Annotated in this window: 93 protein-coding genes, 2 tRNA genes, 2 rRNA genes, 2 pseudogenes and 1 riboswitch (1 of these 100 cut by a window edge); of the genes and pseudogenes, 38 read left to right on the top strand and 61 right to left on the bottom strand. The window is 35.6% G+C overall.

The window, feature by feature from the left end:
- The 8 genes from D612_RS0104550 to D612_RS0104515 form a co-directional block, all read right to left on the bottom strand.
- Nucleotides 1-2,795 (bottom strand): 23S ribosomal RNA (locus tag D612_RS0104550); the annotation flags it as partial.
- A gap of 230 nt (nt 2,796-3,025) precedes the next feature.
- A tRNA-Ala gene (locus D612_RS0104545) sits at nt 3,026-3,101 on the bottom strand.
- A 14-nt stretch (nt 3,102-3,115) separates the two neighbouring features.
- A tRNA-Ile gene (locus D612_RS0104540) sits at nt 3,116-3,192 on the bottom strand.
- 241 nt (nt 3,193-3,433) lie between these two features.
- Nucleotides 3,434-4,969 (bottom strand): 16S ribosomal RNA (locus tag D612_RS0104535).
- Between the two features lie 863 nt (nt 4,970-5,832).
- On the bottom strand, nt 5,833-6,387 hold the full coding sequence (lepB, locus tag D612_RS0104530; RefSeq protein WP_017754304.1) for a signal peptidase I: 555 nt from the start codon (nt 6,385-6,387) through the stop codon (nt 5,833-5,835).
- A 31-nt stretch (nt 6,388-6,418) separates the two neighbouring features.
- Nucleotides 6,419-7,024 (bottom strand): TVP38/TMEM64 family protein, encoded by a 606-nt coding sequence (locus D612_RS0104525; protein ID WP_017754303.1) that lies wholly within the window; start codon nt 7,022-7,024, stop codon nt 6,419-6,421.
- 159 nt (nt 7,025-7,183) lie between these two features.
- The gene (locus D612_RS0104520) at nt 7,184-7,705 is read right to left on the bottom strand and encodes a competence protein ComK (RefSeq protein ID WP_017754302.1); all 522 of its coding nucleotides are present in this window, start codon (nt 7,703-7,705) and stop codon (nt 7,184-7,186) included.
- A gap of 150 nt (nt 7,706-7,855) precedes the next feature.
- Entirely contained in the window at nt 7,856-8,080 is a 225-nt protein-coding gene (locus tag D612_RS0104515; protein WP_017754301.1) for a hypothetical protein, read from the bottom strand.
- A gap of 70 nt (nt 8,081-8,150) precedes the next feature.
- On the opposite strand from D612_RS0104515, the gene D612_RS0104510 reads away from it, so the two are divergent.
- Together D612_RS0104510 and D612_RS0104505 are read left to right on the top strand one after the other, a co-directional pair.
- Entirely contained in the window at nt 8,151-8,630 is a 480-nt protein-coding gene (locus D612_RS0104510; RefSeq protein WP_017754300.1) for a DUF3939 domain-containing protein, read from the top strand.
- Nucleotides 8,631-8,728: 98 nt separating this feature from the next.
- Nucleotides 8,729-8,965, top strand: coding sequence for an IDEAL domain-containing protein (locus D612_RS0104505; protein WP_017754299.1), 237 nt, complete (start codon nt 8,729-8,731; stop codon nt 8,963-8,965).
- Nucleotides 8,966-9,113: 148 nt separating this feature from the next.
- On the opposite strand, the gene aceA is transcribed toward D612_RS0104505, so the two are convergent.
- Nucleotides 9,114-10,394 (bottom strand): isocitrate lyase, encoded by a 1,281-nt coding sequence (gene aceA, locus D612_RS0104500; protein ID WP_017754298.1) that lies wholly within the window; start codon nt 10,392-10,394, stop codon nt 9,114-9,116.
- Nucleotides 10,395-10,767: 373 nt separating this feature from the next.
- Nucleotides 10,768-12,048, bottom strand: coding sequence for a M48 family metallopeptidase (locus D612_RS0104495; RefSeq protein WP_017754297.1), 1,281 nt, complete (start codon nt 12,046-12,048; stop codon nt 10,768-10,770).
- 207 nt (nt 12,049-12,255) lie between these two features.
- On the opposite strand from D612_RS0104495, the gene D612_RS0104490 reads away from it, so the two are divergent.
- Nucleotides 12,256-12,849 (top strand): SCO family protein, encoded by a 594-nt coding sequence (locus tag D612_RS0104490; RefSeq protein WP_017754296.1) that lies wholly within the window; start codon nt 12,256-12,258, stop codon nt 12,847-12,849.
- A gap of 23 nt (nt 12,850-12,872) precedes the next feature.
- Nucleotides 12,873-13,253, top strand: a complete 381-nt coding sequence (locus tag D612_RS17855; protein ID WP_017754295.1) for a FixH family protein — start codon at nt 12,873-12,875, stop codon at nt 13,251-13,253.
- A gap of 62 nt (nt 13,254-13,315) precedes the next feature.
- Here the strand turns inward: D612_RS17855 and D612_RS0104480 are convergent, their stop codons facing one another.
- From D612_RS0104480 to D612_RS0104445, 8 genes are all read right to left on the bottom strand, one after another.
- A complete protein-coding gene (locus D612_RS0104480) occupies nt 13,316-13,621 on the bottom strand; it encodes an AzlD domain-containing protein (protein ID WP_017754294.1) in 306 nt (101 codons plus the stop codon).
- The gene (locus tag D612_RS0104475; RefSeq protein WP_017754293.1) at nt 13,614-14,339 is read right to left on the bottom strand and encodes an AzlC family ABC transporter permease; all 726 of its coding nucleotides are present in this window, start codon (nt 14,337-14,339) and stop codon (nt 13,614-13,616) included. The genes D612_RS0104480 and D612_RS0104475 overlap by 8 nt, the downstream gene beginning before the upstream one ends.
- A 277-nt stretch (nt 14,340-14,616) precedes the next feature.
- Nucleotides 14,617-16,269, bottom strand: a complete 1,653-nt coding sequence (locus D612_RS0104470; RefSeq protein ID WP_017754292.1) for a glycosyl hydrolase family 18 protein — start codon at nt 16,267-16,269, stop codon at nt 14,617-14,619.
- 190 nt (nt 16,270-16,459) lie between these two features.
- Nucleotides 16,460-17,254 (bottom strand): ABC transporter ATP-binding protein, encoded by a 795-nt coding sequence (locus tag D612_RS0104465; protein ID WP_017754291.1) that lies wholly within the window; start codon nt 17,252-17,254, stop codon nt 16,460-16,462.
- Nucleotides 17,241-18,251, bottom strand: coding sequence for an ABC transporter permease (locus tag D612_RS0104460; RefSeq protein WP_017754290.1), 1,011 nt, complete (start codon nt 18,249-18,251; stop codon nt 17,241-17,243). Before D612_RS0104460 ends, D612_RS0104465 begins: the two co-directional genes overlap by 14 nt.
- Nucleotides 18,252-18,309: 58 nt before the next feature.
- Nucleotides 18,310-19,329 (bottom strand): ABC transporter substrate-binding protein, encoded by a 1,020-nt coding sequence (locus tag D612_RS0104455; protein WP_017754289.1) that lies wholly within the window; start codon nt 19,327-19,329, stop codon nt 18,310-18,312.
- Nucleotides 19,330-19,586: 257 nt separating this feature from the next.
- Nucleotides 19,587-21,125, bottom strand: a complete 1,539-nt coding sequence (locus tag D612_RS0104450) for a fatty acid--CoA ligase family protein (RefSeq protein WP_017754288.1) — start codon at nt 21,123-21,125, stop codon at nt 19,587-19,589.
- A gap of 139 nt (nt 21,126-21,264) precedes the next feature.
- Entirely contained in the window at nt 21,265-22,254 is a 990-nt protein-coding gene (locus D612_RS0104445; protein WP_017754287.1) for a lipoate--protein ligase, read from the bottom strand.
- Nucleotides 22,255-22,413: 159 nt separating this feature from the next.
- On the opposite strand from D612_RS0104445, the gene yhfH reads away from it, so the two are divergent.
- Nucleotides 22,414-22,545: a protein YhfH gene (gene yhfH, locus D612_RS18950; RefSeq protein ID WP_017754286.1), complete on the top strand. Its 132-nt coding sequence runs from the start codon at nt 22,414-22,416 to the stop codon at nt 22,543-22,545.
- A 155-nt stretch (nt 22,546-22,700) separates the two neighbouring features.
- Here the strand turns inward: yhfH and D612_RS0104435 are convergent, their stop codons facing one another.
- Nucleotides 22,701-23,729 carry a hypothetical protein gene (locus tag D612_RS0104435; RefSeq protein WP_017754285.1) on the bottom strand — a complete coding sequence of 343 codons (1,029 nt, stop codon included), beginning with the start codon at nt 23,727-23,729 and terminating at the stop codon, nt 22,701-22,703.
- A 136-nt stretch (nt 23,730-23,865) separates the two neighbouring features.
- Here D612_RS0104435 and D612_RS0104430 point away from each other — a divergent pair, with 136 nt between their 5' ends.
- A complete protein-coding gene (locus D612_RS0104430) occupies nt 23,866-24,177 on the top strand; it encodes a hypothetical protein (RefSeq protein ID WP_017754284.1) in 312 nt (103 codons plus the stop codon).
- A 34-nt stretch (nt 24,178-24,211) separates the two neighbouring features.
- Here D612_RS0104430 and hemY read toward each other — a convergent pair whose 3' ends face one another.
- The 6 genes from hemY to D612_RS0104400 all read right to left on the bottom strand — a co-directional run bounded on the left by hemY (nt 24,212) and on the right by D612_RS0104400 (nt 30,541).
- On the bottom strand, nt 24,212-25,636 hold the full coding sequence (hemY, locus tag D612_RS0104425) for a protoporphyrinogen oxidase (protein ID WP_017754283.1): 1,425 nt from the start codon (nt 25,634-25,636) through the stop codon (nt 24,212-24,214).
- Nucleotides 25,637-25,638: 2 nt separating this feature from the next.
- The gene (gene hemH / locus D612_RS0104420) at nt 25,639-26,580 is read right to left on the bottom strand and encodes a ferrochelatase (protein ID WP_026092392.1); all 942 of its coding nucleotides are present in this window, start codon (nt 26,578-26,580) and stop codon (nt 25,639-25,641) included.
- An 87-nt stretch (nt 26,581-26,667) separates the two neighbouring features.
- Nucleotides 26,668-27,717 carry a uroporphyrinogen decarboxylase gene (gene hemE, locus D612_RS0104415; protein ID WP_017754281.1) on the bottom strand — a complete coding sequence of 350 codons (1,050 nt, stop codon included), beginning with the start codon at nt 27,715-27,717 and terminating at the stop codon, nt 26,668-26,670.
- A 199-nt stretch (nt 27,718-27,916) separates the two neighbouring features.
- Nucleotides 27,917-28,582: a site-2 protease family protein gene (locus D612_RS0104410; protein ID WP_017754280.1), complete on the bottom strand. Its 666-nt coding sequence runs from the start codon at nt 28,580-28,582 to the stop codon at nt 27,917-27,919.
- Nucleotide 28,583: 1 nt separating this feature from the next.
- Nucleotides 28,584-29,807, bottom strand: a complete 1,224-nt coding sequence (locus D612_RS0104405) for an ABC transporter permease (protein WP_017754279.1) — start codon at nt 29,805-29,807, stop codon at nt 28,584-28,586.
- Nucleotides 29,804-30,541, bottom strand: coding sequence for an ABC transporter ATP-binding protein (locus D612_RS0104400; protein ID WP_017754278.1), 738 nt, complete (start codon nt 30,539-30,541; stop codon nt 29,804-29,806). Before D612_RS0104400 ends, D612_RS0104405 begins: the two co-directional genes overlap by 4 nt.
- A gap of 606 nt (nt 30,542-31,147) precedes the next feature.
- Between D612_RS0104400 and D612_RS0104395 the strand changes: the two genes are divergently transcribed.
- From D612_RS0104395 to D612_RS0104375, 5 genes are all read left to right on the top strand, one after another.
- A complete protein-coding gene (locus D612_RS0104395) occupies nt 31,148-31,573 on the top strand; it encodes an HIT family protein (RefSeq protein ID WP_017754277.1) in 426 nt (141 codons plus the stop codon).
- Nucleotides 31,574-31,670: 97 nt separating this feature from the next.
- On the top strand, nt 31,671-32,753 hold the full coding sequence (serC, locus tag D612_RS0104390; protein WP_017754276.1) for a 3-phosphoserine/phosphohydroxythreonine transaminase: 1,083 nt from the start codon (nt 31,671-31,673) through the stop codon (nt 32,751-32,753).
- A gap of 137 nt (nt 32,754-32,890) precedes the next feature.
- Entirely contained in the window at nt 32,891-33,418 is a 528-nt protein-coding gene (locus tag D612_RS0104385) for a tryptophan transporter (protein WP_017754275.1), read from the top strand.
- Between the two features lie 118 nt (nt 33,419-33,536).
- Nucleotides 33,537-33,911 carry a YtxH domain-containing protein gene (locus tag D612_RS0104380; protein WP_017754274.1) on the top strand — a complete coding sequence of 125 codons (375 nt, stop codon included), beginning with the start codon at nt 33,537-33,539 and terminating at the stop codon, nt 33,909-33,911.
- A gap of 163 nt (nt 33,912-34,074) precedes the next feature.
- Nucleotides 34,075-34,692, top strand: coding sequence for an HTH-type transcriptional regulator Hpr (locus D612_RS0104375; protein ID WP_017754273.1), 618 nt, complete (start codon nt 34,075-34,077; stop codon nt 34,690-34,692).
- A 1-nt stretch (nt 34,693) separates the two neighbouring features.
- Here the strand turns inward: D612_RS0104375 and D612_RS0104370 are convergent, their stop codons facing one another.
- Nucleotides 34,694-35,032 (bottom strand): DUF1878 family protein, encoded by a 339-nt coding sequence (locus D612_RS0104370; RefSeq protein WP_017754272.1) that lies wholly within the window; start codon nt 35,030-35,032, stop codon nt 34,694-34,696.
- 130 nt (nt 35,033-35,162) lie between these two features.
- Between D612_RS0104370 and D612_RS0104365 the strand changes: the two genes are divergently transcribed.
- From D612_RS0104365 to D612_RS0104355, 3 genes are all read left to right on the top strand, one after another.
- Complete coding sequence (locus D612_RS0104365) at nt 35,163-35,702, top strand: DUF3267 domain-containing protein (protein ID WP_017754271.1); 540 nt, start codon at nt 35,163-35,165, stop codon at nt 35,700-35,702.
- A 163-nt stretch (nt 35,703-35,865) separates the two neighbouring features.
- Nucleotides 35,866-36,045, top strand: coding sequence for a hypothetical protein (locus D612_RS19915; RefSeq protein WP_017754270.1), 180 nt, complete (start codon nt 35,866-35,868; stop codon nt 36,043-36,045).
- Nucleotides 36,046-36,212: 167 nt separating this feature from the next.
- Nucleotides 36,213-37,142: a peptidylprolyl isomerase gene (locus D612_RS0104355; protein WP_017754269.1), complete on the top strand. Its 930-nt coding sequence runs from the start codon at nt 36,213-36,215 to the stop codon at nt 37,140-37,142.
- 63 nt (nt 37,143-37,205) lie between these two features.
- On the opposite strand, the gene D612_RS0104350 is transcribed toward D612_RS0104355, so the two are convergent.
- Complete coding sequence (locus D612_RS0104350; protein WP_017754268.1) at nt 37,206-37,391, bottom strand: sporulation YhaL family protein; 186 nt, start codon at nt 37,389-37,391, stop codon at nt 37,206-37,208.
- A gap of 164 nt (nt 37,392-37,555) precedes the next feature.
- On the opposite strand from D612_RS0104350, the gene D612_RS0104345 reads away from it, so the two are divergent.
- Complete coding sequence (locus D612_RS0104345; protein WP_017754267.1) at nt 37,556-38,800, top strand: hypothetical protein; 1,245 nt, start codon at nt 37,556-37,558, stop codon at nt 38,798-38,800.
- Nucleotides 38,801-38,934: 134 nt separating this feature from the next.
- On the opposite strand, the gene D612_RS0104340 is transcribed toward D612_RS0104345, so the two are convergent.
- Nucleotides 38,935-41,658 carry an ATP-binding protein gene (locus D612_RS0104340; protein ID WP_017754266.1) on the bottom strand — a complete coding sequence of 908 codons (2,724 nt, stop codon included), beginning with the start codon at nt 41,656-41,658 and terminating at the stop codon, nt 38,935-38,937.
- A gap of 28 nt (nt 41,659-41,686) precedes the next feature.
- On the bottom strand, nt 41,687-42,913 hold the full coding sequence (locus D612_RS0104335; protein ID WP_026092391.1) for a metallophosphoesterase family protein: 1,227 nt from the start codon (nt 42,911-42,913) through the stop codon (nt 41,687-41,689).
- A gap of 120 nt (nt 42,914-43,033) precedes the next feature.
- Between D612_RS0104335 and D612_RS19375 the strand changes: the two genes are divergently transcribed.
- Complete coding sequence (locus tag D612_RS19375) at nt 43,034-43,174, top strand: hypothetical protein (protein WP_017754264.1); 141 nt, start codon at nt 43,034-43,036, stop codon at nt 43,172-43,174.
- Nucleotides 43,175-43,286: 112 nt separating this feature from the next.
- On the opposite strand, the gene D612_RS0104325 is transcribed toward D612_RS19375, so the two are convergent.
- From D612_RS0104325 to D612_RS0104305, 5 genes are all read right to left on the bottom strand, one after another.
- The gene (locus D612_RS0104325) at nt 43,287-44,060 is read right to left on the bottom strand and encodes an enoyl-CoA hydratase (RefSeq protein WP_017754263.1); all 774 of its coding nucleotides are present in this window, start codon (nt 44,058-44,060) and stop codon (nt 43,287-43,289) included.
- Between the two features lie 165 nt (nt 44,061-44,225).
- A complete protein-coding gene (locus tag D612_RS0104320) occupies nt 44,226-45,722 on the bottom strand; it encodes a coproporphyrinogen III oxidase (protein WP_017754262.1) in 1,497 nt (498 codons plus the stop codon).
- Between the two features lie 129 nt (nt 45,723-45,851).
- Entirely contained in the window at nt 45,852-46,715 is an 864-nt protein-coding gene (locus tag D612_RS0104315; protein ID WP_017754261.1) for a Cof-type HAD-IIB family hydrolase, read from the bottom strand.
- Between the two features lie 136 nt (nt 46,716-46,851).
- Nucleotides 46,852-47,199: a YlbF family regulator gene (locus tag D612_RS0104310; RefSeq protein ID WP_034725948.1), complete on the bottom strand. Its 348-nt coding sequence runs from the start codon at nt 47,197-47,199 to the stop codon at nt 46,852-46,854.
- A 31-nt stretch (nt 47,200-47,230) separates the two neighbouring features.
- Nucleotides 47,231-48,367: a DUF445 domain-containing protein gene (locus D612_RS0104305; protein ID WP_017754259.1), complete on the bottom strand. Its 1,137-nt coding sequence runs from the start codon at nt 48,365-48,367 to the stop codon at nt 47,231-47,233.
- Between the two features lie 112 nt (nt 48,368-48,479).
- Here D612_RS0104305 and D612_RS0104300 point away from each other — a divergent pair, with 112 nt between their 5' ends.
- Genes D612_RS0104300 through D612_RS0104280 form a run of 5 tightly spaced genes read left to right on the top strand, consistent with a single transcriptional unit; the run spans nt 48,480 to nt 53,619 of the window.
- Nucleotides 48,480-49,853, top strand: a complete 1,374-nt coding sequence (locus D612_RS0104300; RefSeq protein WP_017754258.1) for a YheC/YheD family endospore coat-associated protein — start codon at nt 48,480-48,482, stop codon at nt 49,851-49,853.
- Between the two features lie 11 nt (nt 49,854-49,864).
- Complete coding sequence (locus tag D612_RS0104295; RefSeq protein WP_017754257.1) at nt 49,865-50,935, top strand: YheC/YheD family endospore coat-associated protein; 1,071 nt, start codon at nt 49,865-49,867, stop codon at nt 50,933-50,935.
- Between the two features lie 4 nt (nt 50,936-50,939).
- The gene (locus D612_RS0104290) at nt 50,940-52,304 is read left to right on the top strand and encodes a YheC/YheD family endospore coat-associated protein (RefSeq protein ID WP_017754256.1); all 1,365 of its coding nucleotides are present in this window, start codon (nt 50,940-50,942) and stop codon (nt 52,302-52,304) included.
- Complete coding sequence (locus tag D612_RS0104285; RefSeq protein WP_017754255.1) at nt 52,291-53,355, top strand: YheC/YheD family endospore coat-associated protein; 1,065 nt, start codon at nt 52,291-52,293, stop codon at nt 53,353-53,355. Before D612_RS0104290 ends, D612_RS0104285 begins: the two co-directional genes overlap by 14 nt.
- Before the next feature lie 60 nt (nt 53,356-53,415).
- Nucleotides 53,416-53,619, top strand: a complete 204-nt coding sequence (locus D612_RS0104280) for a hypothetical protein (protein WP_017754254.1) — start codon at nt 53,416-53,418, stop codon at nt 53,617-53,619.
- A gap of 165 nt (nt 53,620-53,784) precedes the next feature.
- Here the strand turns inward: D612_RS0104280 and D612_RS0104275 are convergent, their stop codons facing one another.
- Both D612_RS0104275 and D612_RS0104270 read right to left on the bottom strand, forming a co-directional pair.
- Entirely contained in the window at nt 53,785-54,045 is a 261-nt protein-coding gene (locus D612_RS0104275) for a metal-sensitive transcriptional regulator (protein ID WP_017754253.1), read from the bottom strand.
- Nucleotides 54,046-54,164: 119 nt separating this feature from the next.
- Nucleotides 54,165-54,329, bottom strand: a complete 165-nt coding sequence (locus D612_RS0104270) for a hypothetical protein (RefSeq protein ID WP_233274981.1) — start codon at nt 54,327-54,329, stop codon at nt 54,165-54,167.
- A gap of 441 nt (nt 54,330-54,770) precedes the next feature.
- On the opposite strand from D612_RS0104270, the gene D612_RS0104265 reads away from it, so the two are divergent.
- Nucleotides 54,771-54,980, top strand: coding sequence for an alpha/beta-type small acid-soluble spore protein (locus D612_RS0104265; protein WP_017754251.1), 210 nt, complete (start codon nt 54,771-54,773; stop codon nt 54,978-54,980).
- 60 nt (nt 54,981-55,040) lie between these two features.
- Here the strand turns inward: D612_RS0104265 and D612_RS0104260 are convergent, their stop codons facing one another.
- Nucleotides 55,041-55,616: a hypothetical protein gene (locus tag D612_RS0104260; protein ID WP_017754250.1), complete on the bottom strand. Its 576-nt coding sequence runs from the start codon at nt 55,614-55,616 to the stop codon at nt 55,041-55,043.
- 284 nt (nt 55,617-55,900) lie between these two features.
- Here D612_RS0104260 and D612_RS18945 point away from each other — a divergent pair, with 284 nt between their 5' ends.
- The 3 genes from D612_RS18945 (at nt 55,901) to D612_RS0104245 (ending at nt 61,850) form a co-directional block, all read left to right on the top strand.
- Entirely contained in the window at nt 55,901-56,038 is a 138-nt protein-coding gene (locus D612_RS18945) for an FbpB family small basic protein (protein WP_017754249.1), read from the top strand.
- A 1,000-nt stretch (nt 56,039-57,038) separates the two neighbouring features.
- On the top strand, nt 57,039-59,567 hold the full coding sequence (locus tag D612_RS0104250) for an EAL domain-containing protein (RefSeq protein WP_017754248.1): 2,529 nt from the start codon (nt 57,039-57,041) through the stop codon (nt 59,565-59,567).
- A 174-nt stretch (nt 59,568-59,741) separates the two neighbouring features.
- Nucleotides 59,742-61,850, top strand: coding sequence for a methyl-accepting chemotaxis protein (locus D612_RS0104245; protein WP_017754247.1), 2,109 nt, complete (start codon nt 59,742-59,744; stop codon nt 61,848-61,850).
- A gap of 29 nt (nt 61,851-61,879) precedes the next feature.
- Here the strand turns inward: D612_RS0104245 and ribD are convergent, their stop codons facing one another.
- Nucleotides 61,880-62,971, bottom strand: a complete 1,092-nt coding sequence (ribD, locus tag D612_RS0104240; protein ID WP_017754246.1) for a bifunctional diaminohydroxyphosphoribosylaminopyrimidine deaminase/5-amino-6-(5-phosphoribosylamino)uracil reductase RibD — start codon at nt 62,969-62,971, stop codon at nt 61,880-61,882.
- 207 nt (nt 62,972-63,178) lie between these two features.
- Between ribD and D612_RS0104235 the strand changes: the two genes are divergently transcribed.
- Together D612_RS0104235 and D612_RS0104230 are read left to right on the top strand one after the other, a co-directional pair.
- The gene (locus D612_RS0104235) at nt 63,179-63,394 is read left to right on the top strand and encodes a hypothetical protein (protein WP_017754245.1); all 216 of its coding nucleotides are present in this window, start codon (nt 63,179-63,181) and stop codon (nt 63,392-63,394) included.
- 283 nt (nt 63,395-63,677) lie between these two features.
- Nucleotides 63,678-65,858, top strand: coding sequence for a malate synthase G (locus tag D612_RS0104230; RefSeq protein WP_017754244.1), 2,181 nt, complete (start codon nt 63,678-63,680; stop codon nt 65,856-65,858).
- A 239-nt stretch (nt 65,859-66,097) separates the two neighbouring features.
- On the opposite strand, the gene D612_RS0104225 is transcribed toward D612_RS0104230, so the two are convergent.
- From D612_RS0104225 to D612_RS0104210, 4 genes are all read right to left on the bottom strand, one after another.
- The gene (locus tag D612_RS0104225; protein ID WP_017754243.1) at nt 66,098-66,997 is read right to left on the bottom strand and encodes a LysR family transcriptional regulator; all 900 of its coding nucleotides are present in this window, start codon (nt 66,995-66,997) and stop codon (nt 66,098-66,100) included.
- 115 nt (nt 66,998-67,112) lie between these two features.
- Complete coding sequence (locus D612_RS0104220) at nt 67,113-68,051, bottom strand: manganese-dependent inorganic pyrophosphatase (protein ID WP_017754242.1); 939 nt, start codon at nt 68,049-68,051, stop codon at nt 67,113-67,115.
- A 134-nt stretch (nt 68,052-68,185) separates the two neighbouring features.
- Nucleotides 68,186-68,794: a DedA family protein gene (locus D612_RS0104215; protein WP_017754241.1), complete on the bottom strand. Its 609-nt coding sequence runs from the start codon at nt 68,792-68,794 to the stop codon at nt 68,186-68,188.
- Between the two features lie 211 nt (nt 68,795-69,005).
- Entirely contained in the window at nt 69,006-69,815 is an 810-nt protein-coding gene (locus tag D612_RS0104210; protein WP_017754240.1) for a tyrosine-type recombinase/integrase, read from the bottom strand.
- A gap of 218 nt (nt 69,816-70,033) precedes the next feature.
- Between D612_RS0104210 and D612_RS0104205 the strand changes: the two genes are divergently transcribed.
- Complete coding sequence (locus D612_RS0104205) at nt 70,034-71,191, top strand: TIGR04053 family radical SAM/SPASM domain-containing protein (protein WP_017754239.1); 1,158 nt, start codon at nt 70,034-70,036, stop codon at nt 71,189-71,191.
- Between the two features lie 300 nt (nt 71,192-71,491).
- On the opposite strand, the gene D612_RS0104200 is transcribed toward D612_RS0104205, so the two are convergent.
- Nucleotides 71,492-71,692, bottom strand: coding sequence for a cold-shock protein (locus D612_RS0104200; RefSeq protein WP_017754238.1), 201 nt, complete (start codon nt 71,690-71,692; stop codon nt 71,492-71,494).
- Nucleotides 71,693-71,907: 215 nt separating this feature from the next.
- Between D612_RS0104200 and D612_RS0104195 the strand changes: the two genes are divergently transcribed.
- Nucleotides 71,908-74,196, top strand: a complete 2,289-nt coding sequence (locus D612_RS0104195) for a nitric-oxide reductase large subunit (protein ID WP_017754237.1) — start codon at nt 71,908-71,910, stop codon at nt 74,194-74,196.
- A 118-nt stretch (nt 74,197-74,314) separates the two neighbouring features.
- Here D612_RS0104195 and D612_RS17850 read toward each other — a convergent pair.
- The 9 genes and pseudogenes from D612_RS17850 to D612_RS19695 form a co-directional block, all read right to left on the bottom strand.
- Nucleotides 74,315-74,950, bottom strand: a pseudogene (locus D612_RS17850) (SpoVR family protein); the annotation flags it as partial.
- Nucleotides 74,951-74,984: 34 nt separating this feature from the next.
- The gene (locus D612_RS0104185; RefSeq protein ID WP_017754235.1) at nt 74,985-75,695 is read right to left on the bottom strand and encodes a hypothetical protein; all 711 of its coding nucleotides are present in this window, start codon (nt 75,693-75,695) and stop codon (nt 74,985-74,987) included.
- Between the two features lie 3 nt (nt 75,696-75,698).
- Nucleotides 75,699-76,193 carry a hypothetical protein gene (locus D612_RS0104180; RefSeq protein WP_017754234.1) on the bottom strand — a complete coding sequence of 165 codons (495 nt, stop codon included), beginning with the start codon at nt 76,191-76,193 and terminating at the stop codon, nt 75,699-75,701.
- Nucleotides 76,186-77,016 carry a ParA family protein gene (locus D612_RS0104175; protein ID WP_017754233.1) on the bottom strand — a complete coding sequence of 277 codons (831 nt, stop codon included), beginning with the start codon at nt 77,014-77,016 and terminating at the stop codon, nt 76,186-76,188. Before D612_RS0104175 ends, D612_RS0104180 begins: the two co-directional genes overlap by 8 nt.
- Nucleotides 77,017-77,523: 507 nt before the next feature.
- Nucleotides 77,524-78,021 carry a DUF3368 domain-containing protein gene (locus D612_RS0104170; RefSeq protein WP_017754232.1) on the bottom strand — a complete coding sequence of 166 codons (498 nt, stop codon included), beginning with the start codon at nt 78,019-78,021 and terminating at the stop codon, nt 77,524-77,526.
- Nucleotides 78,014-78,313 (bottom strand): UPF0175 family protein, encoded by a 300-nt coding sequence (locus D612_RS0104165; RefSeq protein WP_017754231.1) that lies wholly within the window; start codon nt 78,311-78,313, stop codon nt 78,014-78,016. Before D612_RS0104165 ends, D612_RS0104170 begins: the two co-directional genes overlap by 8 nt.
- 422 nt (nt 78,314-78,735) lie before the next feature.
- Nucleotides 78,736-80,295, bottom strand: coding sequence for a recombinase family protein (locus D612_RS0104160; RefSeq protein ID WP_017754230.1), 1,560 nt, complete (start codon nt 80,293-80,295; stop codon nt 78,736-78,738).
- Nucleotides 80,282-81,751 (bottom strand): recombinase family protein, encoded by a 1,470-nt coding sequence (locus D612_RS0104155; protein ID WP_017754229.1) that lies wholly within the window; start codon nt 81,749-81,751, stop codon nt 80,282-80,284. Before D612_RS0104155 ends, D612_RS0104160 begins: the two co-directional genes overlap by 14 nt.
- A 52-nt stretch (nt 81,752-81,803) precedes the next feature.
- Nucleotides 81,804-81,941, bottom strand: a complete 138-nt coding sequence (locus D612_RS19695) for a hypothetical protein (protein ID WP_017754228.1) — start codon at nt 81,939-81,941, stop codon at nt 81,804-81,806.
- Between the two features lie 29 nt (nt 81,942-81,970).
- On the opposite strand from D612_RS19695, the gene D612_RS0104145 reads away from it, so the two are divergent.
- On the top strand, nt 81,971-82,351 hold the full coding sequence (locus D612_RS0104145) for a helix-turn-helix domain-containing protein (protein ID WP_017754227.1): 381 nt from the start codon (nt 81,971-81,973) through the stop codon (nt 82,349-82,351).
- A 75-nt stretch (nt 82,352-82,426) separates the two neighbouring features.
- On the opposite strand, the gene D612_RS0104140 is transcribed toward D612_RS0104145, so the two are convergent.
- Complete coding sequence (locus D612_RS0104140; RefSeq protein WP_017754226.1) at nt 82,427-82,678, bottom strand: hypothetical protein; 252 nt, start codon at nt 82,676-82,678, stop codon at nt 82,427-82,429.
- Between the two features lie 111 nt (nt 82,679-82,789).
- Here D612_RS0104140 and D612_RS0104135 point away from each other — a divergent pair, with 111 nt between their 5' ends.
- Nucleotides 82,790-84,253, top strand: coding sequence for a recombinase family protein (locus D612_RS0104135; protein WP_017754225.1), 1,464 nt, complete (start codon nt 82,790-82,792; stop codon nt 84,251-84,253).
- A 120-nt stretch (nt 84,254-84,373) separates the two neighbouring features.
- Entirely contained in the window at nt 84,374-85,510 is a 1,137-nt protein-coding gene (locus D612_RS0104130; protein ID WP_017754224.1) for a hypothetical protein, read from the top strand.
- A gap of 212 nt (nt 85,511-85,722) precedes the next feature.
- Here the strand turns inward: D612_RS0104130 and D612_RS17845 are convergent.
- From D612_RS17845 to D612_RS0104100, 5 genes and pseudogenes are all read right to left on the bottom strand, one after another.
- A pseudogene (locus D612_RS17845) lies at nt 85,723-86,529 on the bottom strand (SpoVR family protein); the annotation flags it as partial.
- Between the two features lie 125 nt (nt 86,530-86,654).
- Complete coding sequence (locus tag D612_RS0104120) at nt 86,655-87,761, bottom strand: GerAB/ArcD/ProY family transporter (protein ID WP_017754222.1); 1,107 nt, start codon at nt 87,759-87,761, stop codon at nt 86,655-86,657.
- Between the two features lie 9 nt (nt 87,762-87,770).
- Nucleotides 87,771-88,970 carry a Ger(x)C family spore germination protein gene (locus D612_RS0104115; protein ID WP_017754221.1) on the bottom strand — a complete coding sequence of 400 codons (1,200 nt, stop codon included), beginning with the start codon at nt 88,968-88,970 and terminating at the stop codon, nt 87,771-87,773.
- Entirely contained in the window at nt 88,967-90,652 is a 1,686-nt protein-coding gene (locus D612_RS0104110) for a spore germination protein (protein ID WP_017754220.1), read from the bottom strand. The genes D612_RS0104115 and D612_RS0104110 overlap by 4 nt, the downstream gene beginning before the upstream one ends.
- Before the next feature lie 441 nt (nt 90,653-91,093).
- The gene (locus D612_RS0104100; protein WP_017754218.1) at nt 91,094-91,276 is read right to left on the bottom strand and encodes a DUF5370 family protein; all 183 of its coding nucleotides are present in this window, start codon (nt 91,274-91,276) and stop codon (nt 91,094-91,096) included.
- Between the two features lie 163 nt (nt 91,277-91,439).
- On the opposite strand from D612_RS0104100, the gene D612_RS0104095 reads away from it, so the two are divergent.
- Together D612_RS0104095 and D612_RS0104090 are read left to right on the top strand one after the other, a co-directional pair.
- Nucleotides 91,440-91,679: a YhdB family protein gene (locus D612_RS0104095; RefSeq protein ID WP_017754217.1), complete on the top strand. Its 240-nt coding sequence runs from the start codon at nt 91,440-91,442 to the stop codon at nt 91,677-91,679.
- A 251-nt stretch (nt 91,680-91,930) separates the two neighbouring features.
- Nucleotides 91,931-92,281, top strand: a complete 351-nt coding sequence (locus tag D612_RS0104090; RefSeq protein ID WP_017754216.1) for a hypothetical protein — start codon at nt 91,931-91,933, stop codon at nt 92,279-92,281.
- Nucleotides 92,282-92,382: 101 nt separating this feature from the next.
- Here the strand turns inward: D612_RS0104090 and D612_RS0104085 are convergent, their stop codons facing one another.
- The gene (locus D612_RS0104085; RefSeq protein WP_017754215.1) at nt 92,383-94,122 is read right to left on the bottom strand and encodes a phospho-sugar mutase; all 1,740 of its coding nucleotides are present in this window, start codon (nt 94,120-94,122) and stop codon (nt 92,383-92,385) included.
- Between the two features lie 258 nt (nt 94,123-94,380).
- On the opposite strand from D612_RS0104085, the gene D612_RS0104080 reads away from it, so the two are divergent.
- Nucleotides 94,381-95,301, top strand: coding sequence for a DMT family transporter (locus D612_RS0104080; RefSeq protein ID WP_034725934.1), 921 nt, complete (start codon nt 94,381-94,383; stop codon nt 95,299-95,301).
- Between the two features lie 103 nt (nt 95,302-95,404).
- On the opposite strand, the gene D612_RS0104075 is transcribed toward D612_RS0104080, so the two are convergent.
- Nucleotides 95,405-96,103 (bottom strand): response regulator transcription factor, encoded by a 699-nt coding sequence (locus D612_RS0104075; protein WP_017754213.1) that lies wholly within the window; start codon nt 96,101-96,103, stop codon nt 95,405-95,407.
- A 166-nt stretch (nt 96,104-96,269) separates the two neighbouring features.
- Here D612_RS0104075 and D612_RS17840 point away from each other — a divergent pair, with 166 nt between their 5' ends.
- Nucleotides 96,270-96,821 (top strand): DUF1002 domain-containing protein, encoded by a 552-nt coding sequence (locus D612_RS17840; RefSeq protein ID WP_017754212.1) that lies wholly within the window; start codon nt 96,270-96,272, stop codon nt 96,819-96,821.
- A 92-nt stretch (nt 96,822-96,913) separates the two neighbouring features.
- On the opposite strand, the gene D612_RS0104065 is transcribed toward D612_RS17840, so the two are convergent.
- Nucleotides 96,914-97,348 carry a rhodanese-like domain-containing protein gene (locus tag D612_RS0104065; protein WP_017754211.1) on the bottom strand — a complete coding sequence of 145 codons (435 nt, stop codon included), beginning with the start codon at nt 97,346-97,348 and terminating at the stop codon, nt 96,914-96,916.
- A 190-nt stretch (nt 97,349-97,538) separates the two neighbouring features.
- Nucleotides 97,539-97,648, top strand: a riboswitch (TPP riboswitch).
- A gap of 125 nt (nt 97,649-97,773) precedes the next feature.
- Between D612_RS0104065 and thiT the strand changes: the two genes are divergently transcribed.
- Nucleotides 97,774-98,367, top strand: coding sequence for an energy-coupled thiamine transporter ThiT (gene thiT / locus D612_RS0104060; RefSeq protein ID WP_017754210.1), 594 nt, complete (start codon nt 97,774-97,776; stop codon nt 98,365-98,367).
- Nucleotides 98,368-98,497: 130 nt separating this feature from the next.
- A protein-coding gene (locus tag D612_RS0104055; RefSeq protein WP_017754209.1) for a glycoside hydrolase family 31 protein crosses the window boundary here: on the top strand, nt 98,498-98,635 show its beginning. It continues 2,244 nt past the right edge of the window; the window shows 138 of its 2,382 coding nt (coding positions 1-138); the start codon lies at nt 98,498-98,500; its stop codon lies beyond the right edge, outside the window.

Raw genomic sequence — 98,635 nt, 5'->3', positions numbered from 1 at the left:
CCGCTTTAATGGGCGAACAGCCCAACCCTTGGGACCGACTACAGCCCCAGGATGCGATGAGCCGACATCGAGGTGCCAAACCTCCCCGTCGATGTGGACTCTTGGGGGAGATAAGCCTGTTATCCCCGGGGTAGCTTTTATCCGTTGAGCGATGGCCCTTCCATGCGGTACCACCGGATCACTAAGCCCGACTTTCGTCCCTGCTCGACTTGTAGGTCTCGCAGTCAAGCTCCCTTGTGCCTTTACACTCTCCGAATGATTTCCAACCATTCTGAGGGAACCTTTGGGCGCCTCCGTTACTCTTTGGGAGGCGACCGCCCCAGTCAAACTGCCCACCTGACACTGTCTCCCAACCTGCTTTTGGTCGTGGGTTAGAATTTCAATACAGCCAGGGTAGTATCCCACCGTTGCCTCCATGGAAGCTGGCGCTCCCACTTCCCAGGCTCCTACAGGCGACCGCCCCAGTCAAACTGCCCACCTGACACTGTCTCCCATCTGGTTTACAGATGTGGGTTAGAATTTCAATACAGCCAGGGTAGTATCCCACCATTGCCTCCATGGAAGCTGGCGCTCCCACTTCCCAGGCTCCTACCTATCCTGTACAAGCTGTACCAAAATTCAATATCAGGCTGCAGTAAAGCTCCACGGGGTCTTTCCGTCCTGTCGCGGGTAACCTGCATCTTCACAGGTACTATGATTTCACCGAGTCTCTCGTTGAGACAGTGCCCAAGTCGTTACACCTTTCGTGCGGGTCAGAACTTACCTGACAAGGAATTTCGCTACCTTAGGACCGTTATAGTTACGGCCGCCGTTTACTGGGGCTTCGATTCAAAGCTTCTCTTGCGATAACCTCTCCTCTTAACCTTCCAGCACCGGGCAGGTGTCAGCCCCTATACTTCGCCTTACGGCTTCGCAGAGACCTGTGTTTTTGCTAAACAGTCGCTTGGGCCTATTCACTGCGGCTCTCTCACGCTTGCACGCTATCAGAGCACCCCTTCTCCCGAAGTTACGGGGTCATTTTGCCGAGTTCCTTAACGAGAGTTCTCTCGCGCATCTTAGGATTCTCTCCTCGCCTACCTGTGTCGGTTTGCGGTACGGGCACCTTCTACCTCGCTAGAAGCTTTTCTTGGCAGTGTGGAATCAGGAACTTCGGTACTGTTTTTCCCTCGCCATCACAGCTCAGCCTTTTCGAGAAGCGGATTTGCCTACTTCTCAGCCTACCTGCTTGGACGCGCATTTCCAACAGCGCGCTTGCCCTATCCTCCTGCGTCCCTCCATTGCTTCGAAGGGGGTCTTTGCGCTTTAGCGCTTAGTGCCCCTTGTCCCCTTGCGGGAAAACGGTAATGAGGTGGTACAGGAATTTCAACCTGTTGGCCATCGCCTACGCCTTTCGGCCTCGGCTTAGGTCCCGACTTACCCTGAGCGGACGAGCCTTCCTCAGGAAACCTTAGGCTTTCGATGGACAGGATTCTCACCTGTCTTTTCGCTACTTACACCGGCATTCTCACTTCTAAGCGCTCCACCAGTCCTTCCGGTCTAGCTTCAATGCCCTTAGAACGCTCCCCTACCGCGAACATTTCTGTTCACCCACAGCTTCGGTGGTACGTTTAGCCCCGTTACATTTTCGGCGCAGAGTCACTCGACCAGTGAGCTATTACGCACTCTTTAAATGGTGGCTGCTTCTAAGCCAACATCCTGGTTGTCTGGGCAACTCCACATCCTTTGCCACTTAACGTACACTTTGGGACCTTAGCTGGTGGTCTGGGCTGTTTCCCTCTTGACCACGGACCTTATCACTCGTAGTCTGACTCCTAAGCATAAGTGCTTGGCATTCGGAGTTTGACTGAATTCGGTAACCCGATGGGGGCCCCTAGTCCAATCAGTGCTCTACCTCCAAGACTCTTTTCTTAAGGCTAGCCCTAAAGCTATTTCGGGGAGAACCAGCTATCTCCAAGTTCGATTGGAATTTCTCCGCTACCCACACCTCATCCCCGCACTTTTCAACGTGCGTGGGTTCGGGCCTCCAGTAGGTGTTACCCTACCTTCACCCTGGACATGGGTAGATCACCTGGTTTCGGGTCTACGACCTCGTACTTACTCGCCCTCTTAAGACTCGCTTTCGCTGCGGCTCCGTTTCTTCAACTTAACCTTGCACGAGATCGTAACTCGCCGGTTCATTCTACAAAAGGCACGCCATCACCCTTGAACGGGCTCTGACTACTTGTAGGCACACGGTTTCAGGTTCTCTTTCACTCCCCTCCCGGGGTGCTTTTCACCTTTCCCTCACGGTACTGGTTCACTATCGGTCACTAGGGAGTATTTAGCCTTGGGAGATGGTCCTCCCTGCTTCCGACGGGATTTCTCGTGTCCCGCCGTACTCAGGATCCACTCAAGAGTGAATGATGTTTCAGCTACAGGGCTGTTACCTTCTTCGGCCGACCTTTCCATGTCGCTTCACCTACATCATTCTTTTGTAACTCCGTTTTGAGTGTCCTACAACCCCAAGAGGCATGCCTCTTGGTTTGGGCTTCTACCGTTTCGCTCGCCGCTACTCAGGTAATCGCGTTTGCTTTCTCTTCCTCCGGGTACTTAGATGTTTCAGTTCCCCGGGTCTGCCTTCCTTACCCTATGTATTCAGGTAAGAATACCATCCTATTAAAGATGGTGGGTTTCCCCATTCGGATATCTCCGGATCAAAGCTTACTTACAGCTCCCCGAAGCGTTTCGGCGTTAGTCCCGTCCTTCATCGGCTCCTAGTGCCTAGGCATTCACCGTGCGCCCTTATTAACTTAACCTCCGACGAATGATAAGCTGCGCATTACGTCGTCAACTTCGTCCCCTGCGGTGCTCATGTACCCTTTAAACGTACACTCCGCTCCTCGTGAACTCGTTTCCTCGTTCTGCTTGCTTCTTATTCGTCTTACGTTTTACTTTCTCTATTAAATAATAAAGAAAAGCATTAAATAAGAACTTTCTTTGCAGTAAATATGAATGGTATTGCTATCTAGTTTTCAAAGAACAATTTTGGTGGAGACTAGCGGGATCGAACCGCTGACCTCCTGCGTGCAAGGCAGGCGCTCTCCCAGCTGAGCTAAGCCCCCAATTACTTAGATTATGGTGGGCCTGAATGGACTTGAACCATCGACCTCACGCTTATCAGGCGTGCGCTCTAACCAGCTGAGCTACAGGCCCATAATCATCTATTTTATTGAAAATTAAAGACAAGGATTTATTGGTATCTCCTTGCTTACGAGAGGATTGACATGAAATTATACTAATGCTCTCTCAAAACTAAACAAAATGTCTGCACGTGTCTCACTGTCTAGCTACAGCTCCCAGCGACTAGTAAACTTTGCTCATCTCTTTTGCGATAAGTTAACATCGAATCGCTACGCTCTCGTGTTTCCTTTATCTCGGTCGATGTGCTCCAGTTTATATTGAGCTTGTTTTGAGAGAATGCTCTCTCAAAACTAAACAAAATGTCGAAGGTGCGCTGCACTCAATGTGCGTATTGTTACCCCACCGACTTCGGGTGTTACAAACTCTCGTGGTGTGACGGGCGGTGTGTACAAGGCCCGGGAACGTATTCACCGCGGCATGCTGATCCGCGATTACTAGCGATTCCGGCTTCATGTAGGCGAGTTGCAGCCTACAATCCGAACTGAGAATGGCTTTATGGGATTCGCTCCACCTCGCGGTCTTGCTTCCCTTTGTACCATCCATTGTAGCACGTGTGTAGCCCAGGTCATAAGGGGCATGATGATTTGACGTCATCCCCACCTTCCTCCGGTTTGTCACCGGCAGTCTCCTTAGAGTGCCCAACTCAATGCTGGCAACTAAGGACAAGGGTTGCGCTCGTTGCGGGACTTAACCCAACATCTCACGACACGAGCTGACGACAACCATGCACCACCTGTCTTCCTGTCCCCCGAAGGGGATCCCTCTATCTCTAGAGCTTTCAGGAGATGTCAAGACCTGGTAAGGTTCTTCGCGTTGCTTCGAATTAAACCACATGCTCCACCGCTTGTGCGGGCCCCCGTCAATTCCTTTGAGTTTCAGTCTTGCGACCGTACTCCCCAGGCGGAGTGCTTAATGCGTTAGCTGCAGCACTGAAGGGCGGAAACCCTCCAACACTTAGCACTCATCGTTTACGGCGTGGACTACCAGGGTATCTAATCCTGTTCGCTCCCCACGCTTTCGCGCCTCAGCGTCAGTTACAGACCAGAGAGTCGCCTTCGCCACTGGTGTTCCTCCACATCTCTACGCATTTCACCGCTACACGTGGAATTCCACTCTCCTCTTCTGCACTCAAGTTCCCCAGTTTCCAATGACCCTCCCCGGTTGAGCCGGGGGCTTTCACATCAGACTTAAAGAACCGCCTGCGCGCGCTTTACGCCCAATAATTCCGGACAACGCTTGCCACCTACGTATTACCGCGGCTGCTGGCACGTAGTTAGCCGTGGCTTTCTCGTTAGGTACCGTCACGGTAAAAGCAGTTACTCTTCTACCTGTTCTTCCCTAACAACAGAGCTTTACGATCCGAAAACCTTCTTCGCTCACGCGGCGTTGCTCCGTCAGACTTTCGTCCATTGCGGAAGATTCCCTACTGCTGCCTCCCGTAGGAGTCTGGGCCGTGTCTCAGTCCCAGTGTGGCCGATCACCCTCTCAGGTCGGCTACGCATCGTCGCCTTGGGGAGCCGTTACCTCTCCAACTAGCTAATGCGCCGCGGGCCCATCTGTAAGTGATAGCCGAAACCATCTTTTATTATCTCACCATGTGATGCGATAAGTTATCCGGTATTAGCTCCGGTTTCCCGAAGTTATCCCAGTCTTACAGGCAGGTTGCCCACGTGTTACTCACCCGTCCGCCGCTAAAGTCAAGAAGCAAGCTTCTTGACTTCCGCTCGACTTGCATGTATTAGGCACGCCGCCAGCGTTCGTCCTGAGCCAGGATCAAACTCTCCGATAAATATCAAATGATAAGCTTCAGATTTCGGAAGACAGGATGTCAACATTTTGACGTTAGTCACAGGACGTGACTGTTCTTAGTCAAAATACACTTCATCTTTCCGTTCCTCACGTACCTTAGTACGCTCCGGTACTCAAGACGTTGTTTCCTCGAACTCTTCGCTTCTAATTTGATTTGAGTTTGATTGCTCGAATCAAATACTGACTTACTTGTTTTGTTGAACCTTCGTTCAACTTCTTTTGCACGCTTGACATTTTGTTTAGTTTTCAAAGAACATCTGACCTTCTCAAAAGATGTCGCTTTTCTCCAGCGGCAAAATCTATCATATCATTTTGCTTCGTGGAAGTCAATAACTTTTTTCAAAAAAAACTTTCGCGCTGCCATTTTAGCAACAGTTGTGATCTTACCACTTCGTTTCGCGGAAGTCAATAATCAGCTCTCAATTTTTTTTAAATCTGACAGCAAATAATAATATAGCAGTGTTACGAGAATTCGTCAACACAATTCATAAAAATAACCAGTCCAATTTGTACAATGCTTATTCGTTGTTGTAATAAAATTTTGCTCCTATAGAATAGTGATACGTTCTACCTTGGGAACCAAGGTCTTTTCTCGCGTGAACCTCACCCACCAAACACTTATGCTTTTTAGAAGGTGCTTCGCTTATCTTACATACGGTCTAAGTCCAGCTGGGAGCCAACTTTGTTGCCTCTAATGTGGAATGACTAACCTTCCACAAAATAGTTAAATTTGGAAGGGGAATGCGTCCCTGAATTTTTGTTCAAAAGGATCGATTTATCCTATTAAACGAAGTCACATTATTCATGATTTACTAGTCGATTAACTAGTTTATCAATAATTTTCTAAAATTTTATATTTATTTCATCCATTGGCCAATATCTTAAATTAACCTTCCCTACTATCTTTTCCATTGGAACAAAGCCGAATTGTCTGCTATCAAAACTACCCTTTCTATTATCACCGAGTACAAAGATATGTCCTTCTGGAACAGTTTCGATTCCAGTTAAATCAAATAAAGTAAAATCTTCGGTTAATCTTTGTTCTATCATTCCAGATTTATATTGCTTTAAATATTCTTCTTCATATGCTTGACCATTTATGTATAATACATCATTTTTATATTCAATTTTGTCTCCAGGAAGACCAATTATCCTCTTTACAAAATCATCCTCACTAGTAGCGTGAAACACGATTACATCAAAACGTTTTAACTCACCTATTTCATAACCTATTTTATTTACTATGAGTAAGTTTCCATCTTCTAATGTCGGCAACATCGATTCTCCGTCTACTACATAACTAGAAAAGAAAAATGTTCGAAAAAACACTGCTAACACAATTGCTATGCCTATAGTTTTAATCCACTCGTAACCTGAATATTTTTTTATATCTTCCATATTCAACTCCCCCATACACTATTGCTTTAAATTATCTCTCGTGATTTTCAACATCAAGACGAACTTCTATTTTTTTTCCTATAAACCATAGAATAGACATTATAATAAGAACAAATATAGTTCTAAGCGGTTGTTCAATTAACGATTTTAAATCATATCCAATAAATGAAATTGTAAAAATCATGACTAGCTTACCTAACATAACTGCAAGGATAAATTGTTGGATACTAACCCTAGACAAGCCTGCAACGATATTAATAATTGATGAAGGGGAGAAAGGAAAACATAATAATAGGAAAATAAACCCAAACCCGTGTCGCTCAACCCAGTTCATTAATTTTTTTACTTTATGATGTTTTGTTAAAAACTTAAAAAAGCGTTGCTGACCGAGCCGCCTTACGATGAAGAATACTAGTAACGCACCTAGACTCGCACCGAACCAAGATATTAAAAATCCTTTCCATAATCCAAATGCTGCGGCATTAGCCATTACAAATAATACAAGTGGTAACATTGGCAAAAAAGCTTCCATCATCGGAAGTAAAATACCCGGTATCGGTCCTAAATCTGCGTATTGTTCGAGAAGTTGTAAAATGTTTTCTAATGTAAAGTACTCTTTAAAAGACTGAAAGTCCATTTAGTAATGACCCCTTACAAACAACCAATTTAATTTTTATCTTCCCCAATAAAAAGTTTACTACACAGCACTTAATTTTTCATATATAAAGGCGCATAATAACTTTATTTATTTGTAAGGGGCACTTGTCAAAATATAGCGAGGGTTTTCACAAGATTTCTAATAATAACTATTCTTAATACGGTTTCCTTTTTGATGAACCCTATTTGAAAGAATGTACCTAAATTGCGCAGTTCTATTTAGCTGATTTTCAAACGACCCTTTTGAAATATCAAGAATGATGGAGGTGTGGTTTGTGAAAAGAACTTCTGTTTTTTCACGTTCAACTGAGAAGTAATTTAAAATATAGGAGTGAGAAATCCATGCACATGTGTCTTTATATGGAGAGATTGTGGGAAACATATAGATCTCATTTAACGGATCCACTGCAATTGGAGCTTTATAAGAAATACCTGTAATTTCCCTTGTTCCTTCTTGCCTGCCCTTTAGACTAGAACCAAAATATTTACAACTTCTGTCCATCACCATCATAGGTTTCATTTTTACCAGAAATTCAGATTCAACCTCAAGTATTCTTGAATAAACTGGTGAGTCCTTATTTCCCTTCTCACCTACAATTGCCATCGTATATGGACTAATTTCAAATTCATCCAAGATTTTTGAGTATTTTACTGATTTCATGAGCATTCACCTCTTATTTTATAATATAATAAGAATATAAGGTTGGCGAAGCTTGACAGAGATTCCATATTATTTATATTACCACAATTCAACCTTTTCCTAAATTTTTATTTTAATATCATAAATTAGAATGAGCGATAGCCACTCATTCTATAAATTGTTATATTGTTGATTTACCTCTTCTTCTGCTATATACTCATTTGCTTGCTCGATTATTTGATGTTCGTTTATACTGTCACCTGTCATATAGTCTTTTCCTGAAGGATTTGTTATATCAGATGTAAGACCAACACTAAATCTTGAGCTTATCGATGTTTCCTCATTTCTTTCTTGTTCTTTATTAACCCTGAATTTTACTAGCTTTTCGCCTTTCATGTATCCACCTCCATATATATAGATTGTTCAAAAAAACGATTTTTGATTATTTTTCTAAGGAGGATTTAAAATGTGGAAAAAATGGACTAAGAAGAAATCAAATCAACAACATATTCCAAATAGTTACAACAATGACAATATTATTGAAGTAGACCTCGATACAATTAAGGCGGCAGTCCGAAAATTCGCAGAAAATGCCCCTCCAGGAGTAACTACAAAAGTATTGGTGAAAGATGACCATTCAATTGACTTTAACCTGCTGAAACCATTTTTAAATGGCATACCCAATAAAACGTTTTATATGTCTAAAGAAACGTATGAAGTCTTCGAGGAGAAAGATAAGGCTATACCTTTATACATTGATAAAGTCCAACAAGCAGTTGATCGTTATGTGGATATGTATAAAAAATTACCAACAATCCCTGATGACCCTTATCAAAAAGTCAGTTATTTAATGCTCGAAAATAATAGTTTACTTACAGAAAGACCGCCAATTGATTTTTATATTACCAATGAAGAATATTTAGTCACATACAAAAGGCCAAAATAAATGGCCAAGTTAAATTTTCAGAAAAATTTGAAAAAATATTGCTAAATTATCTTTACACTAATATAATAGTAAAAAGAGTAACAGGGGTGATAAAAACCATGAAAAACAGAAAGTCATACACTGAGCATATGAAAAACAAAGCTACTGAATTAAACAATAAAGAGGTAAGTTTTGTCCTTGATCTGTATATTCAAATGGTTATTGATGAAGCCCTTTATAATTACAAAAAAAATTTATTAGAAAAACAAATTAATGATGCATTAGATTCAAAAGATCAAGAAAAGTTTTATGAAGTTGCAGCCAAGTACAATTCCCTGATTAGACATGTAACATAAAAAAGGAGACTGCACCCATTGGGATCCGAACAACTATTTAGTACAAAGGATTATTTCACCTTACCTAAATGCAAGTTCCGGATCCCCTATGTTTAGGGGCAGCCTCAATATATATGTTCAGGAGAATGAACGCACTACAAATGAATTACTATTTAACGAATTGAGCTTCTTCAGTAGACCCTTTCATCGCAGTTGTTGATGATTGTCCACCAGATACGATTTGAGAAACTTCATCGAAATAACCTGTTCCAACTTCACGCTGGTGTTTTGTAGCAGTATAACCATCAGCTTCAGCTGCAAATTCTGCTTGTTGTAATTCAGAATATGCACCCATACCACGTTCTTTATAGCCTTTTGCTAATTGGAACATGCTGTGGTTAAGCGCATGGAAACCAGCTAATGTAACGAATTGGAACTTATATCCCATTTTGCCGATTTCTTTTTGGAAGTTTTCGATAGTTTCATCATCAAGCTTTGCCTTCCAGTTAAATGAAGGTGAGCAGTTATAAGCAAGCATCTTACCAGGGAACTTCGCATGAATAGCATCCGCAAACTTTTTCGCTTGCTCAAGGTCTGGAGTTGAAGTTTCACACCATACTAAATCTGCATACGGAGCGTAAGCTAAGCCACGAGAAATTGCTTGATCTATTCCAGCTCTTGTACGATAAAATCCTTCTGGAGTTCTTTCACCTGTTAAGAATGGCTTATCATTATCATCAATATCACTAGTAATCATATCTGCAGCATCAGCATCAGTACGAGCAACAATAATTGTTGGTACTCCCATAACGTCAGCTGCTAAACGAGCAGAAATTAAGTTACGTACTGCTGTTTGTGTAGGAAGTAATACTTTACCACCTAAATGCCCACATTTCTTTTCAGAAGAAAGTTGGTCTTCGAAGTGAACACCTGATGCTCCTGCTTCAATCATACCTTTCATTAATTCAAATACGTTTAGTGCTCCACCAAAACCAGCTTCCGCATCAGCTACAATTGGAGCAAACCAATAGGTATCACCTTTACCTTCTGTAGATTGGATTTGGTCCGCACGTTGTAAAGCTTGATTAATACGCTTAACAACTGATGGCACAGAGTTTGCTGGATATAAGCTTTGGTCTGGATACATTTGCCCTGCAAGGTTCGCATCAGCTGCAACCTGCCAACCACTTAAGTAAATCGCTTTTAAACCAGCTTTTACTTGTTGCACTGCTTGGTTACCTGTTAGAGCACCTAGAGCATTTACGTAGTCCTCTTCATGCAAAAGCTTCCAAAGACGTTCTGATCCTACACGAGCTAATGTATGTTCAATATCAATTGAACCTCGCAGACGGATAACATCCTCTGCTGAATATGGTCTTGTAACACCTTTCCAGCGTTCATCCATTTTCCAGCTTTCTTCTAATTTTGCAATTCTTTCTTGGTTTGACATCCCCAATTTCCCCTTTCTTACGATCCCATTTTTTATTTACTAGGTGAGTACTACTCGACATACATATCTGTACGAATGTTCCCTTCCGTTTTCCTAGTATCTTTATCCCCTTTGTGTGATCATGTTATATATCACAACTGAAACTTTCTGTTTGTATTATATAACAGCATTTTTGAAATTGAAACCCTTTTTTTGAAAATTTTAAAATTTAATTATTATTAACTCATCATTTTATCGATAATGACCATTGACGATGAATATTCTTTATATCATATCTTTTAAAATAGGTCCTTTTAAACCTGGTAGTTGATCCTTTAACAAATCCTAAAATTTAAAAAAGCCATAGGCACTTATTTTACCTATGGCATCATTACTATTTAACCTCATCAACTTCCTCATCAACTTCAAAATTCTCTAAAAACACCAGCCTTTCCAGCATTGTCGGATGACCATAACGGAGCCACTTTACAATGGCCGGCGGATTAACCTCACTTAAACCCGCTACTGTTAATTTTTGAAACGCACGAATGGCAGCATCTTGATCCTTAGTCATTTCAATTGCATATTCATCTGCCGAGTGTTCTTGATATCTTGAAAATGCATTAGATATCGGACTTATAGCAAAAGTAAGAATCGAAATTAGTAGTAATAATAAGGGTAAACTTGCAATATCATGCAATCCCTTAATTCCCAAGTTATTCCCCCATCTTGCAATAATCGCTTTCATTAATTTTGCCGCAATAAATAACCCTAAAAATGAAAGGACTAAATAGATTGCTACCCCTACATAAATGTGTTTTTTTACATAATGAGCCATTTCATGCGCCATTACAAAAAGGATCTCGTCATCCTCTAGCTTGTTCAATGTTGTATCCCAAAGAACTATTCTCGAATTTGATCCAATTCCTGTTACATATGCATTTAAGGCATTTGTTTTTTCAGACATATTTACTTCATATACATGTTCTGCAGGGATATTGGCTTGGCTTGCAATATTTAATATCTTCTCTTCTAATTCCTTATTTTTTAATGGATAAAAATCATTATATAAAGGATCGATTATAACAGGTTGGATGAACATTAAAAAAATTGTAAATGGAATTGATAAACACCAAGTGTAAAACCACCACCGTTTTTCTGTTTTTCTTATTAAAGAATAAATGACTATTGCCATTAATATGATGAACAGATAATTAATCCAAAAATCAATGAATTGATCTTTCATCCATATTGAAAACGTAGATGCGGTAACTCCATAATATTTTGAAATAATGTAACGAATATAATCAATTGGAAACATAACGACAAAACTAAGAATTGATAACCAAAATACATAAATTGCTTTCTGTATTACTGAAAATTTAGAGGCAGAATATGACCAATTTCGAAAACGTTCAGAAAGACCTATTACTAGTATTGTTAAGTATAAAACCCATTCAAATGGTATCAATAAAAAAAAGATGATATTCCGAATCTTTGAGTATTCGTATGTTAAAAAAAGTTGTCGGTCATTCATAAAAGTTTCAGGGTCTGCAGCGGTCCCTTTATACAATTCAGGTAAATTGGTTGATTCAACACCAAATACAAAATATAGAATAATTAAAATTACATAAAGACCATACCCTATGAACAACCATTTTAAAAATCTTTGCAATGATGTAGCGCCCCTTTCAGATACAACCTTAGTATGTACAACCCCTTATATTAAAATTTTAGATCAAAAAAAATAATTTAGAACTATTATAACTTAAAAGTTGTTCAAATAAAGTTCATATTTTTCATGTTCATTTCCTGTTATCGAGATCACACGTGGTGTATGATAGTATTGGATTAATTATATCTTTAGACGGGGTGGAGCATAATGAATTATAAAAAAATATTTATTATTTTTGTTACTTTGGCTGTTTTAGGTATCGCTTCAGGAATCATTTATTTAAGTGTAGTTCGCCCTGGAAGTGTTGAAATACCTAATGATGTAGTAATGGAAACTGCATTTGGAGGGCAATATGACTTTGGCAATATGCCTGAAAAAGTTCGATTAATTGAATTTATGTATATTAATTGTCCTGATGTTTGTCCAGTTACAACTGTTAGAATGAATCAAGTTCGTAAAATGCTTGAAGAGCAAGGTGTATTCGGTGATAAGGTTGAGTTCCTAACGGTGACAATTGATCCGGAAAGGGACACACAAGAAAAATTACAGGATTATGCCAAACTTTTTGACATAACTGACGATAATAGTGGCTGGTATTTCTTACGGGGATCATTAGAAGACACAAAAAAACTGTCTGATCCATTCCTTTTTATGTTTCGCGATCCAGGTACTGGTTATTTAATTCACTCTAACTTTTCATATCTACTAAATACGAAGAATAAACAAATTGAGTCCTTTACTATGGGAGAAGGTTTTACAACAGAACGAGTTTATGAAAGAATTATGAATGAATTAAACTAACACCAATGAAGGAAGGAATGCTGATGCTTAAGAAAGCACTTCCCTTTTTCGTACTTTTCATTTTATTATTCGGATGCCAACCGGACTCTGATGAAGAATTTACTTTTCCGGAAGTAGATTTTACAATTGAACCAAGTACAGCAACAGTAAATGAAATAGTAACCTTTACTGCAAAAATTGTAGCTGGAGAAAAAATAGTCAAGGATGCTGACGTAAGATTTGAATTTTGGATGGACGGACAAGCTAATGCAGATCATATTGTCATTCCGATAAAGCATAGTGGAGAAGGTATTTATAAATTAGAAAAAGGGTTTGCCGCACCTGGGAAATATTTTATGTACTATCACGCAGACGCATTATCGATGCACCTAATGGAAAAACATGAATTTACGATTATTGACTAATTTACACGGAAACTAAGTTTCCTAAACAACAAGTAAAAGCGCCTAGAGGGCGCTTTTCGCTTTTAAAATAGTAAAGAGAAAATTGTTAAAACTGCAATTGAACTCATAACAACCACAATTACATTTACTCCAAGATAAGCAACGCCGAAGGCAGTGACTAGTCCAACTATTCCATACCAAATATTTTCATTTATGAAAAAAACTCCAGGTACAATTAATGCACCAAGTGCTGCAAAAGGAACATTTTTTAATACCTCCTGTAAAAATGAAGGCATTTTTTTGCCATTTAAAGCTACTAATGGCAACATTCGCGGTATATAAGTTACTATTGCCATCCCAATAATCATTAGCATTATCGACTTATCCATGATTGTATTTCTCTCCTACTACTTTATTGAGCCATTCTATCCCAATTGCCGAAATCAACGTGGCACTAACAATCGCCCATCCAGACCAATCTGGTGGTAAAACATATGTAAATACACTATTTAAAATTGCAGCTGTCCCGGCTAAAAATACTATTTTACGATGTTTTTTTAGCGAAGGTACTAATAAACCAACAAACATTGCATATAGAGCGATAGCCATGCTTTCTTGTAAAACCTGTGGTAAGCTTGAACCAATAAAATGACCTAGCCCTGAATTAATCACCCAACTTCCATATGCGATAATTGCAAGACCAAACATATAAGATGTTGTGACAGTTTCCTGCCTTGTTGCGGCTACAGAAAAAGTTTCGTCTGTAACCCCAAAAGCATATATTGCTTTTTTTAGGGGGTGGTCTTTTTCAACTTTTTCATTTAGAGATGCAGTCATAAGGAAGTGCCTTATGTTCACAATAAATGTGGCAATAATGATTGCAAATGGGCCTGTACCTAATGCTATTAAATTAAGGGCCATATATTGAGCAGCTCCTGCGTATACAAGCACACTCATCATGATAGTTTCTTCAAGGCTTAAACCAGTCGATTTTGCTAATAAACCAAATGTAAGTGCTGCTGGTAAATAGCCAATCGCAATACTTAGACCATCCTGAAACCCAAAACGAAAATCTGAATGCTTTTTTTCTACTGCTGTTGTCTGCAACCTTCTCTCTCCCCTCTTTAAGCTATTTTCTTAGAAAAATAATTTTTTTTCAATCCTTTTGCTATATAAACATGAATTATTTTTTAGTCGCAACGCAAAAAGGGACAAAAGAGTATGTAGGTACTAATTACGAAATAGTTGTCTACACATTTTTTATGGTTAGTTTTTGAAAAAAGCATGTGGAAGAAATTTGAAGCACTATTATCTAAGTAAAGAATTTTTACTAGTGCTTTCAAAGCCAACCACATGCTTATCTATCCTATTCTCCTACAACTTTTTACTCAGGAAATTTATCTGCCATCCTGCTTAACAACGCTGCCATTTCAGCACGATTAATATTTTTCTTAGGTTTAAATGTACCATCATCATAACCAGAGAATACGTAATTTCCACTCATTCGAATGATCGAATCATAGGCCCAGCTTGAAATTTGATTTTGATCAGTAAACATGATTTTCTTTGGGATATTATTCGCATATTTGTCAGCTAATAAGCGATCTAATATAGCTGCCATTTCTTCTCTAGTCAATGCTTTCCCAGGTTCAAAAGTAGTAACGCCTGTACCTTTCATAATTCCATGCTGCCTGACAATTTCAATATTTTCACTTGCCCATTGTTGCCCAGCAATATCAGTAAAAGGTGTATTGGCTGGCTCAATATAAGTAAGCCCTAAAACCCTTGATAAAATTGCTGCAGCTTCTGCACGTGTTAACGAATCTTCAGGCTTAAAGGTCGTGACAGTATTTTTACCGAGCATCCATTTTCTTTCCTTAACAAATTCAATCGATTTAAGCGCCCAATGATTAATGCCAACATCTGAAAATTCTAATCCATCTAACCATAAACGAAAGTCTTGCCAAAGTGCAGGGTCCTCTTGCCCTAAACTCCAGCTTCCAACACCCTTTAAATTATATTTATGAACAAGCTCCAGCTTTTTCTTAATGGAGGACTCATTCTCAATCCACATTTCATACGTTCCTGGCTTTAGCGGTTGTAACCAGGATTTTAATTTAAAGCCTGGTTCACCTTGTTTGACCTCAAAAGTACCTTTTACACTTTCAGATTCCTTATTGTATTCTATTTTTACATCAAAGGCATCCATAAGTTCTTCAACTTTATTTAAAGAAATCGATTCACCTAATATTATTTGACTGTTACCATCTTGTGAGTCATTCGGATTGCTGACATCCTTTAAGTTCCATACTCGACCATAAAAAGGAATACCTAACACAATTTTTTCAGGAGAAACATGTTTTAACGCATACTGAACAGATTTTTCTATAAAAGAATAACTTGCTACAGGTCCATTATTTTTACTACCCCCACCTCTTTCGTCATAGGTCATTATAAAGAGGAAATCAACACATTCAGCCAGCGCTTCGTAATCATAAAATCCTTGCCATCCCTTATTCGTACCCCATGGATTCGGCGCAACAGCAATTGAAAGAATTTTATCATTTGGAAGCTTTTTATCTAGCATTTGAATGAATTCAGTGAATTGACTTCTGTATATTGGTCCTAACCCTTCAACATCAATATTTATTCCATCTAATTTGTAGTCTTTAATTGTTTTGACTATTTGATCAGTAATTTTTTCGCTATTCGTAAACATCAATTCCCCTTTCGCCCAATTGTTGGCTAAAAACGGAACTACCTCAATATTTCTCTTATGCATTTCTTCAATGAATGCCCGACTATTTGCTGGCATATGCACATCCATAGTACCATTATCTAATACTTGAAAATATCTTGGAGAAACTTGATCTAGTGATTCGTTTGTCATGTTTATATATTTAATAGGGTCTGTTGCACTGGCGGCAAATAAATACGTCATATTAAACCGCTTTTTGGCAGCACCTTCTACGCCCGTATGTGGGAATAAACTGATCATTAGTACTATCGTGATGAATACACCTAGTAGTTTTTTCATTACCTCTGCCCTTTCATCTAGTTATCTTTTTATCTATCTACCTATAACAATAAATGAAGAGTCAGCGATATTATATGTAAAATTATTGGAAAAAAGGTGCCAGTGCGGTGTCCATAGAGGTTCCTGACCCCGGAGGAAAATGGAAATTAGCAAACAAAAAGAGCCATCAACATTTGACAGCTCCATCATATTACCCTAATAATGCTCGGTCACTCGCCATGCCTGTACCGCGAATTCTTCTAAATTCATCCAATAAACTTTCAATTGTAAGTTTTTGTTTTTCTTCCCCTTGTGCCTCGAAAATAATTTGACCTTTATCCATCATAATTAAATGATTCCCCAAATCTAGTGCTTGCTGCATATTATGGGTAACCATTAACGTTGTCAATTGAAGCTTTTCAACAATTTCTTTCGTTATATTTGTAATTAATTCTGCACGAGAAGGGTCAAGGGCGGCAGTATGCTCATCTAATAGTAGTATTTTCGGCTCTGTAAATGTTGCCATTAATAGTGATAATGCTTGCCGTTCCCCACCAGATAAAAGACCAACCTTTGCATTCAACCGATTTTCTAATCCCATATGCAGACTTGACAGCTGCTCCTTGAAGACATCACGTCTTTTCTTCGAAACACCCTTCCGTAAGCTTCGCTTATTAGCTCGTGAATAGGCTATTGCTAAATTTTCTTCTATTGTCATTGTTGGCGCTGTTCCTGCCATTGGATCTTGGAACACACGGCCTATTAATCTAGAACGTTTATACTCGGGCAGATTCGTAACATCCTGACCATCAATTATAACAGTTCCAACATCAGGGGTTAGCGCACCAGAAACCATATTCATCAGCGTCGATTTTCCGGCACCATTACTACCAATAACCGTAACAAAATCTCCAGGTTTTAAAGACAAATCAACATTATCTAGGGCAATTTTCTCATCTAGCGTTCCTTCATTAAACACTTTAAATATTTGCTTAAGGTGTAACATCCATTTTGCCCCCCTTCCCAGCTTGAATAAGCTGATCGTTCCTCCGTTTTTGCTTCCGCTTTTTTTCCTTATGAGCATCAATCATTTTCGGAATAGTCAGGGCAAGGATTACAATAGTAGCTGTGAGTAATTTCATATCACCAGTTTCTAAGAAGAATCCATATTTAAGTGCTAGCGCTAATATAATTCTATAAATAATTGCTCCACCAATAACCGCTAAGGTAGTGCGAGCTATAGTTTTCGTTCCAAATAATGCCTCTCCAATTATTACAGAGGCTAATCCTATTACAATCATACCAATTCCCATACCGACATCACTAAATGCATTATATTGGGCAACAAGTGCACCAGAGAACGCTACAAATCCATTTGATATCCCTAAACCAACAATCGTAAGTGTGTCTGTATTTGCCGAAAAGCTTCTGATCATTCGCTTGTTGTCACCAACAGCTCTTAATGCCAACCCAACTTCCGTAGATAAAAACCAATCTGTAAAAAATTTAATCACTAACGTACAAATTAACATAAAAAACAAAATAGCCCACGTTTTAGGTATCATCCCGTCTAGGCCTAACGAAACTACCAAACTATTAATAGCACTATCTAATCCCAAAGACTGCCACCAAGCAGTAAGCTTCGTGATCACAGTTTCTTCATTTAATAATGGAACATTTGAACGACCCATTATTCTAAGATTTATTGAATATAATGCAATCATCATTAAAATTCCTGCTAAAAGGGCATTGATTTTACCTTTCGTATGCAATAACCCTGTTATACATCCAGCTATAAATCCTGCAAATAAGGCAACAATCGTTGCCAAAAATGGATTTACCCCGTTAACAATAAGGACGGCAGTAACTGCCGCCCCTGTTACAAAACTTCCATCAACTGTAAGATCTGGGAAATCTAAAATCCTAAACGAGAGGTAAACACCTAGCGCCATAATTGCATATATAATTCCTGATTCAATTGAGCCAAATATTGCTACAAACATTAAACGCTCATCCTCTCAAACAGTGTTGTCATCTATCTTTGGAAAAATCTCCAAAATATTATTCAGTAAATTCTGCAGCGCCTTCCCATTCTGCGTTAATCTCAATACCCATTTCAGCAGCAGCTTTTTTATTAATTAACAGCTTAAGATTTTGCGGATATTGAACTGGTAGGTCTGCTGCTGTTTTTTCACCTTTAAGAATTTGTGCAGCCATTTGACCTGCTTCATAACCAATATCATAGTAGTCAAAGCCATATGCAGCAAAACCACCACGGGCAACAGAATCTAATTCACCAACAAATAATGGAATGTCATTCTCATTTGCAACTGCTATAACACTTTCTAAAGCTGAAACAACAGTATTATCAGTAATGATATAAATAACATCAGCTTCACCTACTAATGATTCACTAGCTTGCTTAACCTCAGCAGATGTTGAAACTGATCTTTCGACAACCTCAAGGTCAGTGCCTTTCATTGCTTGTTTAACTAACTCTACTTGTGCAACAGAGTTTTGTTCACCAGCGTTGTACACCATACCAACCTTTGTAGCTTCAAAATACTGATCAATAAACTTCACAGTATTCGGAATTGCATCTGGATGTGTATCAGTAGTTCCAGTAATGTTGGCACCAGGCTTATCCATGGCTTCTACTAAACTAGCACCAACTGGATCTGTAACAGATGTGAAAATAATTGGAATATCCTTCGTTGCATTTAATGCACCTTGTGCACTAGGAGTTGAGTTTGCAAAAATTAAATCAACTTTGTCACCTACAAAATTATTAGCAATTGTTTGGTTATTATTTTGATCTCCTTGAGCAATTTGAACATTGTACTCAACTGTTAAACCTGCATCCTCTAATGCCTTTTGGAAACCATCTGTTGCAGCATCTAATGAAGGATGCTCAACAATTTGTGTAACTCCTACTTTGTATGTAGTAGCTTGCTCCTCAGTGGCAGGCTCTGCAGCTGGCTCACTTGGCTGTTCGGTTGTTGTTTCTTGTCCTCCACCACCGCAGCCTGCCAATAGCATTAAGCTTAAAGCTGAAGAACCAATTAACTTTTTCCAATTCATTCCTTTATCCCCCTTTTTCTCTTTAACGCTTTTTTACTAACATGCTTTTATGTATTAAATTATACAGAAATATTCGAAAACTTCAATCTTAACTTTTGTCCAATTTCAAAAATACAATATATTGCAATATCATTTTCTAAATTTATTAATAAAGCTAGAAAAGACATGATAATTCTATCTAGTGCCGCAAACACACACTAACGACTATCTAATAGAATCTCATGTCTAGACATTTAGATGAAGTAAATTACTATAATTTATTTTTTTACCAATTGATCACGGAGCGCTCTTCGCAAAATTTTTCCGGTTGTATTCTTTGGAAGCTCATCGATAAACTCAATTGACTTTGGAATTTTATACTTTGCTAAATGTTCACTACAATATTCCTTTAAGTTTTCTTCTGTTAATGAAGGATCTTTGCTAACAACAAAACATTTAATTGCTTCTCCGAAATCCGGATCAGGCACACCTAAAACCGCTACTTCCACCACACTTTCATGATTATAAAGAACTTCCTCAACTTCTCTAGGGTAAACGTTATAACCACCAACAATAACCATGTCCTTTTTCCGATCAACAATATAGAAATATCCTTCTTCATCCATCCTTGCTAAATCACCTGTATGAAGCCAGCCATTCTTTATTGTCATCACTGTTTCTTCTGGCATTTTATAATAGCCCTTCATTACATTTGGGCCGCGAACAACTAATTCGCCAACCTCCCCTGGCGGCAATTCCTCTCCAACCTCGTTTACCACTTTATTTTTAACATTTAAAATACTTGTCCCAATTGATCCTGGTTTGCGTGGACGGTCCAATGGATTAAAGCATGTAACCGGGGATGCTTCAGATAGACCATAACCTTCAGAAATAAGAACATTGAATTTTTGTTCAAAATTTTTCAATAGCGCAACTGGAAGAGAAGCCCCACCTGAAATACATAAGCGGATATTTCTAAAATCTTCGGGATTTCCTTCAGGGTACTGGAATAAAAAGTTATACATTGTCGGAACACCCGCAAACACGGTAGCATTTTGCTCGACCACAATCTTAAATATATCTGCTGGACTAAATCTTGGTACGATAATTACTGTTCCACCATTCATTAAAGGTGCATTTAATGCGACAGTTAGACAAAATACATGGAACATAGGTAATGTCGCAATCACTTTATCCGCATCATTTATTTTTAAATAATCAGCTACATCTCTAGCGTTGCTATATACATTCTCATGTGTTAACATTGCACCTTTTGGTTTACCTGTCGTTCCCGAAGTATATAAAATAACAGCAACATCGTCTTTATCTAGTACAGGTCCTTCAAAAATACCGTCACTTGCGCTAAGCAAACTTGTAAACGATTTCATTTTATTGGAAATTGAATACGATTGCTGTAAAGCTTCTCCAGTTTCAACAAATACATATTGTTCAACCATCGGTAAATGTGAATTCATTTTATCAAAGAGTGGAATTAATTTATCCAATGTTACAACAACCTTCACATCTCCATTGTTTAAAATATAGCCGATCTCATCTGGTGTATAAATTGGATTTATCGGAATAACAGTAGCTCCCGCACGTAAGGCTCCATATAAACCAATTACAAAATGAGGGCTATTCCCTAAAATTAATGCTACATGGTCCCCTTTTTTCACCCCTACCATTGACAACCCATCTGCAAACTGATTAACTTGATGATTCAGCTGTGCGTAACTACTACTTTTCCCGTTAAATATGTAAGCATCTTTATCGGGATACCTTTCTGCACTCTGCGCTAATCGACTACTTAAATTCACCCTAGTCCCCCCTTAAAAATAAAATGAATGAACAACCATTCATTTTTGAATAATAAAAAAAGTTCTGACAATATTATATAAAAAAATTTATTTTTTTACAAGATAATTATAAAAAACTACCTTTATAGAATAAAGGTAGTTAAAATAGAAGTTCAATAAATTCATCCTTATTAAAATCACCAAAATATTGCTGAAAATTAACACTTTCTAATGCTTTTGTGATCTCATTTTTTTCAAGGCGGCAGCCTGTTATTATCCTTTCAATATCAGTAACATCATCTATCCCAAAAAAGTCTCCATATATTTTACAGACTTCAATTCTCCCCTTATTAACGTTTAAACGTACATCAATTTGTCCAATCGAAAACCTTTTTGTTTTCTGCAAATTAAATTTAGGCGATTTGCCATAATTCCAATCCCAGTTATTATAATGGCGATCAGCAATCTGGTTTATTTGTTCCCAATCATTACTTGTTAATCGATAAACTGGAATAGGATCCTCACTGTTAAATATATATTTCAATAAGTGTTCCTTAAAGTCAGTAATCGACATTTCTTTTGATAGAAATTCACTAATATTTGCGACTCTACTTCGAATTGATTTAATCCCTTTTGATTCTATTTTATCTAATTTTACATTTAAAGCTGACACAACATTATCAATATTGGAGTTAAACATCAACGTACCGTGGCTAAACATTCTACCTTTTGTTGCAAACTGAGCATTACCAGATATTTTACGACCATTCACAACAATATCATTTCTACCGCTAAGCTCTGCATGAACACCAAGCTTATGTAAAGCCTCTATAACTGGCAAAGTAAATTTACTGAAGTTATGGAAACTATCACCATCATCCTTTGTAATAAAGCTGAAATTCAAATTGCCAAGGTCATGATAAACTGCCCCGCCACCAGAGAGACGTCTAACAACATGAATTCTATGTTCTTCAACATAATTCGCATTAATTTCCTCAATCGTATTTTGATTTTTACCAATAATAATTGATGGCTCATTTATATAAAAAAGCAAATATGATTCTTCTATATTCAAATTTTTTACTGCAAATTCCTCAATCGACAGATTTATTCTTGGATCTGTAATTCCTTCGTTATCTATAAATTTCATAGCAACATACCCCTTCAATATGATCTTATTTACTACGATAACAAAACACAAATTAAAAAGAAAATTAAAAATTTTTTAATTTTTGTATTAAAACAGTTATTGACAACTCATTTCTGTTATAATACAATAACCTTACATCAATTGTTGGAGGGATTACAAATGGTACAAAGTTCAACTGAGTTTTTCAAAACATTACCGCCTAAATATTGTTGTGATTGCGGCGCAATTATTGATGAACATGCAGAATCTTACATGAATCATTGTGATCACTGTCTTCGCGACATTAAATAATTAGTATTTAATCCAAGTAATTTTTGATGGGCATCACGTTTAATTACGTTAATAACATACACTTCTACCCCATTTGACAGTCTATATAGACTGTCCTTTTTTTATGTAAAAAAAACATAAGGCATGTAACAACGCCTTATGTGTACCAATATTTTTTATAATTTTTGAAAATTGTTACGGGCTATTGCTGCTACAACCTCTGGTGTTTTAAATGATAATGGTTCATTCTGAAGTGCTTGAAAAACATTAATATCACTTGTATTAAGCTTCCCAATTGTAATCCTTGGAATAAGATGTGCATAGACTAGCTGTCTTGCTTCTTGGTCAAGGGCTACATTTAAGGCTAAGTTAAAGCTGGCAAATCCTTGTTCTGTTAAGGTTGCAAAGATTGCCTGTAATCCTCTAGCAAAATCGGCCCAGTCTTGCTCACTAATATCATAAATAGAATGGGATTGTAAAAATACAGCTATAAAATCATTATGACTTTTAGGAGCAAATGCATGCATCCAAGCAACTTGCCCGCATTCCCCAATCCATCTTTCTCCAAGATTCTTTTCAGTATGATAAAGTGAATAATGAAAGTCGATTCCATCATTATCTTGCGAGTACTCAAGCAATTTGTTGCTTGAACGAGTTTGATAATTTGTCGGTGACTCTGATACAATCGCTTGAATATGTGGATGTAAAACGCTGCCACCAGAGTAGGGCAAGTAGTTCCAATTTATCGATGCATATTTTGCTTTAGGATCCGTTCCCTTTACATTTTGAATATACGTTTGCGCTGCTAAAAACGCATCCATAATTAATTCAGTGGTGAATTGTTCAAGCTTTATATAATGCTGATCCGAGAAAATTACGACCCCATTATGTTTACTGTAAGGAAACAGGTTAGGAAACACAACCGCCTTCCCTTGGAAAATACGCCCGTCCTTTGCCACTTCCTTTGGAAAAACTGGAGTCATATGTAATAGATTTTCCGGACAAAATGGACATTTTACTCCAATGGTCTGTTTTGCTGCTTCAGTATAATCAGGTGGTACGATAGCTGCTCCTGAGTCGAAAACTATCCGTGATGTTTCACCAGTAAGTGGATCAAAACGAACCTCTGTTTTTCGCTCAATTAAAGTACCTTTACTATCATAAAATGTAAACCACTCTTCATTTTTTTGAAATTTTATAACCATTCTCCTATCCCCTTTCGTCATGAATATATCATTTTTTGTCAACACTGTCAGTATAATGAAATTCTATTTAAAAAATCTGCTTTTGCTATACCCAATATTTTAAAAATAGTACATAATAACGGTAGGGGGAGATTGGATGGAAAACTTAGAACTAAAAAACGCAATAAAGAAATTTAAAACATTACTTAAAACCTACGAAGATATTCCAGATAATGCTTATTATTTTGCCGATTACATTCGCTACTTTTTAAAAATCAGGCCAACTTCTGATCTTAATTTGCCTACTATAGAAATAATGACAATAATCGAGAATGAAAAACCAATCATTTTTCACGAATTGAAAAAACAGGCAAGCTATAACCCTGTCTTAGATTTTGTTACTCACATCACGATTAATAAGGAAACAGCAATTAAAAATTTAAAAGAGCTTGAAAAAAAACTTAAATAAAACGAGGCTGATCGTTGTGATCAGCCTTGTTATATTATAATTCTCCCATTAAATAGGTTAACACCTTACGAACAGCCTCTTCACCCTGATCAATACAGTCTGGAACTGCTAATCCTTCATATGATGCCCCTGCCAAAAATATTCCTGGCAGGTAATTGTCCATCGCTTCTTTTATTGATTTCATACGATCCTTGTGGCCAACTGTATATTGCGGCATTCCATTATGCCATCTAGTAATAACCGTTAATTCCGGTTTCATTGTAATATCCATTGTTTTATTTAAATCCTTTAAAGCAGCTTCTATAATTTCATCATCAGACTTTGAGACAATCTCTTCATCACCAGGTTTTCCCACATAACAACGCAATAAAGCTTTACCTTTTGGTGTTGAATGTGGCCATTTTTTGTGTGTCCAAGTAACAGCAGTGATACAATAATCGCTATCACGTGATACGACAAAACCTGTACCATCAATATCTTTTTTTATGGCAGATTCAGGAAAGGCCATTGCCACATTTGCAACTGATGTAGATGGAACTGACTTAAACGGTTCGAAAAACGAATAATCAGCGAATATTTTGGCTGTTTGTTGGTGGGGAATTGTAACAACCACGCTGTCTGCAATAATATCTTCACCTGCCGATAATTGAAGCTTATATAAATCACCCAATCGTTCAACCTTTTCCACAAGAACATTTTTTTTCACACTATCTGTTTCAAGCTTTGCCTCAATACCTTGAACAAGGGACTCTAAACCACCAGATAATGATATAAACATTCCCCCTGGCTTTTTCTCGGTTTTTCCCTTTGGTTTTGGAGCCGTAGACCTTGATTGCTTCATTCCTAATACTAAGCTTCGGTATTTTTTCTCAACTTCAAAAAACTCTGGAAAAGTTGTTAGTAAACTCATTTGATCTATATCACCAGCATATATCCCTGACAAAAGCGGTTCAATTAAATGATCTACAACCTCATCACCTAATCTTCGTCTAAAGAATTTTCCTAATGATTGATCACCAGATTCACTAGATCTAGGGATTACCAAGTCTAAGCCTGCTCGTAGTTTCCCTAATGGACTAAATAGTCCTGAAAATGCAAATGGAGTAATTTTTGTCGGGATTCCCATTATTGATCCCCCCGGCATTGGATGAAGCTTATCTTTTACTAATACATATGATTTACCGGTCCCGTTTCGAACTATTTGATCTGTTAGTCCTACTTCGGCAGCGAGTCTCGAAGCACTTAATTTGCGAGCCAGCAAGGAATCAGGACCTTTTTCAATCACATAACCATTTTCAGTATAGGTTTGAATTTTTCCCCCTAAACGGTCGGAAGCTTCGATTAGAACGGTTTCTATAGGTAAGTCTTTCATTTTAATTTCCTTCTGTAAGTAGTAAGCGGTTGTAACCCCAGTTATCCCACCACCTATAATTACTACCTTCTTCTTTTGCTGCGTCACTGTTATTCGCCTACTTCACTAAGTTTTTTTGTAACAATATTGCATAAAGCTTCAATAAACTTTGGATTTGCATTTGGCATCTCTGGACGATAATAACTTGCACCAATTTTATCCGTAACCATTTTACATTCATAATCATTGTCGTATAAAACTTCCAAATGGTCACTAACAAACCCAACTGGAGCGTAAACAAACGTCGTATATCCTTTTTGTTCATAAAGATCTCTAGTTAAATCTTGTACATCTGGGCCTAGCCATGGTTCCGGTGTGTTCCCTGCACTTTGCCAACCAATTTCAACATTTGCTATACCAGCCTTGTCTGCAATTAACCTTGCCGTTTCCTCTAATTGCTGTGGATACGGGTCACCAGTCCCTAGAATTTTCTCGGGTAAACTATGTGCAGAAACTACTAGTACCGCTTTCTCCCTCTCAACCTCAGAAAATTGAGCAAATATTGCTCTAATATTTTCTGCCCAAAACTCAATAAATAAAGGCTCTTTATACCATGATTCAACACAATGAATTTTCGGCCCATCTATTTTCTCCGCTTCTTCCTGTGCTCTTGAGTTATAAGATTTCACACTAAACGTTGAAAAGTGTGGCGCTAAAACAATACTTATCGCTTCCTCTATTCCATCATTTTTCATTTCCTTCACAGCATCTTCAATAAAGGGATCAATATGCTTTAATCCTAAATACATTTTAAATTCATAATCCTCTACTATTTCATTTAACCTTGATTCAAGTGCTTCAGCTTGTTGCTTCGTAATTTTCGCTAATGGAGAAATCCCACCGATTGCCTCGTATCTTTCACGTAGTTCTTCGACCATCTCCGGAGACGGCCTTCTCCCTCTCCGTATATGGGTATAGTATCGTTCCAGATCTTCTTCCTTATTAGGGGTGCCATAAGCCATAACTAGTAGGCCTAATTTCTTTTTAGTCATTCTGTCACCTCAAATTTTATAGTTCACTTACTAGTTTAAAGTCGTGCGAAAAAACTCCCGCACGACTTTAATAGTATTATATCCAACTTATCTAGCAAGCTTTTCTGCCGAATAGTCATGAATAAACTTTGTTAAACGTTGTAATGTTTCCACCTTAACATCTGGGAATACACCATGACCAAGATTAAAAATATAACCTAGCTGTGCCATACCTTGATCAAGGATTTCTATTACTCTTTTCTCAATAACATCCCACGGGGCTAACAATATAGCAGGATCCAAGTTACCTTGTATAGTCTTTGTAATACCGATTTTTCTCGCTTCTGAAATTGGTAAGCGCCAATCCAAACCAACAACGTCAAGCGGAAGATCTTGCCACTCTAATGCTAAATGACTAGCTCCTACTCCAAACATAATAAGTGGTACATTTTTCTCACGAAGCTCCGAAAAAATTCGAGTCATTACTGGTTTAATAAATGTTCGGTAATCAGCAACATTCAACGCACCTACCCAAGAATCGAAAATTTGAATAGCTTTTGCTCCTGCATCAATTTGTGATTTTACGTAAGTGATTGTCATTGAACCTAGCTTGTCCATTAACTTAAACCAAGCTTCTGGTTGTGAATACATAAAAGCTTTCGTTTTATTATAATTTTTAGAAGGACCACCTTCAATCATATAGCTTGCTAACGTAAAAGGTGCACCCGCAAAGCCAATTAACGGCACATTTAATTGTTCATTCACGAGAAGTTTTATTGTATTTAATACATACGGAACATCTTGTTCCGGATTAATCTCACCAAGCTTCTCAACATCTTCAATTGAACGAACAGGATTTGAAATAACCGGGCCAATCCCTGCCTTAATGTCGACATCAACCCCAATTGAAGGTAGTGGAGACATGATATCCTTATACAAAATCGCGGCATCTACACCATGTTGTTCAACAGGCAGTCTTGTCACATATGCACATAGCTCTGGCTGATGGGTAATCTCAAACAAAGAGTATTTCTCCTTAAGAGCCCGATACTCCGGCTGCGAACGCCCAGCTTGGCGCATATACCAACAAGGAACATAATCAGTTTTTTCACCTCTTGCTGCTTTCAAAAATGTATCGTTAATTTCGCGATTACTCATTAATTGCTCCAACACCTTTCCTTAATTCCTACTATTAATATTTTTAACATAGCCTTTTGATATAGAAATTTAACGACTATGATTCCACTATTTATAACTATAATTCCACAACTACAACTATAATCTAATTTAGCGTTTTATGTATACATCCATTAAGAAACTGTCATAAAATTGTCTTAAAGGTTTTACATGTTTTCAATTAAAATACTTGTAAAAATAATTGGTCAAATGCTTCAAAGACAAACGGAATGACAACATTAAAAATAGGTGTTATCGTGTATTGATCCAAAGGTGTAATGACCAAAATTAAAAATAGCAAAATACCATAGTTTTCATATTGAGTTAATTTTGCTCTAATATTATGGGGTGTGAGATCCTCTATCATCCGATACCCATCAAGAGGTGGAAATGGTAACAAATTAAACACACATAATATAATATTCAGCAAAATAAACAAATTAAAAAATTGATATAACGTATTTTCAATTGATTCCGGGACTAGCCCCATTACACCAGTGGCAACCATTCCATACCAGATTAAAAAACCAACAATTACAAGGACTAAATTACTTAGAGGTCCAGCTAACGATACTAAAACTCCTGCTAAGCGTGGGTTTTTAAAATGAAAACGGTTAACAGGAACAGGCTTTGCCCATCCGAAACCCGCAATAAAAATCATAATTGTACCAAATACGTCCAAATGAGCTAACGGCGATAAAGTTAGCCGTCCTTGATTTTTTGCTGTTGGATCACCAAATCGATAAGCTACATAGGCATGTGCAAATTCATGAACCGAAAAGGCAATCGCAAGGACAATAATTAATAAAGGTATATCTTCTAAAGGAAAAGCTAAAAATCGTTCCATTTTATTCATCCTTAGTAATTGCTAATTTATTTTTAACATAGGAGAAAACAAAATAATATGTAAACAAAAGTCCAATGCCAATTGCTAAAAATGCTAAAAGAAAATCACCTGTTACTAAAATAACGAAAGCGAGAAGGAAGCATTTTACTACTAACAATTCAAATAGCATTTTCAAAAAATTGCTTCTCCTTATCTCTGCGGAAATCGGGTATAGATCCATCCAGATTTTCGTAGAGTGATGGCGTGCTAACGTTAATAACTGAAAGCCTGATAAATAAATAAATAGCATAAGCACAGCCAGTTTACTAATAACTAAAGGCAAGAAATATAGAAGTATAGCACCAATAACTAATAAACGAACATAAATTCCAAAATAATCGCTTGAACGAATAAATGTCCGATAATAAAGGTATGAAAACGTAGCACTTTGCTCAAAGGGCAATCTATTTGCAATCCAATCAAGATAATGTCTCTTTTTTACACGCTCTTTATATTTCGGAACATCTGTAAACATATTTGCAATTCGATAGAACGTCATCATTCGTTGTGCTTCAAGCTCAATAAGACACTCCCATTTTAGACCTTTTCCTTTGGTCGCAAATAAAAAGTAGACTAATAACGCAATAAATAAAGTCCCAATTGCAGCAGGAAAAATCCAAGAAGCACCGCTTACTAGTAAATAAACAAGAGAAACATTTAATGTGAAGCGAATAAGCTTGTCAAAGCGACCCGTTTTCATATCAGGAAAAAATTGAATGTACCATCTAACCATTATATTAATTCCTTTTAAAATGACAAAAATTAACATAAGGATTAAATATTCCGATATAGATGTTCCTTCCTTATGAAAATACAACGGTCCGAGGGCGGCCACTGTAAAAACAAGAATGTAAAAATGAAACAGAAAAGATAATGCTAGGGAACGATTAAAATAGGACTTTAATTGTGTTTCGATAGGCAAAAGAAAAACTATATCAGCTTCCTTAAGAAAGGTTAAAATTGAACTCCCCGTTAATACAAACCCGATAATTAAAGCAAGTATTATTTCAATTGGAAAGGTTTGTGGCATTGTTTTCAGCCAGCTTTGGTAATAATAAGCCCCCCCGCCGATTGCAAAAATTAAAACAAACTTGAAATGGTCATTAAAAATCAGCTTTAAATATCGCCTAGTTTCCTTTACATACAATTGAAACCTTGTTTTCCATAGTTTATTTACATCAATCATGAGTCTTCCCTCGTTAATTGTATATATAAATCATCCAAAGAAGCCCCTGGTAACCCAAATTCTGCTCGCAAATCATCTATTGTCCCATGTGCTTTAATTTTACCATCATGAAGAATAATAAAACGATCACAATATTTTTCCGCAGTAGATAGTATATGTGTTGACATTAAAATCCCTGCCCCATTCTCCTTTGACTTTTCCATCATCGTGAGAAATGACTGTATTCCAACAGGATCCAATCCAACAAAAGGCTCATCTACGATATAAAGATTTGGACGTACCAAAAATGCACACATAATCATGACCTTTTGACGCATCCCTTTTGAAAAATGAACTGGAAACCACTTTAACCGTTTTTCCATACGAAATTCTTTTAGTAACGATTCCAATCTGTTTTCAAAATCCACTTTATTAATTCCGTAAGCCATAGCTGTTAGTTCCAGATGCTCGTATAAAGTTAGTTCATCATAAAGGATTGGTGTTTCCGGAATATATGTAAACTGACGCCGATATTCATCGGGATTTTGCTTAAATGTAGAGCCATTAATCTTAACTGAACCACTTCTAGGCTCCATTAAACCAATAATGTGCTTTATTGTTGTACTTTTTCCGGCACCATTTAAGCCGATTAATGCAACTATTTCATTCCGATTCACTTCAAGTGATACATCCTGAATAACCGGCTTTTTTGTGTATCCACCTGTTACGTTCGATATTTCAAGTAGTTTGGTCATATTAATTTCTCCCTACTATATTAAACATTATTAATAACCATGTAGTTAAACTAACCCAACCGTTGATTTTACATCTTATATTGTATGGTACAACGAGTGGCACTTTTCATTTTAACAAATTTTTCTTAAACAAGACACTTTTGAATGACGTATAGAAACATTTAAACAGGTAATCATAATAGAGAAGAGGAGAGTGAAATAAGGTTAGCAGTTAATCATTAAGGGAGATGATGGCGATGAACAATCTAAGTGGTGATTCAGTAACGTCATTTTAACCGAAATGAGGTGTCTGTTAAAGACAACTAACCGCTTTAAACGTTGCATAAAACTTTTTAACCACTTTCTTAAATGGGGTGTTGACGATCGGTATTTAACTGATGTATACACTATTCCTTAGAAAATGGGGTGTCTGTTAAAGACAATTTACAGTTTTAGACGCAACCGATAGGCTGACTCTCTTCCTCTTTGTTAGACAGGGTGTTCCTCGCGGGCACTCTGTCTTTCTCTTTTCATTATCACTGGCCCTTGTTTTCACATTTGTTTTTCAAGCTCAGGATAATTCTGTATAATAAAGGCTAGAAAAATTTTCTTGAGAGGATGAAGATTATGTCAGATTGTATCTTTTGCAAAATAGTGAACGGTGAAATACCTTCAATAAAGGTGTATGAGGATGAAAATGTACTAGCCTTCTTAGATATTTCACAAGTTACAAAGGGCCATACATTGTTAATTCCAAAAACTCATAATGAGAACCTTTATGACCTATCTTCAGAAATGGCTCAACATCTTTTTGCAGTTGTTCCGAAATTAGCAAATGCAATGAAAGACCAATTAAAGCTCGGAGGACTTAATTTAGTTAGCAATACCGGTGAAAAAGCAGGGCAAGAGGTCTTTCATCTCCATCTTCACCTCATTCCACGTTATGGTAAAGGTGATGGCTTTGGTTCTGTTTGGAAAAAACATGATTCTGAGTATACAAAAGAAGATCTCCAAGCAATTGCAAATACAATTGCAGCAGGACTTGAAAAATAAGTTGAATATTAAAAAAATATTCGCCACTTTTCAGCAAAAAGTGATAGGATAATAGTATTCATAATGAGTACACATTTTTGAGGAGGAAATCATTATTATGAAACGCGCTTATAATTTTAACGCAGGACCTTCTGCATTGCCTTATGAAGTTCTGCAAACAGCCCAAGCAGAATTGCTTGATTTTAAAGGGTCTGGCATGTCCGTTATGGAGCTTAGTCACCGTAGTAAAGAATATGATGCAGTTCATGAGGAAGCGCAAGCTTTATTAAGAGAGCTATTAGCAATTCCTAATAATTATGATGTTTTATTTTTGCAAGGTGGCGCTAGCCTACAGTTTTCAATGGTTCCAATGAACTTTCTAGGGGATGATCAAGTTGCCAACTATGTATTAACTGGCTCTTGGTCGGATAAAGCTCTTAAAGAAGCAAAAAAAGTTGGACAAACTCATATCGCTGCCAGCACAAAAGAATCAAAATACCGTTCTATCCCTAGCATCGAAGAAATTAAATTAAGTAACAATCCTGCTTATTTACACATTACATCAAATAACACAATATACGGGACACAGTGGCATGACTTTCCATCATTTGAAAATGTAGATTTAATTGCAGATATGTCAAGTGATATACTAAGCCGTCAATTTGATGTTGAAAAGTTCTCATTATTTTACGCAGGTGCCCAAAAAAATCTTGGGCCATCAGGCGTTACCGTTGTTGTCTTGAAAAAGGACTTGCTCGCACGAATTCCTGAAAACCTTGCTACAATGCTTGACTATCGTACCCATGTAGATAGTAATTCATTGTATAATACTCCACCTACATTTGGTATTTATATGTTATCACTAGTACTAAATTGGGTAAAATCGCAAGGTGGAGTTGCAAAAATCCAAGCATTGAATGAGCAAAAAGCTTCACTATTATATAATACAATCGATGAAAGCAATGGTTTTTACTCTGCCCACGCATTAGTAGGAAGCCGTTCAAATATGAATGTTACGTTCACATTACCAAATGAGGATTTGACGAAAGCATTTTTAGCTGAGGCAAAACAAGCAGGCTTTGTCGGACTAGGTGGACACCGTTCAATTGGTGGATGCCGTGCATCAATTTATAATGCCGTTCCACTAGAAACATGCGAAGCATTACGTGATTTTATGATTTCGTTTAAAGCAAAAAATTAATTTTTTACAAAATTAATATAATTACTCTTTTAAAATATTAAATAATTTGTTACAATAACAATTAACTTTTGCAATAGGTCGCAAGGACACTATTGAAAAGTTAATAAAAGCCTAGATTAGTAGAGGAGAGATGAGAAATGAACACAAAAATACTTGTATCATTAGCAATGTTAGTCGGAATCGGAGCGGTGCTCCATGCGGTAATGCCACCAATCTTTTTAGGGATGAAGCCGGATATGCTTCTAGTCATGATGTTTCTTGGAATTGTCTTATTCCCAGAAAAGAAGAATGTTTTTGTATTAGCATTAGCAACCGGTATTGTATCTGCCTTAACAACAAGCTTCCCAGGCGGCCAAGTTGCCAATATGATTGATAAACCGATTACTGCATTTTTATTTTTTGCACTTTTCCTTGCTGTTAAGAAGTTTAATAATTCTGTTTTCTCAGCAAGTATCTTAACAATAATTGGGACAATTATAAGCGGTTCAGTATTTTTAGGTGCTGCCCTAGTACTGTTTGGATTACCAGGCGGGGCATCCTTTATGGCACTTTTCACAGCCGTAGTATTACCAGCAACAGCCTTTAATACTGTTGCGATGATAATTGTTTATCCAATCGTTCAATCTATCTTGAAACGAACAAAGATTGCAATTCCTCAACAATAATAGTGCAAACGGCTGTCTCAAACCTATGGGACAGCCACTATTTTTTTAAACATATTTTTTACATGATAATTATTTTTCTTTATAATATTAGTAGTATCCTATTTAGGAGTTGATACATATGGCAAGAGGCAAATCACTATTCCTAGGTTTATTCGTTGGCACAATTGCTGGAGCTGCTACTGTCATGCTAACTACACCAAAAAACGGTAACGAGATAAGGCAAATAGTTAAGCAAAACAGCACAAAAGTTATTGAAGCGATCGACAACCTAAAAAGTGAGTCGATTAAATTAAAAAATCAAATTAATAATGCTTCAATGGAAAGTATTACTATACTAAAAGATTTTTCCAAAGATGTTAAAACCTCTGTCCAAGCTTGGAAGGATGACATTGAACCAAATCAGACACGGATAGTGGACGAGCTAAAAAATATTGAAGAATCAATTAAAGAATTAGAAATATTAACAAAAAAGAGAGAAGCAGGGCCAAATTAAGGTCCTGTTTTATTATTTAACCAAAAGTTTATTAAAAATTTAATAATTTTCTGAATTTAGGCAAAAAATACTCTTTATCTTTTGAACAATTATTGGCATAATAGAAGAATAATAAAATTAGATTTCTAATATAATCATTTTTTAAAAAAGCGGGTGAGGAAAAATGAACACGGATGAACGTTCTTATTCTTTAAAGGAAGCTATCCTTTTCAGTCAGAAAGTTGGGCAGCTTAGTAAGGCGTTATGGAAGTCGATCGAAAAAGATTGGCAAAATTGGATTAAGCCATTTGATCTTAATATCAATGAGCATCACATTCTTTGGATCGCTTATCATCTTAAGGGGGCATCGATCTCTGAAATTGCAAAATTTGGGGTCATGCATGTATCAACTGCCTTTAATTTTTCAAAAAAATTAGAGGAAAGAGGATTGTTAACATTCTCAAAGAAGGAAGATGATAAAAGAAATACGTACGTTGAACTAACAGATGCAGGAGAAAAAATTTTATTACGTACAATGGAACACTATGATCCTGAAGGAAATGCAGCTTACAAAGCTGCTAGCCCACTTCGAGAACTTTACGGGAAGTTTCCTGAAATGGTGGAGTTTAGTTGTATAGTCCGCAACATCTATGGTGATGATTTCATGCAGATCTTTGAACGATCATTTGATAACATTAATGCGGAATTCACTGAAGAGAATGGTCATTTAGTAAAAAAGGAACCAGTTCAAGTACAACAGCAGCCAATAGAAGAGATTATAAAAGAGCCAGTTAGTTCATAACTTATTGGCAATCAAATGACTTCTCAAGTTCTTCCATCAACGACCGATATAGATTTTGCTTTAAAAATGCATTTATTGTTTCTTTTGGTTCTAACTTTGGATTAAGCAATCGAATAAACTCAGTGAGGAGCGGTGTGAAATAAACAAAACCCTCCTCTTTTTGTGTTTCAAGTTTTAGAGTGAGCTCATCACACAGACTAAAAAGTTCAGCTGCATCCACCTCTGAAAGATCTTTTTTAACAAATAACTCATAGACCGGGTAGTTTTGATTTTCAATCATTTTTAACAGTAGCCTTTGGTGATATTCTATTTTTTTTATACGGCACAATAAATCTTCCATTTTATCGCTCTTCCCCACGTTTAAATGTTAAATTTCATTATTTCTATTGATTTTTCACATAAAAAATAATATGGTATGAAAGTAACTTAAACACGACCCAGGTCTTTGATATCTTATGAGGTGTTATTTAATGAATTGTTGGAAAACCATCAATCTATCTCGCGATTTAGGAGATCGCCGGATTGCTATTTTTTCATTTCTAGTAGCTTTAGCTTCCTTTATTATTATGTACCTTTCACTAAGTATTATAAACGATTCAATCCCATTGAACGATGACCGAATATTTTTATTTATTATTAGCTTATTCATTGTGACCCCGCTGCACAATGTTAGCTATGCAATCCCTGCTTGGCTAACATTTAAAAAAGCGAAAATACAAATTATCAGAAACCCATACGTAGTTTTATATTTCACGATAAAATATATTGACTCAATTCCTAAATCGTTAAAAATTCTATCAATTTTAGCACCAACATTTTTTATTACAATACCGCTGATTATTTGCGCTCTTATTTATCCGAGCTATATGCATTATTTTACCATGACTACTGCGGTAAATATCGGCTTATCAGTCGTTGACTTTATTTATTTAACTGTTCTAATTCGTGCACCTAAGAAATGTTACATTGATCATTACAATCAATCATTTGATATATTAATTAAAGGTTGACCATTTTAAATGTCTGGCTACGTTTTAAGACAACTAGTGGCAACCTTTTTCCTTACCTTTCCAATTACTATCTTTTTACATTCATGTTTAGTAATGGTAATATCATATAATAAATACAAAAATAATAAAAACTATTATTACATTGTAAAGGGGGAATCTCAATTTGGTAGTACTTCTCATTGTATTTGCAATTTTTTATTTATATAAAATTAATTCGATGACCAGCTCTTTATGTTCGCAGAAAGAGATTCCTGATGACCGCCAGCCTCAGGTTTTTCGTACGATAAATATACTTATTACAATTTTATTAATTTCGACTTATGTCGAGATCCTATTTGCTTAATTGAAGGGCTTCCGCGCATGGGAGCTTTTTTGATTTATTTAAGTATTTCAAAAGGAAATATTTTTATCTTATCTCAAAATGTGTTATAGTATCTTTTGTGTCCAATTAGATCATCTTCTTTTTCAAGAAAAGAGACAGACAATAATTATTTAGGAGTTGTCATAACAATGAAAAAATGGGTTCTTTCAATAACAGCTGCTACATTGATTTTCGGACTAGCAGCATGTAATGGTAATAATTCAGAGTCAGAAGTGGTTGTCGAAACTAATGCCGGTAACATTACAGAAAATGAATTATACGAAAAACTAAAAAATCAATATGGAGATATGGTCCTTTATGAAATGGTTCTAACGAAAGTATTGTCCACTAAATATGGTGTTACCGAAGAAGATATTGATGCGGAGCTTGCTAAAGTTAAGGAACAATATGGGGACCAATTTGAAGTATACCTTTCTATGACTGGAGTCAAGGATGAAGCGGCATATAAAGATACCCTTCGAATGCAAGTAGTTCAAGATAAAGCGTTAGCCTCCTATATAGAAATTCCTGAAGAAGAAATGAAAAAACGTTACGAAGAAATGAAACCAGAAATAAAAGCAAGTCATATTTTAATTAAAGATGAGAATAAAGCGAAAGAGATTCTAGCAAAGGTACAAGCAGGTGAAGACTTTGCAGCACTTGCTACAGAAAATTCTGAAGATACAGCTTCTGCAGTTAATGGTGGTGACCTCGGTTATTTTGGCCCTGGTATGATGACTAAACCTTTTGAGGAAGCCGCTTATGCGTTAGAAGTAGGTGGAATTAGTGACCTTGTAAAATCTGAGTTTGGTTATCACATAATTAAGCTAACAGATCGAAAAGACTTAGAGCCATATGAAGAGAAAAAGGAAGAAATACGACAAGAAATAATTCAAGAAAAAGTTGAAAAAGATCCAACAACCATTCAAGAAAAAGTTAAGAATGATTTAAAGGAAGCAAATATTAAAGTTAATGATGAGGACCTACAAGGTATCTTTGACTTCATTAATGACAGCAGTGAGCAAGCAGCTCCTGATGAAGCGCAAGATTCAGCTGAATCAACCGAACAACAAAAGTAAACTTGTAATGAATGATGCAAATCAGAAAAAAGCCGTTACATTTTCCCATGTAACGGTTTATTTTTATAATCTTGGCAGCTGCCTTCTTCGCTCTCTTTCCTGCTTCATTCGTTCAATATAAACTTCCCCTTCTTTTTCTATAAAACTTTGATCAATCTCTTGATCCTTTCGGACTGATTTAATCATCATATAGGCACTAAAAACTATTCCAGCTAATACGAAGTAAATCCACCATGGTAATGAAAGCATACCTGTCACTCCCTTTTAACTATTTTTCCATTGTTTAGACAAGTTATATATTGATAAAATATGATAGTTTCAAAGAAAATATGCGTGATTCCTTTACAAAAAAACTATATAGTAGAAGATACAATACTTACCTAGTCACATTTTAAAAGATAGGAGTGTTATACATGTCATCCGTAAGAAATGACAAATATTTTTATGATTTTATTCCTGTTCAAATCAACATTTCTGAACAAGACTATACTTCAATACTAGATAAGTTTCCACCACCAATATTGGAAGAGCGCTATGAAACATTTAATCTTGATAATGAGGTTAGTGGTAATGATATTAAAGCAACGCTCCTACTAAATGAATTCTCAATAGAAAAAACGAAAACAGATAAACAATACGTAAAGCTCAAGTTTTGTAATTGTAACGGTATTATAAATGCGAAAATTTGGGACAATGACGGTACATTAGAACGCTATATTCCAATGCTTGAAGAGTACAGTTTATTTGATGTGAATGGAAGAGTAGAAGATTATCGAGGTCATAAATCAATTACAATCTTTCGAATGAACCCATGTAATGAAGCTATAAACCCTTCTACCTTAATAGCTAGTACGAAACAGGACGTTAAACAACTTACTGTTGAGCTCTTTAGTTACTTATCTGAACTAACATCCCCTTATCAAGAAATTGCTCTCACAGCAATGGAACATTTTTGGGAACAATTTCGCATCAGACCGGCAGCAAAAGGCTTCCATCATAATTATTTAGGTGGATTATTAAAACATACCGTTGGTTTAATGCGTATTTCTAGGTATATTTTGAAGTTTGAAGAAAACGTATTCCAAGCTATTTTAAAGCTAATTCATCGGATTGAGAAAGCCCATAAAGATGAACTTTGGGCCAATTTACTTTCTGATCGACCTGGGTCTAGCCAACATTCTTTTACCTGGAAGGATACAATTGACCATCTTTATACAATGTTTTACGGAATGGCGAAGCACAAAGATAAAAAGCCTAATTATGATTTATTAATGGTAAGTATTCTTTTCCATGATATTGGTAAGCTTTTGGAATATGATCATGCCGGAAAGGGCTTTGAAGAATTTAGTTTTTTATTTCCAACCGCTGATACCTCATCGCTATTAAATCGAAAACAAACCGGGATTATTATGGATGAGCTTGGTGTTATGGTTGGACACATACCATATGGTGTTCTATTATTAGCAAAAATAATTGAAACAAAGGGGATTTCTGTAACAATTGAGGACATACACCATATGAGCCATTGTATTCTCTGTCACCACGGCTTGCCTGAATGGGGAGCTTGTGTAAAAAATCCACAAACGTTAGAGGGATTTTTAATTCATTTTGTCGACTTTCTCGACAGTCGCTATGAAAATACAGAACAAATTAAATAAAGAACAAAAAGCGGAAAGCGTCTTGGTCAGCTCTGACAGAAAAGCACTGGCGTTGCGACAGCCTGTCGCTACGCCAGTACTAACATCATCACACTTAAAATCACCATTAAGAAATCATCAAACAGCTCTATTAATTATTTTAAATAAATGATATTTTCATTTTCGAAAAACTTTATAGCATGTTCGTGACAAGAAAAAAATAATACTTGATGATTATAGTCCGTTGAAATTTTACGAATAAGCTCAAACGCCCGCTCTGCTCGCTCCCTATCAAAGTTCACAAAACTGTCGTCAATAATGAGCGGCAATGGTGACGGGGAATTATGATGAATTGCCAATGCTAAGCGAATGGCTAAATAAAGCTGTTCTTTTGTAGCTTGACTCAATTCGCCCGGTTTAAAACGAATTCCGTCTGCCCGCTCAACTGTAAAACCAGTATCCTCTGTCGGTGCATAAATCTGAATATAGCGGCCAAAAGTCAAAAACGAGAAGAAATGTTGTGCCTTTTCAATAACATGTGGTAACCGTACCTCTCGGTAGAAATTTTTCGTTTTTTCAATAAGATCTTTCGCTACCTGTAATATTGCCCATTGTCCTGCAACCGTTTGGAAAGCAGACTTTTCAATTTCATATTTATGAGTTAGCTCCGAATAGGCTGCTCCCTCTTCCAATGCTTTTAGATCTGCACCTATTTCAGCAATTTTTAAATCATTATTCCTAATTAGACCATGTAGCATTTCGGTCTCTTTTCCTACCTGTTTCATCAACTCTTCATAGTTGAAATTTTCATTTTCAACCTCGTTAATATAATTTTTTTCCCCATCTTTTAAAATTACTTTTATATGGCTTTCTGTCGCTTTCAGCTTACCCGCGATCTCTTCATATTCTCCAGCAGCCTTCCCTTTTTTTCTATAATCCTCTTCATTATCTACCATCGCACCAGCAAAAAGTTCCTTTATAGACAACTCATACTCTTCTATTTGTTTTTGTATCCGTGAGCTTTCATCGAGTAAATCTTGATGCTTCTCGATTAACCTATTCTTTTGAAATTTTAATTCTTTTTCTCTCTCCACCGTTGTGATCATCTCTATTAGAGCTTGAGTCGATGCTTCTCCCGTAAGTTGAAATAGCTCCATTTGCTTTGAGATTTGCGAGTAAAATTGTACAATCTCACTCTTAACTTTTACCAGCTCAGTTAATAACTGATTTTTTGAACGTAGACGCTTTTTTAAATCCTCCAGTAATTCAAAAGAAGTTACCAATTGATTCCCCGATAGATTATTCGGAAGGCTGTATTTAGTACATAATAGTGCCAAGTCTTTTTTTAACAGGTGCCGATCATCTTCAAGTACTTCAAATTGCTTCATAATACCTTCAAATAATTGTTGTTTTTGCTGTAAAATGATTTTTTCCCTCTCTAATTGCTGTCTTGCTTTCGAATTATTCATAACACTATAAAAACTAAATGCTATTATAAACGCAATTATGAAAAGAAGTGGGTAGAGACTTTGAGTTAATAGCCATGCACCAATCCCTAATAAGGTTATGACCGCTGACAAAAGCATCCCAAGTTTTTTATGATTGGTACCGCTACCACGTTTTAAATGGGTAATCGCTAGCTCAGTTTTTTCGAGCTCTAGTTTTGCATTTCTAAATTGTTCGTCTAAAAATTTCTGCTGCTCGTCAAGTCTTTCTTGTTTTGTCGCCAGTTCTTTTATCTGCTGTTTGACTATCAAACTAGTATCAGCCGCTTGAATTCTTTCCTCTGTGTAAGTAGTACCTAGCTTCTCCATCAAGGATGTTATTTCAGATAACTCATGCTTGAGCGTAGCATTTATTTCCTCAACCTTTTTTTCCTGCATTTCGCATAACTTTTGTTTTTCTTTTAAAGCGTATAAAGTTTCCTCATTGTCAAGATAAGTTTGATTAAAGGAAATGTCCGCCAACCTTTTTTCAATTTCGGTTATTTTTTCAGTTACAGACTCAGACTGACCCTTTAGTGGCTTTACTTGAAATTGAAGCTCTTTCAGCCTGTTTAATCCATCTATTGGAAAAGGCTGATAATTGCTTAGTTGTCCAAGTTGTATTTGCAACCTTTTCCGTTCTTCAACATAAGGCTTCAGCATTCGTTTTTTTTCATATTCCTTTATGAATGCTGCGTTTTCTATTACTTTTTTGTTGAGCTTCTCGGTCTCTATAAGTAAGCTATTACGTGCTTTGACATAGCTATTGTATTCATCCATTTTATATGTCCAATTATGAAGTCGCTCACGAAGCTTGATTAAACCCGTTATTTTTTCATTTAGGGTAGGCTTTTGCCCATTCGGTTTATATAAATCATCTAGTTGTTTATTTATCTTTTTCTCGAAGTCAAATAATGAATGGCTTCCGTAAGCTCCAGCCGAAAACAAATAACGGCTTAATTCAGCCGCATTCACCGCCTCTATTTCTTGCAATCCCTTAAAGCTAAAGGAATAAATAGCTAAATACAATGAACGATTTAGACCATTTAAAAGCGACCTTAATACTTCCTCATCACCTGCTAAGCCTTTATTGTCATATACTTTTACTTCTCCGACTGCCCTACCGGCTATCCGTTCAATGGTAATTGTTCTATCTTTATGTACTTGTAATAGTAACTTGCCACCGTATTTTCCACCTTTTTTGGGCTCAAAGCGATTTTCATTACTTTGTTTCGTCGGAAACCCGAATAATATAGCGTGAATAAATGAGATAATCGTCGTTTTCCCTGCCTCATTATATCCATAAAAAATATGGGCTTTCTTACTATTATTTAAATGAAATACCCTGTCTTCAAATTGACCAAAACCATATATATCGATGGATAGTATTTTCATTTTTCCTTCACCTTCGATCGCATCAGTACTATTCTTTTAATAAGTCTCTTAATATTAGTTTTTCTGCATTATTGATAATTTCCTGAAAATCCTCGTTTAACTCGTTTAAAAAAGGGGCCGCTTTACGATTGGAAATTAGACTGGAAAGGGCGAGCTCTAAATCATGGGTACTGTATTCATCAATTCGGTTCAACAAATCACTAATAAAATGAGAATCATTCTTGAGAGTATCACGGTCATATGCAAAATTTGTATTAACCTTACAATCGGAAATCCAAATAAATACATCCTCATTAGCCTCACTAGCATTTATCGTGTCTACAAATTCATAGATAAAGCTTTTCTCCATTAATTGATTATGTAAATTGCTCGTCCCAATTAATTCAATAGTTAAAATCATGCTCCTTTTATCTAGACGATAGGACTCCTTTACATTCTTAATTTTTTCTAGTAACTCATCCAGCATAGAAATACCATCAATCGAGATCAGTATATTTTCCCAAATAACTAGATCAGTTGGAATAAACTGTTGATTCGTCCCATTCTTTGATAATTCAATTAAATAACAGCCTTTCTCACCAGTTTCTTTTTTATGTCTTCCTTGAATATTACCTGGATATATAATCGCTGGTTTTTCACAAAGCACTTGTTGTTTATGTATATGACCTAGTGCCCAATAATCAAATTCCTTTTGTATTAATTGATCAATTGAAAAAGGTGCATAATGATCATGACCTTCTTTTCCTTCAAGATTCCCGTGCAACATGCCAATGTGAAAGAGGGCACCGTCCTCCTTTTTATAATCGTTTGTCATATTTCGAATTATTGCCCTTTGTTCGTAGCTAAACCCATATATATGTGCAAGACATGTGTCATTTTTCACATAACGTATTACTTCAACCTTCGAAGAGAAAAAATAAACATTTCCCGGCCAATTTAATTGGGCCCATTTTCCAGCTAGATGGTCGTGATTACCATGAATTATGTAAACATATATTCCTTCCTTCTCTAACCGTTCAAATTCTGTCCTCATTGCTATTTGTGCCTTTAGGCTCCGATATTCATCATCAAACAAATCGCCCGCTATTAAGATAAAATCAACGTGCTCTAATATTGCTACATTAATGATTTTATGAAAGGATACAAAAGTGCTCTCCTTCAATTTCTCAAATATTTTTGTTGGTAAATAGCTTAATCCTTTAAATGGACTATCTAAATGTAAATCGGCTGTGTGAATAAATTTTAGTGTATCCATTTCTACCACAACTTTCCTCAATTTTATATTCATTTTAACATAACGAACAAATGATCGGTATAATAACAACTTTATATTTTTTAGTTTTTTGGAAAGATTAACGGTGTGGAGGTGATGTATATGTCAAAAATGAAAGCAGATCCAAGCAAAAATGGTGTTGCCGCTGCAAGTGTGAAGGGAAAAATGAATCCTGGACAGCAAAAGGAGCTTATTGAACACTCATTTCAGTCAAATAATAACCAGCAATTCAAAAAAGACTAGCACAAATTATAAAACGATAAAGGGTCAAGCACACTTCTAGACCATCACCTTTAGAACAATATTAACTAAAAGGTATCTAGAATGAGCATGACCCTACAACATACTTATATCATTACTTCCCAACAAAGATAGGACTGCGCTTTTCTAAAAAAGCCTTAATTCCTTCCTTGTGGTCCTCAGATTCACGCATTTTTGTTTGACCAAGTTTTTCCATCTTTAATATTTCTAATAAATTTGAACGACTGCTATCAGCAATAATTTTTTTAGTTTTAATCATCGCTGCTATCGGTTTCTTTAACCATTCATTTGCCTTGTTATAAGCTGCAAATATCGCATCGTCCTCAACAACTTCATCGACCAAGCCCAACTCATACGCTTCAGCTGCAGGATAGGTTTTCCCTTCCCAAATAATTTGTTTAGCCTTAGCGTCTCCCAATCGTTGTTTCATAAAAAAGTGTCCGCCACCATCAGGGATTAAACCGATATTAATAAAATTCATTGCCAATTTAGCAGATTGTGTTGCAATAACATGGTCTGCACATAAAGCGAAACTAAAACCAAGACCTGCTGCTGGACCGTGAATTGCACTAATCACAAGCTTTGGTAGAGCATAAAGCGTCATCATCATCTCATTGATTGTATCCATAACCCGGTTAAACCCATCTTCATCCGTTTCCTGAAGCATTGTTTTTATATCACCGCCTGCTGAAAAAGCTCTTCCGTTACCGGAAATTATTAAAATTTCCGCTTCGCTAATAGCTACTTCTTTTAACTTTTCCAAAAGTTCATTTATCATGGTAATATCCATAGCGTTCAATGCATCAGGTCGATTTAATTGAAGAGTTGCTATTTTCTCTTCAATATTTAATATCACGGTTTGTGACAATTCGTAACACTCCTCTGATAAAAATTTTCATTTTAATGAATAATATTCCTATTTACTATTTTACTAGTTTTATTCCCTAAAAGCATAAGATTTTCTTCAAAATTATTAAAATATTTGAAATAAAACCCAAAAGGCGCAAGCATAAAAAAAGTAAACCCACTAAAATTAGTGGGAATACATTTCAGATAATAGTTTGATTTTTTCATTTGTATAATGCTTAAACCCATCATTATACGTCTTTGGATCTTTTGGATTCGCAAATCTAGTTATTTTCTTGGAGACTGGATCTACAAATTTACTGGAAGCACCACAGCCCAATCCTAAAATGGTTTGCTGCTCCTCCATAATGATAATATTATATAAGCTTTCATGTCCTTTTAATGAATAACCAACATTTTCTAAGTTCCCAAGAATATTTTTTTGACGGTATAAGTAATAAGGCTCGTAGCCATGTTGATTCGTCCACTCTACTGCGGCATTCATCATGTTAATAATTTCCTCACGACCAGCCACTTTATACTTTTGTTTATTTTTAGTCATTTCCGATGCTCGTTTAAATGAAAGAGTATGCACAGTTAATGATTCCGGCATAAGGTTTGCGGTTTCTCTTAACGAATATTCAAACTCGTTTATTCCTTCTCCTGGTAATCCGATAATTAAGTCCATATTAATATTTTTCATACCCATTTGCCGAGCAAGCTTAAATTTCTCAATCGTCTCTTCAACCGTATGATGACGACCAATTGCTTTTAACGTTTCCTGAATATAAGATTGTGGGTTTATACTAATTCGATCAATTCCCCACTTTTTTAGGACTTTTAACTTTTCAACTGTTATTGTATCAGGACGCCCTGCTTCAACCGTAATCTCTCTAATCCTACTTGTATTTGGAAATGATTGATACATTTGATCATACAGCAAATCCATTTCTATTTCAGTTATACTTGTAGGTGTACCACCCCCGAAATAAACGGTTGTCACATTCATTCCACTTTGTTTAAGCCACTTGCCTATCTCTTGTATTTCGTAATGAAGACCACCTAAAAATGAGCTGACAGAGAGGTGTTTGCCATTAATCGCATATGCAGGAAACGTGCAGTATGCACATTTAGTTGGACAGAATGGGATGCCAATATAGATGCTAACCTCATTCCCTAATGAATACAAGTCCGGTATCGCTTTTAGTTGGCTGCTAACAACCCTTTGCATTAACTCAATCTTCTCATTTTGAATCATATACTCCTTTTGCAGACTTTGTCGTGCTTCATTATAGCTTAGCCCGGCAGTTAGTTTCTTATGAAGTAATTTTATTGGCCGAACCCCCGTTAAGGTGCCCCACTTTTGGATTATACCTGTTAATTTTTGCAAAACGTCCAAATACGTAAAGTTAACCGCATGCTTAACAACCTTTTTCCATTCCTTCGAGTGAGGAGTAAGTTTGTTTTCTTTTTCACACTTTGAATGGTACTTCTTGTTTGTTTGAACAACAAGTAAGTCAGCGGTAATCAAAACGCTTTCTGTCCCTGTTAAAGTAAAAGTTACATGCAAATCGGGTGCATCTATAGTAGTAAATGACACTAAACAATCCTCAAAAAACAGTTGTGAAATTAGTTGTATATCACGAAAAAATATAGAATCGATCTCATTAATTTGAATTCGCATTTTTTTCACCTGCTATTTAGTAAATACCGCACACGTCTGTAGTTTACTTAACAATTTCCAGCTGGTCAAATAAAGAAGCTAGTTAAATAAAGAAGCTGCCCAAAATTAATTTGGGCAGCCATACTTTTATTATTTTTTTGTTAATTCACGTAAAAATTTGATTCTTTGCTGCTTTCGGAAATGCTCACGAATCATAAATGAAACACCATTTTCATTGTTTGATCTTGTCACCCAATCAGCTGCTTGCTTCACTTCAAATGGTGAATTCCACATGGCTACACCTAACCCCGCCTGTTTAAGCATAGGAATGTCACTGATTGAATCAGCAATCACTACTGTTTCCTCCATCGCTATTCCAATATGCTCTCCAAGCTGCTTAATAGCTCGTTCCTTCGAAACAAGATTTGGAAGAATCTCAAAAACTTTCTCATCTGTGACCACTACATTTACGTCCGGAAAAGATTTATTAATAATATCTTTTACCTCCGTCATTTTATCCGAACTCGCAAAATACACCTCGATTTTTGGAGCAGCCATTGGAAAATCAACTAACTGGTCACTCAAGCTATCTACAAATTGTGATGGATAAAATAATGGGTCGTTTGAGTTTAAAATCGCTTTTGCAATCAAATTACCCTTTTGCTTAAGACGATTCCCGATCGAATATCGCTCATGAACAAGACGAATTGAACAATGGTAATTTTCTAACACCTGAACGAGATTAAAGGTTTGTTCTTCAGAAATTCGTCTTTCAAATAATGGTTCATCAATGTCCTTTGCAATAAATGAACCGCTATGGGTAATTATGTAACTGTCTAGCTTCAAGGCTTTTGCAATTTTTTTTGCTGATGAAAAATTCCGGCTCGTTACTAATGTAACATATACATCCTTGTCAAGGACATATTGGATAGCATCCTTCGTATCCTTAGGTAATTTCCCATTTGACTTTAATAAAGTACCATCTACATTTATTGCGAGCATTTTATACATCATGATGACATCCCCCTTAAAACAACGTTAATCTCCTTATAATAAACGTATGTATTAAGGAATTCGTTTAGAACTAAAAGCAAAAGGATACTGTCTGATGAATGTCTTAATAGTGATTTTGAATTTTTAAAATAAAAAACTATTTAAATTCCTCTGGAACGCCGTATAGCTTCTCAAGTGGTTGCATGATTATTTTGTTTAAATCGTTAATAATCATTGTCATTCGTCCTTCTGCCTCTAGTAACTTTGAAATAACTGTATGCTGTTGAATAAGCTGAAATTGTTGTTGTGCTTTATGAACTTCAGCCTCAGTTATTTCCTCTCCCATTACTTGTTTTTGCTGAAGCTCGAATTGTGTTTCCCGGAAGCTATCAAACAACTGCTTTGAAGATGGATCGTTTGACACCGAATTATAGTATGATTTCAATGTCTTAAATTCATCACTTTCTCTTAAAGCTTTCTCTAGACTATATGCAATATCATACATAGTACCCAATTGCTCATCCCTCCAATTTGAATTACTGAACCAAAAGCACGATTAATCCTTGAACAATACCGATTCCTCCACCTAATAGTGCACCTAAAAATGTGATCATTTTAAATTCTCGTTTTGAAATTGACAATACCATTACCTCTAAACGTTCAACAGAAAAACCTTCAACTTGATTACGAACGATCTCCGCTAAATGAAGTCTCTCCATCATTTCCTCGATTCGTGTTGCAATAAATTCTCCACCAAGCTCAACCGCTTTCGGAATCCAAACCTCAAGAATGATTTCCTTATAGGCTGCTGTTACTTCACCAATAGTCGAATGTAACCATTTTTTGTATGGAATTTGTTCCGCAATATGGGTTTGCAAAAATGATAACACTCGTTCCTTACCGAGCTTTTGCTCTAAACGGCCTATTCTCCATTCTTTAATTTTATCCCATTCGTTATCTAATAACTGTGTAAGTAAATTAAACGTACCACGATGGCTTAAAAACCTAACTAACTCAGGTTGAATTGAATTAGCGATGGCTTCATTGCTTAAAAACATTTTTACCATATTTCCTAAAGTCCCAAGGTTTTCAAGAAAATCATTAATCATGATGCTTAAGCGTTGTTTACCTTCAGCACTTTCAAAATATTCAATCCCCTTTTCTAATATGTATATGGAAATATCGGGGATTATTGCATCAACTTTTGCTAGCCACTGATTTGGTAACGTTTCTTTTAATGTCTTTGATCGAGCTTGTCCCATTACCTCCTCATACCTGCTTCCAATAAACGCGTTTAATTGTTGTTCTATTTTATTTTCTGAATCCACTACTCCAAACTGTTCAAACCATTGAATAATCTTCTTATCACTTTCTAATATCCGCATCCCTTCAGACTGCGCCCATGTTACCATATCTCGTTTAAAGTTTGGTTCTTTAAATTTACTACGAATACCCTCAGCTGTTAATAAATGGTCCACTACCATCCTACCGAGCTGAACCGCTAACTCTTCTCGGCGCTTCGGAATGAGACCAGGAGTAAATGGCAGCTGTTTCCCCCATATATAAATCGGTTTATAGGGCCTGAATAACATTTTAATAGCTAGATGATTTGTAACTCCACCAATTAAGGCACCAATCACCATCATAAAAACAATCATTATTACAAAATTCATATGTACAACAACCTTCCTCTATCATTTCCTCACACACTACGTTTAATTATCATACTATACGATATCAGCAAATGCCTAGTTTTTAAAGTATGAACCATTGTGAGGGCTTATAATGAATAATTTTTATAAAGTACAGCTTTTACCTTGTGAAGTTGAAAGAAATGACAAGTCCCCCATCATTATAATAAGTCGAAATTTAATGGAGCAAACAAACACCACTGAACTTCAAAAAGTTGCGTTAAGGTCCGGAAAATGTCTCATTGACTGTAATATCGATGTTCATTCTGCCTCACAAGAGGCACAAACCATATATTGTTCCAAAGTTCTTTACGAAAAGCTTTTCCTTCCGGAAAGTCCTATTAACATTTATTTAAAAGTAAATTCAGAAGATGCCATTTGGGAATTTGGCCCTTATATTGGAATTGTTACCGACCAGATAAAAAATAATCATTTTGGAACAATTGATAAATTTATTTATGAATTACAACGATATGCTCGCGAAAAATCATCTTTTTTATATGTGTTTCATTATCAAAATTACCATAATGATTATGTAGACGGATATTGGTATAACGGAGCATCCTCAGGCTGGTATCCGCACAAGCTACCCGTGCCACATGTCATCCATAACCGCATTCATTCTCGCATTACTGAGCGGTCAAGTGCAACAAGCCTATTTTTTAAGCAGCTTGAGAAAGTCAATATACCTTATTTTAATGAGCGCTTTTTAAATAAGTGGGAGGTATTTGAGCTCCTTTGTGAATATGATTATCTATTACCATATTTGCCACATACAAAACTTTTAAATGGAAGAGCAACTATTGAAGAAATGCTTAAAGACTACGAAACCGTCTTCATAAAACCCGTTCACGGAAGCCAAGGAAAAAATATTTTTAAAATTAATCAGCTTGAAGCAGGCTTTAATTTAGACTATACAACGTTCTCAGGAGAAATTGAAAGGTACTATCCAACAATCATGCAGTTATATGATGTTATAAGGCCAAAATTTAAGGAGCAACGTTATATTATTCAACAAGGTTTAAAGCTTTTAAGTTGGCAGGATCGCCCCCTTGACTTTCGCTTGCTATGCCATCAAAAATATGAAAATGAGTGGGTTATTAGCTCACAAGTAGCTAGAGTCTCGTCAAAAAATGAATTTGTCTCTAATATCTCTAGAGGCGGTGAATTATTTACAATTAACCATGTCTTGTTTGAACACTTTGAACAAAAAACCGCAATTCATCTTAAAAAATTGCTAGCTGAGATAGCTATTGAAGTTGCCTTTGCAATCCACCAACATACCGACGGGATTTACGGGGAGTTAGGAATTGATCTTGCACTTGATGAGGACGGAAAGCCATGGATTATAGAGGTAAATACAAAGCCTTCAAAAAATCATGATCTTGGTCTAAAGACTTTACAGGTAAGACCTTCTGCAAAAGCAATTATTAATTTTTGTCACAATCTAACAGCCTGGAATTTTTGAGGAGGGAAATCATGTTATCCTTTGGTTTCTTAACATTAAATAAAAATATTGAACGTAAATATTATACTGAAGTAGCAAAACGAGCCTTAACAACTACAACAGAGGTGTTTTGTTTTTCACCTGCAGACATAGATCCTAACACCGAATTAGTAAATGGAGAAATTTTTAATTCCATTAATTGCAATTGGGAGAGAGCAAGCTTCCCAATCCCAAATTACTTATATGATCGGTGCTTTTACGCAACCGAAGAGCAGTTCCGTAAATATTCTCCAATTGTAAATTGGTTGAAAAAAAGAAGAAATACAACTTTTATCGGTTATGGTTTGCCAAATAAATGGGAAATTTACAAGATACTTTCTGAACATCCAATCTTAAACTACTATGTCCCTCATTCCATAATCGCAACGGAACCAAGCCATATCCTCAAATTTTTAAAGAAATATCAAAAGGTATTATTAAAACCAATCAACGGCTCACAGGGGAAAGGAATTGTTGCCTTATCACTAAAAGAAGGCAGAAAAATTGAACTGCAAACACATATAAATAAACAAATTATCAGAAAGGATTATTCAAATAAGCTGCTACTATCAAACTGGCTAAAAAAACTAATTACCACACACTCCTATCTAGTACAGCCATTATTAAATTTACAAGATCACGATCATCAATGTTTTGATATTAGAGTACTAGTTCAAAAAAATAAACCCGACCAATGGATCGAAATTGGGCGTGGAATTCGTAAAGGCCAACCAGGCTTTTTAATATCTAATCTTCATAGCGGTGGAACAGTTCATAGCTTCAAAAAGTGGTTAAAAACTTATAATCATCATGAACGTGTACTTATAAAGGATGATATTAAAACGATAGTATCCCATTTGCCAACTATTCTTGAACAAAACTTTGGCCCACTATTTGAAATTGGTATTGATATTGGTGTCGCCAAAGATAGAACGATCTGGATCCTTGATACAAACTCAAAGCCTGGGCATCAAACAATACTTCATCTAAATGAAAAAATTGAAGACTTTCTATACAAAGCACCTTTAGCTTATTGTCAGCATTTAGAGCTTCAAAGGAGTTGATTATATGTCTGTTTATACAATAAAAAAGCTTGATGACAATGAAAACTACGTATATATCCCTAATCCACTATATTCTATAGTAAAGCATAGTAACGAAATCTCGTTTGGTACAAAAACCTGCCATTGTATTGTGAAAAAATCCACTAAAGATAAAACAATTTATATTTGTAATAATGTTTGGAAGAGATTAATGATCCCATATACTAGCAAAGTTCATGTTATTCCTAATGAAGAAATGATTCATATTGGTCCATTAGTAGGTGTTTTCACAGCAGGATTCACTGGTTCACGCCTTAGACCGATTGGCGAACGATCTTTATTTTTCGCAAAAATGTTATCTACTGAAAAAACTGTTGGTGCCTTTGCCTTCGTCTTCGGAGCTAACCATATTAACTGGGAAAAAGGGACAATTAACGGCTATTTCCACAACTCTGATGGTTGGATTCAAAGCGAAATCCCTTTCCCTAACGTAATATATGATAGATTACCAAATCGGAAAACGGAAAATCATAACGTTCTCCAAGACATCAAAAAAAGACTGCAAATTGAATATTCAATTCCATGGTTTAATCCTGGATTTTTCAATAAATTGGAGATACATCAAATTCTTAGCAAGCATTCAGTAAAGCAATTTTTACCCGAAACGACCCCACATCCTACGATTACAGTTGTTGATGATTTTTTAAGGAAATATAATAAAGTTTTTATAAAGCCAATTAATGGCAGTTTAGGTTTAGGTATTCAGCAAATATTCAAATCAAATATAGATAACTATTACTACTGTCGGTTTCGCCAGAATGAAAAAAATTACCTTCGCAAATATAAAACGTTAGAAAACCTACTTACACATCAATTTCAAACTACAACATTGCAACATTTTATTGTGCAGCAAGGAATCCAACTTCTAAGAATGAATGAAAAACCAATAGACTTCCGTGTCCATACAAATAAGGATGAGTTTGGAGAATGGCAGGTCAGTGCAATTGCTGCAAAAGTAGCAGGAACGGGTAGTATTACAACTCATATAGGTAGTGGCGGAACAGTAAAAACAATGGATGAAATTCTAAATTTCACAAATCTCCCTACAAACATTGCAAGTCAAATCGAGGAAACCGTTTTATCAATAAGTTTAATTCTAGACAAAGAAATTACCGGCAATATAGGGGAAATTGGATTTGATCTAGGCGTGGATAAAACAGGTAAAATTTGGCTATTTGAAGCTAATTCAAAACCTGGCCGCTCCATATTCAAGCATCCAAAATTAAAGAAATATGACAAATTATCACGTTCATTGCCGATCTCATACGCTGTTTTTCTAACAAAAAAATCGATTTATAATCCAGGGGTGCTTTTTCATGAAAAAACGTAACAAAGAAATTTCGATTGTTGGAATACTAACTTCAGAAGGTAAGAACTCACCGATAACAGGGAATTTCACATTATTTCGTGAACTATCCAAAAGACTTACTTCTATTGGCGGAAAGGTAATTTTATTAACACCAGCATCCTTATGTAATGGCAAACTAAATTATGGTTATGTTTTTAAAGAAGACAAAAATAAATGGTTGTATACAACTACTATTCCTAGACCAACAATTATTTACAATCGGATCCCTTACAGGAAGGATGAGAAAACGGAAAGTTTCCAAGCTTTTTCCGCATGGTGTAACCAGCAATCGATCCCTTTTTTTAATCAAAGTTTTTTATCAAAATGGGATGTTTACAACACATTTAGTCAAGAACCTACTTTACAACAATACTTACCAGAAACAGAGCTTATCACCACTAAAGAACAATTACATCAGCTATTAAAGAGACATAACTCCTTATATTTGAAGCCATGTGAAGGTAGTAAAGGCAATGGAATTTACGTACTTTCAAAACTTAAAAATGAAACGTACCTATTGAGAGCCTATGAAAAGGCATATGGTTCTTCGTCATTTACTAAGCTTTGGAAAGATAAAATACAACCATTAATCTTAAATAGAGATTATCTAGCCCAGCGGCATATCGAGCTTGAGGAACAAAACAATCGGAGCTTTGATTTCCGACTTCTGACTCATTTGCTTAACAACGAATGGGTTATTTCCGGAATGGGAATAAGACAGCGCAAGAAAAATGGTATTACTACTCACGTTTTGAAGGGCGGCAACATATTGAAGCTGGACGAAATTGCAACATCAGTTGACAAAACAAGACTTCAAGAAATAATTTCAAGCTGCGGAGTGACTCTTTCAAGCAAATATCAAAATTTAAAAGAATTCTCAGTTGATATCGGAAAATCAGTTTCTGGACATTATTATATTTTTGACATCAATGCAAAACCAATGAAATTTGATGAAATTGATATATATGAGAGTGGTATAAAAAACCTTATGCAAATTTTTACCGAACATGTAAAAGTGGATACAAAAGTATAACTGTATAACATCCGTATATTTCCCCTCCTTAAGAACAAATTAATAGTAAGGAGGGACAACATGAATGCAAATAAAAATAAAGAAATAGAAAGATTGTATCGTAAAGACTCGAAATATGAGGGTCGTGACCGTTATTTCATGGATGTCGAACGGATGATCAGTGGCGGTCTTGCTAATGGTACAGTCATTACTAGACATGAAAAAAAGCAAATTGAAGAGACCATTGACTTAACTGCTGAAGAACCACCACAAAAAGCTGAATGACGAATAACAACAGAATGCTAAATAGCTTAAAACAACCCGATAAAAAAAATGTACTATCGAAAATAAAAAAGGCGCAAGCGCCCTGATTAGCGTTAGCGACGTATAAACTAAGAGCGCATCGACTAAGATAAAGGAGCTAAACCCAAAACTGGTTTAGCCCCTCTTTTATCGACTCTTAACAATCATTTGAATTGCCTCGTTAATTACTTCATCTGCACTCTCACCTTGTTCCGCTTGGTTTCGAATACAATGCTCTAGATTTTTGGCAACTACATAGCCAATAGCTCGATCAATTGCGGACCTTGCGGCAGATAGCTGAGTAATTACATCTTTACAATCTTTATCTTCCTCCATCATACGGAGAATTCCTCGAACTTGTCCCTCTACTCGTTTTAAGCGATTTTTCATATCTTGAGGATATTGCATTTACATCACCATCCTTCATAAATTACCCCTGCTGGTACTTGTATACTTTATTATAGTATACGTTCTTCATTTGTAAAATAATATCCTCTAAATCTTATCAAAAAAATATGATTTATATCTTATAGTTCATATTCGCTAATTAGCACTGTAGTATTAGTATTACACTTTTCACAATAAAAAACATGCGGACAACTATGCTCTTTCTGATCAGTTGGATAGCCATCAAATAGCTTCATCCCCTCAATATCTAAATATGCACTATAATCATCAAAAAAGTCCATCAATCTACCGTGATCATCCATTATTGTCTTACAATTATTACACGTAAAACTTAATTGAGAAAATTGGTTGCATAATGGGCACACATGCATTATAGGACTGCTCCTTTTTAAAAATATATACATTCAGTATGTGTATATAACTGACATCTAAAACAAATACACAATACCAATAATTTCAAGTATTTAGAACGAATAGACGATAAAAAACAACTAAAACTACTACTAAATTGTACAAGACTTCAATGAAGAAGCTTAAATAAATCCTACTATTACCAATAATAAAAAAATCAAAAACGGGTAACTTAATAGTAAATAAAATATTATATTGAATTATTTTTTTCATTATGGGGTTAGCCACTTGAGGCAGTATTTCGAAACTGTTGGGTAAAACCCGACTAACCCCACCATAAACAACACGAAAATTCTAAAGGAGTGAATACAATTATGGCAAACAATAGCAGTAGTAACCAATTATTAGTACCTGGTGTTTCTCAAGCTATCGATCAAATGAAATATGAAATCGCTCAAGAATTCGGTGTTAATCTTGGTGCAGATACTACTTCTCGTGCTAACGGTTCAGTTGGTGGGGAAATTACTAAACGTCTAGTATCTATGGCACAACAACAAATGGCTGGCACACACGGTCAATTTTAATTAACTTAATATAAATGGCTTCGGTCCCATGCTTTTAGCTTGGGACCGATATTTCTTTTCTTATTTTTTTCTAAATACATTTGCTTCAATCCATTGCCGAAGCTCTTTAAAATTATCAACCTGATCGCGCTTTAACGTAATGGGATGATCATCAACCATTTCAATCACATCGATAAAATGATTTGTTTTAACTACACAATATCCTTTAAAAGGCGTAACAATGATATTCTTTTCAACAATCCTTTGTTTGTCCTTTAAATAGTATGCCATTATATTTGAACGTTGCTTAGCTGTTAATTTCCAATCAACAGGCACATTATACGGGACCTCAACTTCTTTTTCTTCTTCTGCCTTTTCTATTTTGGCAGGCTCCTCAACGATTTCTTTTGATTGATTATTTTCAATTAACTGATTATCAGGTGATGGAACAATTGCTTGACCCTTAATATCATTTAATAATTGCAGCACCTTGCCTATCCCAAAAAAGAGTATTCCGCTCGATACGGCGATCATTATCATAATAATGCCCTCTGCTAATTGTTTCACCATAAATACGGAACCTAGTATAAAACCTACTGCTGTAAACACAATGCTAATTAAAAACAATAAACCTGATAAAGATAGTTCATTAATCATATCTGTAACCCCCATCAACCTTTACACCATTGGCTTGTGAATAGTGAACTCTATTTCAATTTTACCATACTACCTATATTACACCAGTCCGTTAAAAAATTTGTCATAACCGTTTACTAAACAAGTTAAAGTTTTTTGAAAATTGTTAACATATTGTGAATTATCTTCAATTCATCGACAGTTCGTGACACAAATCACATCTACCACAAATAGAGCCATCCTATAATAGATTTGTAGGAAATTTTAAGACAATTATTAAAATAATTACCGAGGAGGATATAACATTGAAGAAAAAGCGACCAAGTTTTCACGACTTAGTAATGAAAAATAAACAAGAACTAATGGAGAACAAGGATGAACTAGATCGGATCGAAATGAAATTGGAGAGAAAGCATGCCAAGCTACTTGTTGGTAATAAATAGATAGATTTGTTTAGAGATTTCCACAAAGCACAAGTACTGAAATAACAATAATAATTCGTGAAGTGTATACTGTTATCAGGAACAAAAGCTATAGGCGCCCTGATTAGCGACGTATAAACTAAGAGCGCATCGACTGAGATAAACAAAACACGTCGAGGGACGAGTCGATGTTGACTTATCGCAAAAGAGATGAGCGAAGTTTACTAGTCGCTGGGCGCTGGAGCTGGACGACTACTCTCTGTGTTATAGTAGTTATTCACAGGATCAAATTTTATAATTTCCTAAACAGTAAATAAAGGTAGGCTTTTGCCTACCTTTTACACTTTTTCCATTATCGACAGAGCATTTTTAGAAAAAAGTTTCAAAAAAACGAGTAATTCCCCATAATAAATCAAAAATATGGCTAAATGCTATAACGAATGAAACTGATATTACGATAATCGAAAATATCACCATATATCGGACCCATACACTCTTTCTCATAAAACTTTACCCTTTCTTCGTACAAGCTTCTGTAATTCTATTAAAATAAAGGCTGTGTTAAAGCGCAATGTTGATTTTTATATTTATATTGATTGTAGCGACGGGCGGCGACTCCAGCGGGAATAGCATGAGCTGAAGATCCCGCAGACGAGTTTACGAGTCGAGGAAGCTGAAGCCGTGCCCGCTAAAAAGCGTCCGCCCATAGCGAAAATCAACAACCGAGTTTAACAGAGCCAAAATAAAAAATTTGTCATTTGCCTATAACCACTTTTTATTATACTTAAAATTTGCGCTATTTGTAACTTACATACAGTCTTTATTCAATAATACTTATAATATATTTTTCATAATTCATTTATTTTTTTAATTTGTTGAATATTATCTATGTTTTTTATTGTATAATTATGGTGATATTTGGATGAAGTAGGTGTAAGTATGAACTACATATTACAAAGGTTCTTTTATTATATAAATATTTATTCAACAAATAGCATGTTGGACAGGCTGGAGGTACGATATGGATATCAAAGAGAAAAGCAATAAATTATCGTTTCGTATCTGGTTGTCAATGAATATTCTTGTTCTACTTGGCATTATCTCACTTAGCAGTATTTATCTTTTTAATGAAAGTAGGCATATTGAAGAATCATTAAGAACAGAAGGAAGAACAGCAGCAAGTACACTAAGTTCAGCAATTGCGTTGTCAATGCTCCAAGAAGACTTTAGTGCCATTTCACCGTTAGCATATTCTTTGTTAGAGCAGCCAAACATCCAGTATGTTATTGTTAAAGATAAAGACGGTACGATTGTCAATCAAAAAGGTGATACATTAACAAACAATAATTTACTTATTGAACAAATCCCATTAATCTACTTCAATTCAAATTTAGGGGAAATTGAAATTGCCCTGAAGGCAGATTCATTAATGATCGAGCGTAGACGTATTTATACGTATACCATTCTTCTAGCATTATTTGTGTCTGCTATTACAATGATCGTATCAGTTTTAATGAGTAAGAAATTATCAGCTCCATTAAATGCACTTATGAATGCAGCCAAAGAATTGATCGAGGGTAAGAGGCACATAAATGTTAAAGAAGAAGGTACAGAAGAAATCAAATCACTCAGTATTGTTTTTAATCAAATGGCAACAACAATTGAAAAAAATGAAGAAAATTTAAAGAGAGAAATTAACAATGCTACTAGTCGTCTTTCTGAAAAGGTTAAAACGTTAAAGACACTAGGTAATATTTCACAATCTGTGTTGACTCAATATTTAAACCATCAAGATATTATTAGTATTATTTTAAAAGAAATAAAAGCGTTTATTAACCCTGATAAAATATCAATTTCATTGTTTACGGATGATCGTGATGATAAATTAGAAATTTATGTCTTAAATAATCATGACAGGATAATAATCGAAGAAATTCATTTAAATGATAGTCCCATCCGTTTAGTGAAAGACATGAAGCAACCTGTTATTCGTAATGATTTAAGTTTATTAGATTTACTTCCACGCGAAAAAACATTGCTTAAGGAAGGCATCCATTCCACTTTAATGATGCCATTAATCATTCACGATCGAGTGATTGGTACCTTAAATATCGGGAGTTATCAAAAAAATCAATACAGCTTAAATACGTATAACCAACTAACTGTTTTCACAAACCAAATAGCAATTGCATTAGATCGCGTTTCAGCTTATGAATCGTTACAAGACTCAGCATATCACGACTACTTAACAAAATTGCCTAACTATCGATATTTTAAAAATAACTTAGATAGGGCAATAGATGCAGCTAATGTTAGTTTAGAACCTACAGTTCTTGCCGTAATGTTTCTAGACTTAGACCGTTTCAAAGTAATAAATGATACGTTAGGTCACGATTTTGGCGATCTCCTATTAAAAGAAGTCGCTAAAATTATCCTTAATAGCGTTAACCCAGATCATACAGTTGCACGTATTGGCGGTGATGAGTTTATCGTGATGCTTCCAAGAATTAAAGATGGCAATGAAGCGATATTGTATGCAAAAAAGATTACGGAAGCTATTAATCAGCCGATCACGATAAACGGTTATGAGGTCCATATAACCGCAAGTATGGGAATTGCGCTTTATCCAGTAGATGGTCGGGACGCAAATACATTAATTAAGCATGCCGATACTGCTATGTACAGGGTCAAAGAGTTAGGGAAAAATAATTATTGTGTTTATTCTCCAATTGAGAACGACCCATCATATGAACAGCTAGTTTTTGAAAATGAATTACGTAAAGCATTAGAGCGTAATGAATTCACTGTATACTATCAACCGAAAATTAATATCCAATCTGGGAAAATTAGCGGTCTCGAGGCTCTTGTGCGTTGGCAACATCCGGAAAAAGGATTAATATCTCCTGGTAAATTTATTCCGATTGCAGAGGAAACAGGTTTAATAATACCTATCGGAGAATTTGTATTGAGAACAGCATGTGAAAAATCTGTTGAATGGCAAAAGAGAGGATTCCCACCGTTTGTGGTCTCTGTTAATTTATCTACAAAACAGTTTTTACAAAGAGATCTTGTTAAGACAGTAGAAACAATCCTAAACGAAACAGGCCTAGATCCTAATTTATTAGAGCTTGAAATAACAGAAAGTATGACAATGGATGTTAAACAAGCCACAAGTATACTTGAGCAACTTAAAGGTATTGGAATCCAAATAAGTGTAGACGATTTTGGAACCGGCTACAGTTCACTGAACTATTTAAGGATGCTGCCAATTGATCGTTTAAAAATTGATAAATCTTTTATCAATGGGATTACTTCTAATTCTGAAAACGCAGCAATTGTCTCAACCATTATTAATATGGCCTATAATCTTAAACTCCATGTGATTGCAGAGGGTGTAGAGGAAGAGAATCAAGTTCTTTTCCTTCAAAAAAACAACTGCGATGAAATCCAGGGATATTATTTTAGTCATCCATTACCTGCAGAAGAATTAGAGAAAAAGTTTCCAGAGCTTGAAAACACTGCAAAAACATGGTCTAAAATAAATTCTTAATAAAAATTTAAATTTTAAAAAAATCTACTGCTGGTTGAATAAAACCAGCAGTTTTTTAATACAAAAAATTATACTTTGTTCACAAATATTTGCGTAAAATTTCGACATCATCCGACATTATTCGATATTTTTATAATATAATTGAGAAAAACATCTAGTGTGGAGGGGCGAATTATGAACTTTATATTATCACCATTTGTAGCAATTATGAATCGATTAAAGTATTTTCAAAAGTTTTTACTAATCTTTTTGCTATTTACTGTCCCCATAATTAGTTCTTTAGCTTTAATAGTATATAACATTCACAATGATATTAATTTTGCTAAAAGCGAACAAATCGGTCTTGAAGGGAACATGAAGCTTCAAGCACTTGTGCAAAACGTACAGCAGCATCGAGGTCTTTCCGCTGGATTTCTTGGTGGAAACAAAGGTAATAAAGAAAAAATGGCTGAAAAGCAAGAGCAAATTCAAAGCAATATTGAAGCCATTGAACAATATTTAACTAGCAATCAGGAAGTAACCCTACATAGTGATGATTGGAAAATAATCAGAGCAAATTGGGATAGCTTAAGAAATGAAGTAGAAACTTTGACGGCACCACAATCTTTTGATCGCCATACAAATTTAATTGCAACCGTTTTAACATTAGCATCTGCAATTTCAGACTCGACCAACCTATCACTAGACTCTGATGTAATTCGCCATCATCTATCTAGAATAATTACGAATGAACTCATAAATGCTACTGAATACATGGGACAAGCTAGAGCAGTTGGTTCAAATGTGTTAGCAGCCAAAACCATTACCACAGATCAACAATTTAAGCTCTCCTATCAATCACAATTAATGGCTCAAAATTTGAGCGGTGCTGAACACAGTATGGGGATTGTTCTTAACGCTAATGAGGAAGCACGCCAAAATATTTCAGCTCAATATAACGAATCTATGAATGCTTCAAAAAACTTCAGCCAGCTCATTAGCAATGAAATCTTAAATGCAAATGAATTTACGTATGATTCTACAAAATATTTTGATGAGGCAACAGTTGCTATCGATACGATCTTCACCGTTATTGATTCTAATGCCACTCTACTTAATAATCATTTAGGAAAACATATAGATAAATTAGCATTCCAACGTACTATTGTAATTATTACTAGTGTAATCGCAACACTACTTGCGATCATACTCTTTATTGCATTTTATAAATCAATAAAAGAAAGCATCGAAAGTATCAATCGTTCTACTACAAAAATTTCAGACGGTGATTTAACTGAAAGAATTCAACTAACCACTAACGATGAAACAAAAAAAATCGAACTATCAATTAATAATATGATGGATACAATCCAAAAACTTATAAGTGCAAATCAAAAACTATCCTATGAGTTATCTTCATCTGCCGAGCAATTATCATCTAGTTCTGATGAGTGTGCACGTTCTTGTGAACGCATTGCTGAAGTTACACAGACGGTTGCATATGGTTCTGAAAAACAAATGGAGTCCGTTCATGAAGCCAATGAATCGATTAAATCAATGACAGTTTATATCCATGAAGTTGCGGACAATAGTGATGAGATGTTAGAAATGTTCGAGCAAACTGCCAATTCTACCGAGAAAGGCGTTTATATTGTAAAAGATGTTTTAACTAGTATGAATGAAATTAATGAAACTGTACAAGGAAGTGCCCAAACTATTAAAAACCTAGGTGACAGTTCACAAAAAATCGGTGAAATTGTCTCACTCATTACGGATATTGCCAATCAAACAAATTTATTAGCATTAAATGCCGCAATTGAAGCAGCCCGTGCTGGAGAACATGGAAAAGGCTTTGCTGTAGTTGCTGAAGAGGTACGCAAGCTTGCAGAGCAATCAAATCGATCAGCAGGGCAGATTTCTAGCTTAATTACTGATATCCAGAAGGAAACAATTCAGGCTGTTCATTCAATGGAACAAGGAACGAATAAGGTTAATACAGGGCTTAATATGGCGAATCAAGTGAATGAAGTATTCCAGAGCATTAATGCAGCTATTCAAAATGTAACTCATAAGGTTAAACAAGTATCTACTGCTGTTGAAAAAATATCTAGCCAAAGTGACCATATTAATGATGCGATGGACAAGGTTAGGGTAACTGCTGAAGATGGGACTCATGCTAGTCAAGAGTGTTCTGCTGCAAGCGAACAACAGCTCGCTACTATGGAAGAAATTTCAGCATCTGCAGCAGCTTTATCAAGTATGGCAGAAGAATTGCAGACTTTAATTGGCAAATATAAAGCGTAACCGAAAAGGCTGTCCACCCGGACAGCCTTTCATTCATGATCCCAAATCGGTGAGGACACGATTTTAATATCTTCTCCAATTTGTTCAATTGATTTTATTTTTTGTTGAATAGCATTGTTCATCATTCCAATTCCCTCACCACCAATTGATGTTGGTGCATTTGCACCACAAACAATTTTTGGAGATATATAAGTGACGATTTCATTTACTACTTTGGATTGCATAAAGCTTCCTAGGATTTGAGGTCCACCTTCAACAAATAAGGATGAAATTCCTTTTTTCCCTAGTAGCTTTAATAGGCTCACAATATTTATTTTTTCTTCAGCAAGCTGAATGATTTCAACATTTTTTGATTTCATACTCAATACTTTATCAGTAGGTGCATACCTACTAACAACAATCCACGTATCTACACAATGATCATTAATTACTTTTGCATCAAGGGGTGTTCGAAGATTTGTATCCAGAACAATTCGAATGGGGTTTTTACCGCCTAACGGGAGCCTTGTTGTTAAATATGGATCATTTCTTAATATAGTATTTACCCCAGTTACTACGGCGTCATGCTCATGTCGATATTGATGGATATCTAATCTAGTATCTTCACATGGAACTAGCTGGTCCCCTGCTATCGTTGCTGCTTTTCCATCCATCGTCATTGCAGCCTTTAAAGTGACATACGGCATTCCTAATTTAATAAAATGGAAGAAAACTTTATTTACTTCATCAGCCTTCTCCTTTAAAACACCAATATCAACTTTTAAACCTGCAATTTTGAGAGATTTTACCCCTTCTCCTTTATGTTTTGGATCCGGATTTAAAGTAGCAATGACTATCCGATCAATTTGGCTTGAAATAATCATGTCAATACAACTTAAACTACGACCATAATCCACACTTGGTTCTAAGGTAATATATAACGTCGCATTTCTTGCCTTTGCTCCTGCCATCTGTATAGCTATAATTCCAGCATGAGGATCTTCAGCCTTCAAACTTGCACCTAACCCAACAATTTGGTGATCTTTTACTAAGACAGCACCAACTAAAGGATTAGGACTAGTTTGTCCTTTTGTACTTTTTGCTAATTGTAATGCAAGCGTCATAAAATCTAAATCTGTCATATTATCACCTTATTAGTAGTTTGAAAGAACCATGCTTATTACCTCGCAAAAATTATGGCTAATTTTAGATTAAATGACATTCTAAGCATGGTCAATCTACTTGACGTGTCGAATTTGTGAATTATAGCACAAACATTTTTCTCTTCGTTTTTTATGTGAATTTCATGGTAAAATTAATATAAAGAAAGACGAAAGAAGGAGATTACTTTGTTTCGTGTCGGTGCATCTTTTGTCCTTGGCTTTGTTTTAATTGTAATTGAATCCTTTATTGTCATGCGCTTAAAACATTATAGTACAATTTATTTTAGTTCAATTGAACAGTTTGTTGGTATTTGGGCAATGAATTTCTTTTTAGTTTTCACAAAAAAAACAGACATTAACAATTGGATACATGACCGTCAAAATTCTAAAATGCACCTTTAAAACATACTACATAAAGCCTGCAGCATAGGATATGCAATATCTTCTGATTGAAACACTTGCTAATCCCTATACAGCAGGCTAATTATGCACTACTATGCGTGTTTTACAGAGTCTATAACTAAATCGAATAATAACTATTCGAAATATGTATTTTATTGAATAGAAAATACACCTTATAATAAATAGTACATCGAAAAATGTGAATAGTAGGGCTTGAATTTTCAAAATATTCAATTTAATAATTGTACCTTACTATTGTTTATTTGAAGGGGGAATTTTTGAAATGACGGATTATGTAAAAATCGGCAATCTCCAGGTCGCACCCGTTCTTCGGGATTTTATTAATAATGAAGCACTTCCAGGTTCAGGAATCACTTCTGAACAATTCTGGAGTAGCTTTGAAGAAATTATTTCTGAGTTAGCTCCAGAAAACAAAGCTTTATTGCAGGAACGTGATGTGCTTCAGGCCAAAATAAATGAATGGCATAAAGAAAATAAAGATAACAGCGATTTCCAAAAATATCGTTTGTTTTTGGAAGAAATTGGGTATGTTGAACCAGAAGTAGAGGACTTTCAAATTACAACTGAAAATGTCGATGATGAAATTGCAGTCCAAGCTGGACCGCAGCTAGTTGTTCCTGTTGATAATGCGAGATATGCAATTAATGCTGCAAATGCGCGCTGGGGAAGTTTGTACGATGCACTTTATGGAACAGATGCAATAAGTGAGGATGACGGCGCATCAAAAGCTGGTTCGTACAATCCGATTCGTGGTAATAAAGTAATTCGCTATGCAAAGGACTTTTTAGATCAAACAATTCCATTAAATAGCGGCTCACACAAAAATGTGCTTCAATACTCAATCGTTAATAATTGTTTATCTGCTTCACTAGAAAATGGCGAATTGACAACTTTAAAAGACAATACAAAGCTAATTGGCTACCAAGGAGAACAAGATAATCCATCTGCTATCTTATTGAAAAACAATGGCCTTCATTTTGAAATACAAATTGATCGCGTACACCCAATTGGTCAAAGTGATCAGGCTGGGGTAAAGGATATTTTAATGGAATCAGCTGTAACAACAATCATGGATTTGGAGGATTCGATTGCTGCTGTTGACGCTGATGATAAAGTTCGTGCCTACCGTAATTGGTTAGGTCTTAATAAAGGGGACATTGCGGCGACATTCACAAAAGGAAAAATAGAAATGACACGCGTGCTTAATTCTGATCGTGTCTACACCACACTAGCGGGTAACACAATTACATTACATGGTAGATCATTGTTATTCGTTCGTAATGTTGGTCACCTAATGACAACCAATGCAGTTTTAGATCAAAATGGTAATGAAATCCCTGAAGGAATTATGGACGGTATCATTACTAGTTTAATTGCTAAACATAATCTCCTTGGCAATGCAAAATATCAAAATTCTGCTAAAGGCTCTATATATATTGTTAAGCCCAAAATGCATGGTTCAAAGGAAGTGGCCTTTGCAAATAAGCTATTTGACCGAATTGAGGACATGTTACAATTAAAACGTAACACTTTAAAAATCGGCGTAATGGATGAAGAAAGACGAACATCTTTAAATTTAAAAGCATGTATTCGTGAAGTAAAGGAACGAATTGTATTCATTAATACCGGTTTCTTAGATCGGACTGGTGATGAAATCCATACTTCAATGGAAGCAGGTCCGATGATCCGTAAAAATGAAATGAAATCATCAATATGGCTACAATCGTACGAAAAATCAAATGTATCAGTGGGACTTATGTGTGGCCTACCGGGTAAAGCCCAAATCGGTAAAGGTATGTGGGCAATGCCAGACTTAATGGCGGAAATGCTAAAACAAAAAATAGGTCATCTAAATGCCGGCGGTAATGCAGCATGGGTACCTTCACCTACTGCCGCGACATTGCACGCACTACATTATCATCAAGTTAATGTGAAAGATGTTCAAGCTGAACTTGCTAAAAGCATAAAGGATTTTCGTAATGAAATTCTAACGGTTCCAGTACAAAAAAATCCAGTTTGGACTGCCGAAGAGATTCAGCAAGAACTAGAAAATAATGCTCAAGGTATTCTTGGTTATGTTGTACGTTGGGTTGAACAAGGGGTAGGATGTTCGAAAGTACCTGATATAAATAATATTGGCTTAATGGAGGATCGGGCAACGCTCCGAATTTCTAGTCAACATATGGCTAACTGGTTACATCATGGTATTTGCACAAAAGACGAAGTCATTGAGACTTTAAAGCGTATGGCTATTGTTGTTGATAAACAAAACGAAGGTGATTCCGCTTATCGACCAATGGCACCTGACTATGATAATTCTGTCGCTTTTCAAGCGGCGTGCGATTTAATCTTTAAAGGCTATGACCAACCAAGTGGTTATACAGAACCAATATTACACAAACGACGCATCGAGGCAAAAGCTAAATTTGCCGTAATTCAATAACATAAAAAAGGCGCAAGCGCCCTGATTAGCGACGTATAAACTAAGAGCGCATCGACTGAGATAAACAAAACACGTCGAGGGACGAGTCGATGTGTTGACTTTTCGCAAAAGAGATGAGCGAAGTTTACTAGTCGCTGGGCGCTGGAGCTGGATTCCAAAGCGCAAAATTATGCTTTCTTAACTTTTAAAAAACGGGTCCGATATGCACGTAATGCATATCGGACCCGTTCATATCATTTTTAAATTGCTGTTTCATCTTCAAGGTATTGTTCAGACATCGCTATAAATTCACGAACTGCAAACGATAAATATTTATTTTTCTTCCAAATCATCCCTAGCTCTAAACTAAGCTCAGAAAACGGAATCGCTTTTGATACAATTTCTTTATTTTTTATTTCATTACATATCTTACTAGGCAGTAAAGCTACTCCTAATTTCGCCCCCACCATTTCTACAATGAAATCCTTTTGTGAAGATTCACAAGCAATAATTGGAGAAAAACCATTTCTCGAGCAAACATCAATTATTCGATCATAAAGTGAGAAATCCTTTCGATATAAAACAAAAGGTTCATTCTGTAAGTCTGAAAGCTGAATAACTTCCTTTTTTGCCAATGGATTTTCCTTATGCATAATCGCCAATAATGGATCATTTAATAACCGGATTACCTCAAACATGTCACTCTTGATTGGGATATTGCAGACTAATCCAATATCTAACGATCCATCCTCCACCCCTTCTTTTATCTTTTTTGATCCAACCTCAGTTAAATGAATTTGTACTAAAGGGTAGATTTCTTTATATTGGCTGATCAGCTTTGAGAAAAATGCAGCCCCCATGATAGGTGGTATTCCTATTTTTATTTCACCTTTTTTTAAATTTGAAATATCGGTAAGTTCCGAAGTTAGATTTTTAAACGCATCTAATACATGTTTAGCATTCACTAATACAGCTTTACCAGCATCTGTTAATTCTAGTTGTTTTGGAGAACGATAAAATAATTGTACACCTAACTCATTTTCTAAATTTTGAATTGCTTTGCTTAATGAAGGCTGCGAAACATGCAACGTGGAAGCAGCTTTCGTAAAGCTAAGTAGCCTTGCAACCTCAGAAAAATACTCTAAATGGCGGATATCCACAAAACTCACCTCTTATTTTGCTGCTTCCTTTATTATAATCTTTTTCCAACTAGAAAAGGAGCCAAAAAAATGAAGCGCTACCTCAGTAAACCGAGATAACGCTAAAAACAGAAAATTATCTAACTAAATTGTTAAATGTATCGGTTAATTGTGGAATAATTTGTTTCTTCCGTGAAACAACACCCTTTAAAATAGCTGTATTATTATTTAACTTCACATCAAAGGCTTCTTCAACATTAGCTGTTGCTTTACCAATTGCTAAGGCAACTGAATCGCTATTTAAAATATCAGTGATGACGAACAAAAATAAATCTAAATTCTTAGCGACAACCTCTTTTGTAATTGCCTCCTCTAATTCACCCTGACGGCTAAGTACCTCACTAGTATCAACAGTGTTCACTTGTGCTACTTGTACTTTTGAACTACCCATTTGAAACTCTTTTGAGTCAAGTGAAATTAATTCGCTAACAGTTTTATCATTTAAATTTGCTCCGGCTTTTAGCATATCTAAACCGTACGTATCAATATTAACTCCAGCTATTTCAGCTAACTCCCTAGCAGCAGCGATGTCCTCTTCTGTGCATGTCGGTGATTTGAACAATAATGAGTCTGAAATAATTGCAGATAACATTAATCCAGCAATTTCTTTTTGAATTGTAATGCCTTTTTCCTTATACATTTTATTTAATATTGTTGCTGTGCAACCAACTGGTTCCGCTCGAAAATATAAAGGATCCTTCGTTTCAAAGTTTGCAATTCGGTGATGATCAACAACTTCAAGAATACGGACTTCGCTGATATCATCTGCACTTTGTTGGCGTTCGTTATGATCAACCAAAATGACACTATTTACTTCTTTGGCTACAGCTTCAACTAATCGTGGTGCAGCCATCTTGAAATAGTCTAATGCATATTGAGTTTCTGCATTAATAACCCCTAAACGAATAGGCTCTGTCTTAGCACCTAGCTTATTTTTCAATTCAGAATACGCGATTGCAGAACAAATCGAATCTGTATCTGGATTTTTGTGACCAAGAATAAACACTTTTTCCATTTAGTTCTCTCCTTTAAACTTATCCAAATAAGTAAACCGTTTCTTCGATTTCCATTATATATATTATCACTTTTTTTTTATCATATCATTACACAATTTCATCTGGTACAGAAAAAATTTTCAAAAACTAAGTGTTATTCGATTTGTTGTTTCTTATCGGGTTTTGTTGTCTTTTTCGTTTTCCAAACATAAAACACTACCCCAATAAATATGATTAGTCCTAATCCATACCACCCATATCGATAAACATAAGAACCGATCACATTAATATATGCACCAAATTCGTAGCCAATTAAAAAATATATCGAAGTCCAAATCAATGCATTTGAATATGAGTAAAGCGCGAATGTTCGATAGGGAAAATTATTAGTACCTAAAATTAATGGAATTAAATGCCTTGCTGTTGGAAAGTAGTAACTAATACATAACGAGAAAGCTCCGTGTTTTTTAATCATGTCTTTCGCATTTTTCAGTTTATCAGAATGAATTCTTTTCTTCGTTTTTGCTAGTCTGTCTCCAAATCTCCCCATACAATATAAGGTCGTTAAGCTTGAAATTACCCCTAAATAAGTTATAACAAACGTAAAAATTGGATGAAGAACACTTTTATTTGCAATTAAACCACTTGTCATGACGATCACTTCGTTTGGAACAGGGAAACCAAAAAAACCAATCCACAATATTAAATATAGTGCTATATAACCGTATTCTTTTATATAAGGCAACAAAATATTAAAATCCAAACGATCATCTTCTTTCCTAATTCGGTAACCTAAATTAGTATTTTAGAAAATTAATGACTTATTGCTAATATTGTAAAACTTCTATAAGATTTCTTCAATTTATAAATTATGAACAACAAAAAACAGCTCTAAATTAATTATGAAATAGAGCTGTTTTTATAAAAAAGACTAATCCAAGACAAAGCGCCCGTGTGTTTCGTTATAAAATATATTATGCACCTTTGATTTTGTACCTTTTTGTTATATTAATATCATTATGTCCAGCTAGTTGCGCAACGGTGGCAATATCGACACCCTTTTCAATGAGATCGTGGCAAAAAGTATGTCGTAATTTGTGAGGATTTATATTGTACTTTTCAAGCATGTACTGGATCGAGCGTGTCGTTAATCTTTTATTTTGCTTTGAAATAAACAATGGACCTTGGTAGTCTTCACTTAGAGAATCAATATAGTTCTTAATAGGCTTAAGAGCATCTTCGGGTATTGGAACCGTTCTCTTTGCACTCCCATTTAGTATCACAATATTTACATTCCCTTTATCGCCTGCTATTTCAACATGACTACGGTCTAAATTACAAAGCTCGGACAAGCGAATTCCAGTATACAGTAACATATATACAATCGCTATATTGCGAACATCTTTATCTTTTTCAACCTCTTGTAAAAGAGTCGCTCTTTCACTTTTATTTAAAAATTCAGGTACAGTTTGATATATATTTTTTTCCTTTTCTTTTCGATGAATATTTTCAGTAATTTCTGATCTATTTATAAACTGCGTATAAACCCGGATTGTTGCAAAAATTTTATCAATCGTTGCAGCACTTTTTCCTTCCATTTCTAGTTCATTCATATAGTCTTGGACAATAGACTTATTCAGTTGTTCAAGACTTTGACCTCTTTCTTCCAACCATAAACGAAATTTCTGAATAACACTAATATAAGTTTTTACTGTATTCGGTGACTTATCTTGCTTTAATAACCATTCTTCAAATTGATCAATAGTACTAACATCAGTTGTCAAGATGATCCCCCCTCTAACAGTCTTTATGCTTTATTATACACTTTAAGTTCGTAGAAGTAAAATAAAAACTGCCCTTTAACTGCCCTTTAAACGAAGCATCTATAATTTTTGTAAATTTATTGTAACAATCAATCGATTCATAGTGTTGTTAAAAATTCTATACTTGTTATATGACACTAGTTTTTGAAGTAACTATAAAAAAGGTTAGGTGATAAATATTGGAAAGTAAAGGTCATCCTCACGGTCATCCACAGCATATTTCAATTGATTATAACGAAAATCCTTTTATTGTAATTTGGGAGGTTACAAGAGCCTGCCAATTAAAATGCGTTCATTGTCGAGCTGATGCACAAACAACACCAGATCCAAATGAGCTAACCCATGAAGAAGGAATACAGCTAATTGACCAAATCTATGAAATGAACAATCCAATGCTAGTATTTACCGGCGGAGATTGTATGATGAGAAAGGATTTAATTGAACTTGCAGATTATGCAATCAAGAAGGGTATGCGCGTTTCAATGGTGCCGAGCGCAACTGATAATGTAACAAAAGAAAAGATGAAGCAGGCGAAAGAAGTTGGTTTATCTCGTTGGGGTTTTAGTCTAGATGGGCCAACGCCCGAAATACATGATCTTTTCAGAGGTACACCAGGTTCATTCGATCTTACATTAGAAAAGATAAAATATTTAAATGAACTAAATATGCCTTTGCAAATTAATACAGTTATCTCTCGCTATAACTACGATCATTTAGAACAAATGGCGGAATTAATTAAAGATTTAAAGGCAGTAATGTGGTATATTTTCCTTTTAGTACCGACAGGGCGCGGCCAAATAAAAGATTGCCTAACACCTGCTGAACATGAAAAGGTATTTAGATGGTTGTATGACCTTAGTAAAACAGCCCCATATGACATTAAAACAACAGCTGCACAACATTACCGTCGGGTTGTTATTCAAGAAAAAATGAGAGATCACCTTGTTGATAAAGGTGATATCAAGTATGAAGATTCAATTACAACCGACAGTGCTTCTTTGATTGACGGTATAAAGCGCGCTCCTAAGGGTGTTAATGATGGAAATGGTTTTATTTTTGTTTCTCATACTGGTGACGTTCTTCCAAGTGGCTTGTTACCTATAAAAGTCGGCAATGTCCGCGAACAACCGCTTGCTGAAATCTATCGTGAATCCCCTGTATTAAAGGAGTTGCGTAATCCGGACATTTACAAAGGGAAATGCGGTATTTGTGAATTTCGTTACGTTTGCGGTGGTTCAAGATCCCGAACATACGCGATAACTGGCGATTATCTTGAGAGTGAACCATTCTGTGTTTATATACCACAAGCATTAAGAAAAAAGGAACATACTAAATAATAGAAATACCCCTTTTGCGAATCGAATGCGGCTCGCTAAAGGGGTATTATATTGCTTTTTATTCTTCCATTAAAAAAAGCGCAAGCGCCCTGATTAGCGACGTATAAACTAAGAGCGCATCGACTGAGATAAACAAAACACGTCGAAGGAAGAGTCGATGTTGACCTATCGCAAAAGAGATGAGCGAAGTTTACTAGTCGCTGGGCGCTGGAGCTGGATTCCGAAGCGCAAAATTATATACTTTCTTATCTTTTAAAAAAGAGGTGTCCGCTTTTCATTGGACACCTCTTTATCTAAACATTATACTTTTTGGACGTTTGTCGCTTGAGGTCCTCGTTGGCCATTTTCAATTTCAAAAGTAACCTCCTGGCCCTCATCTAATGTTTTAAAGCCTTCGCCTTGAATAGCTGAGAAATGAACAAAGACATCTTCACCATCTTCCCTCTCAATAAATCCAAAGCCCTTTTCACTATTAAACCATTTTACTTTACCACGTTCCATTTTTTTGTTGCCTCCTAGCTATTGTAAAAGAATTGCAATTTTCACTTGCCTTTTTAGTATGTCCATAAAAATTTATTTAAAACAAAATTTACTAAACATTATTTTCTAAAAGTTATTTTGTTAAAAACTCTTACAGCGACTGCATTATTTATTGTTAGTAATTCATGCATATAAATCTCAAAAAAGGAAAACTTAACCTTAAAAGGAGGATTGAAATGAGTTACAAAAAATTATGGATTTCTTTAAGCCTTGTTATTATTATTTCCTTTGCTATTTTAGGGTATTATGGAGGACGAATTTATCAAGTTATGCCACCCATTCCCGATCGAGTTGTTACAGAAGACGGCACACTGTTGTTCACTGGACAAGATATTAGAGATGGGCAAAACGTTTGGCAATCTATAGGCGGGCAAGAGCTTGGAAGTATTTGGGGACACGGTGCATATGTTGCACCTGATTGGAATGCGGACTGGCTCCATCGTGAATCACTGCTACTTTTAAATAGATGGGCTGAGGTTGAATTCGGCAATGATTACGAGGCACTTAATAACGAACAACAAGCATCTCTTAGGGCGCGACTACAAGAAGAAATGCGCACAAATACGTATAATGAAAAAACGAAGGAATTAGTCATATCTTATGACCGCGCTGATGCATATGATTATTTAAGCAATTATTATGCAAGACTTTTTATGGATGATCCTGAAATCTCCGATTTAAGAGACCATTACGCTATCCCGATTAATACGATTAAAGACGAAGATCGTATGGACGACTTGAATACTTTTTTCTTCTGGAGTACGTGGGCAACAGTTACGAATAGGCCAGGTGAGGATGTCTCTTATACATATAACTGGCCTAGTGAAGAGCTAGTCGGCAATCGTCCAACAGGTGAACTTATTATATGGTCTGTTGTTAGTTTTGTAATGCTTCTCGCAGGAATTGGTGCGCTTGCTTGGTACTTCGCGGTGCAGCGTCATAAGGAAAGCTCACTCCCAGAAGTATATCCGGAGAAAGATCCACTTTTAGGTTTATCAGCGACACCTTCCATGAAAGCAACATTAAAATACTTTTGGGTTGTTACCGCACTTGTCGTTGTTCAAGTTGGCCTTGGAGCTATAGCAGCCCACTATGCAGTTGAAGGAGCTGGTTTTTATGGAATTCCAATTCAAGAATGGCTACCTTATTCTGTTGCTCGAACATGGCATACGCAATTAGGGATTTTATGGATAGCAACAGCATGGCTAGCTACTGGTTTATTTATGGCACCTGCTGTTTCAGGATATGAGCCAAAGGGGCAGCGCGCATTAGTCAATTTCTTATTTATATGCTTGCTTATCATCGTAGTCGGTTCAATGGCCGGGCAATGGATGGGCGTAGCTCAAAAATTCGATAATACAACAAACTTCTGGTTTGGACATCAAGGCTATGAATATGTCGACTTAGGGCGATTTTGGCAAATCTTTTTAACTGTCGGACTTTTTCTATGGTTATTTTTAATGGGACGAGCATTGCTTCCAGCATTTAAAAAATCAAAGGAAGATCGACACCTATTAGCAATGTTTCTCTTGGCCGCATCAGCAATTCCATTGTTCTATATCCCAGGATTATTATGGGGACAGCAAACACATTTAGCAATGGCAGAATATTGGCGCTGGTGGATTGTTCATTTGTGGGTAGAAGGATTTTTCGAAGTATTTGCAACAGTTGTAATGGCGTTTTTATTTACACGAATGGGGTTGTTACGAACATCAACCGCGACTGCATCCGTCCTTTTTTCAACAACCATTTTCTTATTTGGCGGGATTATTGGAACATTTCATCATTTATATTTTAATGGTGCCCCGTTAGGCCTCATTGCTTACGGAGCAGTATTTAGTGCATTAGAGGTTGTACCGCTAGTACTAATCGGTTTTGAGGCATATGAGAACTTAACATTAAGTCGGACAAAACCATGGGTTGTAGCATATAAATGGCCAATCTACTGCTTCGTTGCAGTTGCATTTTGGAATTTAGTCGGAGCTGGTTTATTTGGCTTTTTCATCAATCCACCAATTGCACTTTATTACATGCAAGGCTTAAATACGACACCACTTCATGGCCACACTGCCCTGTTCGGTGTATATGGGATGCTGGGCTTCGGACTTATGCTGTTCTGTTTAAAAGGACTTACCGGACAACGCGTATGGAAGACGAAAGTGCTCAGCTTTGCCTTTTGGGCCATCAATATCGGACTGGCGTTAATGGCATTATTAAGCTTACTGCCAGTAGGATTATTACAAACTTGGGCAAGCTTCGAACATGGCATGTGGTATGCGAGATCTGCTGAATTTTTACAGAAAGATATTGTCCAATTCTGGCATTGGATGCGTGTCGTTGGTGATACGATTTTTGCAATTGGCGTATTGGCTTTAGGATGGTTCATTCTCGGACTCAAAACCGGTTGGTCATTAACAGATGAAACACATGATTACAGCACAAATACAAAGTCTGTTGAAAAATAAATTTGTTGTTAGTGAAATAAATGGAAATACAGTAGACCATTATGTATAGTGTAGTGCAGTTTATTGTAAGTTTTACCAAAAAGGAGCTACCGATTCTCGGCAGCTCCATCCCCTATTCCTATAAATATTTGCGATGCATGTTTTTCCCATCATACGTAAATAGAACATTTTTGTTTTCAACAACAGTTTCCATATGCACAGATCGACCCCATAGCTGATGAATATATGGTAACACTTTCTCTAAATATTTAATGTCAAGCTCGATTCCTTCATACCAATGCTTTAAATATAGCTCCCCATTCTTCAAGAAGTCACCGTCATTAACTGTAATATAAGGAAAGCCCCCGTTTACCCGCATGTTAACAAGCTGGTCACGAATATTCTTCCACTCTTTATCGATGATTTTATAATCTTTTCCTTGCTTTTGAAACAAATACATATCCTCACGTAATACTAAATCCTTCGTCAAATAGTTTCGTATAAACGAAATATCAGACTCAACTTCGCGAACCTCAAAGATTTTTTCCCTTCCTGAACCAGGCTTTACACCTTGTTTCTCCATTTCTTCTGTAGGATTATTATAGCGATCCTCGATATCTTCAAATATTTTCAAACCTAAATAATATGGATTTATTGAAGTACGTGAGGGTTGAACTACACCAGCATTCAACTTTGCAAATTCAATCGCTTCATCTGAAGTTAACTCCATTTCTCGAATGATGCGAGCATGCCAGTACGAAGCCCAGCCTTCGTTCTGCTAAGGTGCTTATTTTTTAAAAAATGGTTAATTAATCTATTTCCTCATGATTTTGCTTTTTTATTGCAAGAGGGATTGTATCAAAAAAGTTGGTTCTATTTATAGGATGCATATTATATATGCTAGCATGGAAATTAATTAATACTACTCCAAGAAACATATTAACGGTTGATAAATATAGTTGAGAAAACTGCTCCGATGTTTTTGGATTAAACCTTGGAAGCAACTTAAGTGTGTCTACTGAAATTAAATTATCAATAGTTGCAGTATGAGTTGTCATGCAAAGCATCTTATAATTACTGTGTATTATAGAAAAATACTCCTCTTTTCTAGTATTACCTTTAAAGAAAGGATGATCTTTTGCCAAATCAAATAATTTATACATGCTTTTTTCTTTAAACACTTCGTCATCTGTATTACCCAATATAGCCTTGATATATGTTTCAATAGAACTTCTTAGTAACATTTCAGCTGGCTTATAAGTGCCGTTTACCCAACAAAAAAGAGATTGTATTAAGTCTGAACCACTTTCCTTTAAATAATCTAATGATTTTAGATCTATAAATTTCTCTTGAGAATTTTGAAACTCAACTTCTGCAATAAAAGTTAAAAATCCAAACACTTTTTTATGCATAGAAGTTAATCGTTCTTTAAATATGTGATTAGAAAGATACGCACCAAAATTATAATTTTGAAAAAAATCAATGAGTTGTTTGCAGTCTTGGGATATTTCTCTACTCATGTTCTACTCCGTCAACTTTTGAATTGTTTCGTTCCATGAAAAATTATTATTTATTTGTGCTTCTTTCACCTTCGTGAGCTTTTCTTCATCACCAGTTAATTGGGTTAACGCTCGAACTAGTTTTTCTAATTTTGAATCACTTAAATTGTCAGTTTCACATACTATATGTCCAATTAATTCAATTCTAGAACGTTTGGCATTAGAGGATACATCAATATCCAATACCTCATTTGCAAATTGTATAATACTAGAATTTAAAGGAAATAAACTTCTATCTTTAAATAATCTTGGTAAAACTCCTATTAGAAAATGAATATTAGGATTAGGGGATACATATTTCTTTTCAACAGGGCCAATGTTAACTGGATCATCTAGTAATTCTCTTAAGATGTTGGGAACTTCATTAAATTTAAAGTTCCTTTTTGATTCAAATAACCAAATAAATTCTTCCAAAAAGTTAATCGCTTTATTTATTTCACCCTCCTGTTTTTTATTCATTATCATCAGTCCTTTCAATAAGTTCTTGCACTATACTTGTTAAACTTCTTTTTAATTCTGAATCCCCTATATCTAAAATAAATTCCTGTTTTAATTGGGTACGTGCAACTTCAACCCGTTTCAAGAGGTGGTTTTTGTAGAGCTTTCCTTTCCATCTCTTACTATTTGTAATACTATTTTTCGCATTTTTAAAAATTTTTGTATGTGCTTCCGCTATAGTAAACACCAAACCACAACATTTAATAGTTAGCCCGAAGTTCTCTGTTTTTTCTGATATTATTCCATGTAATAAATCTATTCCTGTTAGACTGATAGGATCTGGTTTAACTGGTATTAAATAAAAATCTGATGCAAGTAGTGCACTTGTCATCCAAACAGATGGAGTTGGCGGAGTATCGATAATCACATAGTCATAATTTTTCTCCCTTAAATAATTTTTTATACGATACTCTCTTCCTTGACCAGGAGCCATTTCCAACTTATATAAATCTAATGCACCTGGCAGCAATTCAAACCCTCTTAATGTTTTATAGGTTTTAATATCACCCAAACTTTTGGGTTTGTTAACCTTTTGCCCTTCAACTATACCTACTGTTGGGCGAAAACTCCTATCAAACACATTAACCACTGTATCATTTCCGTCTTTTAAATACTTAACATATTCCTTACCGCTCATCAAACACTGAGTAGCGTTAAATTGAGGATCAACATCTATTACTAAAACACTTTTACCGTGTCTTTTATATAAACAATCAGCAATATTAATAGCTAAGGTAGTCTTGGCAACTCCACCTTTCATATTTATTAGACTAATAACCTTCATAATCATCTCTCCTTAAACCCTAAGTATTCAGGAATTTCCAACATATATCCATCGAAATTCTAAATTAAATGAAAATTTACATATTACAATAAAAAAAAAATAGTATATTGCCATAAAATCTGTCCGTATGAAAATGAATTACTGACTAAATCATATTATCTTGTGAGCTTTGAACTTCCAACATTTTTAGTGGGATACTAACAAAAAACAGTAACCTAAAAGCAAAATAAATTATATAATCAATCTTACATTGGATTTACTTAGTCACCTAATAAGATTATAAATGAAAATTTTTGTCCAAACTATTTAATAAAGACTTGTCCAAGTTTACCAAGGGACGGGGCTTAAACCTGTGATATCAATCTAGGCAGTTAGGTAGGTTTAGGATATCAAGGCTTATTTGCAGATTTCACTTTGCGATAGTTGATTTCAAATAATATTAAACAACCTGGTATCTTAAAGACCTCTATAATTAAAGACATAAAAGATATTCTTACGACTAACCGCCTACCCTTCTCCAACCTCTTGTAATACTTGGTTTATCATTTTTTTAGATATTCTAAATTTCTTCGAAACAAGTATATCTAAAAACGGTTTTATCTCTTGAATTTTCCCCTTAGCTTTAGCAAGTTTTAAAATTCCCAGTATGCCAAGTGGCTTTAGCAAAAGTGCCTCTGCAAAATTTCTTGCTGAAATTTCATCAATAATAACTACACTTACTCCTAATTCTTTCCCACCAACGATTACCTCAAGTTCCCCTCTATGTAACCGACCATAAGCTTTTGAAATAAAGTCCTGATCTTGGACTTGATAAATTCTTATATACCCTTCTGCCACTGCATTTTGTAATTCATATTTACCAATCGCATGATCGCTGCTTTCGATAACAACCTCATTGTATACCTCTTGCGGAATATAGATATCAAATAATTCCCATAACAATTCAATTTGGCCAATCATAGATAACCCAATAATAGGGCTTGTATTACTTATCGCTTTAATCATGCATTCCATCTTCTCTTAATAGAAATTCGATAGTTTCATCGTCTTGTTTCTTGTGTTCATCCGTATACTCAGCCCAATGAATGTTATGATTGATCAAAACCTGAATAAAATCCGCTATGCTTTTTCCCGCAAGTTCAGCCGCGCGTGCCAATGTAACCTTTTTTGCAGTAAATAAGTAAATGGCTAACGACAAATTAACATCCTCATCTATGGAATCATCATGGATTCCTTGTAAAAAAGGCAAGAAGTCTGGATTTATCCCAACCCTTGCTTTTGGTTCTTCCATAGCCATGATACCAACCTCCCTGACAATTATTTCATTAATACCATTATATCATTTTCTAGTAGTGAATTATGCAGGAATAGATTCTGGAACAGCTAAATCTTTATTAATTACCCTACAAAACTAAATTGACTGATCCAACAATCATCCCCACACCTAATGACCGAGAAATTTGAATAGACCTTGACACTCCACTTACCTAATCACCGAACACGTTTATAATTTGAAATTACTGTCCATACTCATAAATATAGACTTGTTCAGGATTAGCAAGGGTCAAGTAATATTTCAGTCATATCAAGCTCGGTCTAAAGGTAGGGGCGGTATACCGCCCCTACCTTTAGACCGAGAGGTTTCTGTTCGAAAACAAAAATCTACACCTAAAAACCGAGCTAATCCAATAATATAACCTCCTATCGCTAGGAGGTTTGTTAAAAAAGCAATTCCAATTGATTATTCGTTTCTTTCTTAATCAAGTTATGCCGTAATTGATATTCTATCCTTAATTCTTTATCAACAGTAATCGTAGATACTAAATGAATTAACAGCCTGCGAAGATCACTTGGATTGATATCATTCCTGTTAGTAAAGGCATCTTGAAGGATAATATTCCATGATTCTTTTGCCGCATCCACTTGTTTAAATTGCTCAATTTGTTTTCTTTTCTCACTAATTTGAATTTCTGTTTGCTCAACTCTATTCTTCAAAGTTAATCTGTATGTAGTCATTATATTTAGCATTTTTTTATTCTGATCGGATAATTCTTGTTTTAGCCGTGATTGAATTTCATTTTTCACTTTGTTACATTGAATCGAGTATGTTCCTAATGCAGATTCTAGTTCAGCAATTTCTGATTCTATTTTTTGAATGTCTTTATAAATCCCTTTCTTGACACCTAAAAAAATTTGTTCAGGCTGGTTTGTCCGAATATCATTTAGAAGGGAGTCGATAATGACATGTAATGTATCGGCTTCAATTCGTAACCGACATAATGAACAGTAGTAGATCTTACTGCCATATTTCTTTCCATTATTTCCCTTTGTTTGTTGATTTTTACAATCGAGTAACTGATTGCAATTCTTACAATAGACTAGGTCTTTTAGTAAAAAGCTAGTTTTATAATGCTTTGGGGATACTTTTCGTTTACGCTTTTGTTGATAAAGTTTCCAACAAAACTCCCAATCTTCTTTTGAAATAACCGGCTCAATAAAATCACATTTCGCATAAATCCATGTTTCCCTGTCAGATAATGAATTTTTAGAATCTGGCTTTGTCTTCCCCCAAGCCAAGTATCCAGAATAGAAGGGGTTTGTTACAATTCGTTTCACTTTTTCCTTTGTCCATTCTTTCCCATTATTAGTTGTTTGGGATAGCTTCTTAGAAATGGAATCAAACCCTTCGGCTTTTTTGTATAAGTCAAAAATCTGTTTTACTATTTCTAACTCTTCTGGATATAGGATAAACCGATGGGTTTTCCTATCATAACGATAACCGAATGGTGCATTTCCACCTGTCCAGTAACCTTTTTGGGCTCTTGATTCAAGACCATTACGTGTTCGTTGGCGAATATTATCTGCTTCAAATTTAGATAAGCCATCTTGAAGCAATTGAACAATAATATTTTCACCGTGGGTATATAAGGTTTCAGTAGAGCTTTCAATAATCGGGATGTCATAAAGCTCCATTGTCGTTCGGATAAAATGATGTTCGATTGGATCTCTTGCTAAACGATCACCTTTGTAAACAACGACAAAATCAAATTTATTAGAGGAAGCATCATTGATTAATCTTTGTAATTGTTTTCTTTGATGAAGATTCTTTTTTACAGCTGATACCCCCGCATCTAAATATTCATCAACGATATCACACCCATATTTAGTCATTAGATTTGAAACTGAATGCTGCTGCATTACCATTTCTTGCTTGTCAGTAGAATGCCTACCGTAAAAAACCCCTTCCATCCCAGCACAAATAACTTCAGCTAACCTCATCTGCAAACGCCTCCTTTACAGACAGGAAAGGATGTTTAAATGTGATGTGCATGGTATATGAATTGAGTAAAACTTCTTTTACAATATCTTGAAATAATGATTTTATATCGGTTTCACCGCAGGAGGGCTCAACATGAACCAATAACGATGATTTGGATTCCATTAGATGTTTTAGTGTTTGTAACTCTGCTATTTCTTGGTTAATTTGTTCGATTTGCTGCAAGAGATTTTCTTGCTTGTCGTATAGGTTAAGCAACTGTACCTGTAATTTTTCCTTTTCGGGCTCACTTGTTTCTTGAAACCATTTTTCAGTTTTGGTTATCAATTGTCGCTCTATGGCATCAAACTCATTTTCAATGTTATTTTTCTCTTGCTGCAACTTTTGTTCATTAGCCTGCTGATAGCGGTCATACAGCTCCTGCAAATTAGATTGGAGCAAAGTTTGAAAAAATTCTTTACAAGCATCTAGAACTTTCGCTTCAATCAAGTTTTTTTCAAATTTGATTGAGTGTTCTTTGCATCGATAGTAAAAGGTTGGCTGATTATTTCTTCTGCTCGTGAATGGTGTTAAGGGGTGCCTGCATTCTTTGCAAATAAGTAGTCCAGCTAACGAATAGATAATTGGAGGTTGTTCATTTGTTAATCTCTTTGGTTTGGCTGTTTGTTCAAGAAATTGTTGTGCCTTGAGCCATTGTTTTTCATCTACAATAGCTAATTGTTGATAGTGACTTTTTAATACTTCACCCGAAATATTAAGTACTCGCTCCCCCATATAAGTTGGATTGGCTAAAACCTTTTTAATCATTTGTGTAGACCATTTTTTATCTTGAGGAATTTCATTTTGGATATGCAATAAATCTTTTAGCTCCTTTATAGAACTGATCGTATCTTTGGCAGCTTGGTCGAATAAAAACTTCACAATAGAAAGCTGTTCTTCATTACGATGGATCGTTCTCGTCTTGCGATCATAGTAGTATCCATAAGGAAGATTACCTGGTGTGATACCTCTTTGAAAGTTAGCTTTAATCGTTTCCTGAATTCTTTCAACGATCTGCTCACCTTCACGCTGAATCACACCAGCCATTAGTAACTCAATCAACTCACCAGCAGGAGAATATTGAATGGGGACTTCATTCTCAGCAGTGAAAATGACATTAATCTTTTTTTCTCGCAATAGATGATAAATTTCAAGATATTCAATTGCGTTTCGAGCAAGTCGATCTCTCTTATAAACTAGAAGAGTGTGGACAGTTTCTTTCTCAATTTCAGTAAGTAGCTTTTGTAGAGCGAAACGTTCCTTTATGGTCTTTTTCCGACTAGAAACTGCATCGTCAATATATTCTTCATCAATCAAAAGAGCTTTGTGGTAGGAAATGTTTCGGGCCATCTGTCTTTGCATTTCCAAAGAATTTTCTTGAATGTTGGTGGATCGGCGATAATAGGCAACGGTTCTCATGTTAACCTCCTCACGCTAGGATTATTAAAAATTTATGCTAAGAAATAAAAGCCTAGTCCAATTCTTTTTTGACATACTCAAGCAGCTGTCTTTTCACCATTTCAACATAAATTTCAAACCACTTCTGTGCAGCATATGGATCATGTACATAACTTATTGATTGAATAATTAATTCACTTTTTTTCGTCATTTAACTCAACCTTTCAAGGAGGAATTTTCATGTTTGAAGATTTTGGTCAAAAAATTAGAACGATTAGACAACATAAAAGAATTGGATTAAATCAATTGGCTAGACGACTAAATGTATCGCCAGCTTATTTAAGTAATCTTGAAACAGGAAAAACAAAGAAAATTGAACCTTCTTTCTTACATAGTCTAGAAAAAGAATTAAACATCCTCTCTACTGAATACGACAACATTGATGCTACTGAATTTAATGAATTTCAGTATCGAGTAAACAGGGCAAGTTCAATGCTCACTAATCTAGAAAAACAAAATCCAGCAATGGCACATTACTTATTGCAAATGGTTGAACAGGGTGTTGAACTTTTTCAAAATCAGACCGATCAAGAAAAAAGTGATCTTAAAAAATATCATTAGCCAAAACATTAATAACTATTCCAAAAAATAAACGACTGTTTCATTTCGTGAATAATTTCAAACAAAAAAGAGAGCCTATTCCATAACGAATGGCTCTCTTTCTAGTTCCAATACCTTTACATCAACAGTTATTTGTTTCGAATATTCTTGGCCAACTTCTTGATTTAAGAGATGTACGATTGCTGCTTCTTTTATTTTTTTATCAAATGTAAGAATCTGATTTTTTAGCATTTCAAAGGTTTCATCATTTGCAATGTCCTTCAAGCAAAAAAACGATATTGTTCTATCGTTAACACAATATGAAAATTCAATTTTAATTTCATCCAATCAAATCCCTCCCCATTACACCTTATGCCGCGTGGGGGATGGATAAACCAAAATCATGTTTTTATCTCTAAGATCATATACTGTGACAAGCCATTTAAAGGGGACTTTTAGATGCTGAAAGAAACGAAATTCATTGGAGTGCGTTCGATTGCTTTATATTGTCGAGTTTCAACAGATGAACAAGCACGTGAAGGCGTTTCTTTAGATGAACAACAAGAACGCCTTAAAGCATACTGTCGTGCCATGGGATGGAATCATGAAGTAGAGCTTTTCATAGATGATGGTTATTCAGCTAAAAATACGGAAAGACCTCAGTTAAAGAAACTCTTAAAATCGGTAAAGATGGGGCAAGTATCAAAAGTCATGGTAACGAAATTAGATCGAATGAGTCGTAAATTATTAGACTTATTAAATCTAATTGACTTATTTCAAGAACAAGAGGTTTCATTTATTTCAATTAGTGAATCCTTTGACACTAACACTCCTTCCGGACGACTTACCCTACAAGTATTAGGTGCAGTTGCTGAATTTGAACGTGAACGGATTCGTGAACGTGTTTTTGATAATATGCTTCATGCGGCCGGCAATGGAAAATGGTTAACTCAAAGCCCTTACGGATATCAATTAATAGATAAAAATTTGGTTATTAATGATTCAGAAGCAAAAATTGTTAAAAGAATATTCAACTCATACCTACATGAGGGGAAAGGCTATTTTGCGATAGCTAAACAGCTTAACGAAGAAAACATCCCTTCTAGATTCAATAAAGAATGGTCGCTAAGATCCGTTAAACTTATGCTTTCTAATCCAGTCTACAAAGGAACATTGGTATGGAACCGAATAAATTCAAGTAAAAAGAAACGACAAGAAAAGGAAGAAGAAGAGTGGGTCATTGTTGATGACTGCTTGCCGACCATTATTGATAAAGAGACTTGGGAGGCAGTACAGAGTAGACTAAATAAAAAACAAATACCATCACGAGCACAGTCAAGCCCTCACCTACTCGGAGGCCTATTGAAATGCGGTAACTGTGGTGGAGGAATGAGCATTTCTTGGTCGGGGTCGAAAAACAACAGATATCGGGTATATCGTTGTTCCAATAATAAAAATAAAGGTACCTGCACAAGTAAACAATATAAAGCCGATGAAGTTGAGTCTTGGTTTAAACAGGGATTACTCCAATTAACAAAAAACTTTAGCTCAGATATATTATTAAAACTTTCTAAACAAACAACACATAACCGGGACCTAAACATCGAACAAAAAATTAGATCAGCCAAAGCAAGGTATAACAGAAAAGTAGAAGCTTATACAGCTGGGCTTATTGAGTTAAATGATTTAACTGAAGAAAAGCAGCGAATGGATCAGATTATTGAAGCACTAAAAAGTGAAGAAAAGCATCAAGAAATTGATTTAGAAAAAATACAAAAAAGTCTTGAGGGGAAAATAAAAAATGTAGTGGATGCTATTAGTACATTGCCTATTGAAAATGCTAAAGCTTTAATTTCTACACTTGTTGAAAAAATAATAATTAAGGAGCACAAAGAAATAGAGATTATTTTAAATCTTGGTTAATTATAGAAAACAAAAAGTGGGAATACTGTTATTTCCTCTTTTTTTATACTTAAAGTATTTAAAATTACAATTGTTTACATTACACTAGAACTAATATAAAAATTTTTGAGGATATTTACTATGAAGAATCTATTTTTAGAAATACTAATATCACTTTTACATACTATGATTAATTCGATCATAGCTAACACAAAAAGCATGTATTATCGCCTAATTCTTGAAAATGATATTGATTTGTATCAGAATATAAGCCTAGTTACATTGTTTATGTCATCATTTATTATCATCGACAATAATACAGTTCTTAAAGGTTTTTTATTATGTCTAGTATTTGCCCTACTAACAATTGGTATTATTATCTTAATAAAAAATCAGCAACAATGGATGAAAATTCAAAGTCTATATTATTTTAAAGTAAAAGATAATGAAGAGGATTTGAAGCAAAGAGCTATATTTTTCAAGACTACTTCAAGACATATTTTTATTATTTCGTTTAATCTATTAGTTGTAATACTATGCACAGCTACTCTGATGAGTCAATCTTTATTATTTATTTCGCTCTTACAGTTAGTGTATAGTTTACTACTAATTCTTTGTTCCACCCTTTTTGTATCTTACCTTGTAATTAATTATAGTTCTTCTAAATTAACTAGTCTTTCTATTATATTAAGTATTTTCGTTGGTCTCTTGAGCGCAACTTTTATATTGGGATTAATAGATAGTTTATACCAGTTTCTGAAATCTGAATCGCTTTTTATTAAAAATGATTATTTACTTATTACAACAATCTTACTATCATCAGTATTATTTCAATTATTTATTGTAGTTATTCGACCAATTTATAAACTAGATGATACTAAAAGAGCATTTAGTCATATAAAAAACTTATTTGGTATAATTTCTTTGTTTCTGCCTATATTACTTTTTGACTCTCAAGGAACTATTACCATAGGATTTCCAATTGAAATTGAATGGTTTAAATGGGCAATTGGTGTTATAACATTACCTTATACAATTGGTGCAATTATCTCACTCGAAATTATTGAGAGAAAAATTTCAAATGCACACAAACAAGCTGAAAATATTTATATTGAATTGATCACACTTTTAGATAATGATTTCTTAAGTAATGAAAAAAATGATCTAACTTATTGTTCTTATATAAAGAAATGTGTTTACTTTGGAGGTACACAACTTAGATTGCTCGTTTGGTCCAATTCAAAATTAAGAGCAATTATAAATCAAAATAATATATGATGAGAAAACTTAAAACTGAAAAAGATATCCCTATCAGACTAAAATAAAGATTTGTTTTCACATTATTATTAGATACAGAAGATAATGAAAAAAATGATAATATTAAATTAAATAAAATTCGGAACATTTCTAGAATTGACATTATTAATAATATTATACATAGAAAATATATTAATTTCATTATTAGCCTCCATGGTCTAAGCGCCTTAGGAGTACGAAGCCCAGCCTTCGTTCATGATTTTTGTTTCTAATTGTGGCCAAAAATACAACATTTCCTCACGCATCATTGTTAAAATATCTCGTTGCCATTCCTCTAGCTCCCGACTATATTGTTCAATAAAAAGAAGAAGATCTTTCTCGGGCTGGGGTGGAAACGGTTTTTTCTTCTTTTTTCGTTCCTTAGACAATTTCCTTCGATCATCTAGACGCCAAAGATCATCATACGGTGTTCTAGGTAGCTGATCGTGTTCATCCTGTTCATCATCGAAAGAATCACTCCAAGAGAGCTTAGGTCTTACAAGCGAAGGATCAATATGCTCTTGTATCGCTAAAATAGCATCTAAAAATTTCTCAACCTCTAACTTTCCATATTCATGTTCATAGTGGGCAATTCTTTCAGCTGTCGCTGCCATACTTTCTACCATATCGCGTTTTGTATTACTAAAACGAATATTATTTTTGAAAAAATCACAATGAGCTAATACATGAGCAACAATTAATTTATTTTGAATTAAACTATTTGTATTAAGTAAGAAGGCGTAACAAGGATCGGAATTAATAACTAACTCGTAAATTTTGCTCAACCCTAAATCATACTGAAGCTTCATTTTGTGAAACTGTTTTCCAAAGCTCCAATGCGAGAATCTTGTTGGCATCCCATAAGACCCAAATGTATAAATTATTTCTGCCGGACAAATTTCATAGCGCATTGGATAAAAATCTAATCCAAACCCCTTCGCAATTTCCGTAATTTCACTGATTGCATATTCTAACGATTGATGACTTTTTGCCACTTTCATCTCCCCTTTAACGGAATCACGTTTGAATATCCCTTTATGTCAATCTATGAGTGTTTCAATTATTTAATGAGGGAGATTTTAGGCAATATTTTTTTGATGCATCTTATCTTTCATAAAGTACTTCATCATTGAAATTTATCATTATTTTTTAATTTATTTTTTAACACAAATCCGATTAACCATACAAACAAAGGGATGCATATTCCTAATGAAAGTCCGATGCCAATCCATTCCATTTCAGTAAATTCCATTGCTCGGCCTGAATCATTTACAATCCAAAAGCTTCCTAGTCCTAATAATACAGCCGACGGAATTATAAATCCCCGATAATCCTTAAAACTCATTGTTCTCTGTAGTGATACACACGCACAATATAAACTCATCATTAGCTGTGTCAAAATTGATAGTGCAAAAAAGATGACCATAATTAACTCATAGCGGTGAACATATAAGCCAATTTGTGCACTTCTTGCCATTTGCATACAAGAAATGGCATATTGAGCTGTAACATTTGCGGACATAACACCAACTTCTATAATGGGCCACATGGCAACAAATCCTGCGCCATAAAGAACACCCGATAAGCCTGAACGTTTCCATGTAGGTGGGTTTTTAACAATTGGCAAAATGATTGCACTCATCATAATAACAGTAGTCCAATCAGCTAAATAATGTCGTCCTGCCCACATTGTATTCCCTACACCTGATTCAAAAACAGGTAACAACTCACGAATATCAAATTTCTCTAATGACCCGAGTAGTACTAAAATATTTAAGCATAGGATAGAAAAAACACCAATCAAAGCCATTCGTGAGACGACTTCAATTCCAAAATGAATCGCATAGACACTAACAATAGTTGCCGTTAAAACAATTCCCCAAATTGGTATTTCTGGCAAAAAATAATCCTTGATATGATAAACAAAGGTTACCATTGATACTGTAAAAGCCCCGAAGAAAAATATAAAAAATAACACCCCAAGGAGCTTTTCAAACCATGGCCCAACTAACCTACCGCCATGTTTAAATATATCTCCCTCAGGCATTCTCCAAATGGTGGACACGATAATGAGCATAAGTAGTGCAGCAATCACACTAGCGAATATCGTTGACAGCCAAATATCTCTTCCAACCTCACGAGCCATCGAACCTTGTGTTACCCCAATTGCCTTTGCATAAACCATATTTATGATTAATGCCATAAACATTCCATTTGTTATTTGCACTCTCATATCGATCCCTCAATTTTTCCCTGAACGAGTAGGTTTAAATAATAGTACACCGCTTTTAATTTCCGCGTTAACATTTACATCAATGCTTACATTTGCAAATGTTGAATCCCAATCTTTTTTTATTCCCTTCCACTCAGCCGGAAATCGGTTATTAAACCTTTGACCTAACTCAAGAAAATCTGCTTGATATTCTTTTTGTGCTTTTGTTAACATTTTTTCAATATCAGTCTTTACTTTATCTTCTAATTTTTCTTCAAGCTGGCGAACTTGTTGTTTATTTTTTATTGAAAACGGACAGCCCGCTTCAACAATAACTACTCTCGCGATAGTATAATTCACTTTAAAGGAAGGTTTATTTTCTTTATATTCTGGTGTCACTTTTAAGCTTTGGTTTCTCAATTCTGCTGTAATAAACCGATCCGGCTCATTTTCACATGGAAGCACAATAACACCTGAATCCACTTCCTCAATAAATGGTAGCATTGCTCTCGTTTCATCAGGGGCTAAAATACCAATAAGCTTGTCATCCTTAAAAATTCCCGCTCCCTCTAAGGCAACTTGCTTAATCGCGCCTGCTTGACCTTGTTTTTTATTCGATACTCCTCGTTCAATTAGTTTTAGTCTTGATAACACCGGCTGAGTGGTTTCACTTAAATATGCAGCCTTTAAATCTAGTAGCTCTGTTCTAGGCGATGTTGAAGAAATTTTCGTATAACGATATAGCTTATCCAACGCTTCACCTGGAATAACTTCTAAACCTGTCATCGTTGATACGACATCCTTCGCTTTATCAGGGGTGATCGCTATCCATGTTCTCATACGTAATTCTGGATTCCTTGTAAAAAAATCAATAATATCAGCAAGCCCCTCTCGCGCAATATCTTCATTTACAACTACAATAAAATTATGAGCCCAAAATACTCTTCTTGTTGAAAAATTTGCCAAGTTTCTAATCGCTTCAAATAAAGTTTTACCTGTTGCCGAAGCTGACCAGATAGGATCACCAGTATTCCCGGCGGGTGCTCCCGTTTGTCCCCTCGAATCTGCAGGTCTAGCAACCTCTACAGTAACTTCAAATTCATTTTTGTCCTCAACTTTATCAATACCAACTGCCATAACTAATGCTAAATCGTTAATCTCTCTTTTCCCAGCACAACCTGAAAGGAATAAAATAAGAATTACTAAGGTTAGCGACAGACGATACTTCATTCTCGTTCCTTTCCTCCTTTCAGTTTTTTTGGTTTAACAAATGTATGTTTATGGTTTTTCCCTTTTTCTTTAGTTTCATTTTCAAATTCATTCGATTGACCATCTAAATTGTTTTCTGATTGTCTGTAAATTTTACTTTGTTTATCATCTGGAGGTTGAGGTATTTGGTTATGTTCGCTAATCCGATCTTCCTGCCCTTCCGCTAGTTGTGGTTGACTAATCATTTTCCACCAAGGTAATCGAATCATTGAATCCTTCTGATCTGATGGCTTAAACGGTGTAGCTGGTGCTAAATATGGCTCACCAAATGAACGAATCGATAAAGCATGAATAGCTAGAATAGAAAACGCAGCTGCAAATCCTAATAATCCAAGTGTTCCTGAAGCTAGTAATAGTGGAAAGCGAATTAAACGAACAGAAAAGGATGCAGAATTACTCGGAATTGCAAATGAAGCAATTCCTGTTAAAGCAACGATAATTACCATAAATGGTGAAACCAGTCCTGCTTGAACAGCTGCTTGACCAATAATCAAAGAGCCGACAATACTTACTGCCTGCCCAATTGGCTTCGGCATTCGTAAACCGGCTTCACGCATTAATTCAAATGCAACCTCCATAATTAGTGCTTCTAATAAGACAGGATATGGAATGATTTCTCGCCCAGATGCAATCGTTAGGGCTAATGGAGTCGGAATCATTTCCTGATGAAAACTCACTAGCATTACATACATCGATGGGAGAATCAGACTAATCACAAATGCAAGATAGCGTATAATCCGATAAAATGTCCCTGTATAAAACCTTGAATAGTAATCATCACTAGCCTGCAGATATTCCCAAAAATATGTAGGGACGATTAATACAAAAGGAGTGTTATCTACAAAAATAGCCACTCTTCCTTCTAGAATTGCACCAGCAACTTTATCAGGTCGTTCTGTACTTTGTATAGTAGGAAAGGGAGATAATGGTGAATCTTCAATTAATTCCTCAATGTAACCACTTTCCAAAATAGCATCGATTTTTATTTCCTTAAGCCGTTTTTTTACTTCATTTACAAGGTTCTCTTTTACAGTTCCTTTTAAATAGGCAATATTTATATCGGTTTTTGATTTTGTACCAATTTTCATAGTATCGATCCGAAACAATGGGTCGCGTATCCTCCGGCGAACTAGCGCTGTATTTGTACGTATACTTTCAGTGAATCCATCACGTGGTCCCCTTACAACCTGCTCTGAGGCTGGTTCATCAACTGAACGAGTATCCCATCCTCTAGAAGAAATGATTAAGGCCTCTTTACTTCCATCTATAAAAAAAACTGCATCCCCACTCAAGATACCAACAACAGCATCATTCATCTTTTCTATTGCCTTTGAAGAAGGGTGAGTCAACAAATTGACTTTAATATTTTTTACAATATCTTTCTGTGTTGGGCCAACGTGACTATTCACAATTAATTCAGGAGTTTTAAAAAGGAGCGTATCCGAAACAGTTGCAATTTCAGATGTGTTAGCTAACCCATCTGTATAAAAGCAGACTATTTTAATATCGTTATGTCCATGAAAAAATAATTCCCTTTTTACGAGATCTACACTATCCTCGAGAATTTCTTTAATTAAAGTAACATTTTCATCTACTTTTTCGGCAATTTGTCTTTGGAGCTTCTCATTTAGTTGATTTTTCATATGTATAACTCCTCTATTCGTTCCTACCTTATCTTCCTTTCCTATTAAGCATCGTTTTATTCATTATGATTAGATTATTCATTATGATTAGATTATTCATTATGATTAGAGATTATAAAGCTTGGATAAAATGGAAAAGAACTTTCTTAATATTTGCTATTTGAGTAATCTAAAGTGAAAGGGCGGTTTCTCATTGGACTTATATCATTCATGGATTTACGAGAATATTTTAAATACTCAGCCATTTGTATGGAGTATTGTCGTAGGAATTTTTATTTTTAATCTTCTAGGTCCTATCTTTGTTTGGTTTGTCATGAATAGTAAAAACATTCCTTTTTTTAGCAAATGGACCAAAAACAGGACTAAAAACAAAAAAGCTAGGACAAGTTAATCAATCATGCCCCAGCTTAATACAATTTTTATACAATGGTTGCTATTGTTTTAAGCTCTTAAAAATTCCTCTATTTTTCCCTCAATTTGCTGTAGTGTAGGCTCATTACCAGCAAATGGAAATGTTAATTCTGCTACAAAATTTCCTTTATTGTGAACATGTATTGCTGCTGTTTTGGAAATTTGACTAAATTCTACCTCAAATACATAACCTTCACGCTCAATTGCACCCATCTTATCCTCCCAAAATGAAGCTTAATTTCTTCCTTTATTTGTCCTTTTCATTCCTATTTCAGATTTTCATGACTTGTCAACAATTACTCAACATTCCACCGCGTATTTTATTTTTTTTATCATAAACTATATTCAATTCTTCGAAAGGAGAATGTGATCAAATATGAACGCTGTCGATTATGATAAAGCTTTATTTTATATGAATCGCGGTGAATGGGATAACTTATTAATATTAATGGTACGTACAAAGGATGATTTTTTATCGAAAAAAATTGAACAGTTCCTCCATGCATGTAATTTTAGCCGCGATTATTCGGCGATTGAGAAAACTGCATATCACTTGCTGACATATGTAGATCATGCACTAGCCTCAGTCCCATCAACAGTGTCCTATACAAGTTAGTTTAATTATGCTAATTTAAACTAATTAATATACAGGAAAAAACTATTATATCGAAAAATTGGAAGGGAGCGACGTAAGCTTCCTTCCTTTTTTCTCGATCTTGGTGTTGGATCTGGGTGTTGTGATATTGTTCTAAATTTGTCTTTATTCAATGTTTAGATTCCCACTACATTACGGGGATATTGGCCGCTAGTTGAAAGCAATTCATATTAGGTGCTTTTTTGGAGAAAATAGAAGTTGAGGTGAAATGAATGAAACAAAATCCTACCAAAACAGATCTCGAATTACAAGATAGACTAAATAAATTGTCAGGCAAACTAATTCATATTACGAAGAACCAAAATCGTGATCTTGACGACACAATGATGACGCTAAGTGGCGTTAACTTTCATGAACGGCCAGATACAATCGATGGATACGTTGCTCCGTTTGTATTACAGCTTCATGGAAAGGGACAAATATCAACAAGTCATGCTCAGCATGAACAAATCCCATATGAAACATACGAAATCCCCCTTGCAGGTCAACACGAAATGACCTTACTGGACAATGAAATCATCATTCATACCGATGACAGCAACTACTCCATTAAATACCATTAATTTCCGGGGTCAGGAACCTCTATGGATACCTCTATGGACACCACCCTGGCACCTTTTACTGAAAAAGGTGCCCCTATTATTTCATGGGACACCTTTCATCATTATTTACGGACAATTAGCTTATTAATTCTGTCCATTAAATCAAGACTAATTGCCGTTAATTTATCATTACTCTCATTTAATGATGTACCTTTTACACCAAAATAAAATTTAACCTTCGGCTCAGTTCCAGATGGACGCAGGCAAAACCATGAGCCATCTTCAAGGAAGTATTTTAAAACATTTGATTTAGGTAAATCAATTCGTTCTTTTCTGCCCTCAACTACAAATGTCCTTTCCTTCGTTTGATAATCTTCAATTTGTGTAATTTGGCAATCGGCAATTGTTTTGGGTGGTTCTTTACGAAAGGCTGCCAATATTCCCTGGATTTGCTCTGCTCCTTCTTTGCCCTTTAATATTAACGATTTTAAACCTTCACGATAATAACCGTATTTTGCGAACAAGTCCAATAGTGCTTCATATAAGGTTTTTCCTTGTTTCTTATAATAACTAGCTACCTCTACTGCTAATACAGCAGCTTGAACTGCATCTTTATCCCTTGCAAAATCTCCAATTAAGTAGCCATAGCTTTCCTCATAACCAAATTGAAATTGATACTTCCCAGTTTCTTCATACTCCTTGATTTTTTCACCAATAAATTTAAAACCGGTAAGCGTATCGATCGTATCCAAGCCATAATCATTGGCAATCGTCCGACCGAATTCAGAGGTTACAATTGTCTTCAAAACAACCCCATTTTCCGGCAATAGCCCCTTTTCTTTTTTCTGTGATAATAAATAATGCAATAATAGTCCACCCGTTTGGTTACCCGTTAAAATTTCATAGTCACCACTATTATTTTTAACAGCTATACCGAGACGATCGGCATCTGGGTCTGTTCCAATTAATAGATCAGCATCTACTTTCAAGCCTTCTTTTATCGCTAATTCAAAGGCAGCATGCTCCTCAGGATTTGGTGACGTAACAGTTGAAAAATTAGGATCCGGTAGCTCCTGCTCCTTCACAATTGTTACATTCTTAAAACCTAACGCATCTAGGCTTGCTCTAACAGGCTTATTTGCCGTTCCGTGTAGCGGAGTAAACACGACCTTCACAATATTTTCCTTAAAAAGCTCTCGGTTCAACGAAATCGTTTTTATTTTTTCTATGTATGCTCCGTCAATTTTATGACCAATTATTTTTAAAAGACCATTTGCCTTTAATTCATCTTCCTCTGCTACTTGGATCAACAACTCATTATCCACTTCATTCACTTTTGAAATTACTTCATCTGCCGGACGTGGTGGCAATTGACAACCATCTGAGCCGTACACTTTAAAGCCATTATATTCTGGTGGGTTGTGACTAGCTGTAATTACAATTCCAGAAAATGCATTCAAATAGCGAACAGCGAAAGAAAGCTCTGGAGTTGGTCGAAGTTCTTCAAAGACATACGATTGAATGCCGTGATACCCAAGGGTTTTTGCTGCTTCAATTGCAAATTCAGGGGATTTATGACGGCAATCGTACGCTATAACAACACCACGCTTCTTTGCATCTTCTCCAAAGGATTCTATGTACCTTGCTAAGCCTTCTGCGGCCTTCCGAATTGTGTACACATTCATGCGGTTCGTACCTGGCCCAATTTCCCCACGCATCCCGCCAGTACCAAATTCTAAATTTTTATAAAAGCTATCCTCAAGCCATTTCTCGTCGTGTTTTTTTTCATGTAGTTTTTGTCTTAATTCTTCTTCTAAACCATCAAATTTAACCCAGCGTTCATAGTGTTCTCTCCAGTTCATACAACAACCTCCCCTAGAAACGTTAGTTCTATTATAAAATAACCTTTTAATAACTACACTATTATTTACAAATATTTACTATATCTTTCATAATTACAATTGTCATGATGAATAATTTACAAAAAATTCCGATTTGATGATATACTAATTTGTGCCATAGTGGGGGCCAGGGTGGTGTCCATAGAGGTGGCCAGGGTGGTGTCCATAGAGGCGCCTGACCCCGGGAATTTTTTACAGATAATTTTAGGGGGGGATAATGTGAATTGGAAATCGCCATATTTTTTATTGGTGATAGCAACTATGTTTTGGGGTGGAAATTTTGTAATCGGAAAAGGATTTGCTAACATTGTACCCCCGTTTACATTAGCTTTTTTAAGATGGTTTTTTGCTTTTTTATTTTTATTTCCTTTTGCCAAAAGAGAGCTTATTAATTATAAACATTTATGGAAAAAAGAGTGGAAGACATTGTTTTGGATGGCACTAACTGGGGTTGCTGGGTTTAATACGCTCGTTTATATTGCAGTCCACTACACTACATCAATAAATGCATCACTCGTGAATGCTCCAACTCCTGTCCTTATCATGCTACTCTCCTTTTTATTTCTGAAAGAAAAAATGCAGATAAGACACTTTATCGGGATCATTTTTTCGGTAATTGGGGTCAGTTGGATTGTCAGCCGTGGTTCGCTCGAAGCATTATTATCCTTTACAATTAATAAAGGGGAGCTTTTGATGCTATTAGCTGTTACGATGTGGAGTGTTTATTCTGTTATTGTAAAGAAAAATGCTCATAAATTCCCTGCTTCAGGTGTTTTTCTAGTAACCATACTAATCGGTATCATTATTTTAACACCATTTACTATTTATGAATGGGCCGTTGCAAAACCAATGACTTTTACCTTCAAAGGATTTATCGGATTTTTATATTTAGGTGCATGTGCATCAGTAATTTCTTTTATATGCTGGAACAAGGCCGTGACTGAAATAGGACCAGGGAAAGCCTCTCCCTTTCTAAATTTGATTCCGGTTTTTGCATCGATCTTTGCAATCATTTTTTTAGGAGAAACATTAACATCTGCACAATTAATTGGAGGAGTGATAACGATAACCGGGGTGTTAATTACGACTGGTGTTTTATTTAAAAAAACTGCTAAAATGCAACATAGCTTAAAAAGTTGAACTCTAGGAAGCCTGGCATGTAAAACAGGCTTCCGTGTGAGCCTAATTAGCCCTTCTTTACTCCAGAAGTCAGCGGGGAAGCCCAAAGCTTTTCCTTTCCAAACTACAATGCATTAAATCGGTAGCCAAACCCTCGAACAGTTTGGATAAACCTTGGATTTGCAGGATCAAGCTCAATCTTTTTACGGAGATTACTAATATGAACCATAACGGTTCTTGTGTCTCCAAAGCTTTCTGCTCCCCATATTTGTGAATACAATTGCTCCACACTAAAAACCTGATTTGGGTTTTTAGCTAGTAGTATTAAAAGTTGCAGCTCCTTTGCAAATAATGTTATTGGTTCATTATTCACTTTAATCGTGTAACTATTTAAATCTAATTCTAAATAATCATACTTGAAAAGATTTTTTTGATCCGGCGAATTAGGAATTGTAATTGGCAATCTCCGCAAGTTTGCTTTTACCCTAGCTACTAAAACATTCGGATCAAACGGTTTTGTGATATAATCATCTCCGCCTAATTCCAATCCCCTAATAATATCATCTGAATCCCGTTTTGCACTTAAAAATAGGATTGGTACTGTTGATACCTTCCTAATTTCTTGACATACTTCGATTCCGTCCATTTTCGGCAACATAATATCAAGAATAACTATATCAGGGGCATTTTTATGAAAAAATTCTAGTCCTTCTTGACCATTTGTTGCCAAGACTGTATTATACCCACTATTTTTTAAATAAATATTAATTAACTCTCTGATTTCTACTTCATCTTCGACTACTAATACTTTTTCTTGTCTCATGGTAAATCCTCTCCCCACTACACTTTGAAACTATTTAAAATATATCACAATCTACTAAAAATTCCCGTTTTTTTTAAAATAAAGAGGTTTTGCTTCCGTAAACCTATGAAAAAATTGTTTTTTCACACTCAAATAAGTTATATTTTGTTCAAGGGAGGTTTTAAAAATGAAAAGGCTAATGCAAATCATCGTCTGTTATTTCCTACTATTCGTACTTTTTCTTGTACCACTACAAGTTAGCTTCGCTGATGGAAAAAACGGTGATGTTAAAATAATTGTTAGTGAAGATTTAGCTAGTGAGCAACAAACAAAAGTTATCCCTGAAGAACATAAGCAGTTTGCAAACGAGGAAATGGTGAAAGCTGCTGAGCTTGGTGAACGAATCGGTTCAGACGAGGCAACTGCATTATTTACAAGAATTAAAGAAGAAGTTGCCAATAACCCCAACCTTACGGACGTTCAAGTATCAGCTCTAGTTGACCAAATTGCAAATGAGCTAGGCATTCAATTGACTGAGGCAGAAAAGCAAGAGATAGTTGATCTATTTAATAAAATGAAAACTATGAATATTGATTGGGATCAAGTAAAAAGTGATATTACATATGTAAAAGATCGCCTTCAGGAGTTTTTTCAAGAGGAAAGAACTAAGTCGATTATGCAAAATATAATCGATGGCTTAATTGCATTTTTGAATTGGTTAAAAGGACTGTTTGCCTAAGACTAACGCAATCCTTTAACAAACCAAAAAAAATGACGGAGAATTCATCTCCGCCATTTTTTCTTGGTCTCATTCTTGGTCTCGTTTGATATTTATTCAGTAACAACCTCGCCATCCCATTCCTTCATTCCACCAAGCATATTAACCGCATTTGCCACTCCATTTTTGACTAAAATTTCGCTTGCTTGACCAGAGCGATTTCCTGAACGGCAAACCATTAAATACGTTTCATCTTGATTAAATTCAGATAATCGACCTTCAATTTCTTCTAATGGAATTAATACAGCTCCTGGAATATGCCCTTCTGCATATTCTTCAGCAGTACGAACATCCACGATTTTAACTCCTTGCTCAATTAATTCCTTTGCTTTTGCAATGTCAACCTCTTCATACGTTGCTGCACCGTCATTAGTTTGAGCCTCTGTTGCTGTTTGGTTTGCTCCCTGATTCGTTGTATTTTCTCCTGAACTGCAACCTACAAGTGCAGCCATTAATGCTATAATAGAAATGATAAGTAGCTTTTTCATAACTTATGTGACCTCCAGTATGTTTGTATTTTAAACAATACATATAATATCATAATCTGTTAGTTTTATAAATATTTTTTATATCGATTATAAATTTACATAATTATCTAGAAACTTCTACATTAATGTAGTTTAATATGTAGAAGTGAAAGTTTTATATTTACAAAAAAACTTACTACTGTTATAGTGATACATGTAATAGGGGAGCTAAGTGAACTTGGCTGAGAGGATACTGATTTGTATCGACCCTTAAACCTGATCTGGGTAATGCCAGCGTAGGGATGAAGCATTTTTTATAAATGTAATCATACTATTTACGCGATGACTAGGCTACCCTTATGGGTAGCCTTTTTTGGTAAATGACGAAAAAAGCTGCATTTCCCCGTATTTGGTTACCACTATAAAAACAAAGGAGTTGTTCATTTATGAAGAAGAGCAAAACATTATTTTTAGTTGAGGTTGCCCTATTTTCTGCGCTGGCTTACGTATTTGACTTATTAGCAAATATCGTTTCATTAAAAATTTGGGCACAAGGCGGCTCAATTTCCATTGCCATGGTGCCAATTTTCTTAGTAGCTTTTAGATGGGGACTTAAAGGCGGGCTGCTATCTGGATTATTACTTGGTGGATTACAAGTCGTTACAGGTCAGGCTTATATTGCCCATCCAGTTCAAGGTCTGCTTGATTATTTCCTTGCATTTACAGTTGTTGGTTTGGCAGGTATATTTGCAAAGCAGATTCAACTGGCAATTCAGAACCAATCAAAGAGCAAAGTCACAACCTATGTTATTGCTGGCACTTTATTAGGTAGTGGTTTGAGATTTCTTATGCATTTTATAGCTGGGGCAGTATTCTTTGCTGAATATGCACCGGAAGGAACTCCTGTTTTTGTATATTCTTTCTTGTATAATGGAACGTACATGTTACCTGCTTTTGTTTTAAGTGCAATATTTGTTTCAATCTTAATTAACACTGCACCAAAATATTTTAATGTTACTAGTGCTAAGTTGAATTTTTAATATATGGAGAGATTTCAGAACTTCGAAAAGACCGTTTTATCTGAACGGTCTTTTTTTATTCCCGCAAACATGTTCTACGATATGGTAAAATAAGTATATAGTATAGTACAAATTGAGAGGAATGTTTTGCATGTTCGAAGATTCAAGCTTTGCAATTCATCCAAATAAATTAGGGAAAAGTATGGACTCACGATATCATGATATCGGTGAAATTTTGAGTTTTGAACAACAAGGACATGTATACATTATTACTTGCAAGAATGGGTTT

Source organism: Calidifontibacillus oryziterrae, from assembly GCF_000331575.1.
Classification (GTDB): Bacteria; Bacillota; Bacilli; order Bacillales; family Bacillaceae_J; genus Calidifontibacillus_A; species Calidifontibacillus_A oryziterrae.
The sequence above is the reverse complement of the archived record's forward strand: the minus strand, read 5'-3'. Positions and strand labels throughout refer to the sequence as shown.

Coding starts and splice junctions, on each gene's coding strand:
- D612_RS0104395 (WP_017754277.1), top strand. CDS start 31,148: ATGTCAGATTGTATCTTTTGCAAAATAGTGAACGGTGAAATACCTTCA.
- D612_RS0104275 (WP_017754253.1), bottom strand. CDS start 54,045: ATGCAATATCCTCAAGATATGAAAAATCGCTTAAAACGAGTAGAGGGA.
- D612_RS0104155 (WP_017754229.1), bottom strand. CDS start 81,751: ATGAGAACCGTTGCCTATTATCGCCGATCCACCAACATTCAAGAAAAT.
- D612_RS0104095 (WP_017754217.1), top strand. CDS start 91,440: ATGAACGCTGTCGATTATGATAAAGCTTTATTTTATATGAATCGCGGT.
- D612_RS0104510 (WP_017754300.1), top strand. CDS start 8,151: ATGTGGAAAAAATGGACTAAGAAGAAATCAAATCAACAACATATTCCA.
- aceA (WP_017754298.1), bottom strand. CDS start 10,394: ATGTCAAACCAAGAAAGAATTGCAAAATTAGAAGAAAGCTGGAAAATG.
- D612_RS17840 (WP_017754212.1), top strand. CDS start 96,270: ATGAAAAGGCTAATGCAAATCATCGTCTGTTATTTCCTACTATTCGTA.
- D612_RS0104310 (WP_034725948.1), bottom strand. CDS start 47,199: ATGTATGATATTGCATATAGTCTAGAGAAAGCTTTAAGAGAAAGTGAT.
- D612_RS0104090 (WP_017754216.1), top strand. CDS start 91,931: ATGAAACAAAATCCTACCAAAACAGATCTCGAATTACAAGATAGACTA.
- D612_RS0104430 (WP_017754284.1), top strand. CDS start 23,866: ATGGAAAACTTAGAACTAAAAAACGCAATAAAGAAATTTAAAACATTA.
- D612_RS0104385 (WP_017754275.1), top strand. CDS start 32,891: ATGAACACAAAAATACTTGTATCATTAGCAATGTTAGTCGGAATCGGA.
- hemE (WP_017754281.1), bottom strand. CDS start 27,717: ATGAGTAATCGCGAAATTAACGATACATTTTTGAAAGCAGCAAGAGGT.
- D612_RS0104455 (WP_017754289.1), bottom strand. CDS start 19,329: ATGAATTGGAAAAAGTTAATTGGTTCTTCAGCTTTAAGCTTAATGCTA.
- D612_RS0104175 (WP_017754233.1), bottom strand. CDS start 77,016: ATGAAGGTTATTAGTCTAATAAATATGAAAGGTGGAGTTGCCAAGACT.
- D612_RS0104505 (WP_017754299.1), top strand. CDS start 8,729: ATGAAAAACAGAAAGTCATACACTGAGCATATGAAAAACAAAGCTACT.
- D612_RS0104200 (WP_017754238.1), bottom strand. CDS start 71,692: ATGGAACGTGGTAAAGTAAAATGGTTTAATAGTGAAAAGGGCTTTGGA.
- ribD (WP_017754246.1), bottom strand. CDS start 62,971: ATGACAGATTTAGATTTTATGACGCTTGCATTACAATTAGCAAAAAGT.
- D612_RS0104460 (WP_017754290.1), bottom strand. CDS start 18,251: ATGTTTGTAGCAATATTTGGCTCAATTGAATCAGGAATTATATATGCA.
- D612_RS0104365 (WP_017754271.1), top strand. CDS start 35,163: ATGAATTGTTGGAAAACCATCAATCTATCTCGCGATTTAGGAGATCGC.
- D612_RS0104295 (WP_017754257.1), top strand. CDS start 49,865: ATGTTATCCTTTGGTTTCTTAACATTAAATAAAAATATTGAACGTAAA.
- D612_RS0104085 (WP_017754215.1), bottom strand. CDS start 94,122: ATGAACTGGAGAGAACACTATGAACGCTGGGTTAAATTTGATGGTTTA.
- D612_RS0104285 (WP_017754255.1), top strand. CDS start 52,291: ATGAAAAAACGTAACAAAGAAATTTCGATTGTTGGAATACTAACTTCA.
- D612_RS17855 (WP_017754295.1), top strand. CDS start 12,873: ATGCTTAAGAAAGCACTTCCCTTTTTCGTACTTTTCATTTTATTATTC.
- D612_RS0104355 (WP_017754269.1), top strand. CDS start 36,213: ATGAAAAAATGGGTTCTTTCAATAACAGCTGCTACATTGATTTTCGGA.
- D612_RS0104480 (WP_017754294.1), bottom strand. CDS start 13,621: ATGGATAAGTCGATAATGCTAATGATTATTGGGATGGCAATAGTAACT.
- D612_RS0104300 (WP_017754258.1), top strand. CDS start 48,480: ATGAATAATTTTTATAAAGTACAGCTTTTACCTTGTGAAGTTGAAAGA.
- D612_RS0104250 (WP_017754248.1), top strand. CDS start 57,039: ATGGATATCAAAGAGAAAAGCAATAAATTATCGTTTCGTATCTGGTTG.
- D612_RS19695 (WP_017754228.1), bottom strand. CDS start 81,941: ATGACGAAAAAAAGTGAATTAATTATTCAATCAATAAGTTATGTACAT.
- D612_RS0104230 (WP_017754244.1), top strand. CDS start 63,678: ATGACGGATTATGTAAAAATCGGCAATCTCCAGGTCGCACCCGTTCTT.
- D612_RS0104320 (WP_017754262.1), bottom strand. CDS start 45,722: ATGCGAATTCAAATTAATGAGATCGATTCTATATTTTTTCGTGATATA.
- D612_RS0104115 (WP_017754221.1), bottom strand. CDS start 88,970: ATGAAGTATCGTCTGTCGCTAACCTTAGTAATTCTTATTTTATTCCTT.
- D612_RS0104470 (WP_017754292.1), bottom strand. CDS start 16,269: ATGAAAAAACTACTAGGTGTATTCATCACGATAGTACTAATGATCAGT.
- D612_RS0104490 (WP_017754296.1), top strand. CDS start 12,256: ATGAATTATAAAAAAATATTTATTATTTTTGTTACTTTGGCTGTTTTA.
- D612_RS0104165 (WP_017754231.1), bottom strand. CDS start 78,313: ATGGCTATGGAAGAACCAAAAGCAAGGGTTGGGATAAATCCAGACTTC.
- hemH (WP_026092392.1), bottom strand. CDS start 26,580: ATGACTAAAAAGAAATTAGGCCTACTAGTTATGGCTTATGGCACCCCT.
- D612_RS0104315 (WP_017754261.1), bottom strand. CDS start 46,715: ATGATGTATAAAATGCTCGCAATAAATGTAGATGGTACTTTATTAAAG.
- D612_RS0104170 (WP_017754232.1), bottom strand. CDS start 78,021: ATGATTAAAGCGATAAGTAATACAAGCCCTATTATTGGGTTATCTATG.
- D612_RS0104280 (WP_017754254.1), top strand. CDS start 53,416: ATGAATGCAAATAAAAATAAAGAAATAGAAAGATTGTATCGTAAAGAC.
- D612_RS0104335 (WP_026092391.1), bottom strand. CDS start 42,913: ATGGATACACTAAAATTTATTCACACAGCCGATTTACATTTAGATAGT.
- D612_RS0104345 (WP_017754267.1), top strand. CDS start 37,556: ATGTCATCCGTAAGAAATGACAAATATTTTTATGATTTTATTCCTGTT.
- D612_RS0104075 (WP_017754213.1), bottom strand. CDS start 96,103: ATGAGACAAGAAAAAGTATTAGTAGTCGAAGATGAAGTAGAAATCAGA.
- thiT (WP_017754210.1), top strand. CDS start 97,774: ATGAAGAAGAGCAAAACATTATTTTTAGTTGAGGTTGCCCTATTTTCT.
- serC (WP_017754276.1), top strand. CDS start 31,671: ATGAAACGCGCTTATAATTTTAACGCAGGACCTTCTGCATTGCCTTAT.
- D612_RS0104185 (WP_017754235.1), bottom strand. CDS start 75,695: ATGAGTAGAGAAATATCCCAAGACTGCAAACAACTCATTGATTTTTTT.
- lepB (WP_017754304.1), bottom strand. CDS start 6,387: ATGGAAGATATAAAAAAATATTCAGGTTACGAGTGGATTAAAACTATA.
- D612_RS0104400 (WP_017754278.1), bottom strand. CDS start 30,541: ATGACCAAACTACTTGAAATATCGAACGTAACAGGTGGATACACAAAA.
- D612_RS0104520 (WP_017754302.1), bottom strand. CDS start 7,705: ATGAAATCAGTAAAATACTCAAAAATCTTGGATGAATTTGAAATTAGT.
- D612_RS0104160 (WP_017754230.1), bottom strand. CDS start 80,295: ATGAGGTTAGCTGAAGTTATTTGTGCTGGGATGGAAGGGGTTTTTTAC.
- D612_RS0104445 (WP_017754287.1), bottom strand. CDS start 22,254: ATGAAATTTATAGATAACGAAGGAATTACAGATCCAAGAATAAATCTG.
- D612_RS0104110 (WP_017754220.1), bottom strand. CDS start 90,652: ATGAAAAATCAACTAAATGAGAAGCTCCAAAGACAAATTGCCGAAAAA.
- D612_RS0104340 (WP_017754266.1), bottom strand. CDS start 41,658: ATGAAAATACTATCCATCGATATATATGGTTTTGGTCAATTTGAAGAC.
- D612_RS0104305 (WP_017754259.1), bottom strand. CDS start 48,367: ATGAATTTTGTAATAATGATTGTTTTTATGATGGTGATTGGTGCCTTA.
- D612_RS0104350 (WP_017754268.1), bottom strand. CDS start 37,391: ATGCTTTCATTACCATGGTGGATTTACTTCGTATTAGCTGGAATAGTT.
- D612_RS19375 (WP_017754264.1), top strand. CDS start 43,034: ATGTCAAAAATGAAAGCAGATCCAAGCAAAAATGGTGTTGCCGCTGCA.
- D612_RS0104120 (WP_017754222.1), bottom strand. CDS start 87,761: ATGAGAGTGCAAATAACAAATGGAATGTTTATGGCATTAATCATAAAT.
- D612_RS0104435 (WP_017754285.1), bottom strand. CDS start 23,729: ATGGTTATAAAATTTCAAAAAAATGAAGAGTGGTTTACATTTTATGAT.
- D612_RS0104465 (WP_017754291.1), bottom strand. CDS start 17,254: ATGTTACACCTTAAGCAAATATTTAAAGTGTTTAATGAAGGAACGCTA.
- D612_RS0104380 (WP_017754274.1), top strand. CDS start 33,537: ATGGCAAGAGGCAAATCACTATTCCTAGGTTTATTCGTTGGCACAATT.
- D612_RS0104145 (WP_017754227.1), top strand. CDS start 81,971: ATGTTTGAAGATTTTGGTCAAAAAATTAGAACGATTAGACAACATAAA.
- D612_RS0104220 (WP_017754242.1), bottom strand. CDS start 68,051: ATGGAAAAAGTGTTTATTCTTGGTCACAAAAATCCAGATACAGATTCG.
- D612_RS0104405 (WP_017754279.1), bottom strand. CDS start 29,807: ATGATTGATGTAAATAAACTATGGAAAACAAGGTTTCAATTGTATGTA.
- D612_RS0104290 (WP_017754256.1), top strand. CDS start 50,940: ATGTCTGTTTATACAATAAAAAAGCTTGATGACAATGAAAACTACGTA.
- D612_RS0104195 (WP_017754237.1), top strand. CDS start 71,908: ATGAGTTACAAAAAATTATGGATTTCTTTAAGCCTTGTTATTATTATT.
- D612_RS0104100 (WP_017754218.1), bottom strand. CDS start 91,276: ATGGGTGCAATTGAGCGTGAAGGTTATGTATTTGAGGTAGAATTTAGT.
- yhfH (WP_017754286.1), top strand. CDS start 22,414: ATGGTACAAAGTTCAACTGAGTTTTTCAAAACATTACCGCCTAAATAT.
- D612_RS0104515 (WP_017754301.1), bottom strand. CDS start 8,080: ATGAAAGGCGAAAAGCTAGTAAAATTCAGGGTTAATAAAGAACAAGAA.
- D612_RS0104130 (WP_017754224.1), top strand. CDS start 84,374: ATGAAGAATCTATTTTTAGAAATACTAATATCACTTTTACATACTATG.
- D612_RS0104245 (WP_017754247.1), top strand. CDS start 59,742: ATGAACTTTATATTATCACCATTTGTAGCAATTATGAATCGATTAAAG.
- D612_RS0104260 (WP_017754250.1), bottom strand. CDS start 55,616: ATGATTAATGAACTATCTTTATCAGGTTTATTGTTTTTAATTAGCATT.
- D612_RS0104135 (WP_017754225.1), top strand. CDS start 82,790: ATGCTGAAAGAAACGAAATTCATTGGAGTGCGTTCGATTGCTTTATAT.
- D612_RS0104370 (WP_017754272.1), bottom strand. CDS start 35,032: ATGGAAGATTTATTGTGCCGTATAAAAAAAATAGAATATCACCAAAGG.
- D612_RS0104065 (WP_017754211.1), bottom strand. CDS start 97,348: ATGAAAAAGCTACTTATCATTTCTATTATAGCATTAATGGCTGCACTT.
- D612_RS0104265 (WP_017754251.1), top strand. CDS start 54,771: ATGGCAAACAATAGCAGTAGTAACCAATTATTAGTACCTGGTGTTTCT.
- D612_RS0104525 (WP_017754303.1), bottom strand. CDS start 7,024: ATGGACTTTCAGTCTTTTAAAGAGTACTTTACATTAGAAAACATTTTA.
- D612_RS0104410 (WP_017754280.1), bottom strand. CDS start 28,582: ATGGAACGATTTTTAGCTTTTCCTTTAGAAGATATACCTTTATTAATT.
- D612_RS0104180 (WP_017754234.1), bottom strand. CDS start 76,193: ATGAATAAAAAACAGGAGGGTGAAATAAATAAAGCGATTAACTTTTTG.
- D612_RS0104375 (WP_017754273.1), top strand. CDS start 34,075: ATGAACACGGATGAACGTTCTTATTCTTTAAAGGAAGCTATCCTTTTC.